Genomic DNA, 113933 nt, shown 5'->3' with positions numbered 1-113933 from the left:
CATCGTGCATGCGGTGCGGGTGCGCGGTCCTTGCTATGATCGCAGCATGCGTCGATCGAATCGACCCCGCCGTCTGCTTCATCGAAAGGCCGGACGAAAGCGGGAATCCTCTTGCAACGACACGCGCGGGCGCGCGGCGCCCCCGACCTCCTAAGGCACACACAAAATGGCAGCAGACATGGACGTCAAGCAACGCTTTTTCCCGCATACGCAAGACGAACTCAAGGAGATTGCCTCCGACATCCTGCGTCACGCGAAGGAACTCGGCGCGACCGATGCCGCCACCGAAATCTCCGAAGGCGATGGCCTCTCGGTAAGCGTGCGGCGCGGCGAAGTCGAGACCATCGAGCACAACCGGGACAAGATGGTGGGCGTGACCGTCTTCATCGGCAAGAAGCGCGGCAATGCGAGCACCGCGGACTTCACGCGCGAAGCACTGCGCGATACGGTTGCGGCCGCCTACAACATCGCGCGTTTCACGGCGGAAGACAGCGCCGCCGGGCTCGCGGAAGAAGACTTGCTGGAGAAGTCGCCTCAGGACCTCGATCTTTATCATCCGTGGGTCATCGACGCCGAAGAGGCCGCCGAGCTCGCACGCCGCGCCGAAGCCGCCGCGTTCGCGGTGGATAAGCGCGTAACCAATTCCGAAGGCGCGAGCGTATCGGCGCAGCATTCGCAGTTCGTGCTCGCGACCTCGCGCGGCTTCCTCGCGGGCTATCCGTACTCGCGGCATTACATCGCGTGCGCGCCCATTGCCGCGAGCGGACGCGACATGCAGCGCGACGACTGGTACACGTCGCGCCGCAATGCCACCGAACTCGCCGCGCCGGAAGCCGTCGGACGCTACGCCGCCGAACGCGCGCTCGCGCGTCTGAACGCGAAGAGCCTTGACACGCGCAAGTGCCGCGTGTTGTTCGAAGCGCCGCTGGCTGCGGGCATCCTCGGCTCGTTCGTGCAAGCGGTGAGCGGTGGGGCGTTGTACCGCAAGACGACGTTTCTCGTCGACAGCCTCGGCAAGCCGGTGTTCGCGCCGCACGTTCAGATCGTCGAAGATCCGCATGTTAAGGGCGGCATGGGCAGCGCGCCGTTCGACGAGGAAGGCGTGCGCACCGAACGTCGTAATGTGGTGGATGACGGCGTCGTGCAGGGCTATTTCCTGTCCACGTATTCGGCGCGCAAGCTCGGCATGAAGACCACCGGCAACGCGGGCGGCTCGCATAATTTGACGATGACAAGCTCGAATACGAAACCGGAAGACGACTTCGAGGCCATGCTGAAGAAGCTCGACACCGGCCTTTTGCTTACCGAACTGATGGGGCAGGGCGTGAACTACGTGACGGGCGACTATTCGCGCGGTGCGTCGGGCTTTTGGGTGGAGAACGGCAAGATTCAGCACGCGGTCGAGGAAATCACGGTCGCGAGCACGCTTCAGGAAATGTTCCGCCACATCGAGGCGATCGGCGCGGATACGGTCGTGCGCGGCACGAAGGAAATCGGCTCGGTGCTGATCGAACGGATGACCATCGCGGGGCAGTAAAACTTAGAGGTGGTTCAAGAAAAAGGCCCCGGATGGCGCGAGCTATCCGGGGCCTTCGTTCATGCGTCCGCCCGGCGTCGATACGTGACGAACGCGAAGTCGAACGCGTTCGGCGGCGCGGCGCGCCGCGGATCGCGCGCGACTTCCTGCCAGTGCGCGGCGTCCGGCGCCGGAAAATGCGTGTTGCCTTCGAAATCGGCATCGATCTCGGTGACGATCAGCTTGTCCGCCTGCGCGATGGCGTCGCCGTACAACTGCGCGCCGCCGATCACGAAGGCCTCGCTTGCGTGATCGGCGGCGGCGAGCGAGAGCGCATCGGCCAAGCTCGTGACGGTATCGCAGCCGGTATAGCGACGCGTGGCGTCGCGCGACACGACGATATTCCGCCGCCCGGGCAACGGCCGGCCAATCGATTCATGCGTCTTGCGTCCCATGATGATCGGCGCGCCCATCGTCGTGCGCTTGAAGAAAGCGAGATCCTCGGGGAGGCGCCAGGGCAGGTCGTTGTCGCGTCCGATCACGCCATTGCGCGCGCGGGCGACGATCAGGGTCAGCGTCGTCATGTAGTCGGAAAGTCGTGCAGGAGTGAGGCGCGCAGGAGGCGCGACCGTGCCGCGATTTTAACCGACGCCCGCCGCTGTCTTGCCTCGACTCAGCCTTTGGTCCGATCGAAGCCCGGCCGCTCGGGCGTGAACTCGTCCCATAGCGTGACGCTCACGCCGTAGTTCGAAGACTGCCCTTGGTGCGATTCGGCGTCGCTCGTGTTCGCTGCATCCCGCGCATTTGTCCACGACAAGGCGCGTCGCTCCTCGACGTCCGACGAACGGGAAGTCGGCGCGCAATCCGGTAAAGAATGATCGAAAGCCATCGTGGCGACATATCCGAGTAAGTATTCCCGGAAGTGTTTCGGGAATAAAACAGTCAGGCGGCTGGTATATCGAGTTGAGATGCGACCAGGCTAAAAATCTGCTGACGAAACGAAATGCGGCTTGCATTTCTTACCTGTCCGCATGCGTCGAATATAGCCAGATACATGCCAACAGTCGCAATCCGTTACCGTGCAAAGATCATGATGAAAACGGCAGAAAAGCATCGCGGCCGAATGGACGAAAACGTTTCACACGTGAAACGCGAAGGGAGAAAAACATGAATTTCCTGTGAATCAGGTATAAGATTTTGTCTTATTAAAACGTCTCATTTGCTTTTAATAATTCATTGAGAAATTCTTGCCAGCCCCGTCCTGTCAGGGTTTTGTGACCAGTCCAATGGGCCTTGACGATATTTGTTTGCGGGGTTTATGGGTTATAGTAGTCTCTCGAAAATGGCGCAGAATCGGTCAATAGGGATTCGTGGAAGGGTTCACGGCGCCAGATGCGTCGTTCCCGGAGGCAACGAATCGAAACGCGAGTCCGCTCGCCACACAGCGCGAGGACATTGATTTCTGCATGCAGCGAGAGCCTGAACTACGCGACCTTTTCAACGAATGTTGAAGAAAGGATCTGAATAATGGACGTCGCTCGGCGGCAACTTATCTATGTGACTCGCGATCCCAGCGAGATGCTATGCGCGCGCTTCGAAGAACGCGGCTGGCAGATCGAAATCGTGGCGAGCGCGCGCGACACGAAGAAAGCCCTGCGTAGCGATATGGCAATCGGTGGTCTGCTGGACTTGTCGAGTCACTTCGAGTCTCACGAATTGGCGGCGTTCGAGTCGTCGTTGACCATGACGAACGTCGGCTGGGTCGCCGCCACCGTTTCCGGACAACTGGAAGACGCCGCCGTGCGCCGGCTGATTCGCGACTATTGTTTCGACTACGTCACGATGCCGACTTCGAACGATCGCATCGTCGATTCCGTGGGACACGCCTACGGCATGGTCGCGCTGCATGACGCGGCATCGAACGATTCGCGCAGCGAAGGCCGCGCCGAAGGCGAAATGGTCGGATCGTGCGACGCCATGCTGGCGCTGTTTCGCTCCATTCGCAAAGTCGCCATGACGGACGCGCCCGTTTTCATCTCGGGCGAATCGGGCACAGGCAAGGAACTGACGGCGGTTGCCATTCACGAGCGCTCCGCGCGTCGCGATCAACCGTTTGTGGCCATCAACTGCGGCGCGATTCCGGCGCATCTCCTGCAATCGGAGCTGTTCGGCTACGAGCGCGGTGCATTCACGGGCGCAAATCAGCGCAAGATCGGGCGCGTTGAAGCGGCCAACGGCGGCACGCTGTTCCTCGATGAAATCGGCGATCTGCCGCTCGAAAGCCAGGCCAGCCTATTGCGCTTCCTGCAGGAGCGCAAGGTGGAGCGTCTGGGCGGTCACGGTTCAACGCCCGTCGATGTCCGCATCATCTCGGCGACTCACGTCGATATGCAAACCGCGATGATCGAAGGGCGTTTTCGCGCCGACTTGTATCACCGCCTGTGCGTGTTGCAGATCGACGAGCCGCCGCTGCGTGCGCGCGGTAAAGACATCGAATTGCTCGCGAAGCACATGCTCGATCGCTTCAAGAAGGACGCAAGCCGGCGTCTGCGCGGCTTTTCGCCGTGCGCCATCGCCGCGATCCACAACTACGGCTGGCCGGGCAACGTGCGCGAACTCATCAACCGCGTGCGGCGTGCCATCGTCATGTCGGAAGGGCGGCAGATCACCGCGCGCGATCTCGAATTGGGCGAATACGTCGAAGTGGCGCCGGTGTCGCTTGCGCAAGCGCGCGAGGCGGCGGAGCGTCAGGCCATCGAACTCGCATTGCTGCGTCATCGCGGGCGTCTTGGCGATGCCGCGCACGAACTCGGCATCTCGCGCGTCACGCTGTATCGGTTGCTGAGTGCGCATGGCATGCGCCATATCGAGGTGGATGCGCCGCCGGAGCACGCCACGCGCGGCTAAGGCTCAGGCTTGGCAGGACATTCGAACGGGCGCTTCAAGCGCCCGTTTCTTTTGTGTCACGAAGAGCGTCCGCGCGCTGCGCTTGGTAAAATTGCTTCTTTGCGCCGGCATTCGCTCAGGCGCGTCGCGCCTCCAAGGATCATCGAATGAAACAGTATCTCGAGCTCGTCCAGACGATTCTCGATACCGGCACGTGGCAGGAAAACCGCACGGGCATCCGCACCATCGGCATTCCGGGGGCGATGTTGCGCTTCGACTTGCAACAAGGCTTTCCTGCCGTTACGACGAAGAAGCTCGCGTTCAAGTCGGCGATCGGCGAAATGGTCGGCTTTCTGCGCGCCTCGAAGAGCGCCGCTGACTTCCGCGCGCTCGGTTGCAAGGTCTGGGACGCGAACGCCAATGAAAATCCGCAGTGGCTCGAGAATCCGTATCGCCAGGGCGAGGACGATCTCGGCGACGTGTATGGCGTGCAATGGCGTAAATGGCCCGCCTACAAGCTCGTGGATGCCTGCGCGGGCGACCAAATCGCCGACGCCACCAATCGCGGCTACCAACTGGTGACGAGCTTCGTCGAAAACGGCCGCGAGCAGGTGCTGCTGTATAAGGCGATCGACCAGTTGAGGCAATGTCTCGATACGATCATCGAGCGTCCCACCGACCGGCGCATTCTTTTTCATGCGTGGAATCCGGCCAAGCTCGACGAGATTGCTTTGCCCGCGTGTCATTTGCTGTATCAATTCATCCCGAACGTAACGACGCGCGAGATTTCGCTGTGTCTTTATATCCGCAGTAACGATGTCGGGCTCGGCACGCCGTTCAATTTGACCGAAGGCGCGGCGCTGCTGCATCTCGTCGGACGGCTGACCGGTTTCAAGCCGCGCTGGTTCACGTATTTCATCGGTGACGCGCATATTTACGAGAATCAACTCGATATGCTGAACGAGCAATTGAAGCGCGAGCCTTTTCCGAGTCCCCAGCTCATCATTTCGGATCGCGTGCCGGATTACGCTGTCACGAAACGCTATGAACCGGAATGGCTGGAACAAATCGAGCCGAAAGACTTTGCGCTCGAAGGTTATAAACACCATGAAGCTTTGAAGGCGCCGATGGCGGTTTGATTATCGCTTTCTCATGCAGGACGCAAAGACGCACGGCTCAGAACCGTGCGTTTTTGTTTGGCTCAGCGCATCGACAGAAATTGCTGGAAGTGTTGCTGTCCTGAGGGCGTTACGCGCAGCACACGGCGTTTCGATGTCGGTTCGATCCAGCCATGCGCTTCGCAAGCGTCGAGAAACGCCGCGCCAAGCGCGCCGCCTAAGTGCGGCCGCCGCTCGCTCCAGTCGATGCACGTACACGCAAAACGTCTGCGGCGCGCCCGCTGTGCCGTCAGGTCGATACCCAGTTGCGCGAAGGCCTGCGCGCCGTCTTTCGTGGCTTCGAGTTCGGTGGCGCCGTCTGCGGCGAGCCAGTCGCGAGCGATCATCGTATCGAAGACACGCACCGCCAGTTCGCCCGCCAGATGGTCGTAGCACGTGCGCGCGTAGCGCATGTCGAGTGGCACCGCGCTCGGCGGCCGCTGCGGCTCGCGCTCCGGCGCGCTCGCGCGCGCGAGATTGGCGAGCGCTTCGATCGCGGCGGCGATATCGGCGGTTGCGATCCGATAATAGCGATGCCGCCCGCTCACTTCCAGCGCCAGCAACCCGCCTTCGGTCAGACGCGCAAGATGTCCGCTCGCCGCCGAAGGCGAGAGTCCCGCGATCATCGTGAGTTCGCCGGCGGGGCTCGCGGTGCCGTCCATCAGCGACCAGAGCATGGCCGCGCGGCCCGGATCGGCGAGCAACGCCCCAATGCGCGAAAGGCCGGGAAAGTGGCGGGAACGAGAGTCTTCGGGGCTTGAGTTCATGGCGCTTCTCCGGAACCGTTTCAGATACTCTAGCGCGCAATCGCACGCGATGTTTCACTGCCCGGTGAAACGTCGATGCATCCGCAGCCGGCGCTAGAATGGCCCTTCGTATCGGTATTCGCGGCAGCAAGGAGTTCGCATGATCAGATTCATCACAGTCACCGTCGTGGCCGGGTTGATCGCGCTTGTCGCCGGATGCGCGGGCGGGCCTTCTTCGGCGGGCGCGGGCGGCGGCAGCATCACGATGTACGGCACCATCGACGAAGGCGTGACCGTGCACAATTAGCCGAGCTTTTTGCCGACCCTATAATTGGGCGTATGCGCCTTGAAGAGCGCGTGCAACTTCGATAAAACGGAACGCCCATGAATACGCCCATTTCCACTTTCGCTCCCGCCGAACCCGGCGCCCTTCGCGCGGGCCGCGCCGAAACCACGTTTCGTTTTCTCGCCGAACCGACTTCGGTGAACTTCGGCGGCAAGGTGCACGGCGGCGCGTTGATGAAGTGGATCGACGAAACCGCGTACGCATGCGCGGCGATGTGGTCCGGGCGGTATGCCGTGACGGTGAGCGTCGGCAATATCCGCTTTCGCAGGCCGATTCTCGTCGGCAATCTCGTGGAACTACGCGCGCGCGTGGTGGCGACCGGGCGCACCAGCATGCATATCCACATCTCCGTGCACGCGGGCGATCCGAAAGTCGGCGAGCTCGAACAGACCACCGATTGCCTGATGGTCTTTGTCGCCGTCGATGAAAAAGGTCAACCAACGCCCGTGCCCGCGTTCGTGCCGGAATCGGACGAAGAGAAGCGTCTCGCGCGCTACGCGATGGACGTGAAAGATGCGCTCGACGCTATCGTCGAACTGAAGCCGGAAGAGGTCGCGGCGGGGAAGGTTTGAAGCGCATTGACCGGTGAAGCCCGCGCATGCGCACGCGGGCTTCGTGATCGATCGACAAGCTACTTGTTGCCGACCATGTCCTGCGGCTTGACCCATTCATCGAACTGCTGCTCGGTTACGTGTCCGAGCGCCAGCGCCGATTCCTTCAGCGTCGTGCCTTCCTTGTGCGCCTTCTTTGCGATCTGCGCGGCTTTGTCGTAGCCGATATGCGGATTGAGCGCCGTCACGAGCATCAGCGATTCGTTCAGGAGACTCTCGATACGCTTCTCGTTCGGCTCGATACCGACCGCGCAGTTGTCGTTGAAACTGAGCGCGCCATCCGCGAGCAGACGCACGGATTGCAGCACGTTATGCGCGATCATCGGCCGGAACACGTTCAGTTCGAAGTTGCCGCTCGCGCCGCCGAAGTTCACCGCCACGTCGTTGCCGAAAACCTGACAACAGAGCATGGTCACGGCTTCGGACTGCGTGGGATTGACCTTGCCCGGCATGATCGAGCTACCCGGCTCGTTTTCCGGAATCGAAAGTTCGCCCAGGCCGCAGCGCGGACCGCTCGCGAGCCAGCGGATGTCGTTGGCAATCTTCATGAGCCCGGCGGCGACCGTCTTCAACGCGCCGTGCGCGGCGACGAGCGCGTCGGCGGCGGCCATCACTTCGAATTTGTTGGGCGCGGTTTCGAACGGCAGGCCGGTCAGCTTGCCGATGGCCGCCGCGACCTTCACCGCGAACTGCGGATGCGCATTGAGCCCCGTGCCGACGGCCGTGCCGCCTTGCGCGAGCTGATACAGATGCGGCAGGGTTGCCTCGACGTGACGAATGCCCTGATCGAGTTGCGCGACATAGCCTGAGAATTCCTGGCCGAGCGTGAGCGGCGTTGCGTCCTGCAAGTGCGTGCGGCCAATTTTCACGATATCCGCGAAGGCCTTCGATTTTTTGTCGAGCGTGTCCCGCAGCGTCTTGAGCGCCGGCACGAGATGCTTGACGATGGCAAATGCGGCGGCGACATGCATGGCCGTCGGAAATACGTCGTTGGACGACTGTCCGCGATTCACGTCGTCGTTCGGATGCACGAGGCGCTCTTCGCCGCGCTCACCGCCGAGCAGCTCGCTTGCGCGATTCGCGATGACTTCGTTGAGATTCATGTTGGTCTGCGTGCCGGAGCCCGTCTGCCACACGGCGAGCGGAAACTCGTCCGGATGCTTGCCGTCGATGATCTCCTGCGCGGCTTCCTTGATCGCCTTGGCTTTCTTGGCGTCGAGCACCTTCAGCTCTTCGTTCACGTCGGCGGCTGCGTGCTTGACGATAGCGAGCGCCGTGATCAGCTCGGGCGACTGCTTTTCAGTCGATATCTTGAAGTTCTGCAAGGAGCGCTGCGTTTGCGCGCCCCAAAGCTTGTCGTTCGGCACGGCAATCTCGCCGAACGTGTCCTTCTCCATGCGTACATCGCCCTTTGCGTTCTGTGTCATTGCTTGAAGCTCCTTACGAGAGTCAGATTCGGTGCCGATGCGAGCCGCTCGCCTCATAACTGCTTGTCGACTGGCAGCAGCATGAAGAGGCCCGTCATCACGTTTCGATACAAGCCCGCTTCGGGATCGAAGTTATAGGTGACCATGCCGTCCTTGCCCTTCGTCGTCCAGACGAGGCCGGATTGCGGCGAACCGGTGCGCTGCAGACTCGCAATGACCGCCGCGCTCGCCAGTTCCACGCGATAGCTCACCTCGGGCGTGATGCCTCGATCGAACAGCTTCGCGGTCTGATCGGCGATAGGCTGGCTATGGATCACGAGCGCGAGTTCGGTGTTGAGCAGCGCCGAGCGCGGATCGAGATTCATCGAGCCGATCACGAGGATACTCCGATCGATGACATACGCCTTTGCATGCAGACTCGCGCGCGATTGCGAGCCGAACAGCCCGGCGCGCGGACGGCCTTCGCCCTGAATCTGAATCGGCTTGAATTCGTACAGTTCGACGCCGTTTTGCAGCAGAGGAATGCGATACGGCGCGTAGCCCGCCTGGACCGCGACGGCATCGGTGGCGGCGAGGGAGTTGGTCAGCACGGCGACGCGCACGTGGCGCCGCGTGACATCGGCGAGCGCCTTCACGCCTGCATCGTGCGGCACGAAGTAGGGCGACAGAATCAGGAATTCGCTTTGCGCGCTCTTCAGCAGGTCGGCGAGACGCGCCATCGGCGGACTCTTGTAGTCCTCGCTCGGGTTCTCGATCTTCGACGGCGAATCGGCCCAGAACTCGGTCTCTGCCCACACGAGTTCCAGATCTTCCTGCGCGATCTGCTGCGCGAGCGGCGTCGCGTTCAGCGGCTTGGCATTGAGCGGTTCGGCTTGCGCGCGCCAGTGTGCGCGCAGATCGTCGCGCGTCTTGTCTAGCTCGGACGCGTCGAATTTCTGCTTGTTCAACACGCGCAGCGGATACGACAGCGCGCTGTTCCAGTAGTCGTCGAAACTCGCGGAGACTTTTTGCGCGATGGGTCCGGCGGTGAAGACATCGAGATCGCGGAACTGCAGCGTCGGACTCGCGCTGAAGTATTCGTCGCCGAGATTGCGGCCGCCGACGATGGCGATCTGGTTATCCGCGATCATCGCCTTGTTATGCATGCGGCGCGTGAAGCCATCGACATTGGAGAAGAAGTTCTGCGTGCGTTCGGTGAAGCTCTCGCGCGCGCTGCCGTATGGGTTGAACACGCGAATCTCGATGTTCTGATGCGTGTTCAGCGCCGCCATGATGCGGTCGATGTCCTTGAAGTTCAGGTCGTCGACGAGCATGCGCACGCGCACGCCGTGGTCCGCCACGTAGAGCGCGGCGGCGAGCAGCAGCTTGCCGGTGTTGTCTTCCTCGGCGATGTAGTACTGCATGTCGAGCGTTTTCGTCGCCGCGCGCGCGAGCGCAATGCGCGCCTGCAGCGCTTCAGTGCCGCTTGGCAGGAGACGCACGGCGGACTGGTCCGGGTGCTTGCGTTCGAGCGGCGCGAGCGCGTCGCCGAGCGGCGTGCTTTCGCTGGCCGGCAATGCCTGGCTCACCGGGCGATCGAACGCCGTGGCGGGCGGGCGCGTCGCGCAAGCGGCGCAAAGTGCCGTCAGCGCGAGCGTTGCGAAGAGGCGCGCGGTGCGACTCGAAATCTTCCTCGTGCTGCTCGTTCTTGCACTTGCACTTGCACTTGCACTTGCACCGATGGCAGCTTCATCCATTCCCCGGTTTCGCGACACTGTCATTCCTCTTTTTCGTGGTCTCGATACGGCCCGGCATTCATGACGATGCCGATGCTCGGTTTCGCGACGTAGCAATTACCGTTCTCGCCGGTGCTGGTCTCGAAAATATTCTATGGGAAATTGGACGACTCGCCCGAAAAGGCAGTACGCGACCCGCGTATCGGCGCCGGAGCGCGGACGAAAAAAAGCCCGCTCGGGTGGAGCGGGCTTGAACCCCTGTCACTGGAGTCTCAAGGAGGAGACGGGTTCATCCTAACAATGCCTGCTGGTCTGGCCAACCAAGGATTCGTGCTTTGTATGTGGGAAAGCGGTTGTGATGCTTATTTGCTCGAACTACGCGCTCACGTCGGGCCGTGAACCGGCGCGGTCGCGCCATCCGCAACCTTCACGCTTCCCGTCTCGACCATCCGCCGGCTGATTCGATGAAAACGCAGCGTCATCAGCATGGCGACGCTCGCGAGCCCCGCCGCGAGGCCCCACCACAAGCCCTTCGCGCCCAGTTCGAAGTGGAACGCGAGCACATAACCCGTCGGGAAACCGACGCCCCAGTAACCGAACGCGGCGGCGAGCATCGGCACGCGAGTGTCCTTGAGGCCGCGCAGGCAGCCGGAACCGACCGTCTGCATACCATCGACGATCTGGAACACGGCGGCGACACCTAGCAGCGAGGCCGCGAGCGCAACCGTCTGCGCGTTTTTCGGATCGCCGAGATGCAGATACAGCCCGACGATCGCGCGCGGCACGGTAATCAGCACGAGTCCCGACAGCACCATGAAGCCGACGCCGAGGGCGAGCGCGACGAAGCCCGCATGGCGCGCCGCGAGCGGCGCGCCCGCGCCGACCCAATAGCTCACGCGCACATTCGCCGCCTGTCCGATGGCAAGCGGCACCATGAAGGCCACCGACGCCACGTTGATCGCGATTTGGTGCGCGGCGAGCGGTGCTTCGCCAAGCAAGCCGACCATGAGGCCGGTGGCGAGAAACAGCGTGGATTCGACGCCATACGTGATGGCGACCGGCCAGCCGATGCCGAAGAGTTCGCCCATGAGCGGCATGCGCGGCCGCGCCGCGACGACGAAATGTCGATAGCGCGGCCGCAGATGCAACAGCGCGACGAGCGCGAGCGCAATGCCCCAAATGGTGATCGTGGTCGCCGCAGCCGAGCCGAGAAACCCTTCGCGCGGCAGGCCCCAGGCGCCGTGAATCAACCCGTAGTTGAGGAAACCGTTGACGAACACACCGCCGATCGACACCCACAAAAGCCTGCGCGCCGCGCCGATAGCAGGCAGAAACGCGCGCATCAATCCAATGCCGATGAGGCTGCCCGGCGTGCCCCAGCGCAGCACGGCGCAATACTCACCGACATTCCGGGCGAGCGTAGCCGGTTCATGGAACGCGAGCAGAATCGGCTCGGCGTAGCTCAGGAGCACGAACGCGGGCACCGCAAGCAGCACCGACAACACGAGCCCCGTCCAGTAGATGCCCGGCACTTGATGTTCGGCGTTCGCGCCACGCGCATGCGCCACCGATACGCTGACGGACGTAAGCACGCCCTGCAGCAGCGTCACGATCACGAAGAACACGTTCGCGCCCAGGCCGCCGGCAGCGAGCGCATCGGGGCCTAACGAGCCGAGCAGGATGGTGTCGGTGACGCCCATCGCCATTTGCGAGAGTTGCGCGATGGCGAGCGGCGCCGCGAGCCGCGCCGTATCGACGGCATGGCGCGAAAAACTCGGCGGATGCGCCGCCGCGCGCGTGAAATGGGATTGCATGTCTTGAGCGGCCATTCGTGGCGACGGTTTATTCCGGCGCGCGGACTTGGATCTTCTGACCATCGAGCGCGACGACCTGACCCGCGCGAATCTTGCAGGTCTTGCGCATCTCGACTTTGCCGTCGACGCGGACATCGCCCATGGCAACGCGCGCTTTCGCGGAGCCGCCGCTGTCGGCGAGCCCCATCAGCTTGAGCAGGTTATGAAGTTCGACGTAGTCGCCCGTAAGGGTGAATTGAAGCGGTGGCATGGCGGGCGCGGAGGTTACTTGGGTTGATTCGAGGTGGATTCGAGATGAATTCGGGGCGAAGGCGTCAATGATAAACCAGTGGCCGCCCTCAATAGCTGGGCACGCGCCGTGCTGGTGCATGACGGACTTCGGCGTGCGCTGTCATCGTATTGAAAGCAGGCGCGATGGCAATTGTAGCCAGATGAAACGGTCGGTAACAACGACTCGGTTCGTCGAACTTGGACGCGCATCGCTGAGTCCGATAGTTTGATCGATACAGCTTCGGTCATCTTTCCAATCGACAAAAGTCGTGCGTCATCGCAGTTCATGGCCGCCGACGCTTAAACCAAGAGAGGACCTCGCTCATGATTAAGACTCGAAATCTGATGATCGGCACCGCATTCGCCGCCCTGACCGTCGCTTCGGGCGCTTTCGCCCAAACCACGGACGCCGTGCCGGCACAACCGGCGACACCTGCGCCGCAAAATCTCGTCGCGCCCGCGCCGACCGATCCGCTGGTCCAGCGCCGCAACGCGAACGCCGAGGCGAACGCGGAGTACAAGGCATCGAAGAAGGCTTCGCAGGCCGACCTGAAGGCCGCGAACAAGCAGGCGAAGGCGCAGTACAAGGAGCAGGTGCGTAACGCGAAGATCAATCGCAAGGCGGATAAGGACGCCGCCAAGGATGAGTTGAACGCGACGGAATCCAACACGCCGAAGGACACGGGCTTGCAGCATTGATTTCGATGCGTTGGACGCGCGCCGCAGTGCCGTGGCGCGCGCTTCATGAGGCTTGAGAAAGGGAGGACACACCATGACTCGATCGAAGAATGCAGTGTTGGCCGCCGTGATTGCCGGGACGCTTGCGAGCGTCTCAGTGGTTTCGTTCGCGCAGACGACGAGCGATCAGCAGCCGAGCAGCGCGGACAAGAAGGCATCGAAAAAGCAGGCCGAGGCCAACAAGGACGCGGCCGTCGCTCAGGCCAAGGCCGACAAGAAGAAAACCGAAGCGCAGTCGGAAGCGAACGAAGCGGCTGCGGATGCGAAGCTCAAGAACGCGAAGAAGGCGGATTAGCAGGACGGTTGTTCGGGTAGTGCGAATGGTCCAGTCGGGTGCAACCCGCTGGGCCGTTTTTTTTGCCCAACCAACCGGTGAGCGCAAACCCTTGCGTCTCCAGTCTGTATGGATATACAGTACACGTCACACTTTTTTGCGCCACTTCCCGTGCTGACGCTCCCTGAAGAAACCGCCACCGCCGACGCAGCCGAAGCCCAGGTCGCCGCCTATCTCGCCAAGCTCAACGAGGCGCAGCGCCACGCCGTCGAATTCGGCGTCGATGAACCCAACCGCTGCGGCGGGCCGCTTCTCGTCATCGCGGGCGCGGGGTCTGGCAAGACCAACACGCTGGCGCACCGCGTCGCGCATCTGCTGGTGAAAGGCGCCGACCCGCATCGCATCCTTTTGCTTACTTTCTCGCGCCGCGCCGCCGTCGAGATGACGCGTCGCGTCACGCGCATCGCCATGAACGCGCTGGGCACCAAGGCCGCCATCGCGCAAGGTCTCACGTGGTCGGGCACGTTCCATAGCGTTGGCGCGCGTTTGCTGCGCGATTACGCCGATCTCGTCGGGCTTGCGCCGTCGTTCACCATCAACGACCGCGAAGACTCCGCCGATCTCATGAACCTCGTGCGCCACGAGCTCGGGTTATCGTCGAAAGAGAAGCGCTTTCCCGCCAAGTCCACGTGCTTCAGCATTTATTCGCGGGTGGTCAACACGGGCGCCTCGCTTGCCGCCGTGCTGGATCAGTCGTATCCGTGGTGCCGCGAGTGGGAGGCGGACTTGAAGCGTCTCTTCGCCGCCTACGTCGCGGCCAAACAGACGCAAAGCGTGCTCGATTACGACGACCTCTTGCTTTACTGGTCGCATCTCGCGGCCGAGCCGACGATCGCCGCCGATCTGTCGAGCCGCTTCGATCACGTGCTCGTCGACGAATATCAGGACACCAACCGCCTTCAGGCCACCATTCTTCTGGCGATGAAACCGGACGGCCGCGGCCTCACCGTCGTCGGCGACGATGCGCAGTCCATCTACTCGTTTCGCGGCGCGACGGTGCGCAATATCCTTGATTTTCCGCGGCACTTCGACCCGCCCGCCGCGACCGTCACGCTCGATCGCAACTATCGTTCGACGCAGCCCATTCTCGAAGCGTCCAACGCGGTGATCGGCATGGCCACCGAGCGCTATACGAAGAACCTCTGGACCGACAAGGCATCGGCGCAAAAACCGCGCGTGGTGAGTGTCGCCGATGAAGCCGATCAGGCGCGCTATATCGTCGAGCAAGTGCTGGAGGCGCGCGAGGGCGGCATGAAGCTCAAGTCGCAGGCCGTGCTGTTTCGCGCGGCGCATCACAGCGCGACGCTCGAAATCGAACTCACGCGCAAGAACATTCCGTTCGTGAAGTTCGGCGGGCTCAAGTTTCTCGACTCCGTGCACGTCAAGGACGTGCTCGCCGTATTGCGCTGGGCGGAAAATCCGCGCGATCGTGTCGCCGGCTTTCGCGTGGCGCAATTGCTGCCGGGCGTCGGGCCGGCCATCGCCGGGCGGCTGCTGGACAGCGTGGCGCAAGCCGAACGTTCATCGAATGCGATTGCCGCCTTCCATGCGCCCGCCCGCGCCAGCGAAGACTGGCCGCGTTTCGTCGGCCTGATGGCGAAGCTCTGCGGCCGCGAGAGCGGCTGGCCGGCGGAGTTCGAAATGATCCGCCGATGGTACGAGCCGCATCTCGAACGCAATCACGAAGACGCGGCCATTCGTATTGGCGACGTATTGCAGATGGAGAGCATCGCGTCGACCTATCCCACGCGCGAGCGGTTTCTCACCGAACTCACGCTCGATCCGCCCGATGCGACCAGCGACGAGTCCGGCGTGCCTCTCATCGACGAAGATTATTTGATTCTCTCGACAATCCATTCGGCGAAGGGGCAGGAATGGCGCAATGTTTTCGTGCTGAACGGCGTGGACGGCTGCATTCCATCCGATCTGGGCACGGGTAGCGACGAGGAAATCGACGAAGAGCGGCGGCTGCTTTATGTAGCGATGACGCGCGCGAAGGAAGATCTGCATATCGTCACGCCGCAGCGCTTTTACGTGCACAACCAGACGCATCTGGGCGACCGGCACGTGTGGGCGCAACGCACGCGCTTCATTCCGCAGCATCTGATGCAGAACTTCGAAGCCACCGCGTGGCCGCCGGTTCCGGTCGCCGCCGCGCCGACGGCGGCGGGACTCGCGGCCGCGGCTAAGGCGAAGATCGATATCGCGGCGCGCTTGAAGGGGATGTGGGATTAGCGGTAAGCGGCGCCCGGTCCACGCCTAACGCTGCGCCCGCGAAGTCTTCGGCACGCGCGGCGCCGGCGCAAAGATGCTCCGTAGCCATGCGGCAAACCGCGTGAACCCATCATAAGGTTCATCGACAAACAACTCCGGCCGCAGCGAGCGAATGTATTCGAGTACCTGCTGCGCTTCCTGCTTCTGAATCGACCCATAAAAAATGCCGAGCCGCAGCAGACAGCGCAATTCACCGAGCTTCTCGCGCGCATTCGAGCCAACGCTGTTTTCCACCGCGATCTTCGTCTCATAGGTGCGCTGACGCAGCGAATCGGCGAGGCGCCATGCGGGCGTCTGCATCTTCTCCTCGACTTCGCGGATATCCATCGCGGCTGACTTGATCTGCGAGGCGAGCACATCGACTTGCGAAGCATCGCCCTTCGCCTCGGTGACGATGGCCGTCGCCCATTCGCGCGATGCCTTCACGAGATCCTCGGCGTTCCAGTCCGAGCGGATCGCGAACGCGAAACCGTGTTCGGCCGCCTGTCGGATCAAAATCTCGACGACATCCGGAAATTCCTTGTCGAGCGCGCGCTTGGCCCACGCGTACTGGCCTTGCGACAGCATGCGCTGCACCGCCTGCTCGGTCAGCGGCGTCGGATTGTCGAGCAGCTTGGCGCGCAGAAAGTCCTCGAACGTCGGCGTGACGAACTGCGGGTCGAGCTTGAGCGACAGGCGCATGAACGCCTCATAGTCGCGATGCAATGAAGCGATGGTCTCGTCGCGAAACGATAGGGTTATTTGACGCATGTTGGTTCCCGGTTCCGCGCTCGGATGGCCCGATGGCGGGAAATGCCTTTGGCGTCCGCTTCGACGGCGGAGTCCATTCGTTTCTGATAACGGCGTTACAGCCGGGAACTTGAGGGTGTTCTGAAAGCCGTTGCGCGAAGAAGCCTTTAACGCAAGACGACGAACTGCCAAACGAAGAAAACCGCGAGCGACACCCCGATGGTAAGTAAGGGCCGCCTGGTCCACGCGCACACGGCCACCGCAACCACGGCGGCCACGAGTTGCGGGTTGCGCCACGTGATTTCCGCGCCGTTGCCATGCGGCGAGACGGTCATCGGCACGATGATCGCGGTCAGCACCGTCACCGGCACGAAGCCGAGCGCCGTGCGCACGATGGGCGGAAACGGCAACCGCTCGCCCAGCACGAAGACGGCCGCGCGGATCAGATACGTGACGAGCGCCATGCCGAGAATCAGCAGCACATAGTTCGATGTGGTCATCGTGCGCGCTCCTTGCGGTTATCGCCGTTCGATTCACGCTCGCGTCGTTCCATCAGCGTGATCGCCATGCCGACTCCGATTCCCACCAGCACCGCCGCAAGCAGGCCGAGCTTGTACGGCCAGTCCTGCCACGCGAACGACAGCACGCCCGATGCAATCGCCGCCGCGACGAAGCGCACGGCCACCAGTTGCGGCACGATGATGGCGATGAACGTCGCGACCATCGCGAAGTCCAGCCCGAGCGACTTGAGCCCTGGGAATGCGGCGCCGAAGAGCAAGCCGACGAGCGTCCACAGTTGCCAGTTCAGATACATCGAGAGGCCGGAGCCGAAGAAGTAGTGCGGGCCGATTTCGCCCGGCGCGCGCTTCTGGTAATGCGCGTAAGCGACGGCGAACACTTCGTCGGTGAGCAGACCCGACAGCGTCCAGCGCCAGCGCGCGGGCAGATGCGCGACATAAGGCGCGAGCGTCGCCGAATAAAGGACATGCCGCAAGTTGATGACGAAGGTCGTCGCCCAGATCACGATGAAGCTCGCGTGTCCCGCGATCATGCCGATGGCGATGAACTGCGCCGAGCCCGCGAACACCGCGAGCGACATCAACTGGCCGTGCCAGAGCGTGAGCGGGCTCGCCGTGACGAGCGTGCCGAAGATGACGCCGAAGGGCGCGGCGCCGACCATCATTGGAATGGTGTCGCGCGCGCCGGCGGCGAATTCCCGCAGCGCGGGGGTGGATACTGCTTTCAAATCGTGCCTCCGTTATAAGCCAATACGAGCGCTTGGGCAGTCATATCGGTCGCCGGGAGGATAAGGCATGCAGTAAGCATCGGGCTTGTACGATCGTGCGGCGCTCGTGGCTCGCGTGATGGTTTCAACCAGCCTGCCGGCAAGTCGTACAGTTTACAACTTCATTGTGGGCGCGGCGGGGCGCGCGCATCGCTTCACTTCCTTCACTTCACGGGAATGGTCGTGCCTTCGGGAACCGGCACCGCCGTCACGCTGTTCTTCGGGCTGCCGGTCGCAATGCGGTCGCTGTAGGTCAAGTAGACGAGCGTATTGCGTTTGGCGTCGACCACGCGCACCACGTGCAGCGTCTTGAAGATGAACGACATGCGGTCGGAGAAGACATCGGTCTTCTGCTTGAGCGGCTGAGTGAATTTGATCGGCCCGACCTGACGGCAGGCGATAGACGATTCCGTCGGATCTTCCGCGATGCCAAGCGTGCCTTTCACGCCGCCCGTGCGCGCCCGCGACACGTAGCAGGTAACGCCCGCGACGAGCGGATCGTCATAGGCTTCGACGGTCACGCGGTCGGAACCGGTGAAACGGAAGTTGGTGTTGACGCTCGCGATTTCCTCGGCCTGCGCTATTGCCGCGCCGAACAAGGTAACGAGCGCCGCAGCGGTAGCGGTGAGGAGAGTGCGGTTCATCGTGATCCTTCGGAAAAAGAGAAAGGGCGTCGTATTGTATCGACGCCCTTGCTGTTTTCCCGCAAGCATTCGGCCAATCGGCGATTCAATGGAAGATCAGATACAGGATCACCAGAACCACGACCGGCACACCGAGCAGCCATCCGAGTAGGTAAGGCATGTCGTCCTCCTTCGCGTGTTGTTTTTGACGATTCCAGTATCGCGAGGAAGCGCGCGCGGCGTTAGCCGTGTGTGTCCTAAATACGTGTAGGCGCAGTCCTATGCTCTCTTACCGGCACGTTACGATTGGTCATTCCATCACGCGAATCCTGCGCGCTGGCTGATCCCGATACAGCGTGCGCACGTAATCGAGATGCGCTCCGGCGCATTCGCGGGCGCGGGCGGGGTCGCGGGCGGCGATGGCATCGAACATGGCGCGATGCTGGGCGAGCAAGTTCGCTTCGACTTCATCGTCGTAATCGACCAGACGGTGCGATGTCAGCATGGACTCGCGCACCAATTCGTTGAGACCGTGCATGACGTGCGCCAGCGCGACGTTGTGCGTGGCGTCGGCGATAGCCAGATGAAACGCGGCGTCTTTTTCGGCAATGCGCGTGCTCTTGTCGGCCACCGCGGCTTCGAGCGCCTGGAATGCATCGGCGATGCGCGTCAGATCCGCCTCGGAGGCGCGCTCGGCGGCGTAGGCAGCGGACAGCGTTTCGAGGCCATGACGCAGTTCGAGGACATCGGCGCTGGCGTTGGGTTGCTGTTCGAGGAGTGCGGCGAGTGGATGCGACACGAGCGGCGCCGTCACATCCGACACGACGAAGCCGCCGCGCGCCACCGCGCGGATGAAGCCGTCCGACTCCAGCCGAATAAGCGCCTCGCGCAGCGACGGCCGCGAAACGTTGAGTTGTTCCGCCAGATCGCGCTCGGCTGGGAGGCGCTGGCCAGGCAGGAGCGTGCCGTTCGAGATCAACTCGCGTATCTGCCCCGACACTACGTCCGACAAGCGCACGCGGGCGTAGGAATGCGAGTGGACGGGCTGAAAAGGCATCGTTCGAGCAGTGGAGGTAAATCGGGACTTTCGGAGTTTGACACGAAAGGGCCATCTCTTTAAAGTCTTGGTCAGACCAAGCTTACCAAAATCCGGCCCCCAATCCTCAAGTCGCCGTTTCGGATCCCATGAAAGTCGCCCTGTTTGTGCCCTGTTTCATCGACGCCTTCTATCCGCAGATCGGCGTCGCCACGCTGGAACTGCTCGAACGCCTCGGACTCGATGTCGATTACCCGCAGGATCAAACCTGCTGCGGCCAGCCGATGGCCAATAGCGGCGCTCACAAGGAAGCCGCAGGCGCCGAGCGCGTGTTTACGCGCAACTTCGCGGATTACGACTACGTCGTCGGACCGTCGGCGAGTTGCGTGCATCACGTGCGCGAGCACTTCACGGCCATCGAACAAACGAGCGCGGTATCGAAGGTCAGAAAAAACACCTACGAGCTCGTCGAATTCCTGCACGACGTCTTGCAGGTGCGCGAGTTTCCGTGGGCCGAATTCCCGCATCGCGTCGGGCTGCACAACAGTTGCAGCGCGGTGCGGCACTTGCGCGAAACCTCGAATTCGGAAGTGGCGGCGGCGCCGTTTTCCAAGCCGCGCGCGCTGCTCGAAGGCGTGAAGGGCATCGAATTCGTCACGCCCGCGCGACCCGACGAATGCTGCGGCTTCGGCGGCACGTTCTCCGTGACCGAGGAAGCCGTGTCCGTGCGCATGGGTCAGGACAAAGTACGCGATCACGTCGGCGCGGGCGCGCAGTACATCGTGTCGGGCGACATGTCGTGTCTCATGCATCAGCAGGGATGCGCCGAGCGTCTCAAACTCGATGCGCGTTTCATCCATATCGCGCAGGTTCTCAACGGAGCGCGCGCATGAGCAAGACCTCGGGCAAGTCGGTGAGAATCGATCACGCGAAGGCGGCGGGCGCGTTTCTGCAGAAGCCGGATCACGTCGCGTTCCACGACAAGCGGCTGTGGGACTTGCGCAGCAAGCGCGACGCGCAGGCGCACGGTATTCCCGAATGGGAGGAGATGCGCAATCTCGCGTCGGGCATCAAGGAACATACGCTGTCCAATCTCTCCGAATACCTCGCGCAGTTCGCGGATCAGGCGGAGAAGAACGGCGTCGTGGTGCACTTCGCGGCCAACGCGGAAGAGCACAACGCGCTCGTCCACAAGCTGATGAGCGAACGCGGCATGACCACGCTCGTCAAGAGCAAATCCATGCTCACCGACGAATGCTACATGCGCGACTATCTCGAACCGCGTGGCATCACGGTGATGGAAACCGATCTTGGCGAACGCATTCAGCAGTTGGATCACCAGGACCCGAGCCATATGGTCGTGCCAGCCGTGCACAAGCTGCGCGCGGATGTGGCGGAGCTTTTTGGACGCACGATCGGCACCGATCCGGACAACAGCGACATCCACTATCTCGCCGAAAGCCAGCGCATGGACACGCGGCCGTACTTCGTGCGCGAGAAGACGGCCGGCATGACGGGCTGCAATTTCGCGGTGGCGGAAACGGGCACGGTCGTCGTCTGCACGAACGAAGGCAACGCGGATCTCTCGGCGAACGTGCCGCCGCTGCATATCGCGTCCATCGGCATCGAGAAGATCATTCCGCGTATTGCCGATCTCGGCGTGTTCGTGCGCATGCTTTCGCGCAGCGCGCTCGGCTCGCCGATCACGCAGTACACGTCGCACTTTCGCGCGCCTCGGCCGGGCACGGAGATGCATTACATCCTCGTCGATAACGGCCGTTCCGAACGCCTCGCGCTCGACGACTTCTGGTTCTCGCTCAAGTGCATTCGCTGCGGCGCGTGCATGAATACGTGTCCGGTGTATCGGCGAAGCGGCGGGCTATCGTACGGCGGCACGTATTCGGGGCCGATCGGCGCGATCATCAATCCGACGCACGATCTCAAGCGCTATAGCAGCCTGCCGTTTGCCTCGACGATGAACGGCAGTTGCACCAACGTCTGCCCGGTGAAGGTGAATATTCACGAACAGATCTACAAGTGGCGCGAGGTGATCGCCGAACGCCACGAAGTGCCGTTCGTGAAACAGGAAGTGTTGAAGATGGCGGGACGGCTGCTCGCGAGTCCGACGCTTTATCGCGCGACGGTGGCATCGCTTGGCGGCGCGCTCAAGCGGCTGCCGAACTTCGTGCTGTACAACCCGCTCAACATCTGGGGCCGGCAGCGTGACTTGCCCGAAGCGCCCGCCGAGACCTTCCACGAGTGGTACAAGAAAACCCGGAAGATCGCCAAATGACGACTCGCGAAGCTTTTCTGTCGAAGATCCGCGCGGCGCAGCCCGCTTCGCGTCCGCTTCCCGATGTGCCCGTCTTCGCGACGCCCGAGGGCGATCTGCGCACGCGCTTCGAAACCGCGCTTATCGCCATGGGTGGAACATGCGTGGAAGCGCAGAGCCTGGACGAAGTCGGCGCGATGATCGCGCAACGTTTCGGCGATGGCGCAGCGGTGGCGTCGGCGGTGGCGGGAATCGAAGGCACGCGGCCGATTACGGTCGATACCGTTCCGTCGTCGCTTCAGGATGTCGATGTGGGCGTCGTGAGAGGGCGCTTCGGCGTGGCGGAGACTGGCTCCGTGTGGTTCAGCGAAAAGGAGTACGTCGTCAATTCAATCGGCTATATCGTGCAGCATCTCGTTGTGCTGCTCGATCCTTCGCAGCTCGTCGAAGGCTTGCAGCAGGTTTATCGACGACCCGATTTTCAGTCGGCCCGTTATGCGGTGCTGGTAACGGGGCCTTCGGCCACGGCGGATATCGAAGGCGTGCTGATTCGCGGCGCACAGGGCGTGCGATCGCTGACGGTTGTCTGGCTTGCTGCTTAGATGCTTAGAAGAGCGCTACTGCTATTTGCGCAAACAAAAAAGCCCAGTCGAATGACTGGGCTTTTTGTATGAAACTGGGTGGCTCCCCGACCTGGGCTCGAACCAGGGACCTACGGATTAACAGTCCGGCGCTCTACCGACTGAGCTATCGGGGAACAGCTACTACGCTTGAAACGAGTCTCTGATGAGACAAAAAACCCAGCTCACAACTCGGCTGGGTTTTCCTTTGATTCTGTCTGGAACCTGCTCGATACTGAGTGGCTCCCCGACCTGGGCTCGAACCAGGGACCTACGGATTAACAGTCCGGCGCTCTACCAACTGAGCTATCGGGGAACATCTACTGCAGAGAAACGAAATTATAGGGAGCGCTTTCTGCGCTGTCAACGCTCAATCTTCATTCAATAACGGTTTTTTGCATCGAAATTGATTGATCCTGCGCGTCCGACAAATGACACGGCGGCAAATACAGCCGCTTAGCGCTCCAGCAGATCCAGCTTTTCCTTCACGTCCTTGAATTCGTCGGCTTCCGGCAGCGGCGCCTTGGTCTTCGTGATGCTCGGCCAGTTGCGCGCGAGTTCCGCGTTCAGTTCGGTGAAGTGCTGCTGGTCGCCGGGAACGTCTTCTTCGGCATAGATTGCATTCACCGGGCATTCAGCCACGCACACGGCGCAGTCGATGCATTCGTCCGGATCGATCGCGAGAAAGTTGGGACCTTCGCGGAAGCAATCCACCGGGCACACGTCCACACAATCGGTGTAGCGGCACTTGATGCAGCTTTCGGTCACAACGTGAGTCATTCAGGCTCCTGCATGCGCAATTCGGGGGAGGGCGGCGTTTTTAGATGACCATATGGGCAGCGGCACAGGCCGTGCGCGGCTCGCTCGCCAAAACGCATATTGTAGCGTAACGGTAAAAGGCGACGCGAGCGCCGCGCCATGCGCCTTATATCGATTCGTGATGAATGTATGCGGCTTTCCTAAAAGGGCCGGGGCGGCAGGATGCCGTGCACGCATTCGGGTAACATGAACGGACAGCGCGCGGCGCGTCTCGTCAATAGCGGTCGGTAGCGGCCTATACAGCGCGCGGGCATCCTTGCATCGATGTACAAGCCAGAACCATGATCATCAATTCGCTGCTCGATACCGATCTCTACAAATTCACCATGATGCAGGTGGTCCTGCATCATTTCCCGGCGGCGCACGTCGAGTATCGCTTTCGCTGCCGCACGCCGGAAGTGGATCTGGTGCCGTTCATCGACGAGATTCGGGACGAGGTGCGTCAACTCTGCAACCTGCGCTTCAAGGAAGAAGAGCTCGACTATCTGCGGCGAATGCGCTTCATTAAGAGCGACTTCATCGACTTTCTCGCGCTCTTTCATCTGAACGAGAAGTCCATTCGCATCGCGCCGTCGAAGAAGGGCAACGGCGAGATCGACATCGAAATAGAAGGGCCTTGGCTGCACACCATTCTCTTCGAGATTCCGGTGCTGGCCATTGTCAACGAAGTGTATTTCCGCAATACGCAGAAAAAGCCGGAATACGAAACCGGACGCGAACGTCTGCGCGACAAGATCAAACTGCTCGCCACACCGCCCGAATATTCGGACTGCAAGATTGCCGATTACGGCACGCGCCGCCGCTTTTCGGGCCAATGGCACGAGGAAGTCGTGCTAACGCTCAAGGAGCGGCTCGGCGAACAGTTCGCGGGCACGAGCAACGTGTTCTACGCGATGAAGCATGGTTTGCGTCCGCTCGGCACCATGGCGCATGAATACCTGCAAGCGTGTCAGGCACTCGGCCCGCGTCTGCGCGACTCGCAGATCTTCGGCTTCGAGATGTGGGCGAAGGAATATCGCGGCGACCTGGGTATCGCGCTGTCGGATGTCTACGGCATGAAGGCGTTCCTGCGCGACTTCGACATGTACTTCTGCAAGCTCTTCGACGGTGCGCGTCACGATTCCGGCGATCCCTTCGACTGGGGCGAACGCCTTATCCGGCATTACGAGGAAAACCGCTGTGATCCGCGCACCAAGGTGCTCGTGTTCTCGGACGCGCTGGATATTCCGAAGGTGCTGCAACTGTATGAGCGTTTCCGCGGGCGCTGTCAGCTCGCGTTCGGCGTCGGCACGAATCTCACGAATGACCTGGGCTATCAGCCATTGCAGATCGTCATCAAGATGGTTCGCTGCAATGGTCAGCCGGTGGCGAAACTCTCCGATTCCCCCGGCAAGAACATGTGCGACGACAAGGCCTATCTGGCTTATCTGAGGCAAGTGTTCGGCATCGAGAAGCAAGCGGGCGAGACCGACTGACGCTTGGTTCGTGCTTTGTTCCCGCGCGCGGCCTATGCCTTTCGGCCGAGGTTCGCGCGCTCAAGACCGCTCGATATAATTCCATAGTGCCGCCAGGACTCGTGGCGCGCACGCATCCGGAACACTCTCGCACTCGTAAGGACGGCACCATGGACACATCGGCGGCGCGCCGCAATATTCTCGCGCGCATATGCAGCGCGCAGGGCAGACGCGGTGAGCCGACCGAAGCCGAGCGTGTCACCGCGAACGACTATCTGACGCGCCATCCCGAAGGTCCGCGCCCGCCGTTGCCCGACACCCGCGACGCGCTCATCGCGCGGTTCCGGCTCGAAGCCGAACGGCTCTCGACCACCGTCGCCGAAGTCGCCGCGCTCGGCGATGCTCCCGCCGAAGCCGCGCGCTACCTCCGCTCGTTGAATCTTGCCACCGATGCCGTCGCATGGCCTGCGTTGGCTGAGTTGCCGTGGACCCAGGCGGGCATTCAAGCGTCGTTACGCAAGCCGGAAGACGCGGATCTCGTCGGCATCACGGGCTGCTTTTGCGCGACGGCGGAAACCGGGTCGCTCGTGTTGCTGTCCGGCCCGGATACGCCCGCGTCCGGCGCGCTCTTGCCGCAGACGCATATCGCGGTCGTGCCGGCTTCGCGCATCGTCGCGGCGCATGAAGACGCCTTCGCTCTGATTCGCGCCGAACGGGGCGAACTGCCGCGTGCGGTGAACTTCGTTTCCGGGCCGTCGCGCACCGGCGATATCGAGCAGACCATCGTGCTGGGCGCGCATGGGCCGTATCGCGTGCATGTAATCGTCGTGACCGAAGCGTGAGCGCAGTGCGCTCTCTTCTCCTCGGCTGCATGGCATTGCTCGGCGCGATGTCGAACGCGTCGGCGGCCACGGTCGATGGCGCGAGCTTGTCGGCGGCGTGGGGCGTTCCGTTCTTCGGCATGCTGCTTTCCATCGCGGTGTTTCCGCTCGTCGCGGCGAAGCTCTGGCATCACCACTTCGGCAAGATCGCGTTGCTCTGGGCGCTCGCGTTTCTCGTACCCTTCGCGGCTGCGTTCGGCGGCGGCACGGCGCTCGGCGTATTCGTCCACGCGATGCTCGAAGAGTACATACCGTTCATCGTTTTGCTGGCTTCCTTGTACACGGTCGCGGGCGGCATTTGCGTGCACGGCGATCTTCGCGGCTCGCCGCGTCTGAATGCCTCGTTGCTCGCGCTGGGAACCGTGCTGGCAAGCCTCATGGGCACGACCGGCGCGGCCATGCTGCTGATCCGCCCGCTCTTGCGCGCCAACGAAAACCGCAGGCATGTCGTGCATGTGGTCGTGTTCTTCATCTTTCTCGTGGCGAACGTGGGCGGCTCGTTGTCGCCGCTCGGCGATCCACCTTTGTTCCTCGGCTTTCTGAACGGCGTCGGGTTCTTCTGGACGACCACGCATCTCTTTCTGCCGATGCTCCTCGTCTCCATCGTTCTCCTCGCGCTCTTCTACGCGCTGGATACTTATTTCTGGCGCAAGGAAGAAAAAACGCAGCCCGGCTCGGTCGGGACGATTGCAGTTCGCATCGACGGCAGGATCAACTTTTTGCTGCTCGCGGCGGTCGTCGCATTGGTGCTGATGAGCGGCATCTGGAAGCCGGGCGTCGTGTTCGATGTGTACGGCACGCATCTGCATTTGCAGAACGTCGTGCGCGACGCGGCTTTGGTGATCGTGCTGCTCGCATCGCTCGTCCTCACGCCGAATAGCGCGCGCGAGGGCAACGCGTTCGGCTGGGCGCCTATCGAAGAAGTGGCGAAGCTTTTCGCGGCCATTTTCATCACCATCGCGCCGGTCATCACGATTCTGCGCGCGGGCGAGTCGGGCGCGTTCGCGGGCATCGTGCACGCGGTGTCCGACCAAGGCAAGCCGCACGATCTCGCCTATTTCTGGGCCACGGGCATCCTGTCTTCGTTCCTCGATAACGCGCCGACGTATCTCGTGTTCTTCAATCTCGCGGGCGGCGACGCTCCCACGCTCATGACCACGGGCGCGTCCACACTCGCGGCAATCTCGGCGGGCGCGGTCTTCATGGGCGCGAACACGTATATCGGCAATGCGCCGAATTTCATGGTGAAGGCAATCGCCGAATCGCGCGGCATTCGCATGCCGGGCTTCTTCGGTTATATGGGATGGTCTGGCATCGTCCTGTTGCCGTTATTCGCCGTCTTGGGCTGGCTATTTTTCTAGGAGCAATTCGATGAAGAAGGTGCTTGTTGCGCGTCCCACTTTTCCCGATGTGGTCGAACGTCTGAAACAGTATTTCGAAGTCGATCTGAATCCGGGCGACGTGCTTGGCCAGGAGGAGTTTCGCGCGCGTCTGGCCGACAAGGACGGCGCGTTCACTGCCGGCGAGATGGTCGGCGAAACGGAACTGGCGGGCTCGCCGAACCTGAAAGTCGTCGCGAACATGGCGGTCGGCTACAACAACTTCGACATGCACGCCTTCGACGCGCACAAGGTGCTCGGCACCAACACGCCCAACGTGCTGAACGAAACCACCGCCGACTTCGGCTGGGCGCTCATGATGGCTGCGGCCCGGCGCGTGACCGAATCCGAGCACTTTCTGCGCGCGGGCAAATGGCAGAAGTGGAGTTTCGATTCGTTCCTCGGCACCGACGTGTACGGCTCGACGCTCGGCGTGATCGGCATGGGCCGGATCGGGCAAGCGCTGGCGCGCCGAGCGCTGGGCTTCGACATGCGCGTGATCTATCACAACCGTTCGCGCGTCGCGCCGGAGATCGAGTCGCAACTCAACGCGGAGTACGCGTCGAAGGAAGACTTGTTGAAGCGCGCGGATCACGTCGTGCTCGTGCTGCCCTACACCAAGGAGAACCATCACACCATCGGCGCGCCCGAACTCGCGTTGATGAAGCCGACGGCCACGCTTACCAACATCGCGCGCGGCGGAATCGTCGACGATTCGGCGTTGATCGCCGCGCTGCGCGAGAAGCGTATCGCGGCGGCGGGGATCGACGTGTTCGAAGGCGAACCCGACTTCAATCCCGATTTCCTGTTGCTCGACAACGTCGCGTTGACGCCGCATATCGCGAGCGCCACCGAGTCGACGCGCCGCGCGATGGCGAATCTCGCCGCGGACAATCTCATCGCCGGTTTGGGTGAGGGACCGCGCGCCGGCAATCCGCCGAATCCGATCAACCCGGACGTGCTGAAAAAATGATCGAACTGTTGTACGGCGCGATCGCGCTCCTGGCGATTGCGCTTCTGATTGCGCTCGTCGTCCTGTTTGCGACGATGCGGCGCACGTCCCGTGTCGATATCCAAGAGGAATTCGTCGCGCTCACCGACCGCGTGAACGACATGGGCGAGGCGCAGGCGCGCGCGCAGGAGCGGCTCGAACGCGGCTTGCGTGGCGATATCGCGGAGAGCGCGCGCGTCTCGCGCATGGAATCGCAAAGCGGCTTCACACAGTTTCATCAGACGCTCGCGACGCAGTTGGCGAGCACGTCGAGCGTGCAGAACGCGCAGTTCGACGCGCTTGCGCAGCAACTCGCGCAGCAGAGTCAGCAGGCGCGCGACGATCAGGGCAACGCGCTCAAGCGCTTCGCCGACTCCATGACTTTGCATCTCGGCCAGCTATCGGAAGCGAACGAACGGCGGCTTGGCGAAGTGCGCGCGACGCTCGAAGCGCGCCTCAAGGACATCGAGGCGAACAACTCGGCGAAGCTCGATGAAATGCGCCGCACCGTCGATGAAAAGCTGCATTCCACGCTGGAGCAGCGGCTCGGCGAATCGTTCAAGCTGGTGTCGGACCGGCTCGAACAAGTGCATCGGGGCTTGGGTGAGATGCAGACGCTCGCGGCGGGCGTCGGCGATCTGAAGAAGGTGCTGACCAACGTCAAGACGCGCGGCATTTGGGGCGAAGTGCAGCTGGAGTCGTTGCTTGAACAGTTGCTCACGCCGGATCAATACGCGAAGAACGTCGCGACCGTGCCCAAGAGCAACGAACGCGTGGAGTTTGCAGTCAAGTTGCCGGGCCGTCACGACACGCCGGGCGCGCCGGGCGATGCCGCGACGCCGGTGTGGCTGCCTATCGACGCCAAGTTTCCGCGCGAGGACTACGAGCGTCTCGTCGATGCGCAAGATCGCGCAGATCCCGTCGGTGTGGAAGAGGCCGCGCGTGCGCTCGAAGGACGCTTGCGCGCGGAGGCGCGTTCCATCGCGCAGAAGTACGTGTCGCCGCCGCATACGACCGACTTCGCGTTGCTGTTTTTGCCGACCGAGGGTTTGTATGCCGAAGTGCTGCGGCGTCCGGGTCTGACCGACTATCTACAGCGCGAGCATCGCGTGAGCGTGGCCGGTCCGACTACACTCACGGCGCTGCTCAACAGTCTGCAAATGGGCTTCAGGACGCTCGCTATCGAAAAGCGGTCGAGCGAGGTGTGGCAGGTGCTCGGCGCGGTGAAAACCGAGTTCAACAAGTTCGGCGATGTACTCGCGAAAACGAAGTCGCAGCTCGAAACCGTCACGCGCTCGATCGAAGCGGCGCAGACGCGCACGCGTCAAATGGGCAAGCGCCTGCGCGACGTGGAAGCACTTCCGGGTGAGGAAGCGCGCGGTCTGCTCGGGGATGACGAGGCCGCGCTGCCGCGAGATGGGGACGACGAGCTTTGACGAGCTTCAGATGAAAAGCGGCCTGCGCGTCAGCGATGCAACCGCGTCTACGAAGCCAACCGCTCCAGCGACTCACCCGTGATACGCACGATGCGCCAGTCCGGCAATACGGTTGCGCCCATCTTTTCATAGAAGTCGATGGCGTTCTGATTCCAGTCCAGCACCGACCATTCGAAGCGGCCGCACTGACGCTCGACCGCGAGTGCCGCAAGCCGCTTGAGCATCTGCGTGCCGAGGCCGCTGCCGCGCAACGTCGGGCGTACGTAGAGATCTTCCAGATACAGCCCGCGCTTGCCGAGAAACGTGGAGAAGTTATAGAAGAAGAGCGCATAGCCGACCGCTTCGCCCGCCTGTTCGGCGACCAGCGCTTCGGCTGACGGACGCGCGCCGAAGAGCGCATCGCGCACGCCGTCTTCGGTCGCGATAAACAAATGCGTGAGCTTCTCGAATTCCGCGAGTTCGTACATCAGCGCGTAGATCGCACCGATATCGGCGGGCGTGGCGGGGCGAATCGACGCGCCGCTCACGCTTCCTCCGGTGCGTCGGACAACACGATTTCTATGCCGCCGAAACGCGACGCCACCCAGTTATAAGCATGGCACGCAATCCACAACAGCACGAAACCAAGGATTGCGTTGAGCAGCAGCGCGCTCGTGACCGTGCTCACTTCCACCGAGCCGTATCGCACGAACGCGACCACCACGCCGAGCAGCACGATCGGCACGCTGAAAGTCAGATACACGAGGATCAGGGCCTTGGCCGTCTGTCCGGGTGCAATGGATGAGATCTGCTTTTTCATGGACTAAAAACCCGTCTATCGATAAAAAATGGTGGTGATCGCGTCGCTGTACTTTTTGGCGTGCTCAAACGAGGCCGTCGAACGGCACGATATTTACGGAATCGCCCGTTTCGAGATTGCCGCGATCGTGTTCGAGCACGATGAAGCAATTGGCCCGGCTCATGGAACTCAGCACGCCTGAACCTTGCGGCCCGGTGGTCACGACGCTCCATTGACCGTCGGCGCGGCGGCTTGCAATGCCGCGCTGAAATTCCGTGCGGCCCGCGCGCTTTTTGATCGGCTCGGCGCAGGTCGCGCGAATCTCGATGAGCGGCTGGCGTGCGGCGCCCGACATGGCCAGCAAGGCTTCACGGACGATGAAGTAGAACGTGGCCATCACGGCAACGGGGTTCCCCGGCAAGCCGAAGAAGAGCGCCGATTCGCCCGTGCCCGCGCGCGGTCCCGACCACAAGCGGCCGAATGCGAGCGGGCGGCCGGGACGCATGGCGATCTTCCAGAACGCGACGTCGCCGAGCGAGTTCATCAGTTCGCGCGTGAAATCGGCGTCGCCAACGGAGACGCCTCCCGAGCTGATGACGACATCCGCTGCTTGCGCCGCTTCGCGCAACGCCTTCTCCAACGATGCCCGGTCGTCGCGCACGATGCCCAGATCGACCGTCTCGACGTCGAGGCGGCGCAGCATCGCGAAAAGGGTGTAGCGGTTGCTGTCGTAAAGGCTGCCGGGCGCAAGCGGTTCGCCGACGGAGCGCAATTCGTCGCCCGTGGAAAAGAACGCGACGACGAGACGCTTCCGCACCGCGACTTCGGCGATTCCGAGCGACGCGAGCAAACCGAGGTCGGACGCACGCACGATACGGCCTGCTTGCAAAGCGGCCTTTCCGCGAGCCAAGTCTTCGCCAGCGAGCCGCCGGTTCTGGCCTTCGCTTACGACGGTTGATGGGAAGCGAATGACGTCATCAGCGCGCGTGACGAGTTCTTGCGGCACGACGGTGTCGCAGCCCGGCGGAATCAGCGCACCCGTCATGATGCGCACGCATTGAGCCGCGTTGGGTTCGGCGCTGAAGGGACGTCCGGCGAGCGCGATACCCGCGACGTTCAGTTCGACGGCATCGCGCGCGGCATTGAGCGCGGCGCTTTTGAACGCGTAGCCGTCCATTGCGGAGTTGTCGAATGCCGGAACATCGATGGGCGAGATCACGTCTTCGGCGAGCACGCGGCCGAGCGCTTCATAAAGATTTACGCGTTCGACACGCCCGGCATTTCCACGCGGCATGGCCCACTGACGAACGATTTCCTGCGCGGCCGCAACCGGCAGCGCATTCGGATCGTAGTAAGTGACGCAAGCGGAGAAGGGCCTGGACGTGGTCATGAATCGGAATGGTCGCGACCGAAGTCGGGAAGGACAGCGATGCTGGAACCGGCTGAACCTGAACGAATGCGCGTGGCTAACGACGCGCCAGTTCAGCTAGCTGATGCAAATCATTGATATTGTAAAACGCGCGATCATCGTGAAATGGCACTTGCACCGCCTTGTGGCGCGCGTACCACGCACGGACCTTGCGTTCGCCGGCGGCAAGCCAGGCGTCGAGATCGTCGGCGAGCGAGGTTCGAATCAGCGCGAAAACCGGATGCGCGATGCGCGTTTCGTCCGTATCGACGGTCGCCGCATAAGCGATGTCCGCGCCATGTTCGTCGAGCGCGCGTCGCAACGTGGTGCCGAGTTGCGGATCGACGAAAGGCGCGTCGCAAGGCGCGGTCAGCACGAACTCGGTGTGCGCCGCGCGCAATGCAGTGGCGATGCCGGCAAGCGGGCCGGGATAATCGGCGAGCGAATCGGCGATGACGCGTGCATCGAAACGCGTAGCGAGCCGAGCGTAGTCGTCGCCCGAACGATTCGCGCTGATGAGCATGGCGTCCGTCTGCGGCGCGAGGCGGCGCAGCACATGCAACGCGAGCGGTTCGTCGCGCAGGAGCTGTAGTCCCTTGTCGACGCCGCCCATGCGCGAGCCGCGTCCGCCCGCGAGCACGAGTCCGGTAGTCTGATTTTCCGGAGCCACGGGCATCAACCGCCGATGTACGACATCTCGACGCGCGGCGCTTCACGGCGCGCGTTTCCCGCCGCGCTGCCGCGCAATTGCGAGTAGCGATCGCCGCGCGCGTGCCAGATGTGCGCAACGGCGTTGGCGACGTCGGCATCGCTCGCGCCGCCGCGAATGAGCGCGCGCAGATCGTGGCCGGACGTGGCGAAAAGGCAGAGGTACAGCTTGCCTTCGGTCGAGAGCCGCGCGCGCGTGCAAGTGCCGCAGAACGCGCGCGTGACGCTCGAAATCACGCCGATCTCTCCGCTTCCGTCGAGATAGCCCCAGCGTTGCGCGGTTTCGGCGGCCGTATGCGCTTCGAGCGGCGCGAGCGCGAAGTGTTCGGCGATCCGCTCGACGACTTGCGCGGACGGCAACACCTCGCTCATGTTCCAGCCGTTCGACGCACCGACATCCATGTATTCGATGAAGCGCAACACCACGCCGCTGCCCTTGAAGTGACGCGCCATCGGCACGACTTCCTGATCGTTCGTGCCACGCTTGACGACCATGTTGACCTTGATCGGCAAAAGGCCCGCCGACTGCGCGGCTTCGATGCCGTCGAGCACGTCGGCCACGGCGAAATCGGCGTCGTTCATGCGGCGAAAGAGCGTGTCGTCGAGCGCATCCAGACTGACCGTGACGCGCGACAGCCCCGCTTCCTTGAGCGAACGTGCCTTGCGCGCGAGCAGCGATCCGTTGGTGGTCAGCGTGAGATCGAGCGGACGGCCTTCGGGCGTGCGCAGAAGCGCGAGTCGTTCGATCAGAAATTCGATGTTCTTGCGCAGTAGCGGCTCACCGCCCGTCAAACGGATTTTTTCGACGCCGTGGGCCACGAAGACGCGCGCCAGCCGCTCGATTTCCTCGAACGAGAGCAGGGCGGAATGCGGCAGAAACGGGTAGTCCTTGTCGAACACGTCGCGCGGCATGCAGTAGACGCAGCGGAAGTTGCAGCGATCCGTGACCGAAATGCGCAGATCGCGCAGCGGACGCGCGAGCGTGTCCGTCAGCAACCCGGATGGCAATGCCACCGCGCCGGAAAAATCCGGAATGGCGCTGACATCGGCTAAGGGGATGATGCGTCGGGACATGGCGGCGGTCTTGCTCGGCTCGGAGGCTTGTTCGAATAGTAAAAGCACGCAGCCATTTTAGCGGAACGCGGCGAACCAGTCGTCTTACCCTTTGGTACAGGCTTTCCATACCTAGGCGTAAAAAAAAACGCCATCGACGTTAGCCGATGGCGTTTTTCCTGCGCAACGGGCGTCCCGTGGAACGCCCGGCGGCGGCACTACGCTTACTGCGCGTCTTTGCCGGTTTCCACTTGCTGCATCGGCGCGGCGCTCACAGGCGGCAGCGGCTTGCGCTCGCGCGGCACGCGTGCCGGCGCGGCTTCGCGCTCGGCTGCGGCGTTGGCGTCGCGCAGCTTGCCGGCGTCCGTGTTGACCCAGACGAGGCCGGCGGATTCGAGCATCGGCTGCAACGCTTCCGTCGATACCGGCGTCGCGGCCGGTGCAGCCGCGGGCGCGGCGGCTTTCACCGGCTCTGCTTCCACTGCGACGGGCTGCGAAGCCACTGCCGTTTCGATCACGCTTTCAGTCGTCACCGTTTCCACGGCCTGGACCTGCACGGGCGGAACCGAAGTCGCCTCAGGCGTCGCTGCAACCGCGGCGACCTTGACGGGTTCGGCGGGTTCGGCCCGTACCGGCGCGGCTTCGGCGGACGGCGTTTCCGCGATTGCCTCAGCCGGAGCTTCGGCCGGCTTGGCCGTTTCGACTGGCTTCGCGGTTTCGACAGGCGCGGCCACTTCGACAGGCTTCGCTTCTTCCACGGCTGCGGGAGCAGCAGACGTGGCAGGCGCGAAAGGATCGGCGGGCTTCGTTTCCGCGAGTTTCGGCGTCGGGCCGAACGGGTTATCGACCGCGAGCGACGCATCCGGCTTCGCGAAAAACTCCGGCGCCGGTTCGGGCGTCGTCGCCTTCAACTGCGCGTTCGCTTCGATAGCCTCGGTCTGCGACGGCTGCTCGACGCGCACAGGCGCTTGCACCGGTGCAGCGACGGCTTGCTCGGGCGCCTTCTCCACGCTGCGTTCGGCGACAGGCTGCGGCGCGGCAACGGCCGGACGCGGTTCGCGACGCGCGGCGGCTTCTTGCGCGGCTTCGGCATCGAATACGCCAGCTTGCGCCGACATGCTTTCGGCTGCGCCTTCCGCTTCGGCGACATCGGCGGCGTGATTCACCGTCGTGCCGTCATCTTCACGTTCGCGACGACCGCCACGACGACCGCGACGGCGGCGACGACGCTCTTCGCCATCACGCGCGGCTTGTTCCGCCGACACCGCGTCGAGACCGTTTTGCTGCGCGAAGTCGTCGTCGGTTTGCGCCGTTTCGACGATCTCCGACGGCACCGCTTCGCTTGGCGTCAGTGCTTCGACGGCGGTTTCGGCCTGCGGCTTGCGACGCTCGCCACGTTCCGGACGCTCGGTGCGTTCCGCACGATCGCCACGTTCACCACGCTCGCCGCGATCCGCACGCTCGCGTCGTTCCGGACGCTCCGCAGCCTCGGCGCGCGGTGCGCGTTCGGCGTTTCGGTCCTGATTGCGTTCGCGCGGCTCACGTGCCTCACGCGGCTCGCGCGCCTCGCGGGGTTCGCGTCCTTCACGTCCTTCGCGTGCTTCACGCGGCTCACGAACTTCGCGCAATTCACGGCCTTCGCGACCCGGACGCGCCTCGCGGTCTTCACGGCGTGCGCCTTGACGGCCCGTGCCATTGCCGCCGCCAACCGCGCCATTCACGCCGTTTGCGCCGGCAGCGGCGCCCACGGCCGCGCCATCGCGATTCGCACCGCCACGGCGATTACGGTTGCGATCGCCGCCGCCCGTGCGTTCGCCGCGCTCCGGGCGCTCGCGTGGCGCGCGCGTGGCGGGTTGCGCTTCGACCGGCGCGGGCGCCGGTTTGACTTCAGGCTGAATGCCGAACAGGTTCTTGATCCACGCGATGAACCCGCCGCTCGCCGGCTCCCGCGTCGCTGCAACGGGCGCGGCCTCGACCGGCGCCGGTTTGACCGGCGCGCTCGGCGCGGGCTTCTCGGGCGTGATGCCCTTGACCGCCGCTTCCTGCTTCGGCTTTACTTCCTCGGTGCGTTTGCTGTAGCCGGTTTCCGATTCCATCTCGGTTGCCGCTTCCACTGCCATCTTCCACGAGGCGCGCGGTTCGTCGAGACGGGCATCGTCGTGACGCAGACGCTCCAGCTTGTAATGCGGCGTCTCCAGATGCTTGTTCGGGATCAGAACGACGTTGACCTTGAAGCGCGACTCGATCTTGTTGATTTCCGAGCGCTTTTCGTTCAACAGGAAGGCGGTCACTTCGACCGGCACCTGGCAATGAATCGCCGCGGTGTTTTCCTTCATCGCTTCTTCCTGAATGATCCGCAGCACTTGCAGCGCGGACGACTCGGTATCGCGGATATGGCCCGTGCCGTTACAACGCGGGCAGGTGACGTGGCTGCCTTCGGAGAGTGCCGGACGCAGCCGCTGACGCGACAGTTCCATCAACCCGAAGCGAGAAATCTTGCCCATTTGTACGCGCGCACGGTCGTGCTTGAGCGCGTCTTTCAGGCGCTGTTCGACCTCGCGCTGGCTCTTTGCCGACTCCATGTCGATGAAGTCGATCACGATCAGCCCGCCCAGATCGCGCAGACGCAACTGGCGCGCGACTTCGTCGGCGGCTTCCAGATTGGTGCGCGTGGCGGTTTCCTCGATGTCGGCGCCCTTGGTCGCGCGCGCCGAGTTCACGTCGATGGCGACGAGCGCCTCGGTGTGATCGATCACGATCGCGCCGCCCGAAGGCAGCGGCACCGTGCGCGAGTACGCGGTTTCAATCTGATGCTCGATCTGGAAACGCGAGAACAGCGGCACGTCGTCGTGATAGCGCTTCACCTTTTGCAGGTTGTCGGGCATCACGATGTCCATGAAGGCGCGCGCCTGATCATGGATTTCGGTCGTGTCGATGAGAATTTCGCCGATATCCGGCTGGAAATAGTCGCGAATCGCGCGAATGACGAGGCTCGATTCGAGATAAATCAGCATGGGCTGGCCGGCGACGCCGCTCTGCGACGCGGCTTCGATCGCGCGCCACAGTTGCATCAGGTAATTCAGGTCCCACTGGAGTTCTTCGGCCGAGCGTCCGATTCCCGCCGTGCGCGCGATGATGCTCATGCCTTCCGGCAGTTCGAGCTGCGCCATGGTTTCGCGCAGTTCCTGCCGCTCGTCGCCTTCGATCCGGCGCGACACGCCGCCGCCGCGCGGGTTGTTCGGCATCAGGACGAGATAGCGTCCGGCGAGCGAAATGAACGTGGTCAGCGCCGCGCCCTTGTTGCCGCGCTCTTCCTTTTCGACCTGAACGATCAGCTCCTGGCCTTCGCGCAGCGCGTCCTGAATGCGCGCGGAGCGCATCTCGATGCCGTCGCGAAAATATTGGCGGGCGACTTCCTTGAACGGCAGAAAACCGTGGCGGTCCTCGCCGTAGTTGACGAAACAGGCTTCGAGCGACGGCTCGATGCGGGTGACGACTCCCTTGTAGATGTTGCCTTTGCGCTGTTCGCGCCCGGCGGTTTCGATGTCGATATCGATGAGCTTCTGCCCATCGACGATGGCGACGCGGAGTTCTTCCTGCTGCGTCGCATTAAACAGCATGCGTTTCATTGAACGGCTCCAGAGCGGCTCTGCCGTCCCTCATCTTGCGAATCGGCGCGGAGTTCGAACCCGTGGTCGAACATCGGCGGGCGAAGCGGGAGGGCGAGCGTGCCGCGCTTTTTGTGTGTTGTCACAAAGCACGCTGGAGCGGGACTTCTGGCGGGAGAATTGCCGAAAGCGGGCACGGGCGCATGAGCGGGCCGGGCCGTGGGGCACCTTGCGACAACTGGGAGGCGCGCCGATACGGTGCGCTGCGCGGTAAAACGCGTCGAGGAAAAACGGCGGCGCCGGGGGTTTCGCGTCTCAAATTAGACGCGCCAAACCCGCTGCGCTCTTCGAACAGAGCCTTCTCCTCCGACGGCGGCAATGCAGGAGGGCGGCCTCGCGTAATTTCGCGCGATGCTTCTTCGCCGACCTCGACCCTTGCCTGACCGCGCTGGCACGGCCGCAGACCCGAAAGCTCCGCTGGCGTGCCGCATGTCTCGCCTCACTGCGACGTTTTTTAACTGCTATCGCGCTTCGCCGGAATCAGCGCAGCCGCGATGTCGTCGCGAGTTGTTCGCAATCGGCGAGCTTCGATTTGCCGTTCGTCCCGTTGCTCGATGGCAGGGGAAAATCTGGGCGGGCGACCGACTTCAACGACCGGGCGCCATCGCTTCTCGCCGATAAAAATTCTTTTTGACCAAAAATCCGTTACCGATCGACGATCACTCGACCGAACGCGCCTGTGGGCCCCGTCCCTGCCGGTGATATCGCCGTGCGTGCAACTTGTTGCTCGATTTTCCGGGCGAGCAACCGGCCCTGGGCGCAAGTAAAATGATGGTTTATTGCTTGCACCTGTACAGTCTGATAGTTCGCAGCCACGGTTTTCGTGTCACGCTGTTTTTCAGACTGCTCGCAAATTATATTCAGAATGAATGAGTTAGGCAAAACATCCCATAAACAGGTCGCAAGCGAGCAGGTGTCGATGATCGAAATCGACGAAACCGCTGCCGGTCAGCGCATCGACAATTTTCTATTGCGCGTCTGCAAGGGCGTGCCCAAAAGCCATATTTACCGAATTCTGCGCAGTGGCGAAGTGCGCGTGAACAAAGGCCGAATCGATTCCGCGTACCGGCTCGAAATCGGCGATCTCGTGCGCGTGCCGCCCATTCGTGTCGCGCAGCCGGATGAAAAACCGCTGTCGTCGAACGCGCCGGCCGCTGAATTCCCCATCATTTTCGAGGACGACCATTTGATCGTCATCGACAAACCGTCGGGCGTCGCGGTACACGGCGGAAGCGGCGTGGCGTTCGGCGTCATCGAACAATTGCGCAACGCGCGCCCGCACGCGAAATTTCTCGAACTCGTGCATCGGCTGGATCGCGAGACGTCCGGCGTGCTCATGCTTGCCAAAAAGCGTGCGGCGCTCGTCAATCTGCACGAGCAGATTCGTGAGAATCGCGTCGACAAACGTTACTACGCGCTCGGACATGGCGACTGGCCAAGCGACTGGGGACGGCGGCGTATCGTCAAGGAGCCGCTGCACAAGTACGTGGCGGCGGACGGCGAGCGGCGCGTGCGGATTCAGGAGAACGGTCTGCCATCACATACGGTTTTCAATCTGATCGAGCGCTGGGACGACTACGCCTGGGTCGAGGCCGAACTTAAAACCGGCCGCACGCACCAGATTCGCGTACATATGGCGAGTCTCGGCCTGCCTATTGCGGGCGATGCCAAATACGGCGATTTCGCGCTGAACAAGGAGCTCGCGCGTCCGAACGCGAAACCGTCGCTCAAACGCATGTTTTTGCACGCTTATCGACTGAAAATCACGCATCCGGCGACCGGCGAGCCGCTGCAGCTCGAAGCGCCGCTGCCGGCGGAATGCCGGCGCTGCATCGACCAGCTCAAGCTCTTAAACCAAGATCAACAGTGAGACACGTTACATGGCGCGGCAGCAATTCGATTTGATCGTCTTCGACTGGGACGGCACCTTGATGGATTCGACCGCGCACATCACGCGCAGCATTCAGGCGGCATGCCGCGATCTGGGGCTGCCAGTTCCGGCCGATGAATCCGCGAGCTACGTGATCGGCCTCGGCCTCAGGGACGCGCTGCAGATTTGCGCGCCCACGCTCGATCCTTCCGACTATCCGCGTCTGGCCGAGCGTTATCGCTATCACTTTTTGACGACCGGCCAGACGACCGAACTTTTCACTGGCGTGCGCGAGTTACTTCGGGAACTGCGCGAAGAGGGCTATTTTCTCGCAGTGGCGACGGGCAAGAGCCGTGTCGGACTGAACCGCGCGCTCGACGAGTCGCGCCTCACGAGCCATTTCGACGCCACGCGCTGCGCCGACGAAACCTTCTCGAAGCCGCATCCGGCCATGCTCCACGAACTCACGCGCGAACTCGGCCAGGATTTGTCGCGCACGGTGATGATCGGCGACACCACGCACGACCTGCAGATGGCGATCAACGCGGGCGCGGCGGGCATCGGCGTGGGCTACGGCGCGCATCCGGCAGATTCGCTGACGAAGCTGGAACCGAAGTTCTGCGCGGATAGCATCGCGTCTCTGGCGGGCTGGCTGCGGGAGCACGCATGAGCGAGCCGACGCAAGCCGCGAACGCCGTGCGCGTGTGCGCCGCCGATGAACTCGTCGACGGCGGCGCGGGCCGGCGCCTGAACGCGGCGGACGCGAGCGGCGAAGCGGTGGTGTTCTTCGTGCGCTACGACGGCAAACCTTTCGGCTACCTCAACCGCTGCGCGCATGTCCCGATGGAACTGGACTGGGTCGAAGGCCAGTTCTTCGAAAGCTCGGGCCTATACTTGATGTGCGCAACGCACGGCGCGATCTACGAGCCCGACACGGGCAAGTGCGTCGGCGGTCCGTGCCGCGGCGTGCGTCTGCGCGCACTCGCCGTCGAGGAACGCGACACGCCCGAAGGCCGCGCGGTCTTCTGGCTGCCCGACGACACGCTGCGCCCGGCCTGAATCCCCATTTTTCCTTGAGCTGGTTTGACGACCAGAAGGCAAACGCATGTCCGACAACTTTCCTCAAAACCCGCGCGGTAACGATCGCGGCAATGACAATTGGGAGCGCGAGGCGCTCGAACGCATCGCGCTGGCATCCGTTCGCGAGCAGCGTGCGGCGCGGCGCTGGCGCATTTTCTTTCGCTTCGTATTTCTCGCGGTGATTGCCGTGATCGCCTGGCGCGTGTTCGATCTGACCGGCGACCACGTCGCCAAGAGTACGCGCCACACCGCACTCATCGACTTGCAGGGCGAGATTTCGAGTAATGGCGATGCCAGCGCCGACAACATCGGCGGCGCGCTCGAAAGCGCGTTCGAGGACGACGGCACGGCGGGCGTGATTTTGCGCATCAACAGTCCGGGCGGCTCGCCGGTGCAGGCGGGCATTATTTATCGCGAAATCAAGCGTTTGCGGGCGAAGTATCCGAAGACGCCGCTTTACGTCGTCGTCGATGACATGTGCGCGTCGGGCGGCTATTACGTCGCGGCGGCGGCGGACAAGATCTACGTGGACAAGGCGAGCATCGTCGGCTCGATTGGCGTGCTGATGGACGGTTTCGGCTTCACCGGGCTGATGGACAAGCTCGGCATCCAGCGCCGCATGCATACGGCGGGCGCGAACAAGGGTTCGTTCGATCCGTTTTCGCCCGAGACGCCGCAGATGACCGCGCACGCCCAGGACATGCTCGATCAGATCCACGCGCAGTTCATCGACGCGGTGAAACAGGGGCGCGGCACGCGTCTGAAGGACGATCCTGACTTGTTTTCGGGAGAGTTCTGGACAGGCGAGAAGAGCGTCCAGCTTGGACTCGCGGATGGTTTCGGCGACGCCAGCTACGTCGCGCGCGAGATCATCAAGCAGCCGGATATCGTCGATTACACGCAGAAGGAAAGCATCGGCGAGAAGGTGGTGAAGCGCTTTGGCGCTTCTGTCGGCGATGCGGCGGTGCGGGCGTTGACGCTTGGCGGGAAGGTGCAGGTGCGGTGAGGGCGTGAGGGCGAGCAGCGCACAAACCCACGCCTGACCGCACCGACCTCAAGCCCCCAGCAACAGAAAAATCGCCGGCCGTTTGTGCAATTCCGGCGCGGCTTGCTTCTTCCAGTCCGCTGCCGTGCGCGTCACGATGGTTTCGCCCGGCAGCGTCAAATCCACCGCGACGCAGATCAGCGTCGATGGCGCGCAGGTCGCGATGAGCGTGTCCAGCATCGCCCGATTGCGATACGGTGTTTCGATGAAAATCTGCGTCTGGTTCGCCTTGCGCGACAGTTGTTCCAGCTCGCGCAGGCGCTTGCCGCGCTCGGCGGCATCCACGGGAAGATAGCCGTTGAACGCGAAGCTCTGGCCGTTCATGCCCGACGCCATGAGCGCGAGCAGAATTGAACTCGGTCCGACGAACGGCACGACCTTCACGCCTCGCTGATGCGCGCGCCGCACGAGCAGCGCGCCCGGATCGGCGACGGCGGGGCAGCCGGCTTCCGAGACGAGTCCCGCGTCGGCGCCGGCGAGAATCGGCGCGAGCAGTTTGTCGATTTCGCCGGGCGGCGTATTGACGTTCAGCTCCCGAACCTCGATTTCCTGAATCGGCCGCGTCGTGCCTACTTTCTTGAGGAATGCGCGCGTCGTCTTGGCGTTCTCGCCGATGTAATAACCTAGCGCGGCTGCCTGCGCGCGCACCGGCTCGGGCAGCACTTGCGCGAGTGCTTCGGCATCGCCTTCGCCAAGCGTATTGGGGATCAGATAAAGGACGCCGCTCATGCTGCCGCTCCGAGAAGGGGGAAACCGGCCGCGCGCAACATCTTGCTCAGCGCGATGAGCGGCAGGCCGATGAGCGCGGTGGGATCGTCGGAGTCGATCGCATCGAGCAATGCAATGCCGAGCCCTTCGGACTTGGCGCTGCCCGCGCAGTCGTAGGGCGTTTCGGCGCGAAGGTAGGCTTCGATTTCGGCGTCCGTGTAATCGCGAAACTGCACGCGGGTGACGATATCGGCCGATTGCACGCTTTCCGTGGCGCTGTCGAACACGCACAGCGCGCTGTGGAAGTCGACGCCGCGGCCGCGCATCGCGCGCAGTTGCGCGACGGCGTTGTCGTGCGTGCCGGGCTTGCCGATCTGACGTCCGTCGAAGGTCGCGACCTGATCAGAGCCGATCACGAGCGCGCCCGGCGCCTCGACGGCCGCCGCGCGCGCCTTGGCGATGGAAAGACGCACGGCCGTTGCCTCGGGCGATTCGCCGGCAAGCGGCGTTTCATCGACACCGGACACGATGACATCGAAAGGTATGCGCAAACGCGCCAATAACTCGCGCCGATATGGCGAACCCGACGCCAGAACCAGGCGCCGCGTGGGCGAAGACGAAGCAAAAACGTCGGACATAAACGGAAATCAGCAAAAATGGGTGAAAAACGACGGGTTGCGAACGAGTCCTTAAGTGTTTGACTCGAAAGAACAAAGCCGTTATAGTTTTGGGCTTTTCATCGGTACAGTGCTTGGGCGTCCTAGCCGGTGAGTCGGTAAGGGATAACTAGTATCGTAGTACCGCGGAATCAACGAAGGCGGCACAACAAGGTGACGCAAACAAAGCACGTTTGACGTCGTGCTGCAAATCCGGGCAAGCCACGCCTGCCTTTTGGCACCGGGCGGTGCATACTGATTCGTAGCAGTACCGGACTGTAGCAGCGGGCGCGTAGCCAAGTGCAGACTCAAGCGCTAACCGAAGCGCCGACCGCACCCGAACGAAACACGTACGAACAACGCACGGCACATAGCAGGAGCGCACATGACTCAGAATCCTGGCAAACCTGCGAGCCCCGCCAATCCGCGCGCGCTCGATCTTTACGATTTTGCCAAGAGCGGCAGGCAGGCAGCGGGCGCGGTCCGCGTTTCGCAACTGCCGCGCATGTTAGCCGAAGTGCCGGCGGATGCGCCAGACCGCGACACGGTGTTCACCTGGCAGGCCGAGGGATCGACCCAGCCGGAATTGCAGGACAACGGCACGGAAGCGCCGCAGCCTTATTTGCGCCTCGCGGTGCACGGCTCGGTTTATCTGATGTGCCAGCGCTGTCTTTTGCCGTATTCGCAGCATCTCGATGTCGATGCGACTGATCGGATCGTGGCGACGGAAGAAGAAGCGGACGAGTATCCGCTCGATGACGATGAAGTCGATGTGATCGTAGGCTCGCATCAGTTCGATCTGATCGACTTGATCGAAGAAGAGTTGTTGTTGGCCTTGCCGCTCGTGCCGAAGCACAACGTCTGCCCCAAGGTGCATGAAAGTCTGCTCCAGGGCGAAGACGGTGACGAAGCAGGCAAAGCGGACGGCGAACCGGGCGCTTCTGGAAAATCGGACAAGCCCAATCCGTTTGCCGTTCTGCAGAAACTCAAGGACGACAAGAAGCATTGAACGGACTCGAAGCTCGAGCCTTGGCAATGTTGGCAATGAGCCGGGGCAAAGCTCTAGCAGGATCGGCAGCACGCAACAAACTGGTGGCGCGAAGCGCTCACGATCAACCCGATGGCCTGCAGGTCGAGGGCTGTCGGCGGTTCGGGCTGTGTTAGAATTCGCAAAATTTTTCTGGAGTAATCATGGCAGTTCAGCAAAACAAGAAGTCGCCGTCGAAGCGCGGCATGCACCGTTCCCACGACTTCCTCAACGCAGCGCCGCTGGCAGTTGAGCCGAGCACGGGTGAAGTGCATCTGCGTCACCACGTGAGCCCGAATGGCTACTATCGTGGCAAGAAAGTCGTCAAGACGAAGAACGACTAAGCGTTTCGCGCTTGGCCTGATGCGTCACCGCACAGCGGACGCTCGCGCCTGCTACGCTTTTGACACTTTCCCGGTACGACAAGAAGGCGGCATTTCACTGCCGCTTTTTTGTGCCTGAAATTCGTCGCTTCCCATGACCGTAAAGATAACCATTGACTGCATGGGAGGCGATCACGGTCCGGCCGTGACCGTTCCCGCTGCCGTCAATTTCGTGCGCGCGCATCCCGACGCGCATCTGATGCTCGTTGGCATCGAGCAGTCCATTCGCGCGCAATTGAAAAAATTGAAGGCGCTGGACGAACCACGCCTGACCGTCGTTCCCGCGACCGAAGTCGTCGCCATGGACGACCCCGTCGAAGTCGCGCTGCGCAAGAAGAAAGATTCGTCGATGCGCGTCGCGCTCAACCTCGTCAAAGAGGGCGAGGCGCAAACCTGCATCTCCGCCGGCAACACCGGCGCGCTCATGGCGGTCTCCCGCTATGTGTTGAAAACGCTCGCCGGTATCGAGCGGCCGGCCATCGCGTTCGCCATGCCGAGCCAGAAGGGCTACACCACCGTGCTCGATCTCGGCGCCAATGTCGACTGCGAACCCGAGCATCTGCTGCAGTTCGCGGAAATGGGCCATGCGCTCGTTTCGGCGATCGAAGGGCGCGAGCGGCCGACCATCGGCTTGCTCAATATCGGCGAAGAAGTCATCAAGGGCAACGAAACGATCAAGCGCGCGGGCGAACTGCTGCGTGCGAGCACGCTCAACTTCTACGGTAACGTGGAAGGCAACGACATCTATAAAGGCACGACCGATGTCGTGGTCTGCGACGGCTTCGTCGGCAATGTCGCGTTGAAGACTTCCGAAGGTCTCGCGAAAATGCTCGCCGACATCATCAAGGAAGAGTTCAGCCGCAACCTGCCGAGCAAGCTGATGGCGCTCGTGGCGCTGCCCGTTCTCAAGCGTTTCAAGAAGCGCGTCGATCCCGCGCAATATAACGGCGCCGCCTTGCTGGGATTGCGCGGCCTCGTGATCAAGAGCCACGGATCGGCCGAAGCCTTCGGGTTTGAGTGGGCCATCAAACGCGGGTATGATGCCGTCAAAAATGGTGTGCTCGAACGTCTCGTGCGCGCAATGGAGGAGAATGCGCCTGCCGCGCGCGAAGGCGCCGCGAGCACTTCCGCCACCGATGCCGCAAGCGGCGTCGCGACGGAACTGAACCCGCAGCCGAACTCGCGTCCGAATCCGCCGGACGCCTCGGGGACTGCGCTACACTCGAAGGCATAATGGCTCAATCCAATCTTTACGCTCGAGTGCTCGGCACAGGCAGCTATCTGCCGGCCGAGCGCGTTACGAATCAGGCATTGGCGGACCGTCTCGCTAAAGAAGGCGTCGAGACGAGCGACGAATGGATCGTCGCGCGAACCGGCATTCACGCACGGCACTTTGCGGCTCCCGATCAAACCACGAGCGATCTTGCGCTGGTCGCATCGCAACGAGCCATCGAGGCGGCGGGCATCGACCCGCAATCCATCGATCTCATCATCGTGGCAACCTCCACGCCGGACTTCGTGTTTCCGAGCACGGCGTGTCTCTTGCAGAACAAGCTCGGCATCAAAAACAACGGCGCGGCGTTCGACGTGCAGGCCGTCTGTTCCGGTTTCGCTTATGGCGTCGCGACGGCGGACAGTTTCATTCGCAGCGGTCTGAATCGCACGGCGCTCGTCGTCGGCGCGGAAACGTTCTCGCGCATTCTCGACTTCAAGGACCGCACGACCTGCGTGCTGTTCGGCGACGGCGCGGGCGCGGTCGTGCTGCAGGCGTCCGAGGAAGCGGGCGTGCTGTCGAGCGCGCTGCATGCGGACGGCAGCTATTCCGACATTCTCTGCACGCCGGGCAACGTGAACGGCGGCGTGATTTCAGGCAGCGCGTTCCTGCACATGGATGGCCAGGCGGTGTTCAAGCTCGCCGTCAACGTGCTCGAAAAAGTGGCTATCGAAGCGCTGGAGAAAGCGAAGCTCACGCCGAACGACATCGACTGGCTGATCCCCCATCAAGCCAATATCCGCATCATGCAGAGCACTTGCCGCAAGCTGCATCTGCCGCAGGAGCGCATGGTCGTGACGGTGGGCGAGCATGGCAATACGTCGGCGGCGTCGATTCCGCTTGCGCTCGATGTCGCCGTGCGCGACGGGCGTATCAAGCGTGGCCAGAACGTGCTGATCGAAGGCGTGGGCGGCGGCTTCACGTGGGGCGCGTCGGTCTTCCGCTATTGATCGCTCAAGCCACTCGCTTTCTTTCTCAATCTTCTCGATCCCCATCAATCTGAATTCGATCCGCTGAAAAGGCCGCCGCGACCGCACCATGCGCGCGCGGCGCAAGCACAGCCGGCGTCGGCCATTTGCCGGCCGGCGCAGAGAGGCGGATCGTTCCAATCCAACGAGGACGATATGAAATTTGCGTTCGTTTTCCCCGGCCAGGGTTCGCAGTCGATCGGCATGCTCAGCGCATTCGCCGATCACGCCGTCGTGCGCGACACCGTGCAGCAGGCATCCGATGCGCTCGGCCAGGATCTAGGCAAGCTGATCGCCGAAGGTCCGGCCGAAGAGCTGAATCTCACGACCAACACACAGCCCGTCATGCTGACGGCGGCTTATGCCATTTACCGCGTGTGGGAAGCACAAACCGGTCTGAAGCCGGCGATCGTTGCAGGCCATAGCCTCGGCGAATACACCGCGCTCGTCGCGGCCGGCGCGCTGGCTTTCGCGGATGCCGTGCCGCTCGTGCGATTCCGCGCGCAAGCAATGCAGAGCGCGGTTCCGGTGGGCGTCGGCGGCATGGCCGCGATCCTGGGTCTCGACGACGACACCGTGCGCGCCGTCTGCGCCGAAGCGTCGTCGGCGGGCGTGGTCGAAGCCGTCAACTTCAACGCGCCGGCGCAAGTCGTGATCGCGGGCTCCAAGGCGGCCGTCGAAAAGGCATGCGAAGTCGCGAAGGCGAAGGGCGCGAAGCGCGCGCTGCCGCTGCCGGTTTCCGCGCCGTTTCATTCGTCGCTGCTCAAGCCCGCTTCGGACCAGTTGCGCGATTACCTCGCGAAGGTCGACATCGAGGCGCCGCGGATTCCGCTGATCAATAACATCGACGTGGCAAACGTCTCCGATCCCGCCGCTATCAAGGACGCGCTCGTGCGTCAGGCAGCAGGCCCGGTGCGCTGGGTCGATTGCGTGCAGGCGATTGCGCGCGAAGGCGTCACGCACGTGATTGAATGCGGTCCGGGCAAGGTGCTCGCGGGTCTCACGAAGCGGATCGACGGCAACCTCGTCGGCGGATCGATTTTCGATCCGGCATCGCTCGAAGAAACGCGCAAACTGATCGCTGCATAGTCGGAGTGGAACAATGAATCTGGACAATCAGGTAGCTATCGTCACGGGCGCGTCGCGCGGCATTGGCCGGGCAATCGCGCTGGAACTCGCGCGGCAGGGCGCGACGGTCATCGGCACGGCGACGAGCGAAAGCGGCGCGGCCGGCATCGGCGAAGCGTTGCAGCAAGCGGGCGGCAAGGGTCGCGGCGCGGTGCTCGACGTCAACGACGCAGCCGCCGCGGACTCGTTCATCGAGTCCACGGTCAAGGAGTTCGGTGGCCTGAACATTCTCGTGAACAACGCGGGCATCACCAAAGATCAGCTTGCCATGCGCATGAAAGACGACGAATTCGACGCCGTCATCGACACCAATCTGCGCGCCGTGTTTCGTCTATCGCGCGCCGTCCTGCGCCCGATGATGAAGGCGCGTGGCGGGCGCATCATCAACATCACGTCGGTGGTCGGCTCGTCGGGCAATCCCGGCCAGGCCAACTATGCGGCGGCGAAGGCGGGCGTGGCGGGCATGACGCGGGCGCTGGCACGCGAGATCGGCAGCCGCGGCATTACGGTGAACTGCATCGCGCCGGGTTTCATCGATACCGACATGACCAAGGTTTTGCCCGAAGAGCAGCGCACCGCGCTCACCGCGCAGATACCACTTGGCCGACTGGGCAGCCCGGAAGATATCGCGCATGCTGTGTCGTTCCTGGCGTCGCCGTTCGCTGGATACATCACCGGCACGACCTTGCACGTGAACGGCGGCATGTACATGTAAAGCTGTAAAGGCGAGGAAAGGGCGCAATAGGCATTTCGCCGTTTTTCGCTTAATATCCGCGCCGAGACGGGCGCGCAAAATGCTCAAGGCATGGCGCGCACCGCCGGACTCGGTGGCAGAAAAAATCGCTGTGAAGCCCGGCAAGCCCTCTTGTAGGAGCGCGTCGGGCAGCGCAGCATGGAACTGACGCGCCGTATTTTGCGGGTCCAAACCTGATAAAATGCGCGCACTCGTATTTTTGAACTTTTTATCCCTCGGAGGGCTGCATGGACAACATCGAACAGCGCGTGAAGAAGATCGTCGCCGAACAACTTGGCGTGGCCGAAGCTGAAATCAAGAACGAAGCTTCGTTCGTCAACGATCTCGGCGCTGACTCGCTCGATACCGTCGAACTGGTGATGGCACTGGAAGACGAGTTCGGCATGGAAATTCCCGATGAAGAGGCAGAAAAGATCACCACGGTTCAGCAAGCAATCGACTACGCTCGCGCCAACGTCAAGGCCTAAGGCCGGACGCGCCAGCGACTCATCGCTCATCGAGCCAGATGTTTTGTCGCTGCTCAGACCGATTTAACAGCCACAGGGCACACAGGGCGGTTTCCTGTGGCCGCTGTGGCTTTTGTTTTTCGTCATTCTATGGATAAGGGGTTATCGTGAGCCGTCGTCGAGTTGTTGTTACAGGCCTTGGGCTCGTTTCGCCTGTCGGCAATACCGTTGCCGACGGCTGGGCGAATCTGGTCGCGGGCAAGTCGGGCATCGCCAACATCACCAAGTTCGATGCCACGAACTTCTCCACGCGTTTTGCGGGCGAAGTGAAGGGCTTCAACATCGAAGACTACATGCCCGCCAAGGAAGCGCGCCACATGGATACCTTCATCCATTACGGCTTTGCGGCCGGCGTGCAGGCCATGCAGGACAGCGGCCTCGAAATAACCGAGGAAAACGCGGAGCGCGTGGGCGTGGTGGTGGGTTCGGGCATCGGCGGCTTGCCGATGATCGAAGTCACCCAGACCGAGCTGCTCAACCGCGGTCCGCGCCGTATTTCGCCGTTCTTCGTGCCGGCGTCGATCATCAACATGATCTCCGGTCATCTGTCCATCCGCTTCGGTCTCAAGGGTCCGAATCTGGCCATCGTCACGGCTTGCACGACCGGTTTGCACTGCATCGGCGAAGCATCGCGTTTGATCGAATACGGCGACGCGGACGTGATGATCGCGGGCGGCGCGGAAGCCACGGTTTCTCCGCTCGGTATCGGCGGCTTTGCGGCGGCGCGCGCGCTCTCGCAGCGTAACGACGACCCCGCCACGGCCAGCCGCCCGTGGGACACCGACCGCGACGGCTTCGTGCTTGGCGAAGGCGCGGGCGTGATGGTGCTCGAAGAGTACGAACACGCGAAGGCGCGCGGCGCGAAGATCTATGCGGAAGTGCTCGGCTACGGCATGAGCGGCGACGCCTATCACATGACCGCACCGCCCGAAGACGGCGACGGCGGCCGTCGCGCCATGGTCAACGCGTTGAAGAACGCGAAGGTCAATGTCGACGAAGTGAACTACGTGAACGCGCACGGCACGTCCACGCCGCTCGGCGATATCGCGGAAACCACGGGCATCAAGCGCGCGCTCGGCGATCACGCGAAGAGCGTCGTCGTCAATTCCACCAAGTCGATGACCGGCCACTTGCTGGGCGGCGCGGGCGGGCTGGAGTCGGTCTTCACCGTGCTCGCGATCCATAACCAGGTTTCGCCGCCGACCATCAACATCTTCAACCAGGACCCGCAGTGCGACCTCGACTACTGCGCGAACACCGCGCGGGAAATGAAGATCGACGTCGCGGTGAAAAATTCGTTCGGCTTCGGCGGAACGAACGGTTCGCTCGTCTTCAAGCGTCACTGAGCACGCGCGCTCGTCGGGACGGGAACGGAATGACGAACGCGTCTGTCGATCGGCCGCAACGGGATGCCGGCACGCCGCCGCGCATCGCGCTGCGGCCGTCGCGTTTTCTGCAGGCCGCGCTGCTCGGGTTCATCGTCGTCGCCGGTTTCGCGGTGTTCCAGTGCGTACACGGGCACGCCGGCGCGTTCGATGCCTTCGCCGCCTCTGCAACATGCGTCGCTACGCTCGGTTTGGCTGCGCGGCGCTGGGCGTGTCGGCAACCGGCGGCCATCGGTCTGCAGGCAGATGGCTTGACCGTCTGGGACCGTGCCGGGAACGCGCGCTATTGGCGCATCATCGGCTGCGCGCAGTGGAGCGGGCGCTTGCTCGCGCTCGACGTATCGACGGAAATAAAACGCCGCGAAGCACTGCTCATCGCCGCCGATTCGATTGACGCCGATACTTTCCGCCAGCTTTCAGTCAGCGCCCGCCGCGCTGCCAGTTCTTTCCTGTAAAGACTGTAACGGTCGATGAGCATCCGGGATAACGCGAAGGCCGGGAGGCTACAATAGCCGTCCGCGCAACTCCCCAAAGTGAAACGGATTTCCCAGGTGAGCGAAAAAGAAATCGACCAATTGCTGGTCGAGCGTGTCCAAAAAGGTGACAAGGCCGCGTTCGAACTGCTGGTCGCCAAATACCACCGCAAGATCATTCGACTGATCTCGCGCCTCGTGCGCGACCCCGCCGAGGTCGAGGACGTCGCCCAGGACGCCTTTATCAAGGCTTATCGCGCGCTACCGCAGTTTCGCGGCGAATCGGCCTTCTACACCTGGCTCTACCGGATTGCGGTCAACACGGCAAAGAATTACCTTGCCACTCAAGGACGCCGCGCTCCAACTTCTACCGAAGCCGATGCAGAAGAAGCGGAAACTTTCTCCGATGCAGACCAACTAAGGGATATCAACACGCCCGAGTCGATGTTGATGAGCAAGCAGATTGCCCAGACGGTCAATGCTGCGATGGCGCTGCTGCCCGAGGAATTACGCACCGCCATCACGCTCCGGGAAATCGAGGGTTTAAGTTACGAAGAAATCGCCGAAATGATGGCATGCCCAATCGGCACCGTCAGATCAAGAATTTTCCGTGCTCGCGAAGCCATTGCGGCAAAATTGCGTCCGTTGTTGGACACTCCTGAAGGCAAGCGCTGGTAGGCAGCGCGTCGCCCCGGGGCAGGGACGCAATATCTGGGTTAGTTGGTGTCACTACGGGGTGGTGTCAGAGATGGGGAGCATCATGGGGTCGGTTCCGGTGCAATCGAATAACAGTTCGCGCGGTGAGCGCCTTTCCGCGTTCGTGGATGGCGAGTCGCTCGACGAACTCGGAAATATCAGCCAGTTTCTTGCTGAACTCAATAACCATGACCGCGCGTCATGGTCGGACTATCACCTGATCGGCGACGCGCTGCGTTCCGACGATCTGGCAGAAAGCCCGGCGAAGAGCAGCGCGTTCATGACAGCGTTTGCAGCGCGTTTCGAGGCCGAGGCGCATGTGCTGGCGCCAGCTGCGGTGGCACAGACACAGAAGGCGCGTGGTGGCATGTTGCGCCGTCGTGTCGTGCCGGCTTTCGCCGTTGCCGCGGCGGCTGCCACGCTCACGTGGATCGTCGTGCCGCAGTTGCAGGGCGTCGACAGCCGTCTGGGCGCGCCAGTGGCAAGCACGCAGGGCGACTCGGTTCAGCGCGTCGCCATGGCGTCCGTGCCGGCGGTCAGCACGCGCGCGCCGGTGGTGGAGGCGAACATCATCCGCGACGCGAGCCTCGATCAATACCTCGAAGCGCATCAACAGTTCTCTCAGCAGCCGGCCATGCCCGGCTCCATGCCTTTGATTCGCGCGGCGGTGACGACGCAGGGCCAATAACCTGATGGCGAGTGTGCGGTTGAATAAAACTAGATATTGGGGGCGGCTGCCGGCGTTGATGCTTTGCGCAGCCGCGTTGTTCGCGGCGGCATCGAGCAGTTTCGCTCAGGGGGACAACCCCGCCGCCCAGCGCAAGACAGCCGCCACTCTGCTCAACCGCATTCACGAAGCGGCCCAGCAGCAGAATTACGAGGGTACTTTCGTTTATCAGCGCGGTGCGACGGTGCAGTCGTCGCGCATCACGCATGTCGCCACGCGCGGCGACGGCGAATACGAATCGCTCGAAAGTCTCGACGGCGCCCCGCGCCGCATGCTTCGTCACGACGACGACATGTACACGTTCGTCCCGGAGCGCCATCTGCTCGTGGTCGAACATCGGCAGAGCAAGGATTCTTTTCCCGCTTTGTTATCGACGAGCGGCGATCAGGTTCTGTCCGTCTACGAACCGAAGCTCTTGGGCACCGACCGCGTGGCGGGGCTCGAAAGCCAAGTGCTCGAACTCGATCCAAAAGATTCTTACCGGTTCGCGTACAAGCTTTGGGCAGATGCCAAGACTGGCTTGCTATTGCGCGCCCAGACGCTCGATCCGGACGGCCAGGTGCTGGAACAGCTTTCGTTCTCTCAGGTGCGTATAGGCGGGGCGATCGACAAGGCGTCGATTGCAAGCGGCATGCGCAGCACGGCGGGCTGGACCACGGTGCGGCCTCCCGTGCAGCCGGTGGATATCGAAGCGCAAGGCTGGCAACTCACGCCGAATATCGCGGGCTTTCGCAAGATTCGCGAGTTGCGCCGTCCGATGGCGTCGAGCCAGCCAGGCCAGCCGGCCATCCCGGTCGATCAGGCCGTGTTCTCCGACGGCCTCGCCGCCATCTCGGTTTTTATCGAACCGGTGGAGAAAAGCGCGCGCAAGGAAGGCGCCGGTAATAGCGGCGCGACTCATGTGCTCGTCAAGCGCCGCGGCGATTTCTGGATTACCTTGCTAGGTGAGGTGCCGCAATCCACGTTGCAGCAATTTGCTTCTGCCATAGAATACAAGCCTTCCAAGTAATCCCTCGGCCTTAGACATATGAGCAACTACTCGCTGCGCAAGTTCTTCGCGGCCGCGGCGCTCGCCGTGTGCCTGCCGTTCCTCTCGCAGACAGCAGCGGCAGTGCCAACGGTGAATCTGCCCGACTTCACCACGCTGGTCGACAAGGTGGGGCCTTCGGTCGTCAATATCCGCACGACGTCGCGTGTCGGGTCGAGCAGCGACCTGCGTGGTTTGCCGCCTGGCCTCGATGAAGGCGACATGTCCGAATTCTTCCGGCGCTTTTTCGGTATTCCGATGCCCGGTCAGCCCGGCTCGCCGCGCGGAAACGGCGGTGGCGGTGGGGGCGGCCAGGGTGGCGGCGGCGGACAAGGCGGTGGCGGCAGCGGCGGCGATCAGGGCAAGGGCGGCAGCCGCACCCCCGACGACAGCCAGGATAACTCGGAACAAAGCAGCGGCGTAGGCTCGGGCTTCATCCTGTCCACGGACGGCTATGTGATGACCAATGCCCACGTCGTGGACGACGCGGACACCATCTACGTCACGCTCACCGACAAGCGCGAGTTCAAGGCGCGTCTCGTGGGCGTGGACGAGCGCACGGATGTGGCCGTCGTGAAGATCAGCGCGGCGAATCTGCCGGCCATCACCATCGGCGACTCGAACAAGGTGCGCGTAGGCGAATGGGTACTCGCCATCGGCTCGCCGTTCGGCCTCGACAACACGGTGACGGCGGGCATCGTCAGCGCGAAGGGTCGCGACACCGGCGACTATCTGCCGTTCATCCAGACCGATGTGGCGGTCAATCCGGGCAACTCGGGCGGTCCGCTCATCAACATGGCGGGCGAGGTGATCGGCATCAATTCGCAGATCTACAGCCGCACCGGCGGCTTCATGGGCATCTCGTTCGCCATTCCGATCGACGAAGCCATCCGCGTCGCGGACCAGTTGAAGACGACGGGCAAGGTCACGCGCGGACGTATCGCGGTGGCGATCGGCGAAGTGACGAAGGACGTTGCCGACTCGCTCGGTCTGCCGAAGGCGCAGGGTGCGCTCGTGTCGAGCGTGGAATCGGGCGGTCCCGCGGACAAGGCGGGCGTGCAGCCGGGCGACATCATTCTCAAGTTCAATGGCGTGAACGTGGAGACGGCCACCGATTTGCCGCGCATGGTGGGCGACACGAAGCCGGGCGCCAAGGCCACCATCACGGTCTGGCGCAAAGGCCAGTCGCGCGATCTGCCTATTACGATTGCCGAGATGCAGCCGGACAAGGTCGCGAAGACCGAGCAGAAGAAGCCGACGCAGCCGAAGGAACGCGCCAGCAATTCCCTCGGGCTCGCGGTCAGCGACCTCACGGCTGATCAGAAGAAGTCGCTCAAGCTGACGAACGGCGTGCAGGTCGATGCAGTGGAAGGTCCGGCCGCGCGCGCGGGCTTTCAGAAGGGCGACATCATCCTGCGCGTCGGCGATACCGACATCACGAGCTCCAAGCAGTTCGAGGCCGTGGCGCAGAATCTCGACGCCAGCAAGATGATCGCGGTGCTCGTGCGGCGCGGCGACAACACACAGTTCGTGCCGTTGCGCCCGCGCGTGCCGGCGCAAAAGTAATCGACATGAGCCAGTCACCGGGCGCGCCATTTATCCTGTATGGTCGCGCCTGGTGTCATCTCTGCGAGGACATGCGCGCCGAGCTCGAACCCATCGCAGAGCAGTTTGGCCGAGCAATTCTTTGGATCGATATCGACGAGGATCCGGCGCTCGAAGCGCGTTACGACGAGCGCGTGCCGGTGCTGATGCTGGCAGGCGTCGAACTATGCCAGTATCGGCTCGACGCAAACGCGGTCAGGGCGGCGCTCGATCAGGGCTAAAGGCGAAAAGCGCCGGCCCATCCCTATTTCGGCTAAAATGCTGAAGTTTTCCCCAAATTTTCAAGGCGTGCTCCGCGTTATTCGAGGGCGCGCCTTTTTCGCTTGATCGGCACTGAATGAATCATATTCGTAACTTTTCGATCATTGCGCACATCGATCACGGCAAGTCCACGCTCGCTGACCGCATCATCCAGTTGTGCGGCGGTCTGTCCGACCGGGAGATGGAAGCGCAGGTGCTCGATTCAATGGACCTGGAACGCGAGCGTGGCATTACCATCAAGGCGCAGACGGCCGCGCTGACCTACAAGGCGCGCGACGGTAAGGTCTACAACCTCAATCTGATCGATACCCCCGGACACGTCGACTTCTCCTATGAAGTCAGCCGCTCGCTTTCCGCATGCGAAGGCGCGCTCCTCGTCGTCGATGCCAGCCAGGGCGTCGAGGCGCAGACAGTCGCGAACTGCTACACCGCCATCGAGCTCGGCGTCGAAGTCGTGCCGGTGCTGAACAAGATCGACTTGCCGGCCGCCAACCCCGAGAACGCAATCACCGAGATCGAAGACGTGATCGGTATCGACGCGACGGACGCCGTGCATTGCAGCGCGAAGACCGGTCTGGGCGTGGAAGACGTGCTCGAATCGCTCATTCTCAAAGTGCCGCCGCCGAAGGGCGACACGGAAGCACCGTTGCAGGCGCTCATCATCGACTCGTGGTTCGACAATTACGTCGGCGTGGTCATGCTGGTGCGTATCGTCAACGGCACGCTGCGTCCGCGAGACAAGATCAAGATGATGGCGACCGGCGCGCAGTATCCGGTCGAGCATCTCGGCGTGTTCGCGCCGAAGTCGACCAACCTCTCGCAGTTGTCGGCGGGGCAGGTGGGCTTCGTCATCGCGGGCATCAAGGAACTGACGGCGGCAAAAGTGGGCGATACCGTCACGCTCACGAACCGTCCCGCCGCCGAGCCGCTGCCGGGCTTCAAGGAAGTGAAGCCGCAGGTGTTCGCGGGTCTTTATCCGGTCGAAGCGAACCAGTACGACGCGCTGCGCGAATCGCTCGAAAAGTTGAAGCTGAACGACGCGTCGTTGCAGTACGAGCCGGAAGTCTCGCAAGCGCTGGGCTTCGGTTTTCGTTGCGGCTTTCTCGGCCTTCTGCACATGGAAATCGTGCAGGAGCGGCTCGAGCGCGAATTCGACATGGACCTCATCACCACCGCGCCCACGGTGATTTATCAGGTTCTGCAACGCGACGGCACCACCATCTCGGTCGAGAATCCGGCCAAGATGCCTGAGCCGCCGAAGATCGAGGAAGTGCGCGAGCCTATCGTCACCGTGAACCTCTATATGCCGCAGGAATATGTCGGCTCGGTCATCACGCTCTGTACGAACAAGCGCGGCCAGCAAACCAACATGCAGTATCACGGCCGGCAGGTGCAGCTCACCTATGAAATTCCCATGGCCGAAATCGTGCTCGACTTTTTCGACCGGCTGAAGTCCACTTCGCGCGGCTATGCGTCAATGGATTACGAGTTCAAGGAATATCGCGCGGCGGACGTCGTGAAGGTCGACATGCTCATCAACGGCGACAAGGTCGATGCGCTCTCGGTCATCGTGCATCGTTCGCAAAGCCAGCATCGCGGGCGCGAAGTGGCGTCGAAGATGCGCGAACTCATCCCGCGCCAGATGTATGACGTGGCAATTCAAGCGACCATCGGCTCGAATATCATCGCGCGCGAGAACATCAAGGCCTTGCGCAAGAACGTGCTCGCCAAGTGTTACGGCGGCGACATTTCACGTAAGAAGAAGCTGCTTGAAAAGCAGAAGGCGGGCAAGAAGCGCATGAAGCAGGTCGGCTCGGTCGAAATCCCGCAGGAGGCTTTCCTCGCAATCCTGCGTGTGGACGACTAAGTCCCGCCTGGTGCGCCTGAACGCCAATAACAAGAACTGAAGATAACAACCGGAAGCGATTGAATGAATTTCGCACTGATTCTCCTGATTCTCGTCGTGTTGACGGGCATTGCATGGGTGCTGGACAAGCTGATGTTCCAGCCGCAGCGCCGCCGTTCGGCGGATGCCGCGGTCGCCGAGTTCGACCGTCAACAGGAACGCGTGGGCGAGCGTTTCGCCGATGAAAATGCCGCGCAGACGCGCGCCCGTCTGCATGACGACAAGCTGCGTCAGCCGTGGTGGCTCGAATACACGGCGAGCTTTTTCCCCGTGATCCTCGCGGTGTTCGTGGTGCGCTCGTTCGTCGTCGAGCCGTTCAAGATTCCGTCGGGCTCCATGGTGCCAACCTTGCTCGTCGGCGACTTCATCCTCGTGAACAAGTACGAATACGGCCTGCGTCTGCCGATCAGCAATACCAAGCTGACCAGCGGCAAGCCGCTGTCGCGCGGCGATGTGGTCGTGTTCCGCTATCCGAAGGACGAGTCGGTCGACTACATCAAGCGCGTGATCGGCCTGCCGGGCGACACCATCGCGTATGAAGACAAGAAGCTCACGATCAACGGCAAACCGGTGCCCGAAACGCCGCTGCCCGATTACTTCGACGAAGAGCGGGTTGGTTACGCGAAGCAGTTCGTCGAAGACCTCGACGGCCGCAAGAACGCCATCCTGAACAATCCGCAAGTGCCGCCGTTCGTCATGGGCGCAGACGACTACCCGTTTCGCGACAACTGCAACTACAACGCGCAAGGCGTGACGTGCAAGGTGCCACCGGGCCATTACTTCATGATGGGCGACAACCGCGACAACAGTGCCGACAGCCGCTACTGGGGCTTTGTGCCGGACGCGAATATCGTCGGTCGCGCGTTTTTCATCTGGATGAACTTCAGCAATCTGAAGCGTATCGGTTCGTTCGATTGATCGGGCGCGAGTTCGCGCGTAACGCGCCCCGACAATGCTTCGAAACGGCGTGAAGAAGCGCGGCTAACACCGTCTCGCCACGTGTTTTCCTGGCCCGCCGGGCGGAATCGACCGTCCGCGCGGGCGCGTTATACTCTGTCCATGCCCTCTTCTCCGTTGGAAAGCCGGTTGCGGTACGAATTTCGCAATGCGGAATTGCTGCGCCAGGCGATGACACACCGTAGTCACAGCGCCACGCACAATGAACGGCTCGAATTTCTCGGCGATTCCGTTCTAAATTGCGTGGTGGCCGCGCTTTTGTTCCAGCGATTCGGCAAGCTCGACGAAGGCGATCTTTCGCGCGTGCGAGCGAATCTCGTCAAACAGCAGTCGTTGTATGAAATCGCGCAGGCGCTGAACGTGTCCGAATGTCTTCGTCTCGGCGAAGGCGAATTGCGCAGCGGCGGTTTTCGCCGGCCGTCGATTCTCGCGGATACGCTCGAAGCCATCTTCGGGGCGATCTTCCTCGACGGCGGTTTCGACGCCGCGTACACCGTCATCAAGCGGCTTTATACGGCGGTGCTGGATCACATCGATCCGCGCACCATCGGCAAAGACGCAAAAACGCTGCTGCAGGAATATCTTCAGGGCCACAAGATCGCGCTGCCGACTTACACCGTCGTCGCCACGCACGGCGCGGCCCACAATCAGCAATTCGAAGTGGAATGCTCGGTGCCGAAACTGGACGTGAAAGTGTCCGGTTCGGGCGCGAGCCGTCGTGCGGCGGAGCAGGCTGCGGCGAAGAAAGCGCTCGACGACGTCATGGCCGCCGCTCCGACGCTCGCCGTTAAGCCCAAACGCAAGGGCGCGCGGGCCGCGAAGCTGGCGGAAGCCGAAGTCGTTCCGGGCGTGACAGGCGTGCAGGCTGCGCTCGATCTGCGCTCGCCGGACCGGCGCGAGCGGGATCGCGACCGAGTACATCACGGCTCGCATGCACACGCTGAAGACAAGCCGTCCACCGCGCCACTCGCCGTGATCCGCGCAACGCATGTCGAGCCATCGGCGGCGTCGTTCGCGGCGTCGGACAAGCCGGAGCGCGTGGTGATCCATCGGCCGGAACGTTCGAGCAAGAGCGAAGCGCCGCCGGTTGCCGAGGGCAGTCACGCGGTCACGAGCGAGGCAGATTCGCCCGCGGACAAAAGCAGCAACGAAAGCCGTAGCAGCGCGAGTCCGGAAGCGCCCGCGCCCCGCGTCGTGCGCGCCGCCGACGCCGGTCACTAAAGCGCATCACCAGGCGCCACGCGCATCTGCGCATAACGAACACATCTTATGAACGCTCCCACATCTTCCGGTTTCCGCTGCGGCATGGTCGCGATCGTCGGCCGCCCCAACGTCGGCAAATCCACGCTGATGAACGCGCTCGTCGGCCAGAAGGTGAGCATCACCTCGCGCAAGGCGCAGACGACGCGGCACCGAATCACCGGCATTCACACGCTCGACGACGCGCAGTATATTTTCGTCGATACCCCCGGCTTCCAGACGCGCCATAGCGGCGCGCTCAACCGCTCGCTGAATCGCGCGGTGACGTCCACGCTTTCCTCGGTCGATGCCATTCTCTTCGTGATCGAGGCAGGCCGCTTCGGCCCGGACGACCAGCGCGTGCTCGACCTGATCCCGACCGGCACGCCCACCATTCTGATTGCGAACAAGCTCGACCGCGTGGGCGACAAGGCGTCGTTGTTCCCGTTCATGCAGCAGATGTCCGCGCTGCGCGACTTCCGCGAGATCGTGCCGTTGTCGGCGAAGAATACCGACGACATCACGCGACTCATGGCGGTCATCAAGCCGTATCTGCCTGAAGGCGAGCCTATCTACGGCGAAGACGATCTGACGGATCGCAGCGAGCGCTTTCTTGCGGCGGAAATTCTGCGCGAGAAAGTGTTCCGCTGGACCGGCGACGAGTTGCCCTACACGAGCACGGTGCTGATCGACAAGTTCGAGACGGAAGGGCGCCTGCGCCGTATCTTCGCGACCATTCTCGTCGATCGCGACGGCCACAAGGCAATGATCATCGGCCAGAAGGGCGCGAAGCTCAAAACGATCAGCACCGAGGCGCGGCTCGACATGGAAAAGCTCTTCGACGGACCCGTGTATCTGGAAACCTTCGTCAAGGTCAAGAGCGGCTGGGCCGACAACGAAGCGGGCCTGCGCGCTTACGGCTACGAATGACCTTTTGCGAATGATCCATGGACGACGGCACGAACGACGCCCGGATATCCGCGCCCGCCGATGATCCCGCCAGGGACGAGTTCGAGGCGAGCGAGCGTCCCGCGCGCGCGAGCCAATCCGAAGCAAGCAGCCGTCCGGCACGCGAGGATGATTTCGACGCAACCGAACGCCCGACGCGCGCCGCGCCCAAACGCAAACGCGCGCCCGCTTCTTCTTCGTCTAACTCCTCGCAAGACAAGCCGTCGCCGCGTCCGCGTTCCGACTTTCGCGTCAGTGAGCAGCCGGGCTTCGTGCTGCATAGCTATCCGTATCGCGAGACCAGTCTCATCATCGATGTCTTCTCGCGCGATCATGGCCGTATCGCGCTGGTCGCGAAGGGCGCAAAGCGTCCGCATTCCGCGCTGCGCGGTGTGCTGCAAACCTTCCAGCCACTCGGTCTTTCATGGACGGGCAAGGGCGAAGTCCGCACGCTGACCACGGCGGAATGGGTCGGCGGCATGCTGCCCCTGACCGGCGACGCGCTTCTCTGCGGTTTCTACGTCAACGAGTTGCTGGTCAAATTTTGCGCGCGTGAAGACGCGCATCCGGCGCTTTTCAATCATTACGTGCTCACGCTTTCGCGCCTCGCGCACGACGAACCCGCCGTGCAGGTACTGCGTTCCTTCGAGCGCGTCTTGCTCAAGGAAACCGGCTACGCCATGGCGCTCACGCGCACCGTGACGCGTCAGAGCGTCGTGCCCGAAGGCCGCTATATGTTCGATCCCGAGCGTGGCGTACGCGAAGCCTCCGACGACTTGCCCGCGCAATGGCCGGTCATCTTCGGTCAGACACTCATCGACATGGAGCGCGACGATTACACCAGCGCGCAAACCGCCGCGCAAAGCAAGACGCTGATGCGCTTTTTGCTCAACGTCTATCTGGGCGGCACGCCGCTCGCCACTCGTCAGATCCTGTTAGACCTGCAAAATCTATGAGCTTCTTTCTCACATCGCCTGCCAGTGTGATCGACCTCGGCGTGAACATCGATCACGTGGCCACGCTGCGCCAGGCGCGCGGCACGACCTATCCCGATCCTATCCGCGCCGCGCTCGCCGCCGAAGAAGCGGGCGCGGACGGCATTACGCTGCATCTGCGCGAAGATCGCCGTCATATCGTCGATGCCGACGTGCGCACGCTTCGACCACTGCTCGGAACGCGCATGAATCTCGAATGCGCCGTGACGCGCGAGATGCTCGACATCGCGTGCGAGATCAAGCCGCAAGACGTCTGCCTCGTGCCCGAAAAGCGCTCGGAACTGACGACCGAAGGCGGTCTCGATGTCGCCGGCCAGTTCGAAGCGGTGAAGACCGCGTGCAGGCAGTTGGCCGATGCGGGCATCCGCGTATCGCTATTCATCGATCCTGACGAGACACAGATTCGCGCGGCCAAGGAAGCGCTCGCGCCAGTCATCGAACTCCATACGGGCAGCTATGCCGAAGCGCACGATGAAGCCGCACAGCGCCGCGAATTCGAGCGCGTCGCGACGAGCGTCGATTTCGGCAACTCGCTCGGGCTCAAGGTGAACGCGGGCCACGGTCTGCATTACACCAACGTCCAGCCAATTGCCGCGCTCGATGGCATCGTCGAATTGAACATCGGCCACGCGATCGTCGCGCACGCGATCTTCGCGGGCTGGGACAACGCGGTGCGCGAGATGAAAGCGATCATGGTCGCATCGCGCCTCGCCGCGCAGACGAAGCGCTGAGCACATCATGGCGATCTACGGAATCGGCACGGACATCGTGCAGGTGAGCCGCGTGGCGGCGGTGATGGAGCGCACCAAGGGGCGCTTTGCCGAAAAAGTGCTCGGGCCGGACGAGTTGCGCATCTATCATGCGCGGCGCGCGCGGTCCGAAGTGCGCGGCCTCGCGTTTCTCGCGACGCGCTTTTCCGCCAAGGAAGCATTCTCGAAGGCGATCGGCCTCGGCATGCGCTGGCCGATGACCTGGCGCGCGCTTCAGACGCTCAACGAGGCGAGCGGCAAACCGGTCGTCAAGGCATCGGGCGAACTGGCCACATGGCTTGCCGAGCGCAATATCACGGCGCAGGTGACGGTCAGCGACGAGCGCGATTACGCGGTGTCGTTCGTCATCGCCGAAACGCCGGATGCGTGATAGCGCGGGGACATGCGCGCTTCAGGGCAGGGCATCACTCCAACAACGACGGTAACGATCCAATTGAATTCGATGAAACGCACTCCCGGCCCAGTCATGCTCGATGTCGAGGGCACGACGCTCAACGACGCGGATATCGAGCGCATCTCGAATCCGATGACGGGCGGCATCATTCTCTTCGCGCGGCACTTCAAGGATCGCGCGCAACTCGTCGCATTGACCGATGCGATTCGCGCGGTACGCGAAGACATTCTTATCGCAGTCGATCACGAAGGCGGACGCGTGCAGCGCTTTCGCACCGATGGCTTCACGGTGCTGCCCGCGCCTGGCAAGCTCGGCGCGCTGTGGGACAAGGACGTGCTCGCGGCCACCAAGGTGGCGACGGCGTTCGGTTACGTGCTCGCTTCGGAACTGCGCGCGTGCGGCATCGACATGAGTTTTACGCCGGTGCTCGACCTGAACTACGGTCAGTCGCAGGTCATTGGCGACCGTGCGTTGCATGGCGATCCGCGTGTGGTGACGCTGCTTGCCAAGAGCCTGAATCATGGGCTTGCGCTTGCCGGCATGGCCAATTGCGGCAAGCACTTTCCTGGACACGGGTTCGCCTCGGCGGATTCTCACGTCGCGTTGCCCACGGACGATCGCTCGCTCGAAGAGATCCTTGCCGCCGATATCCGTCCTTACGACTGGCTCGGCTTGTCGCTGGCGTCTGTCATTCCGGCGCACGTGATCTACACGCAAGTCGACGACAAACCCGCGGGCTTCTCGCGTATCTGGCTGCAGGACATTTTGCGCGGCAAGCTGGGCTTCAATGGCGCGATCTTCAGCGACGATCTTTCGATGGAAGCCGCGCGCGCGGGCGGCACGCTCACCGAAGCGGCGAGCGCCGCGCTCACCGCGGGCTGCGACATGGTGCTCATCTGCAATCAGCCAAAAGAGGCGGGCAAGGTGCTGAACCAGTTGCGCTATACGCCTACGAAAGCATCCGAGCAGCGTCTCAAGCAGATGCGTCCGCGTGGCAAGGCGCCGCGCTGGAGCAAGTTGCAGGGGCAGGCGGAATATCTGGCGGCACGGGAGTTGGTGAAGAGCGCGTTGGGTTGAGGCGATCGGCAAAAGCAAGATGAACGTCCGCCACGGCGGAGCGCCAAGCAAAAGGCCACGGCACATACCGTGGCCTTTTGCTTGTGTGATTGGAGCGCGCCGAGCGTTGCCCGGCGGCGCCCACCATCACGACGATTCCAGCTTCATTCTTTGCAACTTGTTGTAAAGCGTCTTCGGGCTGATGCCAAGCAGCGTCGCTGCCCGATGCCGCGTGCCACCAACCGCTTCGAGCGTCGCGCGAATCAGCATATCTTCGACATCGGCGAGCGCGGTGCCAACCGTCACCTGCACGCTGCTGCCGTTCAGACCGCGACCGCTGCCGCCTTGTTCATCGGCGCGCAAGGTTTCGATCGTTTCGCCCGACGCGTGATATGCCCTGCGCACGCGTTCGCGCAACTCGCGCACGTTGCCCGGCCATTCGTTCGCGATACATTCCCGCAGGAACGCAGGGCTGATGCGTTTAGGCGACCCGCTCGTGATGCCCGCGATATGGTTCTCGCGATTCAGCTCGTCGACGAATTGCTCGGCGACCAGCGCGATGTCGTCGTCGCGTTCGCGCAGCGGCGGCAGATTGATCGACGAACCCGCAAGACGCTGGAACAGATCTTCGCGCAACGCGCCGTTTGCAACGGCATCGCGGATCGGCGTGCGTGACGCCGCAATCAAGCGGAAGTCCGTCATGATGCGGTTGCTGCCGCCCACGCGCATGAAGGTCTGCGAGTCGAGCGCGCGTAACAGCGCTTCTTGTTGGGCGGCGGGAAGCGAATCGATCTGATCGAGGAACAGCGTGCCGCCGCCCGATTGCTCGAGCAGCCCCGGCTCGCGATTCTCCGCGCCCGCGAACGCGTTGCGCTCATGGCCGAACAGCACGCTTTCCATCGAACGATGCGCGCCATCGCGCGCCGCCGAGCAATCGAACGTGACGAACGGCCCTTTGCGACGGCGGCTCAGTTCGTGAATCGTGCGCGCCGCGATTTTCTTGCCCGTGCCCGCTTCGCCGCAAATCAGCACGGCGGCTTCGGTTGGCGCGGTATGTTCGATGAGATCGTAGACATGCTGCATGGCCGCGCTGCGCCCGAGCATCTCGCCGAAGTGGCCGAGTTCGCGCAGTGTCGAACGCAGGGCCTGCACTTCCTCGGTCAGCTCGTATGGACGAGGAATGCGCGCGAGAAGGCTGCGCAAGCGTGGAATGTTGACCGGCTTGAGCAGATAGTCCCAGATGCCGTGGCGCAGGCCTTCGATCGCGCTTTCGACGGTTGCGTTGCCGGTCATCACGATCACGGGCAGCGCGCCGTCGGGCGCATGAGAAGGCAGGCTTGGCAGCAGGTCGAGACCGCTCCCGTCCGGCAGGTTCAAGTCGATGAGCACGACATCGGGAATGGAACGCGACAAGGCAGCGCGCGCTTCTGCAAGCGTCGTCGCGGTGTCGACGGTGAAGTCGTCGGCCGTCAGGATCGCGGACAGGCCGGACAAGCTATTGGGATCGTCTTCGACAATCAGTGCGTGTGGCATGGCGGACACAACGTATTAAATGGACTGTGATTCGCCGTCGCCGCAAGCATGGCCTTCGAAGCGATGCGAGGGCTCCGGCACGTCATGGGCGGGATATGCGCGCCCTTTTCCGGCGTGCTGCGTACAGGTCCCGCTGCGTTTGTTCGTCCTGCGCTTTCTTCTTGGTTCTCGTTATTGCGACTGTTGCGGCTATTGCGACTGTTGCGTCTTGACGCGCAGATCGTTATTGACGGATTGCACGCCCGACACGCTGCGGGTGATCGAGATTGCCTTCTGGATCTGATCCTCCGAATTGACATACCCGGACAACAGCACGACGCCGCGATACGTCGCCACGCTTACCACGAGCGATCTGAACCCCGGCTCCGCGATCAATGCGGCCTTCACGCGAGCCGTCACCGAAGCGTCGGATGCATAGTCGCCTGCCGCTTCGCGCGACGGTGTCGACTGGCAACCCGCCGTGAGTGCGAAAACGGGCAGCGCGAGCATCGCGGCGAGCAGCAGATGACTGCCGATGATGGGCTTTTTACGCATGTCGTTATTGTTAAGTCCGTATTAAGCGGACAGAGCAGAAAGCGTGCCACCACGTAAGTTTTGGACTACATCCTTACGAATCAAGCGCCGATGAGCCTCTGCGGCCGGTCGCTAATCGCTTAATTAGGTCGAGACCGGTAAAGTTTGCCTGAATTTGTCAAAAACTTCACGCAAAAGAAAAAGCGCCCGCGAAGGGGCGCTTTCTTGTGCGGTGTAAAACGACGCTTAAAACGTCATTGCCGCGAGCAGTTCCGGGCGTGGCTTACGCGCGGCTGCGATATTCGTTGGTGCGGGTGTCGATTTCGATCTTGTCGCCGATGTTGCAGAAGAGCGGCACTTGCAGTTCAAATCCGGTGTTGAGCTTGGCGGTCTTGAGCACCTTGCCCGACGACGTGTCGCCCTTGACGGCCGGCTCCGTGTAGATGATTTCACGAACCAGCGTGGTCGGCAGTTCAACCGAGATGGCCTTCTCGTTGTAGAACACGACTTCGCAAGTCATGCCGTCTTCGAGGTAGTTGAGCGCGTCGCCCATCATTTCGGCTTCGACTTCGAACTGGTTGTAGTCGGCGTCCATGAAAACGTACATGGGATCAGCGAAGTACGAGTACGTCACTTCCTTGCGATCCAGCACGACGACGTCGAACTTGTCGTCCGCCTTGTAGACGGTTTCCATGCCTGCGGCCGTCAGCAGGTTCTTGAACTTCATCTTCACGACCGCGGAGTTACGGCCCGATTTGTTGTACTCGGCGCGTTGAACGACCATGGCATCGCTGCCGATCATGACGACGTTGCCGACGCGGAGTTCTTGTGCGGTCTTCATAAAAACTAGTCCTGTACGAATGTTTGGCTTGAATTGCTGCGGAATGAATAAATCGGCAGCGGTGTCTTTGTGTTGCGTCGCGTGTTCGACCGTAAGGTCCGAACGCGGGCCACCGCGCGAGAATTCTGTGCTACGAGGTTCCGGCTTTTTTCTGATCGGCGTTCAGGGCTTCGGTTTCCGAACCCAAGCGTAAGGCGTAGGGTGCGAAATCTTTTGGCTGAATAATGCCGTCCCTCGGATAACCGCTTATTTTAACTGAGTTTTTGCCGATTTGGCCACTGGATTGGAGGCAGCGCGACGCCTTCGGTAGACGTTATTTCGCCATCCGCTCAGTGGCGTGCGCGACGAGATTGCTGGCGAGATCGCCGACTTGAGCGAGTTCGGCCGCCCATTGCCGCGCGCGTGCCTCGAATTCGCGCCGATGCGCCCAGAAGTCCGCCCAGTCCACCGTGCCAACGCCGTTCCAGGCATGCCAGAAGCGATGCGCCGCGCCGCGCGCGTCGGCGCAAAGCTGCTGCGTGTAATGGTCGAGCGCCGCGTCGAGTTTGGGCAGATGGGCGTCGTCGGATTGCGGATAGATGTGCCATACGAAAGGCTTTTGGGCCCATTGCGCGCGCACGAACGAGTCTTCGCCGCGCACGAAGTTGATGTCGGCGGCCCATAAAAGCTCGTCGAAGCGCGGTTGTTCGACGAAGCCGAGCGCGTGTGCTTCCAGCGCGCCCGCCCGCGCCGATGCGCCCGCCGCAAAGCCCGTCAGTCCAAAAAAACGCGCAAGCGCGCCGGAGATGCGGCCCTCGGGCACGAGCAAGGTGACGGGCGCGTCGCCGTTGCGCCATTGAGCGAGGAGGGTATCGACGGCGGGATTTTCGTAGGCGAAGAGCGAGACGACCGTCCGATCGGGCGCGGGCTTTTCGATGCCCACGCGCTCGCGCCACCAGGCGGACGCGTCGAAACGCTGGCGCGCTTGGTCCAGATCGCGTTCCTTGATGACGCCGCCGGTTCCCGCGCCGAGTCCGGGAAAGAAGAAGCTCTTGTCGAGCGGATAGCGCGGATGAGGCGACGGCCGCGTATGAAAGTCCGCGACCCAGTCTTCGCCGCTCAGGTATTCGAGGTTGATCCACACGGGCTTGCGCGCGCGACGCGCCATCGCGGCGATATACGCGTGCGGGATTTCGCAGGCGAACGCTTCGATCACGACATCGGCGATCTGAAGCGTATCGCCCGCGTGCGCCGGATCGCGCCAGTGTTCGACGACGACGCCCGCCGCTTCCTGCCGCGCGAGCGCGACATCGATTTCCGGGCACAGTGCGTGGAAAACCTTGAGGTCGTCGACCAGCAGCCGCACACGCCAGCCGTGCTCGCGGCGCAACTGGCGCGCGAGCCGCCAGCACACGCCGACGTCGCCGAAATTGTCGACGACCGCGCAGAAGATGTCGCAAGCGACCTGGCCGTGGGGCTCGTGGCCGGCTTGCTGCCGATGATGTGTCGTTGACATGGGCGTCGAAGGCGGCCGGCGGGACGGCGGCGTAATGTTCTAAACTGGCGATTCTAAGATACCGGTCGCGCCCGGACGTAAAGCGTCCTCGCGCCGTGCCAATGCCTTCCTCGCGCTCCACGCTTACTCGCTGCATGACTGACAACGACGCTCCCGCACCGGATTTCGACCCGAAGAAAACGCTCAGGCAATTGCCGAATCTGCCGGGCGTCTACCGCTATTACGACGGCGACGGCAAGGTGCTCTACGTCGGCAAGGCGCGCAATCTGAAGAAGCGCGTGTCGAGCTACTTCACGAAGACGCTGCACTCGCCGCGCATCGCGATGATGGTGACGCGCATCCGCAAGATCGAGACGACCGTGACGCGCTCGGAAGCGGAAGCGTTGCTGCTCGAAAACAATCTGATCAAGGCGCTGGCGCCGCGCTACAACATTCTTTTTCGCGACGACAAGTCCTATCCGTTCCTCAAGCTGACCGGGCACAAGTTTCCGCGCATGGCGTACTACCGCGGCTCGGTTGACAAGAAGAACCAGTATTTCGGGCCGTTCCCGAGCGCGTGGGCCGTGCGCGAGAGTATCCAGATTCTGCAGCGCGTCTTTCAGCTGCGCACGTGCGAAGACTCGGTCTTCAGCAATCGCACGCGGCCGTGTCTGTTGCATCAGATCGGGCGCTGCACGGCGCCGTGCACGGGACTCATCAACGAAGAGGACTACGCGCGCGATGTATCGAACGCGTCGCGTTTTTTGCTTGGCCGGCAGGGCGAAGTGATGAAGGAACTCGAGCAGAAGATGCACGCCTTCGCCGCCGATCTGCGCTTCGAGCAGGCGGCGGCCGTGCGCAATCAGATGAGTTCGCTGTCGACGGTGCTGCATCAGCAGGCGATCGAAGTCGGCGGCGAGAGCGACGTCGATATCCTCGCGGTCGTGGCGCTCGGCGGCAAGGTGTGCGTGAATCTGGCGATGGTGCGCGGCGGCCGGCATCTCGGCGACAAGGCGTATTTTCCGGCGCATGTCGAAAGCGCGATCGCGCTGGGCGATGAGGATGCGCTTGGGGATGACCTGGAAGAGCAGGCGCCGGACGCGGTCGGAGCGACGGAAGCATTGAGCGAATCGGGTGCCGCTCGTGCGAGTGTCGCGGTGCTTGCGCGTGTCGCCGGAGCGGACGATGCAATGGACGGCGGCGGTGTGCTCGAAGCCAACGACGCGCGCACAGCCGACAACATGACGCCCGCCGCCGATGCAACCCAGGCCAACGACGAAACGCAAGCCAACGACGCAATCGATGCCAACGAAGAGCTCGACTCGGAAGACGCCATCGAAGCCACCGCAACATCCCGCGAAGGCGCCCTCGAAGCCGAAGTGCTCGAAGCGTTCATGGCACAGCACTACATCGGCAATCGCATCCCGCCGGTGCTGGTCGTGAGCCACGCGCCCGCGAGCCGCGAGCTCATCGATCTGCTCAACGAACAGGCGGGACACAAAGTCACGCTACTGCGTCAGCCGCAAGGCCAGAAACGCGTGTGGCTCTCCATGGCCGAGCAAAACGCGAAGCTCGCGCTCGCGCGTCTGCTATCGGAACAAGGTTCGCAGCAAGCGCGCACGCGCTCGCTCGCCGAGACGCTCAGCCTCGACATGGAAGACCTGGCGCAACTGCGCATCGAGTGCTTCGACATCAGTCACACCATGGGCGAGGCGACGCAGGCATCGTGCGTGGTGTATCACCATCACAAGATGCAGTCGGGCGAGTATCGGCGCTACAACATCACCGGCATCACGCCCGGCGACGATTACGCCGCCATGCGTCAAGTGCTCACGCGCCGCTACGAGAAAATGGTCGCGCTTGCCGCCGCCAACGCCAGCGACGAAGCCGCGACGCTGCAAACCGAAGACGCCGCCGATCCCAACGTCACGCCGGATGCCGCATCGCCCGTATCCGCTGGCGGGACGCTGCCGAATATCGTGCTGATCGATGGCGGCAAGGGACAAGTCGAGATCGCGCGCCAGGTGTTTTCGGAGCTCGGGCTCGATCATGGCATGCTGGTGGGTGTCGCGAAGGGCGAAGGGCGCAAGGTCGGGCTCGAAACGCTGATCTTCGCCGATGGCCGTTCCGCGCTCGAACTCGGCAAGGAAAGCGCCGCGCTGATGCTCGTCGCGCAGATTCGCGACGAAGCGCATCGCTTTGCGATCACCGGCATGCGCGCCAAGCGCGCCAAGACGCGGCAAACGTCGCGCCTGGAAGAACTCGAAGGCGTCGGCGCGAAACGGCGTCAGCGGCTCTTGTCGCGTTTCGGCGGTTTGCGCGGCGTGCAGGCGGCGAGCGTGGAAGATCTGGCGAGCGTCGAAGGCATTTCGCTGGCACTCGCGCAGCAGATTTATCGACAGTTGCATTGAGCCGGACGCATGGCGCGGCGCGGCTCGCAATGGCCGCGCCGCGTGGCCCGCCGCCTTGTGAGCGACGGGTCGACGCGGCACAATGGCACCTCCCTTTCATGTGGCTCTCGCTCTCGTCCATGCCGTTCAACTTACCGATTTTCCTGACGTGGCTGCGAATCGTGCTGATTCCGCTCGTCGTGGGCGTGTTCTACTTGCCGGACATGATGTTGAGCCTCGAGCATCGTAATTTGCTCGCCATGGTCATCTTCGTTCTGGCCGCGCTCACCGACTGGTTCGACGGCTTTCTTGCGCGCAAGCTTAATCAGACGTCCGCGTTCGGCGCGTTTCTCGACCCGGTCGCGGACAAACTCATGGTGACGGCTGCTTTGCTCGTGCTCGTGCAGCTCATGCGCTTGAACGCGGTGATCGCGCTCGTGATCGTCGGGCGGGAGATCACGATCTCGGCGCTGCGCGAATGGATGGCGCAGATCGGCGCATCGAAGAGCGTCGCGGTGAATTCGCTGGGCAAGTTCAAGACCGTATGTCAGATGGTCGCCATTCCTATGCTGCTGTTTTATGGGCAGTTGCGCATCCCCGGCGTGCAATGGGTGATCGATACGCGCGTGTGGGGCTTGCGGCTCATCGATGTCGCCGCGTTCCTCACCGTTTGGTCGATGCTGTACTACATGAAACTCGCGTGGCCGCAGATTCGTGAGCGGGGCGGCATGCTGTGAGTTGAGCCGTCCTTGCAGCCGTTCTTCAGTTTGCTAAAAATTGCGTCGAAACACGAAAAGGGCGCGCAAAAACAGTTGACACCTTTTCTTCGCTTCTACATAATCTCGTTTCTGTCGAACACGCAGCGCCAGCAGCAAGGAAGTAAAGAGCTGAAGGCACCGCGAAGACGGCAGAAAGCATCAGCAACGCGGGAGTAGCTCAGTTGGTAGAGCGCAACCTTGCCAAGGTTGAGGTCGCGAGTTCGAGCCTCGTCTCCCGCTCCAGATTCAAGTCTTCGAGGCATGCAGCGCAGCGGTATCAAGCGAAGCGGCGACGAAAACAGCAGCAAGCAAGTGTAAGCAGTAACGCAGCACGGAAAGATCAATGCGGGAGTAGCTCAGTTGGTAGAGCGCAACCTTGCCAAGGTTGAGGTCGCGAGTTCGAGCCTCGTCTCCCGCTCCAATCAAAGGGGAAGCAACGCTTCCCTTTTTGTTTGGTGGACTTGCCGGCGTTTCGGCCGGGACCACCACACCGCTTATGGCGCGATAGCAAAGCGGTTATGCAGCGGCCTGCAAAGCCGTTTAGACCGGTTCGACTCCGGTTCGCGCCTCCAAAAAAAAGCCCTGATTCGTCAGGGCTTTTTCTTTTTACAACGTCGGATCTTCGGCGCTTCTGCCGATTCTCGATTGCTGCAAGGAAGCTCCCGATACGCCGCGTGGCGCCGGCGCGGCATAATTGCGGCACTTTCCATTGGCGCGGCATCCGCCGCGCCGCATGCCAAATCCATGACCGACAGACTCTCCGACATTCAGTGGCGCTGGAAGCGCTTCGACGATCTCACGACGACCGAGGTCTACGACATGCTCGCGGCACGCAGCGCGGTCTTCGTCGTCGAGCAAAACTGCGTTTATGGCGATATCGACGGCTACGATGTCGATGCCTGGCATTTGCTCGCCTACGGCGAAGACGAGCAACTCGCAGGCTATCTGCGTGTGTTGCTGCCAGGGTTCCCGAAAGAAAGCGAAACCGATGTCCGCATTGGCCGCGTGCTGACGACCGTCAAATTTCGCGGCTTCAAACTCGGTAACGCGATGCTCGAACGCGCGCTCGATCACATCATCGCGCAATGGCCGGATCAGCCGATCAGTCTGCACGCGCAAGCCCATCTGCAGAAGTTTTATGGCGCGTTCGGTTTCGTCGCGTCGTCGGGCGTACATGACGAAGACGGCATTCCGCACGTGTGGATGCGCCGACCCGGCTTCGGCGCATAACGCCTGCGGGCGCGTTCCTACGTACTCTTCCCGTGGATCACGCGTTCGAGATCGGCTGCAATGGCGTCGATGGAATCGCGGTCGGTGGCGAGCAGGCGCGCGTGACCATCGCGATCGAAGATGTACACGGCCGAGCTGTGCGTGACCTCGTAAGCGCCGCTCGGATCGCGCTTCTCCATCTGATACGCCACGCGGTACCGCTGCGCGATGGCTTCGATTTGCCGATCCGAGCCCGTCATGCCCACGGCGTGTTTGCCGTCGAAAGCGCGCACGTAAGTCCGCAGCAACGCGGGCGTGTCGCGCGCGGGATCGACCGAAACGAACACGATGCGCGTCTGGTCCGCGTCAGGCCCCACGCGCGCCAGAACCTGCATGAGACGCGCCATGGTTTCCGGGCACACATCCGGACAATGCGTATAGCCGAAATAGACGAGCGTCGCGCGGCCTTTCAACGATTGGCCCGACACATGCGCGCCGCTGTCATCGACGAGTGAAAAATCGAGATCGGGCAGATGGCCGGAAACATCGGTCAGATGCCACGGCTCGGCAGGACGTGAACAGGCAGCGAGCGCGGTGAGCAGAACGGATACAAGCAGGCGGCGGAAGGGTGCGGGCATCGAAAGGTTGCTTTGGACTGTAACGGCTGTATCAAGCCCGCAAAATACACGCCTTTTCATCGGCGTGAGGCGCATGATTTAGCTTTAAGCACATTTTCGAGACAATTTGCCGCGCGCGCCTGCTCTTCCGTAAGCAAGACGCCATGCGATCGTCAATCCGCTTCTTTCCAGACGGAAAGCCTGCGGCAGTAACATGCGATACGCACGCGCCCATCACAGGCAAACCACAGGTCAACGATCGATGCAAATTCTTCCCGATTCCCTGTCTCTTGCCGAGACCGCTTTCTTCTTCGACTTCGACGGCACGCTGGTCGAACTCGCCTCCACGCCGGATGGCATTTTCGTGCCGCGCTCGGTGCCCGACATTCTCGCCGCCTTGCGACGCGCCACCAATAACGCGGTCGCGGTTGTGTCGGGGCGCGGTATCGACAACATCGATTCGTTCTTGCAGATGCCCGATCTGCCCGTCGCCGGCATGCACGGCGCCGAGCGGCGCGATTCGAATGGCGACGTGCAGCGCATTGGTTTCAACGACGAGCGGCTTTCGCGCATGGAGCACGCGCTCGAAGGCGTCGTCAGCGCGAATCCCGGCATGCTGCTCGAAATCAAGGGCGCCGCGCTCGCGCTGCATTATCGCAATGCGCCGGATCGCGAACCGGCCGCGCGTGCGGCCACCGAGCGGCTCGTCGCACAATACGCCGATGCCTACGTGCTTCAGCCCGGCAAGATGGTCTACGAGATCAAGCCGAAGGACGTCGACAAGGGCCGCGCGGTGCGCGCGTACATAGGCGAGCCGCCGTTCACGGGACGCAAGCCCGTCTTCATCGGCGACGATCTTACGGACGAGAAAGGCTTCGCGGTCGTCAACGAATTCGACGGTCTGTCGATCAAAGTCGGTCCCGGCGACACCGTGGCGCGCGCGCGAATCGAATCCGTCGAACTGCTGCTCGACTGGCTGCAAGTGATCGCGGGCACGGCGGGGAAGCACGCGTGAGCCGGCTGATCATCGTTTCGAACCGGGTGGCGCCGATCTCCGAAGGCGGCCCGGCCGCGGGTGGCCTCGCGGTCGGCGTCTACGACGCACTCAAGGAAACCGGCGGCATGTGGTTCGGCTGGAGCGGCGACGTGCTGAACGCGCCGCCGGAAAGCATCAAGCTGGAAGAGCACGGGCCGGTGACGTTCGCGACCATCGGACTTTCGCGGCAAGACTACGATCAGTACTATCGCGGCTTTTCCAACGCGACGTTGTGGCCGGCGTTTCACTATCGGCCGGATCTGATCGAGTTCGACCGCAACGAATACGAAGGCTATTGCCGCGTCAATCGCTGGCTGGCCACGCAACTCGCGCCGCTGCTCAAGCCCGACGACGTGATCTGGGTGCACGACTATCACCTCATTCCGTTTGCGCAGGCGTTGCGGGGGCAGGGCGTTCGAAATCGCATCGGGTTCTTTCTGCATATACCGTTTCCAGCGTCGCAGATTCTGTTGAGCGTGCCGCGTCATCGGAACCTGGTGGAAGCGTTGTGCGACTTCGATCTGCTGGGTTTCCAAACTGAGCCCGATCTGCGCGCGTTTTGCGATTACATCGAAACCGAGGCGGGCGGCACGCTCGCGAAAGACGGCGCGAAGCCGGTCGTGGTCAGCGCGTTTGGCAAGACGGCGCGCGCGGCGGCTTATCCGATTGGCGTCTATCCCGACGAAGTCGCGGCGCTCGCGAAAGACGGCGAGAGCGGCCGCGACGTGCAGATCGTCAAGGCGACGCTGCATCAGCGCAAGCTCGTGATGAGCGTGGATCGGCTCGATTATTCGAAGGGTCTGGTCGAGCGATTTCGGGCTTTCGAGCGTCTGATCGAGCATCGGCCGCAGCAGCGAAACAACGTTTCGTTTTTGCAGATCGCGCCGCCGACGCGCTCGGACGTCGATGCTTATCGCGACATTCGCCTGCAACTCGAAGCGGAGTCGGGGCGCATCAACGGGCGTTACGCCGAGCTGGACTGGACGCCCATTCGCTATATCCATCGGCAATACGAACGGCCGGTGCTCGCGGCGCTGTTCCGCGAGGCGCATATCGGCCTCGTCACGCCATTGCGCGACGGGATGAATCTGGTGGCAAAGGAATATGTATCGGCGCAAGACCCGGACGATCCCGGCGTGCTTGTGTTGTCGCAATTCGCTGGCGCTGCGCGTGAGCTGACTGCCGCGCTCATCGTGAATCCGCTCGATATCGACGATATGGCCGATGCACTCGCCACCGCGCTTGCAATGCCGCTCGACGAGCGCCGGGCGCGTTACACGGAGATGATGGCGCAACTGCGCGACAACAACGTTTCCGTGTGGCGGGATAACTTTTTGCGGGACTTGAAGGCGGGGTAGAGCGGCGAACGATCACGCCAAAGCAACGCAGATGTAAAAAGCCGCGTTCTCTTCCGGGAAGCGCGGCTTTTTAACGTCGTCGTCGAAACTTAGGCCGGCTGCTTATGCGGCGTGGCAACGATGGATGGCAACTTGCCGTGCTGCTTCGACAGCAACTCGCGATACAACCCAGGCCGGTCGCGCAGTTCTTGCGGCGAGCCATCGTCGATCACCTTGCCGGCGCTCATCACGATGATGCGGTCGAAGTTCTGCAACGTCGACAAACGGTGCGCAATGGCAACCACCGTGCGGCCGACCATCAACCGGTCGAGCGCCTGCTGAATGGCTTCTTCCGATGAACTGTCGAGCGCGGACGTCGCCTCATCGAGCAAGAGAATTGGCGCGTTTTTAAGGATCGCGCGCGCGATCGCGATGCGTTGACGCTGACCGCCCGACAGCTTCACGCCGCGATCGCCGACGATGGTATCGAAGCCTTCTGGCATCGCTTCGATGAAGTCCGTGCAGCGGGCTTCGCGTGCGGCGGCCATGACTTCCTCACGCGTCGCTTCGGGCCGGCCATACGCAATGTTCTCGAACACCGTGCGATGGAACAGCGAAATATCCTGCGGCACGAGCGCAATCGAATGTCGCAGGCTGTCCTGCGTGATGCCGTTGATATCCTGGCCATCGACCTTGATGCTGCCCTTCTGCGTCTCGTAGAAGCGCTGCAGAAGCGCGAGCACGGTTGACTTGCCCGCGCCCGACTTGCCGATCAGACCGACTCGCTGGCCCGGTTCGATATGCAGATGGAAGTTGTCGAGAATCGGACGACGGCGCGGATACGCGAACGTGACGCCATCGAAATCGACGCGGCCGCCCTGTGGCACGAGTTCGGTGGCGTCGGAACGGTCGGGCATGCCATGCGGTTCGAGCAGCGTCTGCACGGCTTCGGCCAGACGCGCGACGTGCTGCGTGACATCCACGAGCGCCACGGCGAGGTCGCGCGTGCCGTGCAGGATCGTGAAGCCGAGCGAGCTGACGAGCACGATATCGCCCGACGTCGCCTGGCCTTTCGACCAAAGCCATAGTGCCCAGCCGAGCAGCCCGGCGGAGAGAATCGCCGTCACGACCGCGTGGAAGAGGCGCAGCTTTTCCAGGTACAAGAGGCTTTGCTGACGCGCGACCATCTCGGCCTTCACCGTCGAGCCGAAACGCTTCTGCTCGTTGAAGGTCATGCCGAACGCGCGCACGAGTGCCATGTTGCCGATTACGTCGACCAGTTCGCCATCCACCGAAGCGGCCTTCGACGCGAAGCTGTGATGCCGCGCCGAACCGCGCTTGGCCAGCCGATACAAAATGAACGCGAGGATCAGCGACGCGCCCATGAGGCAGCACGCCATCAACGGATTCACCGCGACGATCATGATGATCGCGCCCAGCACCGCGATGCACGGCGGCAGGACGTTCCAGGCCATCACGTTTTCGGAGGTGTAGATCGCGTTCGAGGTCGCCGTGATCCGGCTCGCGAGCATGCCGGGCTGTTTCTCGGAGAAGTAAGTCGGCGAATGGCCGCTCAAGTACGAGAACAAGTCCTTGCGCAGGTCGCCCGTCACGATCACGAACACGTGCGCGCCGACCCAGCCGCCGACCCGCCAAAGCAGGTTGTCGGCGGCGATCAGTCCCACCAGGATCATGAACGCGCCCCAGAGCGGACCGGGATGACCCCGGCCCTGACCGAGCACATCGATCAGATGCTTGATCGCGTACTGGGAAGCGAGCGCGCAGCCAACTGCGGCAAACACGCTGAAGAGGACGATGGCATGCGCTACCGGATGCCGGCGTATGTAACGCAGAAGGAACGCCAGCGGGCGATGTGCATAGCTCGCGAGCTTGGCGTTGTGTGCGTTACGTTGAGAGACGGTAAGTTGGTCCAATGGTCTTTTTTCGTCGTAGAGCGGTTGAGCGTGTGTTGCGCTTTCGGATTTCCGGGCGAAAAGCGTTTCGGCGACGCGGCGCCGTCTCCATTGCCTGAATTGTAGCCACTATCGCTCAAGCCTCAGGCGTCAATCGGGCGTTTAATGCTGGGCGGCAGTTTTTGCCGCCTCGACATCGTCCGCAGTGGACCGAACCCTAGGCCGAGCGCCACCGCGATTCGAGCGCCTTGCGGCATCGGCGCGCATTGTAAGCACTTTGCGAAACTTTTTGCGATGGAGCAAGCGCTCAAATTAAGCTCGCCTGCCGCAGCCACGCTATACGGGCTCGATTTCAGACCGGTGGCACCGCCAAGCCAAAGCACGTGTCGCGCCAGCGCAGGTTGATGGGTGGTCGAAATGGACGTCGCAGCATCGAGAGCGTGGCGTCGCCCGTGCATCGTTCAAGCGCGTGGGTCCAATGTAGAACAGCCTTAATAAACAGGGGTTTGCAAAATGTTTCCCCCGTGTAACAAGGTAAATAAGTTGAAATGCCTGCCTGCGTGCTCTGTAAAAAGCTCCATAATTCGCTCCGGGTTTTCACTAAGTTTTTTTGACAGCTTTTTGTAGGATGTCGTCAACCTCGAAAGCCGTTACGCGTTTATTGCTGGTGTGCGGATTATTTTGAGACATGGAATCGCTTTTGCTTTGATGCGATCCGTTCGAAGGTCTCGCGCAAAACCCAAGTGACCGGCGACCACGCTTTTCTTTCTCGTGCATCAGCTTTGCAACGCGGTGAATCCACCGCAGCAGCTCCCGCCCGAGCCGAGCGATTCGCCCCTTGTCCACGACTGAAGTACTTAGCCTGATTTTTTATTTGGAGTTTCCGACATGCGAATCGCTCAAATCGCGCCCCTCCACGAGGCTGTTCCGCCGAAGCTCTACGGTGGCACGGAACGCGTGGTGTCTTATCTGACCGAGGCTCTCGTCGAGGCCGGACACGACGTCACGCTCTTCGCGAGCGGTGATTCGCAAACGTCCGCGAAGCTCGAAGCGTTCTGGCCGCAAGCGCTGCGTCTGGATCCGACCATTCGCGACACGATGGCGCCGCACATGCTGCTGCTCGAAGAAGTCCGCCGCCGCGCTGACGAATTCGACGTGCTGCATTTCCATATCGATTATTACCCGTTCTCGCTGTTCGCACGTCAGCCGGTTCCGTTCGTGACGACCATGCACGGTCGTCTCGATCTGCCAGAACTGCAGCCGATCTTCTCGACGTTCAACGACGTGCCGGTTGTCTCGATTTCCGACAATCAGCGTCAGCCGCTGCCGCAAGCGAACTGGCTGTCGACGGTGTATCACGGCCTGCCGGAAAATCTGCTCACGCCGATCCCGAACGTCAAGCCCGGCTACCTGGCGTTTCTCGGCCGCATCTCGCCGGAAAAGCGCGTGGACCGTGCAATCCGTATCGCACAGGCCGCCGGCATGAAGATCAAGATCGCCGCGAAGCTGGACAAGGCCGATCGCGCTTACTACGAGGAAGAGATCAAGCCGCTCTTCGCGCTGCCGCATGTCGAATACATCGGTGAAATCAGCGAAGCGGAAAAGACCGAGTTCCTCGGCAACGCGCACGCGCTGCTGTTCCCGATCGACTGGCCGGAGCCCTTCGGTCTCGTCATGATCGAGGCCATGGCGTGTGGCACGCCGGTGATCGCGTTCAACCGCGGTTCGGTGCCGGAAGTGATCGAGAACGGTGTGTCGGGCTTCGTTGTCGAAGACGAACTCTCGGCGATCGCCGCAGTGAAGCGTCTCGACACGCTGTCGCGCGCGAAGGTGCGTGAGGCGTTCGAAACGCGCTTCTCGTCGAAGGTCATGGCCGCGCGCTATGTCGAAAATTACGAGGAACTGCTGCGTCAAAAACGTCGCACGGTGCTGCGCGAAGTGAACGCAGGCTAAGTTTTCGCACGCTGTTTTCGTATCGAACAACGCCCCGCGCGCCGCAAGGCTCGCGGGGCGTTGTCGCAATGGCACACTTGAATGGCGCATCTGAGCGCTAAGCCGCTTTCGTCCGCGAAACCTCTGAGGAAAATCGTAATCTCCCTATAATGTCCGGGCTTCGTCAAGTGCGAAGCGAAATTGCCGTTAGCGTGGATAGTGCGCGACGGCGTGCATCGAATGAAAGACAGGAGCGCAACTTTGGCGATACCCAAGCAAATCAGCGCGAGCCCGGCGCCCGGCGCCGGCACGGTATTCGCGCTGCGGGCCATCGGACTGATACTCGCGGCGCGCTGGGCGTTGTCGATGTCGCAAATGGGCTATCTGTCCTCGCTGCGCGCCATGACATCGTCGCCGTGGGCGTGTCTGAATCTCGTGCTGATTTTTTTGCTGATCGCGCTGCCGGGTGCGAAGGCGCGCATCGAGCGGCCGCTGCATCCGCTGCCACAATGGCTGCGGCAGGCGCTGCGCTTCCTTGCGCTTCTCGCGTTTGCCTTCGCGATGTTCTCCGTGGGCGCGTTCGTCTGGGCTTCGGGCTGGCGCCGTTTCGTACACACGCTCGCCGAGACCAACGGCTGGCTCGCGGTCGGCCCGGCGCTCTACGCAGTCGTGATGTGGATATGCCGTCCGCGTGCGCTCTGGCGTACCAATATCGCGGCGCGGCGCTTTGCCATCGGCCGCTTTGCAATCTCGCTCGATCCCGTCACGCGCACCGCGATGGTCTGGGCGGAAAGCCGCAAGCTCGGTCAGTACGATGCGCGGGAGTTGTCGGTGAAGTGGCCCGCGCCCGTCGCCGACGAAGCCGCGCAAATCTCGATTCTTGCGCCATCGACGGAACCGGCCGCGCCGGCATCGACGATCCATCGCAATGGCACACTCAGGAAGGGTTGGTTCGCGCGCCGTCCGAAGGTCGAGTTGTTGTGGGATTCGCCGGCAGCGGCGGGGCACAATCGCAAGACGGTATTTCGCGCGCCGTTGGCGAGCGTCGGCGACCGCAACGCGGCGCGCGCACTCGACACGACCTTGCGGCAAGTCTGACGAGGTCGCCGGCAACGCAGAATTTGCTTCTCGTTTTCGATGGAGGGAAGGATGCTGATACGCTGGTTGCTCGCTGCGCTTCACTTGCTTGGTTTCGGTTTCGCCTTGGGCGCCGTGCTCGCGCGTGCGCGCGCCTTGCGGCGGCTCGATGTCGCGCAGTCGGTGCAGGCGAACGATGTGCGTCTGCGCGATGTGTTCCGCTCCGATTCCGTGTGGGGCATCACTGCAATCGTGCTGATCGTCACCGGGCTGATGCGCGCGTTTGGCGGCTTCGAGAAAGGCGGCTCGTACTATTTGCACGAGCCGCTTTTTCATCTGAAGATGACCGCGCTCGTGCTGATCTTGCTGATCGAAGTTTCACCGATGCTCGCGTTGATTCGCTGGCGCGTGACGCTCGCGCAGGGCGGACCGATCGATCTCACGCGCGCCCGGCGCTTCGCGTGGATGAGCGATCTGGAAGCGGCGCTGGTGATCGTGATGGTGATTGCCGCAAGCGGAATGGCGCGCGGCGTGTGGGCGTCTTAGCTTCGGCTGGCGAAGCGCGTGGACGAAAAAAAACGGCGCCCGAAGGCGCCGTTTTTTATGGCATTCAGTTCAGACTTCGACTGCTTGCCTCTGTCGTGGTGGGTGGTACTGGGATCGAACCAGTGACCCCTGCCGTGTGAAGGGGTCTTGGCGGGCCGCTTCGCTTTGCTGCGCGTCCCTTCCAGTGCTCTACCGCTGAGCTAACCAGCTTGAATCTGTCTCCGTGTCTCCGGAGTGTCCCCAATCGGGACGGTTACGGCTTGACGCCGCGAAGCCGCAGGATAACAGACCGGACCGAATTTTGCCCTGCTAATCCGTGAGGTGCGCGCCGCCGCGTGCCGCCCCGGATTCCCCCGTGTGGCCCTCCTTCGATTGCTCACCAGGAAGTGCGGGGAGTGGGAGGCGAGCGCGCTGAGAGGCGCTATGACGGGCAGGGTGCATTGCTGGTCGCTTGGTTGCGGCGAGCAGCACAAGGCCCTCAGCAAAGCTGTGCGCGAGCCGCAGGGCTATCTAGCAGGCGGATAGAAAACGTTCGTTATACACCCACGCTCAACGGGGCCGCATACGCGGTAAGAAACACCTTGCATCGGGTTTCTATCCATGTCATTATTCTTACCACGTTATCTATCCGGGGCGATCATGTCACGCATCTTCCTTTACAGCCGAGTATCCACGCAGGATCAGGACACCACGAATCAGGTACTAGAAGCAGAGCGGGCCGGGTTCGCTATTGCCAAGGGACGCATTGTCGAGGAGACCGTGAGCGGCACCGTGCCCGCGATGGGGCGCGCAGGCTTCGCTGCGCTGGTCGAGCACAAGCTAGAGGAGGGTGACACGCTGGTGGTGACGAAGCTCGACCGTCTGGGCCGGAATACGGCGGACGTGCTGGCGACGGTCGAGCGCCTGCATGCCAAAGGTGTGCGCTTGCATTGCCTCGCCATTCCGGGAACCGACCTGACGAGTCCTGCGGGGAAGTTCACGCTTACCGTGCTGGCAGCCGTCTCGCAGTTAGAGCGTGATCTGTTGGTAGAGCGGACGCACGCGGGGCTGGAGCGGGCACGCGCCGAGGGCCGGGTCGGCGGCAGACCCGAGCGATTCACGCCCGCGCAAAAGCAGGAGATACGGGCACGGCTGGAGGCCGGGGCTACGGCGCGGGGTCTAGCCAAGGAGTACGGCACCACGCACGTAACCATCTTGAAGGCGGCACAGGCGGCGTAGTCCGCAGGTAACACGTCAGCACGCGGGGCCAGTCTGGAGCGATCCGGCTGGCCCTTTTAGACACTAGCTGACACAACCATGTAGCTATTTCAGCCGCGCCCGTCTGGCTATCGGAGAGTAAGCCGATGAGGCACATAGCTATTTCGGTTGCCTTACCGACACAACCATCGAACGGAGGACGCATGCGGAACGCAGTTCACCCACTGGAGCACAACACAGCCGAGGCGGAATATCTTGCGCGGCAGAGCAGCAACGGCGCAGCGGCGTACCGCCGTGCCGTCGAGGCAACCACGGGCCACCTTCCCACATGGGCCAAGCGCAGCAGGGCGGGCCGCAAGAAGCGATTCAACGAGGACGCGGCGCTGGAGGCCGGAGCACTCGACCTGTAACAGCCGTCAGCTTCTGGCAACGGCCTGCGATTGCAGGCGAGCGTATGCCCACGCGTTCGCCCTGCGTCCCTGCACGGCACACTCGTAGGCACCCTTTCGGGAACATTCGGCTTACTCTACTTCCTCTAAAGAGTAAGCAAGGAAAGGGGAACAATTTCCATAACAAATCGCTGGAACCCAATACTGACAAGGGTTTCGCGGAATCGAGCGAGGGGAACTTTTCATTGACCGATACGAACCAGAATTCTCTGCTGTCCCCCGAGCAGCTAAAGAAAATTTCCGCAGCGGCCGCCGAGCGCGAAGCGCGAGCGAAAGCCGCAATGACGGAGGAGTGTCGGCGCATGGCTGCGAAGGCCATCAATGCCTTTGCCAAGGAACACTGCCAGTACCTTCGGGACCGGTACGGTGCCGATCTCCAGCCGTCCAAGGTGTTCGTTGCGTTGAAGAAGCCGAAGGCATACTACGACGCGATCTTCGAGGCGGCGGCGCTCATGAAGAATGATTCGTACCTACTCGACAGGACGGTCAAGGGCACGATAGCTGAACTATTCCCCGAGGCTGCGCGACGTGCTGGCTATAAGGAACACATCCCGGATAGTGCTTGGTATAACGAGTTCAGCCCGTCCCTACAGAAGAGAATCAACAAGCTACTTGACGAGTACGGTGCTACAGACGAGTGCAGCAGCCTTTCCAAGGTGCGAGCCCTGATTCGAGCAGGCCGGAAGCCGAAAGGCAATGCCGACGCTGTAACCGGGGACGATCTCCCGATGGGCCGGTTTCATTTCAATGGCGACGGCACGGTGTGCTGGTTCGGTAACGAGCTAACGATTCAACGCAAGGGCGCAAGCGGGACGCGGTACGTCAAGGCTGGTGGGAAGCTCGTCAACATCGTTAAGGCTTTGGAGCGCGCTGGCGTTACTCGGGCTACGCTCGACCTATGGGAGAAGAATGCCGAGGCGGCGTATAAGCGACGGCGGGAAGCCGAGGCCGTACATGATGAGAACCTGCGCGAGTGGGGGACCAAGTATGACTGAGCGGCACCTCGGTCCGCACTACGATCCCCGTTTCACCTTGCACGGCAGGCAACCCCGAGGTAAGTATCTGACGCGACAGCAGCGCGACCTATGCGAGCGCGATCCAGCCTTTGCCGAGGCACTTCGCCAGCGTGTCGCGAACCCCGACCGGTGGGAAGCGTTCATTGCTCGGCGGGCGTGGTACATGGGCCGCGTCTGTGCCCGGTGCGGTAGTCAGCGGCGGCGCGTCCGCAGCAACGATTGTTACGACTGCCTGCTGTCCACCAATCGCAATGATTGGTCCCTGATCCTCTCCGGTATCGGCCCTCCTGCGAAACACTCGCGGGCTGGCTATCTCGACCGGCTGGAGCGAGCGAAGCGGGAGCGGGCAGGCGAGTGCGAGACGTATACCTGCGGCGCGTTCACAGCCTCGCAGTTCCCCTCGGGCAGGCTTGCCCTTGTCTCGGTAGCCCATCACATCAACCAACCCGACCTAAGCCGTCTGGATGGCTCGCAGGTATACCGCCTGTGCGAGCAGTACCCCGAGGTGCTAGAGATTATGCGGTGGGCGGGATGGACTGACTGAGGCAGTACCCGATCCGGTGCAATCACAACCAATAAATAAAGGACTACAAACTATGAATCGCAATTTCCGAGTCGCCAGTGGCGCAACGCGTGACGTGCCGCCGTATGCAATCAAAACGGACGGGACGGTGGTGAACCTGTACGCCGATCCTAACGCGTACCTCGCAACCATCGGTCTGCGTGCATCCGGTCCCGTGACCGTTGAGCAGGCACGCTTGGCCGTGCATGAAATGATCTCGGCCATGTCTCGGGCTAACAGCCCCTCGGCGCAATACAACACGGCGTCGTCATTCAGCGTGACGGACGGGAACGCGCCGCCCGCCTCTCGTACGGTACGAATCACCATGACCCACATTGACCCGTCCATCCGGTACGCGAACGCCACGGGCGACCTGTCGCCGCTTGGCGGCTTCACGGACATCGTGACGGACGGGGCGCGGGTCGGTATCGACGCAACCGGGCAGGGGAACAGTGACGCGTTCAATGCGGGCGCAGTACACCTCGGCTACGGGCAGGACCACATTCACGACGCGGGGCGGGGCTATGGCGTTACCGGCATGTCGCGGGGCTTTGGCGGGCTGGCAGCGGCCAAGGCGGAATTACAGCAGCGTGACGCCGCCGCGCAGGCATGGGGCCGTGAGCGAGCAGCAGAGAACGCCACCACGGGCAACGTAATCGAGCGATAACGGCTCGTTAGCCTCGACCAACGCAAACCGCTGTAGAGCCTCTACGCAGGCCGCAGCGGCATCACCAATTCAAAGGAACAGCTATGAGCACGAACGTAAAGAGCATGAACGGAGATCAACTGCGCGACGCCATCCGACAAGCGGAGCAGGATGTGGCAGTGTACGAGCGATTGAAGGCAGCAAAGAACCGGCTGGCCGAATTGCAGATCGAGCAGCAGGCCCGCGCCGCTGCCGCTGCGCAGGCAGGGGCGGCAGCAGCCGAGGCCGCCATAGCCCAGTGGGAAGTGCGCAGCATCGGACTGACGCACGGCGGACGGGAGCAGGGAAGCAAGGTGACGGCGGCGCATCGGGTGACGGCATGGAATCGGCGTGATAGCCGCGAGGTTATCCAGCCCCTCGACAATTGCGACCGCTCGCTGGAGCAAGCTATCCTGCGCGCACCGGAGAAACTGCCCGCGTACATCCTCGCATTGGCCGACACGCCGCAGGCGGCATTCGAGAGGTGGTGTCTCGCTCGCCGCCGTGGCTTCCTGTCCACGGACGCATCCGCTATCAAGGTGCTTTGATGGATCGCCTAGCTAAGGCCCGCGCCCTGCGGGAGCTTCGTGCTGACCTGCGCGACGCTGACGCGCTCATGCGCAGCAGGATCGCATACGCGGACGCCATCAAGGGTATGACATGCGAGGGAGTCATGGAGGCGTGGGACGGCCCGCTTGAGCCGTGGCAGCGGAAATTGGTCGCAATCCACGCGCTGCGCGTCGATCCCGTGCTGCGGCTTGAATGGTGTCTGCAACGTGAGGGGCATCAGGTTGAAACGCCGCCGAGCGAGACGATTCTCGCACTGGCCGAGGCGATGGCCTACGAAGCCCCGCGCCGGATGAACGCGATGGCCGTGTCCGCTGACCTGTTGACCCTGAAGCACAAGGAGGTAAGGAGGAAAGATGGGTGCTAATGGTTGGGCAGCACTGGCTGGCGGTATCGCTGGCTTCATGAATACGTGGCTGTCTGCGTATGCGCAGAAGGCTGCGGACGACGCGCAGGGGATGATCGACAACGCGAACACGTATTCGCAGAACACGATCAACCAAGCGAACGCCGACGCAGCCAATGCGGTGCGCGCAGCCAACAACGGCTTTGCTGTCGCGCAGGCGTCGTTGTCGAACCTCACTCGCAGCATCAGCAACCAGTCGAAGCTGGAAGCGGGTGGCAAGGCCGAGGACGCGATCACGACGAACATCCTGCGGCTTCAGGATCAGGCCGTACACGGCACGTTGGAGAACCAGCTTCGCTCTGCCGAGCAGCTTGGCGCAGTGCGCGCACAGGCCGCTGCGGCGGGCGTGGGCGGCTCGACGGCGCGGATGCTTCAAAACGCCATGCAACTCACGGCGGCGCGTGCGCAGACGACGACGGACCAGAACACGCAGTACCAGACGTACGACATGCTTCAGCAACGTGCGGGTCTCGTGTCGAACAAGATCATGTCGCTGGACGAAGGGCAGACCTTCGCACCCATCGACTACAACATCAACGTCGCGCCGCTCGTGCAGTCGCCGCTGCGTGCAGGGCAGTTCAGTCTCAGCGTCATGTCGCAGGCGTGGCTCGGCGCTGCGAACGGTGCGATGGGGCAGTTGAACCTCGCATCGAATACCGGCCCGAAGTCGGATACCGGCACGGGGATCACGGGCGGCATCGGCAACACGCCGGGTTACTCGTCGGCTGCAACGCTGTTCGGCCCGAGCACTTTCCAGTACAAGGCACCGACCGGCTACAGCGGAGGCGGAAATACCTACGGCTTTACCACTGGCCTCGGCGGCGGCACCAACGGGTTCTTCTCGACGGGATCGAGCAGCAAGATCGCGGACTATCAACTCCGCTAAGGTGCGATCACTGCCGTTTTGGGTACAGCGAAATTTGTTGACCCGCGTATACAGCCGCTCGTAAACTTCCCATGTCGCGCAAACAACCGCGACGCGAGCTTGGCCGATTGTCGGCGAGAGCAGAACCACTAAGGACCGCACCATGACGCAGCGTATCGCCCTCACTATTCCCCTTTCCCGCATCGACGGCAAGCCTGATAACGGCGCGCTCTATGTGATTGCCACGATTGTAGAGCGCGGCTTTCGGTGCATTTCCGCCGAAGTCTCGGAGCTTGCGCATGGGGCCGGGATCGAGCGGACCTTGCGCTTGGTATGCGCGCCCCCGCATCGTGACCGGGCGCGCTGGATTTCGGCATTGGCTCGTGCGTTGCAGGTGTTGAGCGCGGACGCCGACATTGACGAGGCCCGCGCCCTCGCCTCAGCCTAGTTTCTTTGCCAGTTCGGATGCTTGTAGGTGGGTGTATCGTGCGAGCATGGCCTGCGTTTTGTGCCCGGTCACGGACGCCACCTCTACAGGATTGAGTCCGAGTTCGAATAGACGTGACGTGGCCTCATGCCGCGTATCGTGGAACCGGAAGTCGGATAACCCGGCCCGGTTCCTCGCCCGCTTGAATGCCAGCTTGACGGCTTCGCGAGTCACGCCGAGAAACACTGGCCCGGACAGCGGCCCGATCCGCGCCCCTTTCAGTGATTCGAAGACGACAACGCATCGACTCGACAGCGGCACGCCCCGCATCGTTAATGTCTTGGTTGCCGCAGCGGGTAGGATCGCTACTCGCTTTTGCAGGTCTATGTTCTCCCACATCAGCGTACGCACTTCGGACTGGCGCATCCCGGTATGGATTGCTAACTCCACGAGGGGCGCGAGCCACCATGAGCGGGCCTGTCGGCATGCGTGCAGCAGAAGCGATTGCTCGGCGGGCGATAGCCGCCGCGTGCGACCGGGGTTTGACCGTGGGCGGCGCACGTCTGATACAGGATTCGAGGGGAGTGCAACGTCCCAATCCTTGCGCGCTACCTCGATCACATGGTGGATGAGGTTCATTTCCCGGTTGACCGTGGACCCTGAGACAGTCAGGAGTCTCCGGTCGCGCCACGCCGAGATAACGGACGGCTTGAGTGTAGCGAGCGAGTACGCGGCCAGTGGGTCGCGCTGCATTGCTGCGAGCCGCACGCGCTCCTCTGCTGCCCCGCGCTTCGTCGGGGATACCTCAGCGGCATAACGGGCGAACGCATCGCCAAGCAACATCTGGCGTGCGGCGGATGTATCAACGAAACAGGACCGCGACATTGCCGCCTCGGTTTCAGTAATCCACCGTTGCGCGTCGGTCTTGGTAATGAACGTTCGGGATTGGGCCGGGTAGCCCTTGCGCCTGACCTTGGCCGTGTATGCGCCGTTGGGTCGGACTTGGATAGTGCCCATCGTCAGTGTCTCCAAAACGTCTCGAAGACAACGACGACGGACCCTAGATGCTGGTGGGTAGTACTGGGATCGAACCAGTGACCCCTGCCGTGTGAAGGCAGTGCTCTACCGCTGAGCTAACCACCCGAAGAGATTGAGATTATCTCAGAACGTTCTCGATTCGTAAAGCTCTTCTTTGAACAAATTCGAAAAAATTACGCGGCGAGCGTATCGCTAACCGCGGGCGCGGGTTCCGTGCGCCACACGCTCGTGCCTTTGATCGCTCGGTCGAGGTCGGAGAGCACGGCTTCATGCGCCGCGAGCTCGTCCGCGCTTGCCGCGATGACCGTGAGATCGAGGTCGTCGAGCGCGATAAGCGGCGTGCCTGTCGTGCCTTGCGAGGGCTGGTCGCCGAGCATGTCGATGACGAGGCTTTCCTGACCGCGCGTCATCGCCAAATAGACTTCCGCGAGCAACTCCGAGTCGAGCAACGCGCCATGCAGCGTGCGGTGCGCGTTGCTGATGCCGAAGCGGTCGCAGAGCGCATCGAGCGAGTTCCGTTTGCCGGGGAACATCTGCTTGGCTTGCGCGAGCGAGTCGATCACGCCGGCGCACATCGTCGACACTTTTGGCAAGCCGAGTAGCGCGAACTCCATGTCGAGAAAGCCGACGTCGAACGGCGCGTTATGAATGATCAACTCCGCGCCGCTGATGAAGTCGCGCAACTGCGCGGCAATCTCAGTGAACTTCGGTTTGTCGCGCAGGAACTCCGTCGTCAGGCCGTGCACCGCGAGCGCGCCCGGGTCGCTGTCACGTTCGGGGTTCACGTACAAATGCAGGTTGTTACCCGTAAGCCTGCGATTGACCAGTTCGACGCAGCCGATTTCGATGATTCGGTCGCCCGTGCGAGCGTTCAGGCCGGTGGTTTCGGTGTCCAGTATCAGTTGGCGCATGAGATGTGTGTCGTTGGTTCGTGCATGTTTCAGCTATCGGCGAGCGAGCTCACGCCGCGATTGGCGAGCGCATCGGCGCGTTCGTTTTCGGGATGCCCGGCGTGCCCCTTGACCCAGCGCCATTCGATCTGATGTTGCGCGACGAGGGCATCCAGCCGCTTCCACAAATCGGCGTTCTTGACGGGCGTCTTCGCTGCCGTCATCCAGTTTTTCTTCTTCCAGCCGTGAATCCATTCGCTGATGCCTTTCTGCACGTATTGCGAGTCGGTATGGATCACGGCCTGACAGGGCCGCTTCAAGGCTTCGAGCGCGGCGATCACCGCCATCAGTTCCATGCGGTTGTTGGTGGTCGCGGCTTCGCCGCCGAACAGTTCCTTTTCGAGCGAGCCGAAGCGGAGCAGGGCGCCCCAGCCGCCGGGGCCCGGATTGCCCTTGCACGCGCCGTCCGTGTAAATGTCGATGATTTTGTTCGATGCGTTCGTCGATGCGGATTCGTCAGTCATCAATGCTCGTTGCGAGTGTGCGGTGCGGCGACTGGTGCAAGGCCAGGCGCGAGCGCGGGTTTCTTCAGTTTGCGCGGGCCGATGAGCCGCATGCCGCGCACGCGTTTCACCGCCGTGATCATGTACGCCGCGCCGAAGATGGGCCACCAGCGGTCGCCGGCGGGTTCCATGAATTGATAGCGTTGCAGCCACTTGTCCGTGACGAGCGGGGGACGATAGCAGCCGAAGCGTCCGCGTTCAAGGTCGAATCCAAGCAATTTGATCCAGTCTTTGATGCGCGTGAACGCGATCATCTCGTGCGCCGCCGGCACGAACGGCCGTCCCGTGACCTTGCCGAACGACTGGCGCGCGCCCCACAGACTCAAGGAGTTGAAGCCAAGGATGATGAGCTGGCCTTCAGGCACGAGCACGCGCTCGGCTTCACGCAGAAGCCTGTGCGGATCGCGCGAAAATTCGAGCGTATGCGGCAGCACGAGCAAATCGACGCTCTGCGCTTCGAAAGGCAAGTCGAGCAAATCGCACCAGACCGTGGCGCGGCCTTCTGGCGCGCTCGCGGCAGGCAACGGACTCACGCTGCGCGAGGCCGCTTGCGGCATCGTGTATGGCGCGCTCGCGCCGCTTTCCGCGTCGAGCACGAGCCCGCGGCCGGTCATGCGATTTTCGCGCAGCGCGTCGAGTTGCGGCATGCCAAGCTGAAGCGCGTGATAGCCGAAGATGTCGGATACTACGCGATCGAGCTGCGCTTGTTCCCACTCGAGCACATAACGTCCGGGTGCGGAGCTTGTCCAGGCGGGCCAGTCTATAATCACTCGGTCTGACATGTTGGGGTTGCCGCTAGATGATCGCTATGGATTCGCATGCTAAGGGTTCGCTCGAATACGTTCCGGTTCCGGCGTTCGAGGACAACTACATCTGGCTCGTGTCGGACTCGCGCGACGCGGTCGTGATCGATCCGGGCGACGCCGCGCCCGTCGAGGCGTATCTCGCCGAACGCGGTTGGCGGCTGACCGCTATTTTACTCACGCACCATCATCAAGACCACGTCGGCGGCGTCAAAGCACTGCTCGATAGCCGAACGGCAGAGGGTGGCGTGCCGGTCTACGGACCGGCCGGCGAGCGCATCGAGCATTTGACTGCGCGCCTATCCGAAGGCGATATCGTGCGCGTGGACCAGCCTGCCCTGGAGTTTCGCGTCCTCGATGTACCTGGCCATACGGCCGGTCACATCGCGTACTTTCAGGCACATGACCCGCGTGGCACACCGCATCTCTTTTGCGGCGACACGCTTTTTGCAAGCGGCTGTGGCCGGCTTTTCGAGGGCACGCCGCAGCAGATGCTCGCCTCGCTCGATTCGCTCGCCTCGCTGCCTGACGAAACGCTAGTGCACTGCGCCCACGAATACACGCTTTCGAACATCCGCTTTGCGCGCGCATGCGAACCGGACAGCGCGGCGCTTACGCGCTGGAACGACGACGCCATCGCGTTGCGAGCGGCCGGCAAGCCCACGCTGCCGACGACCATCGGCCACGAGAAGTGCGTCAACCCCTTTCTGCGCGTGGACGACAAGGCCATTCAGGCAACACTTTCCACTCAGTTCGGACAGCCGATTTCCGACCGCCTCGACGCATTTCGCGTGATGCGCGGCTGGAAAGATAAGTTCCGCTGATGTCTCATAATTAGGGCGAACTTAATCCGAAACTTTGGAAACGCCGATAGATGCAGGATTTTGCAGGGGAATTACGTGCATTCTTATTGACGTTGCAAGTGCGGTTCCGTACCATCGGCTTCAAATTTCCAAGCGTCTTCTTTGGAAGCCGGAACGTTCATGCGACTAACACTTAGTGCGCTATCCGTCCTGACACTGGCCGCGTGTGCCAGTCAAGGTCCGACAGCGCTCACCTCCAATACCACAGCAACACCCACCGAAGCCTCGCAGCAAAAGGTCGCGGACACCATTCGCCGCACTGCCGCAGCCAAGGAAACCATTGACGTCGACAAGACGCCTGTCACTTCGCTCGTCGGGTCGTCGGACCTGTGGAACCGCATTCGCGCGGGCTTCCAAATTCCGGATCTCCAAACCGACCTGGTCGACATGCAGGTCAACTGGTACGCGCAGCGCCCAGAGTATGTGGAGCGCATGACTGCGCGCTCGCAGAAGTACCTGTATCACATCGTCGAAGAACTCGAAGCACGTCATATGCCGACGGAACTGGCGCTTCTGCCGTTCATCGAGTCGGCGTATAACCCACAGGCGCTGTCGGTCGCGAAGGCCGCTGGCATGTGGCAGTTCGTGCCGGGTACTGGCCGCGACTACAACCTCAAGCAAAACATGTGGCAGGACGAGCGCCGTGACGTGCTGGCATCGACCAGCGCCGCGCTCGACTATCTCTCGCGTCTGCATGACATGTTCGGCGACTGGCATCTCGCGCTCGCCGCATACAACTGGGGTGAGGGCAATGTGCAGCGCGCCATCGCGCGCAACGAAGCCGCAGGTTTACCGACGGACTACGAAAGCCTGCGCATGCCCAACGAGACGCGCAATTACGTGCCGAAGCTGCAGGCGGTCAAGAATATCGTCAGCAACCCGCAGCAGTATGGCCTTGCGCTGCCCGACATTCCGAATCACCCGTATTTCGTGACGGTCACGACCGCGCGCGACATCGATGTGACCATGGCCGCGAAGTTGGCCAGCATGAGTGTCGAGGAATTCCGCTCGCTGAATCCGTCGTTCTCGAAGCCGGTCATTCTCGGCGCGACCAATCCGCAGATCTTGCTGCCGTTCGACAACGCAGCGACGTTCCAGCGCAATCTGAGTTCGTACACGGGCGCGCTGTCGTCCTGGACGACCTACACGGTGTCCGAGCGTGCGCGTCCGGCCGCTATTGCCGAGAAGATCGGCGTGGATGCGGACACGCTCATGTCGGTGAACCATATTCCGGCTGGCATGCGTCTGAAGCCGGGCTCGACCATCGTCGTGCCGCGTAATGATGACGACGACGAGGACATCAGCGCCGATGTCGCCTCGAACGCCATGCTGGCCGTCGAACGCGACGTGCCCGACACGCGCAAGATGGCCATCCGCGTGCGCCGCAAACAGTCCATCGAGACGCTGGCGGATCGCTACAACGTGTCGGTCGGGCAGATCAGGGCCTGGAACCGCACGCATCGCGAAGTCTTCATGCCGGGGCAAGTCGTTGTTCTGCACGTGCCGTATGGCAAGGCAGTGCCGGCCGAGCCGGGTCCGGTTCGTCTGGAAACCGTTTCGGCGTCGAGCCGTTCGTCGGGCGGCGTGACGAAGATCGGTACGCGCGCTCCGGTTGCCAAGAACGCATCGGCGAAGGCCACGACGCATTCGGCGACGAAATACACGAAGGTTTCGAGTTCCAGCAAGTCCTACACAGCGAAGCCGGCCGTCGCCAAAACCGCCACATCCGCCAAACGGGCTACCACGAAGAAGACCACGAAACACTAAGCATCGCGCTTCTCGGTTTATTCCACGCCGTCACCAAGGTGACGGCGTTTTCTTTTGGTGCGCCAGTTAAACTGGCATTTCAAAAAAACAATGAAGCGCTCGCATCGCATGTCGTCCTCAGTTCGTCTTCGCGTCTTTTTCCTGTTCGCCGCCGGGTATTTCGTCTCGTACTTGTTCCGGGGCGTGAATCTCGGCTTCGCGCCGCTGATCACGCACGACCTCGGTTTGTCGGCGGCAGACCTGGGTCTGCTGACTTCGCTTTACTTCATAGGCTTTGCGCTCGCGCAGATTCCGGTCGGCGTGCTGCTCGATCACTTCGGGCCGCGCACGGTGACGGCCGGCATGCTGGTTTTCGCGGCGGTTGGAATCTGGGTTTTCGGGGCGTCGCAAGGATTGGCCGGGCTGATGGTGGGGCGGCTTTTGATCGGCGTCGGTGTTTCGGTCTGTCTGAGCGCAGCGTTCAAGGCGTCGGCGCAGCATTTCCCTGTCGCGCGACTGCCGCTCGTCAATGGCTTCACGATGGCCGTTGGCGGTCTCGGCGGCGTCGCGGTCGGCTCGCCGCTCGCATCGCTTCTGCAGGTTGCCAACTGGCGGCAAGTTTGCGTCGGACTCGGCGTGTTCACGCTGATCGTGTCCGCGGCCATCCTGCTGTTTGCACCGCGCAAGAGCGACGCGCGCCATCAGGCCGACATCGTCACGCAGTTCAAAGGCACCTGGCACATCTTGAAGAGCGGCGCGTTCTGGAAGATCGCGTCGTTTTCCGTCGTCACGCAGGGCGTGTTTTACGCGATGCAATCCCTGTGGATCAAGCCCTATCTCCTCGACGTGATGGACCTCACGCCTGCCCACGCCTCCGCGCTCGTCTCGGTGCTCGGCCTCGCGATGATGTTCGGCAGCGTCGGCTTCGGCGCGGCAGCGCGCGGTATCGAGCGGCGCGGCATATCGGTTTATGCGTTCTGCGGCGGCGGCATGGTGTTGTTCGTCATCACGCAAATTCTCATGGTGCTGCGCGCGCCGTTGCCGCCGGCGGTGCTGCTCGCGGCGTATGGCATTTTCGGCGGCACGGGCATTCTGAGTTACGCGATCATGGCGGAATACTTCCCGTCGCACATGATTGGCCGCACCAATACGACTCTCACGCTCGTCATTTTCTTGCTCATCTTTGGTTTTCAGGTCGGGGTCGGCGCCGCGCTGTCGTTTTGGCCGTCCGTGGGCGGGCGCTATCCCGTGTCGGCGCATCTCACCGTGTGGATTTCGCTCATCGCGCTGCAGGTGGCAAGCGCCGTATGGTATGCGTGGCCGAGCGCCGCGCTCGATAAGGGCAAGCAGGCCGTGCACTGAAGCCGGGCGCGCCGCGTCGGGCGAAAGGCACGTAGCAACAAGCAGACCACTCCCAAATTTGGCTAAAAGACCGCTTTCAAGCTATAATTCGAGGGTTTGAGTATAACAACCCGCACCCTAGCGCCTACCCCCATTCACCGTCGTTCGCTGCGCCTTGCAGTGCGCGCCGCACGCCGCCGATCGCCTGCTTCTTTATCCCGTTGGGTCCAACCAGCGCGTTAATCCAAGCCGCGACGTGCGCCTGACGAGCCGCCGCTGACAAAAGCGCAAAGGATATCCCCGTTCATCGCAATGAACGCCGGGAACCAAGCCTGAATTTCGGACAGACAGGTCGGTAACAGGGTGTCCCCCAAGGAGCCTTCCGTGTTGCCGTCATTCTCCCCAGCACTACTCGCACTTGCCGACGGCACGGTCTTTCGTGGTCAATCGATCGGTGCAACCGGCTCGACGATCGGCGAAGTCGTATTCAACACCGCCATCACCGGTTATCAGGAAATCCTGACCGATCCGAGCTACGCCCGCCAGATCGTCACGCTGACCTATCCGCACATCGGCAACGTCGGCGTGAACGCCGAAGATGTCGAAGCCACCAAAGTCCATGCCGCCGGTCTCATCATTCGCGACCTGCCGGTGCTCGCATCCAACTTCCGTTCCGAGCAGTCGCTTTCCGACTATTTGAAGGCCCAAGGCGTCGTCGCGATTTCGGACATCGACACGCGCAAGCTCACGCGAATTCTGCGCGACAAAGGTGCGCAGAACGGCTGCATTCTCGCGGGCAGCGACGACGAAGCAAAGGCGCTCGAACTCGCGCGCTCGTTTCCCGGCCTCGCGGGCATGGATCTGGCAAAAGTCGTGTCGACCGACAAGTCCTATGACTGGACGCAGACCGAATGGCGCCTCGGCAGCGGCTACGGCACGCAGGAAGCCCCGAAGTTTCGCGTCGTGGCGTTCGATTACGGCGTGAAGTACAACATTCTGCGCATGCTCGCCGAGCGCGGTTGCCAGGTCACCGTGCTGCCGGCCCAAGCGAGCGCGGCTGACGCACTCGCGCTCAATCCGGATGGCGTCTTCCTCTCGAACGGCCCCGGCGACCCGGAACCGTGCGACTACGCCATCGCGGCCACGCGTGAGTTCATCGCGCGCGGCATTCCGACCTTCGGCATCTGTCTAGGACACCAGATCATGGGCCTCGCGGTCGGCGCGAAAACCATGAAGATGAAGACCGGCCACCACGGCGCGAATCATCCGGTGAAAGACCTGGAAGACGGCCGCGTGGTCATCACGTCGCAGAACCACGGTTTCGCGGTCGATGCCGACACGCTGCCCGCCAACGCAAAGGTCACGCACGTATCGCTTTTCGACGGCACGCTGCAGGGCTTCGCGCTCACCGACAAGCCCGCGTTCTGCTTCCAGGGTCATCCGGAAGCGTCGCCCGGCCCGCACGACATTGCATATCTGTTCGACCGCTTCATCAAGCTGATGGAGACGCAGAAGGTCACTGCCTGACAGTCGAGAGCACAGAACGGAACACCGCAACACAAAACATCGAGAGCAGTTATGCCGAAGCGCACAGACATCAAGAGCATCCTCATCATCGGCGCGGGTCCGATCATCATCGGCCAGGCGTGCGAGTTCGATTATTCGGGCGCGCAGGCTTGCAAGGCGTTGCGTGAGGAAGGCTACAAGGTCATCCTCGTCAACAGCAATCCCGCGACGATCATGACCGACCCGAACACGGCCGACGTCACTTACATCGAGCCGATCTCGTGGGAAGTGGTCGAGCGCATCATCGCGAAGGAGCGGCCGGATGCGATCTTGCCGACCATGGGCGGACAGACCGCGCTCAATTGCGCGCTCGATCTGTTCCATCACGGCGTGCTGGAAAAGTACGACGTCGAGCTGATCGGCGCATCGCCGGAAGCCATCGACAAGGCCGAAGACCGCCAGAAGTTCAAGGACGCGATGACCAAGATCGGTCTCGGTTCAGCCAAGTCTGGAATCGCGCATTCCATGGAAGAAGCGCTGACCGTGCAGGCGCAAATCGCCGAGGCCACTGGCAGCGGCGGCTATCCGACCGTGATTCGCCCGTCGTTCACGCTGGGTGGTTCGGGCGGCGGCATCGCGTATAACAAGGAAGAGTTCGAGGAAATTTGCCGGCGCGGTCTCGATCTTTCGCCGACGCGCGAACTGCTGATCGAAGAATCGCTTCTCGGCTGGAAAGAGTACGAGATGGAAGTTGTCCGCGACAAGAAGGACAACTGCATCATCGTGTGTTCGATCGAAAACCTCGATCCCATGGGCGTGCATACCGGCGACTCGATCACCGTCGCGCCCGCGCAGACGCTGACCGACAAGGAGTATCAGGTTCTGCGTAACGCGTCGCTTGCCGTGTTGCGCGAAATCGGCGTCGACACAGGCGGCTCGAACGTGCAGTTCGCGATCAACCCCGACGACGGCCGCATGGTCGTGATCGAGATGAACCCGCGCGTGTCGCGCTCGTCCGCGCTGGCATCGAAGGCAACGGGCTTTCCTATCGCCAAGGTCGCGGCCAAGCTCGCGTGCGGCTATACGCTCGACGAGTTGAAGAACGAGATCACAGGCGGTCAGACGCCGGCGTCGTTCGAGCCGACCATCGACTATGTCGTGACGAAGGTGCCGCGTTTCGCGTTCGAGAAATTCCGCGAAGCCGACTCGCGCCTGACCACGCAGATGAAGTCTGTCGGCGAAGTCATGGCAATGGGCCGCACGTTTCAGGAATCGTTCCAGAAAGCGCTGCGCGGTCTCGAAGTGGGCGTCGACGGTCTGGACGAAAAGACCACGAGCCGCGACGAAGCCATCCGCGAAATCGGCGAGCCGGGACCGGACCGTATCTGGTATCTCGGCGACGCGTTCCGCCTTGGTCTGACGGCTCGGGAAATTTTCGAGGAAACGTCGATCGACCCGTGGTTCCTTGCGCAGATCGAGCAGATCATCCTGAAGGAGAAGGCGCTCGAAGGCCGCACGATCGAAAGCCTCAGCAAGGATGAATTGCTGTATCTGAAGAAGAGCGGTTTTTCCGACCGGCGTCTTGCGAAGCTCACCGGTTCGAAGCAGGAAGACGTGCGCCGCCGTCGTCACGAGTTGAAGGTGCGGCCGGTTTATAAGCGCGTCGATACTTGCGCGGCCGAGTTCGCGACCAAGACGGCGTACATGTATTCGACCTACGAGGACGAGTGCGAAGCGAATCCGACCGACAAGAAGAAGATCATGGTTCTCGGCGGCGGCCCGAACCGGATCGGGCAGGGCATCGAATTCGACTATTGCTGCGTGCACGCCGCGCTCGCCATGCGCGAAGATGGTTACGAAACCATCATGGTCAACTGCAATCCTGAAACGGTTTCGACCGACTACGACACGTCGGATCGTCTGTACTTCGAATCGCTGACGCTCGAAGACGTGCTCGAAATCGTCGAGCTGGAAAAGCCGGTCGGCGTGATCGTGCAGTATGGCGGCCAGACGCCGCTCAAACTCGCGCTCGACCTCGAAGCGAACGGCGTGCCGATCATCGGTACGTCGCCGGACATGATCGATGCCGCCGAGGATCGCGAGCGGTTCCAGCAATTGCTGAAAGATCTGAATCTGCGCCAGCCGCCGAATCGCACCGCGCGCGCCGAAGACGAAGCACTCAGGCTCGCGGAAGAAATCGGTTACCCGCTGGTCGTGCGTCCGTCTTATGTGCTGGGTGGCCGCGCAATGGAAATCGTCCACGAGCCGCGCGATCTCGAACGCTACATGCGCGAGGCCGTGAAGGTATCGAACGACTCGCCGGTGTTGCTCGACCGCTTCCTGAACGACGCGATCGAATGCGATGTGGACTGTATCTCCGATGGCGACGACGTTTTCATTGGCGGCGTGATGGAGCATATCGAACAGGCGGGCGTGCATTCCGGCGACTCGGCTTGCTCGCTGCCGCCTTATTCGCTGGCGCAAGACACCATCGACGAACTGAAGCGGCAAACCGCCGCCATGGCGAAGGCGCTGAACGTGGTCGGCCTGATGAACGTGCAGTTCGCCATCCAGCAAGTTCCGCAAGAAGATGGCTCGAAGAAGGATGTCATCTACGTGCTGGAAGTGAACCCGCGTGCATCGCGCACGGTGCCGTATGTGTCGAAGGCGACGGGCCTGCCGCTCGCGAAAATCGCGGCGCGCGCAATGGTCGGGCAGAAACTCAAGCAGCAAGGCGTGACGAAGGAAGTGATTCCGCCGTACTTCAGCGTGAAGGAAGCGGTGTTCCCGTTCGTCAAGTTCCCGGCGGTCGATCCCGTGCTCGGGCCCGAGATGCGTTCGACGGGCGAGGTGATGGGCGTGGGCCGTACCTTCGGCGAAGCGCTTTTCAAGTCGCAACTCGCGGCGGGTTCGCGTCTGCCGGAATCCGGTACGGTGCTTCTCACCGTGATGGATGCCGACAAGCCAAAGGCCGTCGAAGTCGCGCGCATGCTGCACGAACTCGGCTACCCGATCGTCGCGACCAAGGGGACGGCCGCGGCCATCGCGGCGGCGGGTGTGCCCGTGAAGGTCGTGAACAAGGTGAAGGACGGGCGTCCGCATATCGTCGACATGATCAAGAACGGCGAAATCGCGCTGGTCTTCACCACCGTCGATGAAACGCGCGCGGCCATCGCCGATTCGCGTTCCATCCGTATGAGCGCGCAGGCCAACAAGGTCACGTACTACACGACGATGTCCGGCGCGCGCGCGGCGGTCGAAGGTCTGCGTTATCTGCGCGATTTGGAAGTCTATGATTTACAAGGCCTCCACGCTCGCCTAAACTAAGGCTTCGATTACCGGTCCAAGTATCACGAGCCGCGGTTAAGCGGCGTCTTCTCGTTCTGGGGAGATGCGCTTAACCGCGGTAATTTTTTTACGGCTGTTTTTGTTTGTGGATTGTCTATGAGCACGATTCCCTTGACGAAGCGCGGCGCGGAGTTGCTGCGCGACGAATTGCAACGCCTGAAGGCTGTCGAGCGTCCCGCGGTCATCAACTCGATCGCGGAAGCACGCGCGCAGGGCGATCTGTCGGAAAACGCGGAGTACGATGCCGCGAAAGAAAAGCAGGGCTTTATCGAGGGCCGCATTGCGGATCTCGAATCGAAGCTTGCCGCCGCGCAAGTGATCGACCCGAAAACGGTCGAAGCGGAAGGCCGCGTGGTGTTCGGCGCGACCGTCGAACTGGAAGATCTCGAGTCGAGTCATAAGGTGACGTATCAGATCGTCGGCGACGACGAAGCCGACATCGACCACGGTCTCATCTCCGTCAGCTCGCCCATTGCGCGCGCGCTGATCGGCAAGACGGAGGGCGACGTCGCCTCGGTGCAGGCCCCGAGCGGCGCGCGTGAGTACGAAATCATCGCTGTTCGATACGTCTGATGGAGCATCGACTCTTTCGCACGGTGACGATGATTTGGGTCGGCAGCTTGCTGACCCTCGGTCTCGTCGCCGCGCCCGTGCTCTTTTCGGTGCTCGACCGTACGTCGGCGGGATCGGTGGCGGCGCAGCTCTTTCGCATCGAAGCGTATATCGGCGTGGTCAGCGCGCTGATTCTGATTCTGATCCTGATCGGCAATCGCTTCGTGAAGAGCGGCATCGTCGACTACAAGCGCGTGCGGTGGCTCGTCGCGGTCATGCTGGTGTGCGTGCTCGTCGGATACTTCGCGTTGCAGCCGTTCATGAATTCGCTGCGCATCTCGGCGCAGGAAGCAGGGATGGAACTCGCGAATTCGCCTTATGCGAAGGAGTTCGGCGTTCTGCATGGCATTTCGAGCGCGATTTATTTGATCGAATGCCTGTGCGGTATTGCGCTCGTGTGGCGTTTGCCCGGTGCGGCGCCTGTCAAGATCGTGCCGAAGGGCAAGTCCGCGAAGGTCGCGGCCAAGCGCGCGCGTAGCTGAAGAAGATGCTGCGAGAGACGGCGCGGACGTTTTGAATCATCGTCCGCGCCGTCTCATCATTTGACGGCCTGATGTTGACGCTTCGAGCCAGCCTGACGCTTCTTCGCGCGCTTGACGTTGCCGCCCGCGGTGACGCGTTCGTTACCTAGCACTTTGAGCGTTTGTTTGCGGGGCTTCTTGACGGCGGGTGCATCGCGCGTGATCTTGACGGCCTTGACGATGCGCGGCGCGCGACCCTTGGTCGAACGCTCCTCGGCAATTTCACCGGCGCTCGGCGGCATGGTGCTGCGGGTGCGGGCGGTGCGGGTCTTGGCGGGCGCGGCGCCTTCCGGTCTCCAGATCACGAGCAGCTTGCCGATATGCTGAACAGGCGCGGCATCCAGGCGATCGCAGATCTCGTCGTAGATGCCAACGCGTGCTTCACGCTCGTCGCCGAACACGCGAATCTTGATGAGCTGATGCGCTTCGAGGTGCACGCCGATTTCTTTCAGCACGGCCTCGGTCAGGCCTTCGGCGCCGACGAGCACGACCGGATTGAGGGCGTGAGCCTGGGAGCGCAGATCGGCGCGCTGGGCCGGGGAAAGTTTAAGAGCTGGCATGTGGAATAAGGGACTCGACTAAAATGTGGGCGGCGGGTTTGGCGTCGGCTGGGCGTTGCAGCGCTGTCGGACGCACGAAGCGCGGGCGGTATGGACACGCGGCGCCGTCATGGACCGATCAGATGAAAAGCACCTGAAGTGCTGGGCAAGCCGCCCGAATAAACAAATAGGCCGGAAACGCAAATTTCGAGCGCTTTGCAGCGCACGGGAACCGGTCCGGCCGACAAGACGCGTATTATCCGCTAAAAGCATTGCGCGATACAGCAAGAATAAGCACGCGCGCAAGAGGTTAGTCCCCGGCGCGCAGCATGGGCTCAGTTTGAATGGCAAAGAACCGGTTTAATCATTCGTGGTTGCATGACCACATCAACGACCCTTACGTGAAGATGGCGCAGCGCGAGGGCTATCGCGCGCGCGCGGCGTACAAGCTCAAGGAGATCGACGAGCAGGACAAGCTCATCAAGCCAGGGCAGGTGATCGTCGACCTCGGCTCGACGCCCGGCTCGTGGAGTCAGTACGCGCGTAACAAACTCGCTCAGGGTGCGAAGCGCGATGCGCAGCGCGAAGGCGGTATAGACGGCACGATCATCGCGCTCGATCTTCTGCCGATGGACCCCATTGCCGATGTCACCTTCATTCAAGGCGACTTCCGCGAAGACGCCGTGCTTGCGCAACTCGCGGAAATTGTTGGCGAGCGTCAGGTAGACCTTGTTATTTCCGACATGGCCCCAAACCTGTCTGGCGTGGCGAGCGCGGATGCAGCGCGTATCGAACATCTTTGCGATCTGGCGCTGGAGTTCTCGCAGAACCATCTGAAACCGGATGGTGCGTTGCTGGTCAAATGTTTTCACGGCAGCGGTTACAGCCAAATCGTCGAGAAGTTCAAGCACCAGTTCAAAGTGGTGGCGCCGCGCAAGCCCAAGGCGTCTCGCGACAAATCGTCGGAGACTTTTGTCCTCGGGCGACGGCTCAAACATCCGACTGTGGAACACGAGTAAATCATTTCGGCGAAAAATAGCGATATTTTCGCCGAATATGCCGAAAAACTCCTGTCATCCGCTATTTGCGCGGTAGATAAACCTTATGGCAGGGGTTTGCGGTCTGGATTAGAATGCTTTGGTGGCGCCGCAAGGTTTATGTAGGCGCCCGTCTATGAGTGAGGAGTGGTGCTTTGAACAACAATATGTTCTCTAAAGCGGCAGTGTGGCTCGTGATCGCACTGGTGCTGTTTACGGTGTTCAAGCAGTTCGATAAGCCCCGCGTCCAGGAAGGTGTGTCCTATTCGCAGTTCATGGACGACGCGAAGAACGGCAAGGTGAAGAATGTCACCGTTCAAGGGCGGAATCTGACGGTCACTCCGGCAGACGGCCAGAAATACCAAATCGTGTCGCCTGGCGACATCTGGATGGTCGGCGATCTGATGAAATACGGCGTTCAGGTTAGCGGCAAGGCTGACGATGAACCCAACGCGCTGGTTTCCGCGCTGTACTACCTTGGACCGACCATTCTCATCATCGGTTTCTGGTTCTACATGATGCGGCAGATGCAGGGGGGCGGCAAAGGCGGGGCCTTCTCGTTCGGCAAGTCGCGAGCGCGGCTGATCGACGAAAACAATAACGCTATCAATTTCACCGATGTCGCGGGTTGCGACGAAGCGAAAGAAGAAGTGTCCGAGCTCGTCGACTTCCTGCGCGACCCGCAGAAATTCCAGAAGCTGGGCGGCCGCATTCCACGAGGAGTGTTGCTAGTCGGGCCTCCTGGCACGGGTAAGACGCTGCTGGCTCGCGCTATCGCGGGTGAAGCGAAGGTGCCGTTCTTCAGCATCTCGGGTTCCGACTTCGTGGAAATGTTCGTCGGCGTGGGCGCGGCTCGCGTTCGCGACATGTTCGAGCAAGCAAAGAAGCACGCGCCTTGCATCGTGTTCATCGACGAAATCGACGCGGTCGGTCGTCATCGCGGCGCCGGCATGGGCGGCGGTAACGACGAACGCGAGCAGACTCTCAATCAGATGCTCGTGGAAATGGATGGCTTCGAAGCGAATTCCGGCGTTATCGTGATCGCTGCGACGAACCGTTCCGACGTGCTCGACAAGGCGCTCCTGCGTCCGGGTCGTTTCGACCGTCAGGTGTATGTCGGTCTGCCGGACATTCGCGGTCGCGAACACATCATGAAGGTGCATCTGCGCAAGGTGCCGATTGCGAACGACGTCGACGCTTCGGTCATCGCGCGGGGTACGCCGGGCTTCTCGGGTGCCGATCTCGCAAACCTCGTCAATGAAGCTGCGCTTTTTGCGGCGCGTCGCGGCAAGCGGATCGTCGAGATGCAGGACTTCGAAGACGCGAAGGACAAGATTTTCATGGGTCCGGAGCGCAAGTCGGCTGTCATGCGCGAGGAAGAACGTCGCAACACGGCTTTCCACGAATCCGGTCACGCCGTGGTAGCGAAGTTGTTGCCGCATGCCGATCCGGTGCACAAGGTTACGATCATGCCGCGCGGATGGGCATTGGGTGTCACCTGGCAATTGCCTGAACACGACCGCGTGAATTTGTATCGCGACAAGATGCTGGAAGAAATCGCAATTCTGTTTGGCGGCCGTGCAGCGGAAGAAGTGTTCCTGAATTCCATGTCCACCGGCGCGTCCAACGACTTCGAGCGCGCGACCAAGATGGCCCGCGACATGGTGACGCGCTACGGTATGTCGGACACGCTTGGCACGATGGTCTACGTCGACACCGAACCCGAAGGCATGTTCGGCAAGTTGGGCGCGAAGACGGTTTCGGAAGCCACGCTGCAAAAGGTCGATTCGGAAATCCGCCGCATCCTGGACGAGCAGTATCAGCTTGCCCGCAAGCTGCTGGAAGACAACCGCGCGCGCGTGGAAGCCATGACGAAGGCGCTGCTCGAATGGGAAACCATAGACGCAGACCAGATCACGGACATCATGGAGGATCGTCCGCCGCGTCCGCCGAAGAACCTGCCGCCGCCTTCGGGCGATACGCCTCCGGGCGGCAACAGCGGCACGGAAGTCAAGCCGGGCAGCGCAACCGCGCCGGCCTAAGCTCTTCTAGTCCGATCATGGGCCGGTGTGCATCGCACTCCGGCCCATTTTTGCTTTATGGCTCACGACGGCGCACACATCGGATCACACTTCGCGCGTGCGTGACGCTCCTTGCAGCAATCCAGCTTTTTTCCGACACGCTTGATCACTCCATCTCTCTCCCAGCTTTCAGCGCAGCCGCTGCAATGCGGTCGGTTCACGCTGACATTCGAACGTCCGCTCGTGATGGGCATTCTCAACGTCACGCCTGACTCGTTCTCCGATGGCGGCCGCTTCCTTCCGCGCGATGCCGCTCTGGCGCGCGCCGAGCGCATGCTTGCCGACGGCGCGGACATCATCGATATTGGCGGCGAATCGACTCGTCCGGGCGCGCCGCCGGTTCCCCTGGCCGAGGAACTCGAACGCGTGGTGCCGATCGTCGAAGCGTTGCGGGACATGAACGTCCCGCTTTCGGTCGATACCTACAAGCCCGCCGTGATGCGCGCCGCGCTCGATGCAGGCGCGGACATGATCAACGACATTTGGGGTTTACGTCAGGAAAGCGCGCTCGATGCCGTTAAAGACAGTAACTGCGGCTTGTGCGTGATGCATATGCTCGGCGAACCGCGCACGATGCAACTTCGCGAGCCGGTGTACGCCGACGTCATCGCGGACGTCCGTGCGTTTTTCGCCGAACGAATCGCGGCGCTGGCGCAGGCGGGGATCGCGCTGGAGCGCGTAAGTCTCGATCCGGGCTTCGGGTTCGGCAAGACCGTCGAGCATAATTACGCGCTGCTGGCGAACCTCGCCGCGACGCTGCCCGTAGGCAAGCGGTACCCGTTGCTCGCGGGAATGTCGCGCAAGTCGATGCTCGGCGCAGTCACCGGGCGCGCGGCGAACGAACGGCTTGCGGCGAGCGTGAGCGGGGCGGTTTGCGCGGCGGAGCGCGGTGCGGCGATCATCCGCGTGCACGACGTCGCGGAAACCGTGGATGCGCTGAAAGTCTGGCGAGCCACGAGAGACACCACGCATCACGAGAAGCATTGAAAGAACTTCGGCGAAGGCGCACGCGCCGAATCGATCAACACATGTCGCGGGCCAAGAACAGGCGCCATATGTCCGCGAGGAGGGTCAGTAACAATGGCACGTCGATATTTTGGAACTGATGGAATTCGCGGGCGCGTCGGCGAGGCGCCGATCACACCGGATTTCGTTCTCAGGCTGGGGTATGCGGCCGGCAAGGTGCTCGCGGGAGCGGACCGTTCGCCGCAAAAGGGCAACCGTCCGACGGTGCTCATCGGCAAGGACACGCGGGTTTCCGGCTACATGCTCGAAGCCGCGCTGGAGTCGGGCTTTTCCGCCGCGGGCGTCGACGTGATGCTCGCCGGCCCGATGCCCACGCCCGGCGTCGCGTATCTCACGCGCGCGCTGCGGCTTTCGGCGGGCGTGGTGATCAGCGCATCGCACAATCCGTACGACGACAACGGCATCAAATTCTTCTCCGCCGACGGCAACAAGCTGCCGGACGAAGTCGAACTGCAAATCGAAGCGCAGCTCGACCAGCCGATGGCCTGCGCGCCCTCCGAGCGTCTCGGCAAGGCGAAGCGTCTGGACGACGCGGGCGGGCGCTATATCGAGTTCTGCAAGAGCACTTTTCCGGCGAGCTTCGATCTGCGCGGCCTCAAGATCGTGCTCGATTGCGCGCACGGCGCCGCCTATGACGTCGCGCCGCACGTGTTCCACGAACTGGGCGCGGAAGTCGTGCCTATTGGCGTGTCGCCGAACGGCTTCAATATCAACGATAAAGTCGGCGCCACCGCGCCCGATGCGCTCGTGCGCACGGTGCTCGAACACAAGGCGGATATCGGCATCGCGCTCGATGGCGACGCTGACCGCCTGCAAGTCGTCGATTCCACCGGCCGGCTTTTCAACGGCGACGAACTGCTCTACGTGCTGGTCAAGGACCGCATCGCAACGGACGGCAAGGTGGATGGCGCGGTCGGCACGCTGATGACCAACATGGCCGTGGAAGTGGCGTTGAAAGAGGCGGGCGTGAAGTTCGTGCGCGCGGCCGTCGGCGACCGTTACGTGCTCGAAAAGCTGCGCGAAAACGGCTGGCAACTCGGTGCGGAAGGCTCGGGCCACATTCTTTCGCTCGACCGGCATTCCACGGGCGACGGCATCGTGTCCGCGCTGCTTGTGCTCGCCGCCATCAAGCGTGGTGGCAAATCCCTCGCTGACATGCTCGACGGCGTCAGCCTGTTTCCGCAGAAACTGATCAACGTGCGCATGAGTCCGAACGCGGACTGGAAAAATAATGCGGCCATTCGCCGCGCGATCGAAGATGCCGAGCGGGCCCTCGAATCGCACGGGCGGGTACTGATTCGCGCCTCGGGAACCGAACCGGTACTGCGCGTCATGGTAGAAGCGGCGGCGCATCAGGATGCGGTTAGACACGCGGAAACGATTGCTCATGTCGTGAAGGACGCGACTTCCTAGACGATCCCTAAAGCGCGTCACGTCTCACCAAAAGCGGACTACGGTCCGCTTTTTCTTTGGTTACAAGCCAACGCACGTTCGACTTTCAGTGCGTAAGCGCAATGACACGCGGCGTTCATCAAACGTCACGGTACTGTCACGAAGAGTGCCTATATTTCGCCGTGTCGGTTCTCTCGCTACACGCTCACACACTCTGGAGGTCTCATGAAATTGATGCAATCCGCGCTGGCCGGCGTCATCGGCGCAATGTTCGCCGTCTCCGCATTCGCCACGGATATTACCGGCGCGGGCAGCACCTTCGCAGCTCCCATCTACACCAAGTGGGCTGACGCCTACCAAAAAACGGGCGGCGGCAAGGTGAACTATCAAGGCATCGGCTCGTCGGGCGGCGTCAAACAAATCATCGCGAAGACGGTGGATTTCGCGGGCTCGGACGCACCGCTGAAAGATGAAGAACTCACGAAGGAAGGCCTGTTCCAGTTCCCGACGGTCGTCGGCGGCGTGGTGCCGGTCATCAACGTGCCGGGCGTGAAGGCCGGTGAAGTGACGCTGTCGGGCGAAGTGCTCGGCGACATCTACCTGGGCAAGATCAAGAAGTGGAACGACCCGGCTATCGCCGCGCTGAACCCGAAGGTCAAGCTGCCGGATACCGACATCGCCGTGGTGCGCCGCGCCGACGGATCGGGCACGAGCTTCATCTGGACGAACTATCTGTCGAAAGTGAATTCCGAGTGGAAGTCGAAGGTCGGCGAAGGTTCGACGGTCAACTGGCCGACGGGCACGGGCGGCAAGGGCAACGACGGCGTCGCGGCGTTCGTGCAGCGTCTGCCGGGCGCGATCGGCTACGTGGAGTGGGCGTATGCCAAGCAGAACAAGATGACCTACGTGGGTCTCAAGAACGCGGCTGGCACGGTCGTCGAGCCGAAGACAGAGACCTTCAAGGCGGCGGCTGCCGGCGCGGACTGGTCGAAGTCGTTCTACCAGATCCTCACGAACGAGTCGGGCCAGAACGCATGGCCGATCGTCGGTGCAACGTTCGTTCTGCTGCACGCCACGCAGGACAAGGCGCCGCAAGGCACGGAAACGCTGAAGTTCTTCGACTGGGCGTTCAAGAACGGCAACCAAGCCGCGAACGATCTCGACTACATCTCGCTGCCGGATTCGGTCGTCGCCGAAATCCGCACGCAATGGAAGGCGAAGGTCAAGGACGCGTCGGGCAAGGCGGTTGCGCAGTAAGCGGTACCATGGTCTGAAACTGTCCTAAGCTCTTGAAGTCAGGACGGAAATGCAGTGCAGGCAATGCCGCGCGGCACGTCGAATGACGTGCCGCGCGCTCTGACAAGCAGCACAACCAAGGCTCCCATGTCGGACATCAACTTAGCGTCGGCACCGCCGGCCGCGCATACGCAGCGCGCGCCGAGCCGTTTCGGCGACATCATATTCGGCGGCATCACGCGGCTCGCGGCCGTGGTGACGTTGCTTCTGCTTGGCGGCATCATCGTTTCGCTCGTCATTGCGTCGATGCCGACCATCGAAAAGTTCGGACTCAGCTTTCTCTGGCGCGCGGAGTGGGACCCCCAGACAGATAGCTTCGGCGCGCTCGTGCCGATCTACGGCACCATTGCCACGTCGATCATCGCGCTCATCATCGCCGTGCCGGTGAGCTTCGGCATCGCGCTCTTCCTCACGGAACTCTCGCCCGCGTGGCTGCGCCGGCCGCTCGGTGTCGCCATCGAATTGCTCGCGGCGATTCCCTCGATCGTCTATGGCATGTGGGGTCTGCTCGTGTTCGCGCCGATCTTCGCGGAATACTTCGAAAAGCCGCTCGGCCATCTGCTCGGCGACGTGCCCGTCATCGGCATGTTCTTCAAGGGCGCGCCTATCGGCATCGGCATTCTGTGCGCGGGCGTGATCCTCGCCATCATGATCATTCCGTACATTGCCTCGGTGATGCGCGACGTCTTCGAAGTCACGCCCGTGCTTCTCAAGGAATCGGCATACGGCATCGGCTGCACGACCTGGGAAGTGATGTGGAAGATCGTGTTGCCGTACACGCGCGCCGGTGTGATCGGCGGCGTGATGCTCGGCCTCGGCCGCGCGCTCGGCGAGACCATGGCGGTGACGTTCGTGATCGGCAACACCAATCTGCTCGACAACGTGTCGCTGTTCTCGCCAGGCAACAGCATCACCTCGGCGCTCGCCAACGAATTCGCCGAAGCAAGCCCCGGCCTGCATACGTCGGCGCTGATGGAACTCGGGCTCATCCTGTTCGTGATCACGTTCGTCGTGCTCGCGTTGTCCAAGCTGATGCTGCTGCGCATGGAACGCGGGGAGGGAGTCAAGTGAGCCGTCCCGCCACCTTCAATCAGGACCCCGACCGCGTGGACGCCACGCGCAAGAAGCTGCAGAGCCGTCGACGCGGCACCAATGCGATCGCGCTGACGCTCTCGCTGGCCGCGATGGCTTTCGGCCTTCTGTGGCTCGTGTGGATTCTCTTCACGACGCTTAAGCTCGGCGTCGCTGGCCTGTCGCTCGAACTCTTCACGCAGTCGACGCCGCCGCCGAACACCGATGGCGGCGGTCTTGCCAACGCTATCGTCGGCAGTCTGATGCTCGTCATCATCGCCACGTTCATCGGCACGCCGCTCGGCATTCTGGCGGGCGTCTATCTCGCGGAATATGGCCAGAAGCGTTGGCTTGCGAGCGTCACGCGCTTCATCAACGACATTCTGTTGTCGGCGCCTTCCATCGTCGTGGGCTTGTTCGTGTATGCGCTCGTCGTCGCGAAGATGGGTCGCTTCTCGGGATGGGCCGGCGTGATCGCGCTCGCCTTGCTGCAGATTCCGATCGTCATCCGCACCACTGAAAACATGCTGAAGCTCGTGCCGAACGCGCTGCGCGAAGCGGCTTTCGCGCTCGGCACGCCCAAGTGGAAGATGGTGATGTCGATCACGCTGAAGGCGTCGATTGGCGGCATCGTCACGGGCGTGTTGCTGGCGGTCGCGCGGATTGCCGGCGAAACCGCGCCGCTGCTCTTCACGTCGCTGTCGAATCAGTTTTTCTCGTGGGACATGAATCAGCCGGTGGCGAACCTTCCGGTCACGATCTACAAGTTCGCGATGAGCCCGTTCCCGCAATGGCAGACGCTCGCGTGGGCCGGTGTGTTCCTTATTACGCTCGGCGTGCTGGGTTTGAATATCCTCGCGCGCACGATTATCTCGAAGAAATAAAGGCGGAGTGATTCCATGAACATGGTCGAAAGTGGTGTCAACCACCTTGATTCGAAAGCGGATGCGGCGCCCGTCGAGCGTGGTCCCGTTCCTGGCAGCGTGCGTCCGAAGCACGGCTCGCAAGCCGCCGATTCGATCAAGCCGAAGATCGAAGTGAAGAACCTCAACTTCTTCTACAACAAGTATCACGCGCTGAAGAACATCAACCTGCGCATTCCCGAGAAGAAGGTGACGGCGTTCATCGGACCTTCGGGCTGCGGCAAGTCCACGCTCCTGCGCACCTTCAACAAGATGTACGCCCTTTATCCCGAGCAGCGCGGCGAAGGCGAGATTCTGATGGACGGCGTCAACCTGCTCGACACGACGCGCGACATCTCGCTTTTACGCGCGCGCGTGGGCATGGTGTTCCAGAAGCCTACGCCGTTTCCCATGTCGATCTACGACAACATCGCGTTCGGCGTGAAGATGTTCGAACAACTGTCGCGCTCGGAGATGGACGACCGCGTCGAATGGGCGCTGACCAAGGCCGCGCTCTGGAACGAAGTGAAGGACAAGCTGCAGCAAAGCGGCTACGGATTGTCGGGCGGCCAGCAGCAGCGCCTTTGCATTGCGCGCGGCATCGCCATTCGTCCGGAAGTGCTGTTGCTCGACGAGCCCTGCTCGGCGCTCGACCCGATTTCCACGGGCCGTATCGAGGAACTGATCGCGGAACTGAAAAGTGACTATACGGTTGTGATCGTCACGCACAACATGCAGCAGGCAGCCCGTTGCTCGGACTACACTGCATACATGTACCTTGGCGAGCTGATCGAATTCGGCGATACGGAGAAGATCTTCATCAAGCCCACGCGCAAGGAAACGGAAGACTACATCACGGGCCGTTTCGGCTGATCCGGCCAGATCAGGCGAACTGAAACATAAAAGGACTTAAGGAGCACATATGTCCGATAAACATCTGTCGAGCCAGTTCGACGCCGATCTCAACGCGGTGTCGTCGAAAGTGCTGCAAATGGGCGGTCTCGTGGAGTCGCAGATCATCGCGGCCATGCAGGCACTCAACGAATTCGACATGGCGATCGCCGATCAGGTGATTGCCGCCGAAGTGCGTCTGAACACGATGGAAGTCGAGATCGACGAAGAGTGCAGCAACATCATCGCGCGACGCCAGCCGGCCGCGCGCGACCTGCGTCTGCTCATGGCGATCTCGAAGACCATCACGAACCTCGAACGCGCCGGCGACGAAGCTGAAAAGATCGCGAAGCGCGTGAAACGCATCAACGAAGACGGCGCGGGCCGCGCGGTGAATATCGCGGAGATCAAGCTCTCGGGCGAGATGGCCGTGTCGATTCTGCGCCGCGCGCTCGACGCGTTCGCGCGTCTGGACACCGTGGCCGCCGCGCAGATCGTGCGCGACGACAAAGCCATCGACGACGAATTCCGCGCCTTCGTGCGCAAGCTCGTCACCTACATGATGGAAGACCCGCGCACCATTTCCGCCGGCCTCGACTATCTGTTCATTGCGAAGGCGGTGGAGCGTATCGGCGATCACGCTAAGAACATCGCCGAGTTCATCATCTACATCGTGAAGGGTACGGACGTGCGGCATATCTCGCGCGACCAGCTCGAACGCGAAGCGCTCAGTTAATCTTCTCTCAAAGCAAAAGGTCAAGAGGTGCCGATGCCCAGCAGTATCCTCGTCATCGAAGACGAACCCGCGATCTCCGAACTGATCTCGGTGAATCTGCAACACGCGGGACATTGCCCGATTCGCGCGTATAACGCTGAGCAGGCGCAAAACCTGATCAGCGACGTGCTGCCCGATCTCGTGCTGCTCGACTGGATGCTGCCCGGCAAGTCCGGCATTGCGTTCGCGCGCGACTTGCGCAACAACGAGCGCACGAAGCATATTCCGATCATCATGCTGACCGCGCGCGGCGACGAGCAGGACAAGGTGCTCGGGCTCGAGATCGGCGCGGACGACTACGTCACCAAGCCGTTTTCGCCGAAAGAACTGATGGCGCGCATCAAGGCGGTGTTGCGCCGGCGTGCCCCGCAGCTGACGGAAGATGTGGTTGCCATCAATGGTTTGCGGCTCGATCCGGCGACGCATCGCGTGGCGGCGAGCCATTCCGGCAACGACATTAAGCTCGATCTCGGCCCGACCGAATTCCGCTTGCTGCATTTTTTCATGACGCATCCGGAGCGCGTGCATAGCCGCACGCAGTTGCTGGATCAGGTGTGGGGCGATCACGTATTCGTCGAAGAGCGCACGGTCGATGTTCACATCAAGCGCCTGCGCGCCGCGCTCAAGCCCGCGGGCTGCGATGCTATGATCGAAACGGTGCGCGGCAGCGGATATCGGCTCGCGAAGAGCGCCTGATAAGCGTGCTCTAGTCTCTGCCGCATGTTTATGACGAACCGCGCGTTCGTCGCTTGGACTCGCCGACAACATGAATATCATCTGGACGCGGTCAGTCGTGTCCCTCGTACTGCTCGCCGCGCTCTGTGCGGCGATCGGCGCGTTTGCCGGCGTGCGCGTGGCGCTGGCTGTCGCCGTCGTCATGCTGGTTCTGCAGGGCTTTTTCGCCACCTATCACACGCAGCGTCTCTGGCGTCTGCTCGAAGCGCCGGTGTATGGCGAAGTGCCTAGCGCGCTCGGCATTTGGGGCGAAATCTATTACCGCTTGCACAAGCTGGCGAAGCGCTGGCATGCGCAAGTGCGGCAGGTCGAGCAACAGCATTCGCGCTTCATTCAGGCGATCCAGGCTTCGCCCAATGGCGTGGCGATGCTCGACGATCACGATCAGATCGAGTGGTGCAACGCTATCGCCGAGAAGCATTTCGGGCTCGATGCCAAACGCGATTTGCGCCAGCACATCACGCATCTCGTGCGGCACCCGGACTTCATTCGCTATCTGAACTCGCATCATTATGAGGAAATGCTCGTGATGCGCGGAATGGGCGTGAACCGGCAGCACACGGTATCGGTGCAGGTATTTCCTTATGGCGATCATCGCAAGCTGATACTCACGCAGGACATTACCGAACTCGAGCGTACCGATTCGATGCGACGCGATTTCGTCGCCAATGTCTCGCATGAATTGAAGACGCCGCTGACGGTGTTATCGGGCTTTCTTGAGACCATGCGTGAGTTGCCGCTCAGCGAGGCGGACCGCATGCGTTATCTGGACATGATGGAACAGCAGGCTTCGCGCATGCAGAACATCGTGCGTGATCTTTTGGTGCTTGCGAATCTGGAAGGCGATGTGCGTCCGCCTGGCGACGAGTTGCTGGATATGCGCGCGGTGATGCGGCATCTCGAAGACGACGCGGTGAATCTTTCTGGCGGGCGTCACCGGATTGCCTTTCATATCGATGATTCGTTGACTATCGCAGGCGCGGAGACCGAGGTCGTCAGTGCGCTGGGGAATCTCGTTACCAATGCGGTGCGTTATACGCCGGATGGCGGGGCGATTGAAGTCTCTTGGCAACGTGTGGCGGATCGGGCGGTTTTCACGGTGCGTGATAGCGGGTATGGGATTCCCGCAGAGCATATTCCGCGGCTTACCGAGCGGTTTTATCGCGTGGATCGGAGTCGGTCGCGGGATACGGGTGGCACCGGGCTCGGGCTTGCTATCGTCAAGCATGTGCTGCAGCGGCATCATGCGGAGCTCGATGTCAAAAGTGAAGTCGGGAAGGGAAGTACGTTTGTTGTTCGGTTTCCTTCTTCAAGGACTGCTTTGAGGAAGTCTTTGGCGGCTTAGGGGTTTTTGTTTAGCTTCCTGGGAAGTTGAGCCGTTGTCTCGCGGTTTGTTTCAGTAGCCGCCTTCCCGGCGGAGGGGTGACTTTCTTTCCTGCTGCAAAGAAAGTCACCAAAGAAAGCAGCTTAGGAACCGGCTTCTGGAGCACAACTGGTTTCTCGCTATTTACCACAAGCCCTTTGGGCACTTCCCATTGCTAACGTTCGTCGTAGGTCAATTTCCAGGCGCACGCTTCTCTTTTAGGCTGCTTCGAGGAAGCCTTTGGCCGCTTAGAGATCTTTGTTTAGCGCTTGCTAGGAAGTTGTACCGTTGTCTCGCGTTTCGTTTCAGTAGCCGCCTGCCCGGCGGAGGGGTAACTTTCTTTGCTGCTGCAAAGAAAGTCACCAAAGAAAGCAGCTTAGGAACCGGCTTTTGAAGCACAACTGGTTCCTCGCTATTTACCACAAGCCCTTTGGGCACTCCCCGTCGCTCACGCTCGTGGTAAATCGTTAGCACGCGCAAGCGAATAGAGCCATCACGCCGCCTAACGAAAAAGCGCATGCGTGTTCTACATGTGCCAGGAGTAGAACACACATACGGTGGCCGACCAAAACGCAAAATAAATTACGACGCCCTAATGGTTAACTTTGCACCTACACCCTAAGAAAAGAACAACGAGACAAAGGTCTTCCTTAACGCTGTCTAGTGACAAGTCTGTGCTTAACGTAGATTTACCGCCGGCATTAGCGAGGGGGTGTGCTCAAGGGGTTTGTGGTAAATAGCGGGGAACCAGTTGTGCTTCAGAAGGCGGTTCTACAGCTGCTTTCTTTGGTGACTTTCTTTGCAGCAGCAAAGAAAGTTACCCCTCCGCCGGGCAGGCGGCTACTGAAACAAACCGCGAGACAACGGCTCAAATTCCCAGAAGGCGCCGGTGCTAGATAAAGCATTCACCACGAGCATGAGCAATGAGAAGTGCCCAAAGGGCTTGTGGTGAATAGCGAGGAACCAGTTGTGCTTCAGAAGCCGGTTTCCAAGCTGCTTTCTTTGGTGACTTTCTTTGCAGCCGCAAAGAAAGTTACCCCTCCGCCGGGGAGGCGGCTACTGAAACAAACCGCGAGACAACGGCTCAAGTTCCCAGAAGGCCCCGGTGCTAGATAATTCACCACGAGCATGAGCAATGAGAAGTGCCCAAAGGGCTTGTGGTAAATAGCGAGGAACCAGTTGTGCTTCAGAAGCCGGTTCCAAAGCTGCTTTCTTTGGTGACTTTCTTTGCAGCCGCAAAGAAAGTTACCCCCCCTCCGCCGGGGAGGCGGCTACTGAAACAAACCGCGAGACAACGGCTCAAGTTCCCAGAAGGCGCCGGTGCTAGATAAAACATTCACCACGAGCATGAGCAATGAGAAGTGCCCAAAGGGCTTGTGGTAAATAGCGAGGAACCAGTTGTGCTTCAGAAGCCGGTTCCAAAGCTGCTTTCT

The 113933-nt window shown here is 61.9% G+C and carries 108 protein-coding genes and 6 tRNA genes; 79 read left to right on the top strand and 35 right to left on the bottom strand.

Annotated features, from left to right (window positions below; all coding sequences use genetic code 11):
* Positions 1-166 precede the first annotated feature (166 nt).
* Positions 167-1537 carry a metalloprotease PmbA gene (gene pmbA / locus QCE79_RS10510; RefSeq protein WP_250465288.1) on the top strand — a complete coding sequence of 457 codons (1371 nt, stop codon included), beginning with the start codon at positions 167-169 and terminating at the stop codon, positions 1535-1537.
* Between the two features lie 59 nt (positions 1538-1596).
* Here pmbA and QCE79_RS10505 read toward each other — a convergent pair whose 3' ends face one another.
* Together QCE79_RS10505 and QCE79_RS10500 are read right to left on the bottom strand one after the other, a co-directional pair.
* Positions 1597-2100 (bottom strand): dihydrofolate reductase, encoded by a 504-nt coding sequence (locus tag QCE79_RS10505; RefSeq protein ID WP_250509325.1) that lies wholly within the window; start codon positions 2098-2100, stop codon positions 1597-1599.
* Between the two features lie 89 nt (positions 2101-2189).
* A complete protein-coding gene (locus tag QCE79_RS10500; protein WP_250509324.1) occupies positions 2190-2333 on the bottom strand; it encodes a hypothetical protein in 144 nt (47 codons plus the stop codon).
* A gap of 710 nt (positions 2334-3043) precedes the next feature.
* Between QCE79_RS10500 and QCE79_RS10495 the strand changes: the two genes are divergently transcribed.
* Together QCE79_RS10495 and QCE79_RS10490 are read left to right on the top strand one after the other, a co-directional pair.
* On the top strand, positions 3044-4423 hold the full coding sequence (locus tag QCE79_RS10495; RefSeq protein WP_244825869.1) for a sigma-54 dependent transcriptional regulator: 1380 nt from the start codon (positions 3044-3046) through the stop codon (positions 4421-4423).
* A 146-nt stretch (positions 4424-4569) separates the two neighbouring features.
* Positions 4570-5541: a thymidylate synthase gene (locus tag QCE79_RS10490; RefSeq protein ID WP_244825868.1), complete on the top strand. Its 972-nt coding sequence runs from the start codon at positions 4570-4572 to the stop codon at positions 5539-5541.
* Between the two features lie 62 nt (positions 5542-5603).
* Here QCE79_RS10490 and QCE79_RS10485 read toward each other — a convergent pair whose 3' ends face one another.
* Positions 5604-6326, bottom strand: a complete 723-nt coding sequence (locus QCE79_RS10485) for a helix-turn-helix transcriptional regulator (RefSeq protein ID WP_309843978.1) — start codon at positions 6324-6326, stop codon at positions 5604-5606.
* Between the two features lie 139 nt (positions 6327-6465).
* On the opposite strand from QCE79_RS10485, the gene QCE79_RS10480 reads away from it, so the two are divergent.
* Positions 6466-6612, top strand: a complete 147-nt coding sequence (locus QCE79_RS10480; RefSeq protein ID WP_244825866.1) for a hypothetical protein — start codon at positions 6466-6468, stop codon at positions 6610-6612.
* A gap of 77 nt (positions 6613-6689) precedes the next feature.
* Positions 6690-7223 carry an acyl-CoA thioesterase gene (locus QCE79_RS10475; RefSeq protein WP_250465286.1) on the top strand — a complete coding sequence of 178 codons (534 nt, stop codon included), beginning with the start codon at positions 6690-6692 and terminating at the stop codon, positions 7221-7223.
* A gap of 59 nt (positions 7224-7282) precedes the next feature.
* On the opposite strand, the gene fumC is transcribed toward QCE79_RS10475, so the two are convergent.
* From fumC to QCE79_RS10455, 4 genes are all read right to left on the bottom strand, one after another.
* A complete protein-coding gene (gene fumC / locus QCE79_RS10470; RefSeq protein ID WP_250492618.1) occupies positions 7283-8689 on the bottom strand; it encodes a class II fumarate hydratase in 1407 nt (468 codons plus the stop codon).
* A gap of 53 nt (positions 8690-8742) precedes the next feature.
* Positions 8743-10425: a phospholipase D family protein gene (locus tag QCE79_RS10465; RefSeq protein WP_309843975.1), complete on the bottom strand. Its 1683-nt coding sequence runs from the start codon at positions 10423-10425 to the stop codon at positions 8743-8745.
* A gap of 362 nt (positions 10426-10787) precedes the next feature.
* Positions 10788-12218, bottom strand: coding sequence for an MATE family efflux transporter (locus tag QCE79_RS10460; RefSeq protein WP_309843972.1), 1431 nt, complete (start codon positions 12216-12218; stop codon positions 10788-10790).
* Positions 12219-12246: 28 nt separating this feature from the next.
* Complete coding sequence (locus QCE79_RS10455; protein WP_244825859.1) at positions 12247-12468, bottom strand: RNA-binding S4 domain-containing protein; 222 nt, start codon at positions 12466-12468, stop codon at positions 12247-12249.
* Positions 12469-12812: 344 nt separating this feature from the next.
* On the opposite strand from QCE79_RS10455, the gene QCE79_RS10450 reads away from it, so the two are divergent.
* The 3 genes from QCE79_RS10450 to QCE79_RS10440 all read left to right on the top strand — a co-directional run bounded on the left by QCE79_RS10450 (position 12813) and on the right by QCE79_RS10440 (position 15795).
* Positions 12813-13187: a hypothetical protein gene (locus QCE79_RS10450; protein ID WP_250526079.1), complete on the top strand. Its 375-nt coding sequence runs from the start codon at positions 12813-12815 to the stop codon at positions 13185-13187.
* A 73-nt stretch (positions 13188-13260) separates the two neighbouring features.
* Entirely contained in the window at positions 13261-13521 is a 261-nt protein-coding gene (locus tag QCE79_RS10445; RefSeq protein ID WP_244825855.1) for a hypothetical protein, read from the top strand.
* A 108-nt stretch (positions 13522-13629) separates the two neighbouring features.
* Complete coding sequence (locus tag QCE79_RS10440; RefSeq protein ID WP_284503805.1) at positions 13630-15795, top strand: ATP-dependent helicase; 2166 nt, start codon at positions 13630-13632, stop codon at positions 15793-15795.
* Between the two features lie 24 nt (positions 15796-15819).
* Here the strand turns inward: QCE79_RS10440 and QCE79_RS10435 are convergent, their stop codons facing one another.
* The 5 genes from QCE79_RS10435 to QCE79_RS10415 all read right to left on the bottom strand — a co-directional run bounded on the left by QCE79_RS10435 (position 15820) and on the right by QCE79_RS10415 (position 19528).
* Positions 15820-16584, bottom strand: coding sequence for a DUF4088 family protein (locus QCE79_RS10435; RefSeq protein ID WP_244825852.1), 765 nt, complete (start codon positions 16582-16584; stop codon positions 15820-15822).
* Between the two features lie 146 nt (positions 16585-16730).
* A complete protein-coding gene (locus tag QCE79_RS10430; RefSeq protein WP_250465282.1) occupies positions 16731-17063 on the bottom strand; it encodes an AzlD domain-containing protein in 333 nt (110 codons plus the stop codon).
* Positions 17060-17746, bottom strand: coding sequence for an AzlC family ABC transporter permease (locus QCE79_RS10425; protein WP_309845285.1), 687 nt, complete (start codon positions 17744-17746; stop codon positions 17060-17062). The genes QCE79_RS10430 and QCE79_RS10425 overlap by 4 nt, the downstream gene beginning before the upstream one ends.
* A gap of 266 nt (positions 17747-18012) precedes the next feature.
* Positions 18013-18492, bottom strand: coding sequence for a CreA family protein (locus tag QCE79_RS10420; protein WP_250526078.1), 480 nt, complete (start codon positions 18490-18492; stop codon positions 18013-18015).
* A gap of 289 nt (positions 18493-18781) precedes the next feature.
* Positions 18782-19528 carry a FadR/GntR family transcriptional regulator gene (locus QCE79_RS10415; RefSeq protein ID WP_244825847.1) on the bottom strand — a complete coding sequence of 249 codons (747 nt, stop codon included), beginning with the start codon at positions 19526-19528 and terminating at the stop codon, positions 18782-18784.
* Between the two features lie 128 nt (positions 19529-19656).
* Here QCE79_RS10415 and QCE79_RS10410 point away from each other — a divergent pair, with 128 nt between their 5' ends.
* Genes QCE79_RS10410 through QCE79_RS10400 form a run of 3 tightly spaced genes read left to right on the top strand, consistent with a single transcriptional unit; the run spans position 19657 to position 22381 of the window.
* Complete coding sequence (locus QCE79_RS10410) at positions 19657-20400, top strand: (Fe-S)-binding protein (RefSeq protein WP_309843961.1); 744 nt, start codon at positions 19657-19659, stop codon at positions 20398-20400.
* Positions 20397-21800, top strand: a complete 1404-nt coding sequence (locus QCE79_RS10405) for a lactate utilization protein B (RefSeq protein WP_309843959.1) — start codon at positions 20397-20399, stop codon at positions 21798-21800. Before QCE79_RS10410 ends, QCE79_RS10405 begins: the two co-directional genes overlap by 4 nt.
* The gene (locus tag QCE79_RS10400) at positions 21797-22381 is read left to right on the top strand and encodes an LUD domain-containing protein (RefSeq protein ID WP_244825844.1); all 585 of its coding nucleotides are present in this window, start codon (positions 21797-21799) and stop codon (positions 22379-22381) included. Before QCE79_RS10405 ends, QCE79_RS10400 begins: the two co-directional genes overlap by 4 nt.
* Before the next feature lie 79 nt (positions 22382-22460).
* On the opposite strand, the gene QCE79_RS10395 is transcribed toward QCE79_RS10400, so the two are convergent.
* The 3 genes from QCE79_RS10395 to fdxA all read right to left on the bottom strand — a co-directional run bounded on the left by QCE79_RS10395 (position 22461) and on the right by fdxA (position 23179).
* Positions 22461-22536, bottom strand: a tRNA-Asn gene (locus QCE79_RS10395).
* 103 nt (positions 22537-22639) lie between these two features.
* A tRNA-Asn gene (locus QCE79_RS10390) sits at positions 22640-22715 on the bottom strand.
* 140 nt (positions 22716-22855) lie between these two features.
* The gene (gene fdxA / locus QCE79_RS10385; RefSeq protein WP_062633607.1) at positions 22856-23179 is read right to left on the bottom strand and encodes a ferredoxin FdxA; all 324 of its coding nucleotides are present in this window, start codon (positions 23177-23179) and stop codon (positions 22856-22858) included.
* Between the two features lie 320 nt (positions 23180-23499).
* Here fdxA and pncB point away from each other — a divergent pair, with 320 nt between their 5' ends.
* The 5 genes from pncB (at position 23500) to QCE79_RS10360 (ending at position 29359) form a co-directional block, all read left to right on the top strand.
* Positions 23500-24693: a nicotinate phosphoribosyltransferase gene (pncB, locus tag QCE79_RS10380; protein ID WP_250509316.1), complete on the top strand. Its 1194-nt coding sequence runs from the start codon at positions 23500-23502 to the stop codon at positions 24691-24693.
* Between the two features lie 149 nt (positions 24694-24842).
* Positions 24843-25514, top strand: a complete 672-nt coding sequence (locus tag QCE79_RS10375) for a lactate utilization protein C (RefSeq protein WP_309843957.1) — start codon at positions 24843-24845, stop codon at positions 25512-25514.
* A gap of 29 nt (positions 25515-25543) precedes the next feature.
* Positions 25544-26914 carry a sodium:proton antiporter gene (locus tag QCE79_RS10370; protein WP_309845283.1) on the top strand — a complete coding sequence of 457 codons (1371 nt, stop codon included), beginning with the start codon at positions 25544-25546 and terminating at the stop codon, positions 26912-26914.
* A 10-nt stretch (positions 26915-26924) separates the two neighbouring features.
* Entirely contained in the window at positions 26925-27905 is a 981-nt protein-coding gene (locus QCE79_RS10365; RefSeq protein WP_309843955.1) for a D-glycerate dehydrogenase, read from the top strand.
* The gene (locus QCE79_RS10360; RefSeq protein WP_309843953.1) at positions 27902-29359 is read left to right on the top strand and encodes a DNA recombination protein RmuC; all 1458 of its coding nucleotides are present in this window, start codon (positions 27902-27904) and stop codon (positions 29357-29359) included. The genes QCE79_RS10365 and QCE79_RS10360 overlap by 4 nt, the downstream gene beginning before the upstream one ends.
* Positions 29360-29406: 47 nt before the next feature.
* Here QCE79_RS10360 and QCE79_RS10355 read toward each other — a convergent pair whose 3' ends face one another.
* From QCE79_RS10355 to QCE79_RS10330, 6 genes are all read right to left on the bottom strand, one after another.
* Positions 29407-29886, bottom strand: a complete 480-nt coding sequence (locus QCE79_RS10355) for a GNAT family N-acetyltransferase (RefSeq protein WP_309843952.1) — start codon at positions 29884-29886, stop codon at positions 29407-29409.
* Positions 29883-30158, bottom strand: a complete 276-nt coding sequence (locus QCE79_RS10350) for a hypothetical protein (RefSeq protein WP_049655276.1) — start codon at positions 30156-30158, stop codon at positions 29883-29885. The genes QCE79_RS10355 and QCE79_RS10350 overlap by 4 nt, the downstream gene beginning before the upstream one ends.
* A gap of 64 nt (positions 30159-30222) precedes the next feature.
* Positions 30223-31527 carry a gephyrin-like molybdotransferase Glp gene (gene glp, locus QCE79_RS10345; protein WP_309843950.1) on the bottom strand — a complete coding sequence of 435 codons (1305 nt, stop codon included), beginning with the start codon at positions 31525-31527 and terminating at the stop codon, positions 30223-30225.
* Positions 31528-31603: 76 nt separating this feature from the next.
* The gene (gene mobA, locus QCE79_RS10340) at positions 31604-32158 is read right to left on the bottom strand and encodes a molybdenum cofactor guanylyltransferase MobA (RefSeq protein ID WP_309845281.1); all 555 of its coding nucleotides are present in this window, start codon (positions 32156-32158) and stop codon (positions 31604-31606) included.
* Between the two features lie 62 nt (positions 32159-32220).
* Complete coding sequence (gene moaA, locus QCE79_RS10335; RefSeq protein ID WP_244825835.1) at positions 32221-33327, bottom strand: GTP 3',8-cyclase MoaA; 1107 nt, start codon at positions 33325-33327, stop codon at positions 32221-32223.
* A 203-nt stretch (positions 33328-33530) separates the two neighbouring features.
* Positions 33531-36935, bottom strand: coding sequence for an Rne/Rng family ribonuclease (locus QCE79_RS10330; RefSeq protein WP_309843946.1), 3405 nt, complete (start codon positions 36933-36935; stop codon positions 33531-33533).
* A gap of 904 nt (positions 36936-37839) precedes the next feature.
* Here QCE79_RS10330 and QCE79_RS10325 point away from each other — a divergent pair.
* From QCE79_RS10325 to QCE79_RS10310, 4 genes are read left to right on the top strand one after another with little or no spacing between them, the layout of a single operon-like run.
* The gene (locus QCE79_RS10325) at positions 37840-38844 is read left to right on the top strand and encodes an RluA family pseudouridine synthase (protein ID WP_309845280.1); all 1005 of its coding nucleotides are present in this window, start codon (positions 37840-37842) and stop codon (positions 38842-38844) included.
* A gap of 10 nt (positions 38845-38854) precedes the next feature.
* Positions 38855-39514, top strand: coding sequence for an HAD-IA family hydrolase (locus tag QCE79_RS10320; RefSeq protein WP_250465272.1), 660 nt, complete (start codon positions 38855-38857; stop codon positions 39512-39514).
* Complete coding sequence (locus QCE79_RS10315) at positions 39511-39903, top strand: Rieske 2Fe-2S domain-containing protein (protein WP_309843941.1); 393 nt, start codon at positions 39511-39513, stop codon at positions 39901-39903. Before QCE79_RS10320 ends, QCE79_RS10315 begins: the two co-directional genes overlap by 4 nt.
* Before the next feature lie 46 nt (positions 39904-39949).
* Complete coding sequence (locus QCE79_RS10310; RefSeq protein ID WP_244825826.1) at positions 39950-40930, top strand: S49 family peptidase; 981 nt, start codon at positions 39950-39952, stop codon at positions 40928-40930.
* Positions 40931-40978: 48 nt separating this feature from the next.
* Here the strand turns inward: QCE79_RS10310 and QCE79_RS10305 are convergent, their stop codons facing one another.
* Together QCE79_RS10305 and QCE79_RS10300 are read right to left on the bottom strand one after the other, a co-directional pair.
* The gene (locus QCE79_RS10305) at positions 40979-41698 is read right to left on the bottom strand and encodes an SAM-dependent methyltransferase (protein ID WP_250509308.1); all 720 of its coding nucleotides are present in this window, start codon (positions 41696-41698) and stop codon (positions 40979-40981) included.
* Positions 41695-42315 (bottom strand): Maf-like protein, encoded by a 621-nt coding sequence (locus QCE79_RS10300; protein ID WP_309843937.1) that lies wholly within the window; start codon positions 42313-42315, stop codon positions 41695-41697. The genes QCE79_RS10305 and QCE79_RS10300 overlap by 4 nt, the downstream gene beginning before the upstream one ends.
* A 403-nt stretch (positions 42316-42718) precedes the next feature.
* Between QCE79_RS10300 and QCE79_RS10295 the strand changes: the two genes are divergently transcribed.
* The 22 genes from QCE79_RS10295 (at position 42719) to nagZ (ending at position 62832) form a co-directional block, all read left to right on the top strand.
* Positions 42719-43342, top strand: a complete 624-nt coding sequence (locus tag QCE79_RS10295) for a YceD family protein (RefSeq protein WP_309843936.1) — start codon at positions 42719-42721, stop codon at positions 43340-43342.
* 182 nt (positions 43343-43524) lie between these two features.
* Positions 43525-43704 (top strand): 50S ribosomal protein L32, encoded by a 180-nt coding sequence (gene rpmF / locus QCE79_RS10290; RefSeq protein WP_007741736.1) that lies wholly within the window; start codon positions 43525-43527, stop codon positions 43702-43704.
* Between the two features lie 133 nt (positions 43705-43837).
* Complete coding sequence (gene plsX, locus QCE79_RS10285) at positions 43838-44977, top strand: phosphate acyltransferase PlsX (protein ID WP_244825820.1); 1140 nt, start codon at positions 43838-43840, stop codon at positions 44975-44977.
* Entirely contained in the window at positions 44977-45966 is a 990-nt protein-coding gene (locus QCE79_RS10280) for a beta-ketoacyl-ACP synthase III (protein ID WP_244825818.1), read from the top strand. The genes plsX and QCE79_RS10280 overlap by 1 nt, the downstream gene beginning before the upstream one ends.
* Positions 45967-46140: 174 nt before the next feature.
* Positions 46141-47073 (top strand): ACP S-malonyltransferase, encoded by a 933-nt coding sequence (fabD, locus tag QCE79_RS10275; RefSeq protein ID WP_309843933.1) that lies wholly within the window; start codon positions 46141-46143, stop codon positions 47071-47073.
* A gap of 13 nt (positions 47074-47086) precedes the next feature.
* A complete protein-coding gene (gene fabG, locus QCE79_RS10270) occupies positions 47087-47827 on the top strand; it encodes a 3-oxoacyl-ACP reductase FabG (RefSeq protein ID WP_244825814.1) in 741 nt (246 codons plus the stop codon).
* 266 nt (positions 47828-48093) lie between these two features.
* On the top strand, positions 48094-48333 hold the full coding sequence (acpP, locus tag QCE79_RS10265) for an acyl carrier protein (protein ID WP_004197638.1): 240 nt from the start codon (positions 48094-48096) through the stop codon (positions 48331-48333).
* A gap of 146 nt (positions 48334-48479) precedes the next feature.
* Positions 48480-49718 carry a beta-ketoacyl-ACP synthase II gene (fabF, locus tag QCE79_RS10260; protein ID WP_250509305.1) on the top strand — a complete coding sequence of 413 codons (1239 nt, stop codon included), beginning with the start codon at positions 48480-48482 and terminating at the stop codon, positions 49716-49718.
* 29 nt (positions 49719-49747) lie between these two features.
* The gene (locus QCE79_RS10255) at positions 49748-50212 is read left to right on the top strand and encodes a protein YgfX (RefSeq protein WP_309843929.1); all 465 of its coding nucleotides are present in this window, start codon (positions 49748-49750) and stop codon (positions 50210-50212) included.
* A gap of 96 nt (positions 50213-50308) precedes the next feature.
* Entirely contained in the window at positions 50309-50908 is a 600-nt protein-coding gene (gene rpoE, locus QCE79_RS10250) for an RNA polymerase sigma factor RpoE (RefSeq protein WP_244825810.1), read from the top strand.
* An 82-nt stretch (positions 50909-50990) separates the two neighbouring features.
* A complete protein-coding gene (locus QCE79_RS10245) occupies positions 50991-51614 on the top strand; it encodes a sigma-E factor negative regulatory protein (protein ID WP_309843926.1) in 624 nt (207 codons plus the stop codon).
* A gap of 4 nt (positions 51615-51618) precedes the next feature.
* On the top strand, positions 51619-52662 hold the full coding sequence (locus QCE79_RS10240) for a MucB/RseB C-terminal domain-containing protein (RefSeq protein ID WP_250509302.1): 1044 nt from the start codon (positions 51619-51621) through the stop codon (positions 52660-52662).
* Positions 52663-52680: 18 nt separating this feature from the next.
* Positions 52681-54246 (top strand): DegQ family serine endoprotease, encoded by a 1566-nt coding sequence (locus QCE79_RS10235; RefSeq protein ID WP_309843922.1) that lies wholly within the window; start codon positions 52681-52683, stop codon positions 54244-54246.
* A gap of 5 nt (positions 54247-54251) precedes the next feature.
* Complete coding sequence (locus QCE79_RS10230) at positions 54252-54506, top strand: glutaredoxin family protein (RefSeq protein ID WP_250465262.1); 255 nt, start codon at positions 54252-54254, stop codon at positions 54504-54506.
* 116 nt (positions 54507-54622) lie between these two features.
* Complete coding sequence (gene lepA / locus QCE79_RS10225) at positions 54623-56413, top strand: translation elongation factor 4 (RefSeq protein WP_244825804.1); 1791 nt, start codon at positions 54623-54625, stop codon at positions 56411-56413.
* 63 nt (positions 56414-56476) lie between these two features.
* Positions 56477-57370 carry a signal peptidase I gene (gene lepB, locus QCE79_RS10220; RefSeq protein WP_309843918.1) on the top strand — a complete coding sequence of 298 codons (894 nt, stop codon included), beginning with the start codon at positions 56477-56479 and terminating at the stop codon, positions 57368-57370.
* 141 nt (positions 57371-57511) lie between these two features.
* On the top strand, positions 57512-58630 hold the full coding sequence (gene rnc, locus QCE79_RS10215; RefSeq protein WP_250465261.1) for a ribonuclease III: 1119 nt from the start codon (positions 57512-57514) through the stop codon (positions 58628-58630).
* Between the two features lie 48 nt (positions 58631-58678).
* A complete protein-coding gene (gene era / locus QCE79_RS10210; RefSeq protein WP_244825801.1) occupies positions 58679-59578 on the top strand; it encodes a GTPase Era in 900 nt (299 codons plus the stop codon).
* Positions 59579-59595: 17 nt separating this feature from the next.
* Complete coding sequence (gene recO, locus QCE79_RS10205) at positions 59596-60552, top strand: DNA repair protein RecO (protein ID WP_244825799.1); 957 nt, start codon at positions 59596-59598, stop codon at positions 60550-60552.
* On the top strand, positions 60549-61322 hold the full coding sequence (gene pdxJ / locus QCE79_RS10200; RefSeq protein ID WP_250509299.1) for a pyridoxine 5'-phosphate synthase: 774 nt from the start codon (positions 60549-60551) through the stop codon (positions 61320-61322). The genes recO and pdxJ overlap by 4 nt, the downstream gene beginning before the upstream one ends.
* A gap of 7 nt (positions 61323-61329) precedes the next feature.
* On the top strand, positions 61330-61731 hold the full coding sequence (gene acpS / locus QCE79_RS10195) for a holo-ACP synthase (RefSeq protein WP_250465258.1): 402 nt from the start codon (positions 61330-61332) through the stop codon (positions 61729-61731).
* A 72-nt stretch (positions 61732-61803) separates the two neighbouring features.
* The gene (gene nagZ, locus QCE79_RS10190) at positions 61804-62832 is read left to right on the top strand and encodes a beta-N-acetylhexosaminidase (protein ID WP_250526060.1); all 1029 of its coding nucleotides are present in this window, start codon (positions 61804-61806) and stop codon (positions 62830-62832) included.
* 126 nt (positions 62833-62958) lie between these two features.
* On the opposite strand, the gene QCE79_RS10185 is transcribed toward nagZ, so the two are convergent.
* The 4 genes from QCE79_RS10185 to earP all read right to left on the bottom strand — a co-directional run bounded on the left by QCE79_RS10185 (position 62959) and on the right by earP (position 67193).
* Positions 62959-64344: a sigma-54 dependent transcriptional regulator gene (locus QCE79_RS10185; protein WP_244825790.1), complete on the bottom strand. Its 1386-nt coding sequence runs from the start codon at positions 64342-64344 to the stop codon at positions 62959-62961.
* Between the two features lie 189 nt (positions 64345-64533).
* Entirely contained in the window at positions 64534-64878 is a 345-nt protein-coding gene (locus QCE79_RS10180; protein ID WP_250465256.1) for a BON domain-containing protein, read from the bottom strand.
* A gap of 262 nt (positions 64879-65140) precedes the next feature.
* Positions 65141-65698: an elongation factor P gene (efp, locus tag QCE79_RS10175; protein WP_086966248.1), complete on the bottom strand. Its 558-nt coding sequence runs from the start codon at positions 65696-65698 to the stop codon at positions 65141-65143.
* A 313-nt stretch (positions 65699-66011) separates the two neighbouring features.
* Positions 66012-67193, bottom strand: coding sequence for an elongation factor P maturation arginine rhamnosyltransferase EarP (earP, locus tag QCE79_RS10170; protein ID WP_309843905.1), 1182 nt, complete (start codon positions 67191-67193; stop codon positions 66012-66014).
* Positions 67194-67327: 134 nt separating this feature from the next.
* On the opposite strand from earP, the gene uvrC reads away from it, so the two are divergent.
* The 6 genes from uvrC to QCE79_RS10140 all read left to right on the top strand — a co-directional run bounded on the left by uvrC (position 67328) and on the right by QCE79_RS10140 (position 71550).
* On the top strand, positions 67328-69583 hold the full coding sequence (gene uvrC, locus QCE79_RS10165) for an excinuclease ABC subunit UvrC (protein ID WP_309843902.1): 2256 nt from the start codon (positions 67328-67330) through the stop codon (positions 69581-69583).
* A 119-nt stretch (positions 69584-69702) separates the two neighbouring features.
* Entirely contained in the window at positions 69703-70299 is a 597-nt protein-coding gene (pgsA, locus tag QCE79_RS10160) for a CDP-diacylglycerol--glycerol-3-phosphate 3-phosphatidyltransferase (RefSeq protein WP_309845279.1), read from the top strand.
* Between the two features lie 188 nt (positions 70300-70487).
* A tRNA-Gly gene (locus tag QCE79_RS10155) sits at positions 70488-70563 on the top strand.
* Positions 70564-70665: 102 nt separating this feature from the next.
* A tRNA-Gly gene (locus tag QCE79_RS10150) sits at positions 70666-70741 on the top strand.
* A gap of 77 nt (positions 70742-70818) precedes the next feature.
* Positions 70819-70892 (top strand) — tRNA-Cys (locus QCE79_RS10145).
* 172 nt (positions 70893-71064) lie between these two features.
* Complete coding sequence (locus QCE79_RS10140; RefSeq protein WP_244825782.1) at positions 71065-71550, top strand: GNAT family N-acetyltransferase; 486 nt, start codon at positions 71065-71067, stop codon at positions 71548-71550.
* A gap of 17 nt (positions 71551-71567) precedes the next feature.
* On the opposite strand, the gene QCE79_RS10135 is transcribed toward QCE79_RS10140, so the two are convergent.
* The gene (locus QCE79_RS10135; RefSeq protein WP_309843898.1) at positions 71568-72167 is read right to left on the bottom strand and encodes an SCO family protein; all 600 of its coding nucleotides are present in this window, start codon (positions 72165-72167) and stop codon (positions 71568-71570) included.
* A 241-nt stretch (positions 72168-72408) separates the two neighbouring features.
* Here QCE79_RS10135 and otsB point away from each other — a divergent pair, with 241 nt between their 5' ends.
* Both otsB and otsA read left to right on the top strand, forming a co-directional pair.
* On the top strand, positions 72409-73161 hold the full coding sequence (otsB, locus tag QCE79_RS10130; RefSeq protein WP_309843896.1) for a trehalose-phosphatase: 753 nt from the start codon (positions 72409-72411) through the stop codon (positions 73159-73161).
* Positions 73158-74540 carry an alpha,alpha-trehalose-phosphate synthase (UDP-forming) gene (gene otsA, locus QCE79_RS10125; RefSeq protein ID WP_309843895.1) on the top strand — a complete coding sequence of 461 codons (1383 nt, stop codon included), beginning with the start codon at positions 73158-73160 and terminating at the stop codon, positions 74538-74540. The genes otsB and otsA overlap by 4 nt, the downstream gene beginning before the upstream one ends.
* An 89-nt stretch (positions 74541-74629) precedes the next feature.
* On the opposite strand, the gene QCE79_RS10120 is transcribed toward otsA, so the two are convergent.
* A complete protein-coding gene (locus QCE79_RS10120) occupies positions 74630-76453 on the bottom strand; it encodes an ABC transporter ATP-binding protein (RefSeq protein WP_244825774.1) in 1824 nt (607 codons plus the stop codon).
* Positions 76454-77320: 867 nt separating this feature from the next.
* Here QCE79_RS10120 and QCE79_RS10115 point away from each other — a divergent pair.
* The 11 genes from QCE79_RS10115 to QCE79_RS10065 all read left to right on the top strand — a co-directional run bounded on the left by QCE79_RS10115 (position 77321) and on the right by QCE79_RS10065 (position 86182).
* The gene (locus QCE79_RS10115) at positions 77321-78385 is read left to right on the top strand and encodes a glycosyltransferase family 4 protein (protein ID WP_244825773.1); all 1065 of its coding nucleotides are present in this window, start codon (positions 77321-77323) and stop codon (positions 78383-78385) included.
* Positions 78386-78625: 240 nt separating this feature from the next.
* Positions 78626-79462 carry a hypothetical protein gene (locus QCE79_RS10110; RefSeq protein ID WP_309843893.1) on the top strand — a complete coding sequence of 279 codons (837 nt, stop codon included), beginning with the start codon at positions 78626-78628 and terminating at the stop codon, positions 79460-79462.
* Positions 79463-79513: 51 nt separating this feature from the next.
* On the top strand, positions 79514-79987 hold the full coding sequence (locus QCE79_RS10105) for a DUF2214 family protein (RefSeq protein WP_244825771.1): 474 nt from the start codon (positions 79514-79516) through the stop codon (positions 79985-79987).
* A 639-nt stretch (positions 79988-80626) separates the two neighbouring features.
* Complete coding sequence (locus QCE79_RS10100; RefSeq protein WP_309843890.1) at positions 80627-81205, top strand: recombinase family protein; 579 nt, start codon at positions 80627-80629, stop codon at positions 81203-81205.
* 182 nt (positions 81206-81387) lie between these two features.
* Positions 81388-81594: a hypothetical protein gene (locus QCE79_RS10095; protein ID WP_309843887.1), complete on the top strand. Its 207-nt coding sequence runs from the start codon at positions 81388-81390 to the stop codon at positions 81592-81594.
* Positions 81595-81818: 224 nt separating this feature from the next.
* The gene (locus QCE79_RS10090; protein ID WP_309843885.1) at positions 81819-82628 is read left to right on the top strand and encodes a hypothetical protein; all 810 of its coding nucleotides are present in this window, start codon (positions 81819-81821) and stop codon (positions 82626-82628) included.
* Positions 82629-83245: 617 nt separating this feature from the next.
* Positions 83246-83878, top strand: coding sequence for a hypothetical protein (locus QCE79_RS10085; RefSeq protein WP_309843883.1), 633 nt, complete (start codon positions 83246-83248; stop codon positions 83876-83878).
* Positions 83879-83961: 83 nt separating this feature from the next.
* Positions 83962-84444 carry a hypothetical protein gene (locus QCE79_RS10080; RefSeq protein WP_309843880.1) on the top strand — a complete coding sequence of 161 codons (483 nt, stop codon included), beginning with the start codon at positions 83962-83964 and terminating at the stop codon, positions 84442-84444.
* A complete protein-coding gene (locus QCE79_RS10075; protein ID WP_309843877.1) occupies positions 84444-84830 on the top strand; it encodes a hypothetical protein in 387 nt (128 codons plus the stop codon). The genes QCE79_RS10080 and QCE79_RS10075 overlap by 1 nt, the downstream gene beginning before the upstream one ends.
* Positions 84820-85755 (top strand): hypothetical protein, encoded by a 936-nt coding sequence (locus QCE79_RS10070; protein WP_309843875.1) that lies wholly within the window; start codon positions 84820-84822, stop codon positions 85753-85755. The genes QCE79_RS10075 and QCE79_RS10070 overlap by 11 nt, the downstream gene beginning before the upstream one ends.
* A 142-nt stretch (positions 85756-85897) precedes the next feature.
* Complete coding sequence (locus QCE79_RS10065) at positions 85898-86182, top strand: hypothetical protein (protein ID WP_309843874.1); 285 nt, start codon at positions 85898-85900, stop codon at positions 86180-86182.
* Here the strand turns inward: QCE79_RS10065 and QCE79_RS10060 are convergent.
* The 5 genes from QCE79_RS10060 to QCE79_RS10040 all read right to left on the bottom strand — a co-directional run bounded on the left by QCE79_RS10060 (position 86174) and on the right by QCE79_RS10040 (position 89434).
* Positions 86174-87178, bottom strand: a complete 1005-nt coding sequence (locus QCE79_RS10060) for a site-specific integrase (RefSeq protein ID WP_309843871.1) — start codon at positions 87176-87178, stop codon at positions 86174-86176. The genes QCE79_RS10065 and QCE79_RS10060 overlap by 9 nt on opposite strands.
* A 51-nt stretch (positions 87179-87229) precedes the next feature.
* A tRNA-Val gene (locus QCE79_RS10055) sits at positions 87230-87304 on the bottom strand.
* Between the two features lie 68 nt (positions 87305-87372).
* A complete protein-coding gene (gene dnaQ / locus QCE79_RS10050; RefSeq protein ID WP_309843869.1) occupies positions 87373-88110 on the bottom strand; it encodes a DNA polymerase III subunit epsilon in 738 nt (245 codons plus the stop codon).
* A gap of 29 nt (positions 88111-88139) precedes the next feature.
* The gene (rnhA, locus tag QCE79_RS10045) at positions 88140-88613 is read right to left on the bottom strand and encodes a ribonuclease HI (protein WP_244825767.1); all 474 of its coding nucleotides are present in this window, start codon (positions 88611-88613) and stop codon (positions 88140-88142) included.
* Positions 88613-89434 carry a class I SAM-dependent methyltransferase gene (locus QCE79_RS10040; RefSeq protein WP_244825765.1) on the bottom strand — a complete coding sequence of 274 codons (822 nt, stop codon included), beginning with the start codon at positions 89432-89434 and terminating at the stop codon, positions 88613-88615. The genes rnhA and QCE79_RS10040 overlap by 1 nt, the downstream gene beginning before the upstream one ends.
* A gap of 17 nt (positions 89435-89451) precedes the next feature.
* Here QCE79_RS10040 and gloB point away from each other — a divergent pair, with 17 nt between their 5' ends.
* The 7 genes from gloB to QCE79_RS10005 all read left to right on the top strand — a co-directional run bounded on the left by gloB (position 89452) and on the right by QCE79_RS10005 (position 99353).
* The gene (gloB, locus tag QCE79_RS10035) at positions 89452-90279 is read left to right on the top strand and encodes a hydroxyacylglutathione hydrolase (RefSeq protein WP_309843865.1); all 828 of its coding nucleotides are present in this window, start codon (positions 89452-89454) and stop codon (positions 90277-90279) included.
* Between the two features lie 159 nt (positions 90280-90438).
* On the top strand, positions 90439-92085 hold the full coding sequence (locus QCE79_RS10030; RefSeq protein ID WP_309843863.1) for a transglycosylase SLT domain-containing protein: 1647 nt from the start codon (positions 90439-90441) through the stop codon (positions 92083-92085).
* Between the two features lie 108 nt (positions 92086-92193).
* On the top strand, positions 92194-93426 hold the full coding sequence (locus QCE79_RS10025; RefSeq protein WP_244825759.1) for a nitrate/nitrite transporter: 1233 nt from the start codon (positions 92194-92196) through the stop codon (positions 93424-93426).
* A gap of 363 nt (positions 93427-93789) precedes the next feature.
* A complete protein-coding gene (carA, locus tag QCE79_RS10020; RefSeq protein WP_244825757.1) occupies positions 93790-94932 on the top strand; it encodes a glutamine-hydrolyzing carbamoyl-phosphate synthase small subunit in 1143 nt (380 codons plus the stop codon).
* 51 nt (positions 94933-94983) lie between these two features.
* Positions 94984-98238, top strand: a complete 3255-nt coding sequence (carB, locus tag QCE79_RS10015) for a carbamoyl-phosphate synthase large subunit (RefSeq protein WP_250526048.1) — start codon at positions 94984-94986, stop codon at positions 98236-98238.
* 117 nt (positions 98239-98355) lie between these two features.
* Positions 98356-98832, top strand: coding sequence for a transcription elongation factor GreA (greA, locus tag QCE79_RS10010; RefSeq protein ID WP_244825754.1), 477 nt, complete (start codon positions 98356-98358; stop codon positions 98830-98832).
* Positions 98832-99353, top strand: a complete 522-nt coding sequence (locus QCE79_RS10005; RefSeq protein WP_309843858.1) for a DUF4149 domain-containing protein — start codon at positions 98832-98834, stop codon at positions 99351-99353. The genes greA and QCE79_RS10005 overlap by 1 nt, the downstream gene beginning before the upstream one ends.
* A 56-nt stretch (positions 99354-99409) precedes the next feature.
* Here the strand turns inward: QCE79_RS10005 and QCE79_RS10000 are convergent, their stop codons facing one another.
* Positions 99410-99952, bottom strand: a complete 543-nt coding sequence (locus tag QCE79_RS10000; protein ID WP_244825750.1) for a YhbY family RNA-binding protein — start codon at positions 99950-99952, stop codon at positions 99410-99412.
* Between the two features lie 323 nt (positions 99953-100275).
* Between QCE79_RS10000 and QCE79_RS09995 the strand changes: the two genes are divergently transcribed.
* The 11 genes from QCE79_RS09995 (at position 100276) to phoR (ending at position 112482) form a co-directional block, all read left to right on the top strand.
* Positions 100276-100950: an RlmE family RNA methyltransferase gene (locus tag QCE79_RS09995; RefSeq protein WP_244825748.1), complete on the top strand. Its 675-nt coding sequence runs from the start codon at positions 100276-100278 to the stop codon at positions 100948-100950.
* A 173-nt stretch (positions 100951-101123) separates the two neighbouring features.
* Positions 101124-103010, top strand: a complete 1887-nt coding sequence (ftsH, locus tag QCE79_RS09990; protein ID WP_244825747.1) for an ATP-dependent zinc metalloprotease FtsH — start codon at positions 101124-101126, stop codon at positions 103008-103010.
* Between the two features lie 225 nt (positions 103011-103235).
* Positions 103236-104036, top strand: coding sequence for a dihydropteroate synthase (gene folP / locus QCE79_RS09985; protein ID WP_309845277.1), 801 nt, complete (start codon positions 103236-103238; stop codon positions 104034-104036).
* A 93-nt stretch (positions 104037-104129) separates the two neighbouring features.
* Positions 104130-105488, top strand: coding sequence for a phosphoglucosamine mutase (gene glmM, locus QCE79_RS09980; RefSeq protein ID WP_309843855.1), 1359 nt, complete (start codon positions 104130-104132; stop codon positions 105486-105488).
* Positions 105489-105692: 204 nt separating this feature from the next.
* Complete coding sequence (gene pstS, locus QCE79_RS09975) at positions 105693-106724, top strand: phosphate ABC transporter substrate-binding protein PstS (protein WP_309843851.1); 1032 nt, start codon at positions 105693-105695, stop codon at positions 106722-106724.
* A 126-nt stretch (positions 106725-106850) separates the two neighbouring features.
* The gene (pstC, locus tag QCE79_RS09970; RefSeq protein WP_244825744.1) at positions 106851-107834 is read left to right on the top strand and encodes a phosphate ABC transporter permease PstC; all 984 of its coding nucleotides are present in this window, start codon (positions 106851-106853) and stop codon (positions 107832-107834) included.
* On the top strand, positions 107831-108718 hold the full coding sequence (pstA, locus tag QCE79_RS09965) for a phosphate ABC transporter permease PstA (protein ID WP_244825742.1): 888 nt from the start codon (positions 107831-107833) through the stop codon (positions 108716-108718). The genes pstC and pstA overlap by 4 nt, the downstream gene beginning before the upstream one ends.
* Positions 108719-108733: 15 nt before the next feature.
* Positions 108734-109609, top strand: a complete 876-nt coding sequence (pstB, locus tag QCE79_RS09960; protein ID WP_370652025.1) for a phosphate ABC transporter ATP-binding protein PstB — start codon at positions 108734-108736, stop codon at positions 109607-109609.
* A 49-nt stretch (positions 109610-109658) separates the two neighbouring features.
* A complete protein-coding gene (gene phoU / locus QCE79_RS09955) occupies positions 109659-110363 on the top strand; it encodes a phosphate signaling complex protein PhoU (protein ID WP_244825740.1) in 705 nt (234 codons plus the stop codon).
* 33 nt (positions 110364-110396) lie between these two features.
* A complete protein-coding gene (gene phoB, locus QCE79_RS09950; protein WP_244825738.1) occupies positions 110397-111098 on the top strand; it encodes a phosphate regulon transcriptional regulator PhoB in 702 nt (233 codons plus the stop codon).
* Positions 111099-111168: 70 nt separating this feature from the next.
* Positions 111169-112482: a phosphate regulon sensor histidine kinase PhoR gene (gene phoR / locus QCE79_RS09945; protein WP_244825736.1), complete on the top strand. Its 1314-nt coding sequence runs from the start codon at positions 111169-111171 to the stop codon at positions 112480-112482.
* Positions 112483-113933: the final 1451 nt, after the last annotated feature.

Origin of the sequence: Caballeronia sp. LZ003, from assembly GCF_031451465.1 — a bacterium.
In the GTDB taxonomy this organism is placed as follows: Bacteria; Pseudomonadota; Gammaproteobacteria; order Burkholderiales; family Burkholderiaceae; genus Caballeronia.
The sequence above is the reverse complement of the archived record's forward strand: the minus strand, read 5'-3'. Positions and strand labels throughout refer to the sequence as shown.

Bases quoted from the DNA above. Each gene is read 5' to 3' on its own strand.
- QCE79_RS10070 (WP_309843875.1), top strand. From the start codon at position 84,820: ATGGGTGCTAATGGTTGGGCAGCACTGGCTGGCGGTATCGCTGGCTTC.
- QCE79_RS10460 (WP_309843972.1), bottom strand. From the start codon at position 12,218: ATGCAATCCCATTTCACGCGCGCGGCGGCGCATCCGCCGAGTTTTTCG.
- QCE79_RS10320 (WP_250465272.1), top strand. From the start codon at position 38,855: ATGGCGCGGCAGCAATTCGATTTGATCGTCTTCGACTGGGACGGCACC.
- QCE79_RS10135 (WP_309843898.1), bottom strand. From the start codon at position 72,167: ATGCCCGCACCCTTCCGCCGCCTGCTTGTATCCGTTCTGCTCACCGCG.
- QCE79_RS10060 (WP_309843871.1), bottom strand. From the start codon at position 87,178: ATGGGCACTATCCAAGTCCGACCCAACGGCGCATACACGGCCAAGGTC.
- acpS (WP_250465258.1), top strand. From the start codon at position 61,330: ATGGCGATCTACGGAATCGGCACGGACATCGTGCAGGTGAGCCGCGTG.
- fabD (WP_309843933.1), top strand. From the start codon at position 46,141: ATGAAATTTGCGTTCGTTTTCCCCGGCCAGGGTTCGCAGTCGATCGGC.
- QCE79_RS10495 (WP_244825869.1), top strand. From the start codon at position 3,044: ATGGACGTCGCTCGGCGGCAACTTATCTATGTGACTCGCGATCCCAGC.
- QCE79_RS10370 (WP_309845283.1), top strand. From the start codon at position 25,544: ATGGCATTGCTCGGCGCGATGTCGAACGCGTCGGCGGCCACGGTCGAT.
- QCE79_RS10465 (WP_309843975.1), bottom strand. From the start codon at position 10,425: ATGGATGAAGCTGCCATCGGTGCAAGTGCAAGTGCAAGTGCAAGTGCA.
- QCE79_RS10475 (WP_250465286.1), top strand. From the start codon at position 6,690: ATGAATACGCCCATTTCCACTTTCGCTCCCGCCGAACCCGGCGCCCTT.
- QCE79_RS10025 (WP_244825759.1), top strand. From the start codon at position 92,194: ATGTCGTCCTCAGTTCGTCTTCGCGTCTTTTTCCTGTTCGCCGCCGGG.
- nagZ (WP_250526060.1), top strand. From the start codon at position 61,804: ATGAAACGCACTCCCGGCCCAGTCATGCTCGATGTCGAGGGCACGACG.
- fabG (WP_244825814.1), top strand. From the start codon at position 47,087: ATGAATCTGGACAATCAGGTAGCTATCGTCACGGGCGCGTCGCGCGGC.
- QCE79_RS10080 (WP_309843880.1), top strand. From the start codon at position 83,962: ATGAGCACGAACGTAAAGAGCATGAACGGAGATCAACTGCGCGACGCC.
- QCE79_RS10235 (WP_309843922.1), top strand. From the start codon at position 52,681: ATGAGCAACTACTCGCTGCGCAAGTTCTTCGCGGCCGCGGCGCTCGCC.
- greA (WP_244825754.1), top strand. From the start codon at position 98,356: ATGAGCACGATTCCCTTGACGAAGCGCGGCGCGGAGTTGCTGCGCGAC.
- QCE79_RS10280 (WP_244825818.1), top strand. From the start codon at position 44,977: ATGGCTCAATCCAATCTTTACGCTCGAGTGCTCGGCACAGGCAGCTAT.
- otsB (WP_309843896.1), top strand. From the start codon at position 72,409: ATGCAAATTCTTCCCGATTCCCTGTCTCTTGCCGAGACCGCTTTCTTC.
- pdxJ (WP_250509299.1), top strand. From the start codon at position 60,549: ATGAGCTTCTTTCTCACATCGCCTGCCAGTGTGATCGACCTCGGCGTG.
- QCE79_RS10490 (WP_244825868.1), top strand. From the start codon at position 4,570: ATGAAACAGTATCTCGAGCTCGTCCAGACGATTCTCGATACCGGCACG.
- uvrC (WP_309843902.1), top strand. From the start codon at position 67,328: ATGACTGACAACGACGCTCCCGCACCGGATTTCGACCCGAAGAAAACG.
- pstS (WP_309843851.1), top strand. From the start codon at position 105,693: ATGAAATTGATGCAATCCGCGCTGGCCGGCGTCATCGGCGCAATGTTC.
- QCE79_RS10450 (WP_250526079.1), top strand. From the start codon at position 12,813: ATGATTAAGACTCGAAATCTGATGATCGGCACCGCATTCGCCGCCCTG.
- QCE79_RS10075 (WP_309843877.1), top strand. From the start codon at position 84,444: ATGGATCGCCTAGCTAAGGCCCGCGCCCTGCGGGAGCTTCGTGCTGAC.
- QCE79_RS10180 (WP_250465256.1), bottom strand. From the start codon at position 64,878: ATGCGTAAAAAGCCCATCATCGGCAGTCATCTGCTGCTCGCCGCGATG.
- QCE79_RS10095 (WP_309843887.1), top strand. From the start codon at position 81,388: ATGCGGAACGCAGTTCACCCACTGGAGCACAACACAGCCGAGGCGGAA.
- acpP (WP_004197638.1), top strand. From the start codon at position 48,094: ATGGACAACATCGAACAGCGCGTGAAGAAGATCGTCGCCGAACAACTT.
- lepA (WP_244825804.1), top strand. From the start codon at position 54,623: ATGAATCATATTCGTAACTTTTCGATCATTGCGCACATCGATCACGGC.
- fdxA (WP_062633607.1), bottom strand. From the start codon at position 23,179: ATGACTCACGTTGTGACCGAAAGCTGCATCAAGTGCCGCTACACCGAT.
- QCE79_RS10415 (WP_244825847.1), bottom strand. From the start codon at position 19,528: ATGCCTTTTCAGCCCGTCCACTCGCATTCCTACGCCCGCGTGCGCTTG.
- lepB (WP_309843918.1), top strand. From the start codon at position 56,477: ATGAATTTCGCACTGATTCTCCTGATTCTCGTCGTGTTGACGGGCATT.
- QCE79_RS10315 (WP_309843941.1), top strand. From the start codon at position 39,511: ATGAGCGAGCCGACGCAAGCCGCGAACGCCGTGCGCGTGTGCGCCGCC.
- dnaQ (WP_309843869.1), bottom strand. From the start codon at position 88,110: ATGCGCCAACTGATACTGGACACCGAAACCACCGGCCTGAACGCTCGC.
- era (WP_244825801.1), top strand. From the start codon at position 58,679: ATGAACGCTCCCACATCTTCCGGTTTCCGCTGCGGCATGGTCGCGATC.
- QCE79_RS10240 (WP_250509302.1), top strand. From the start codon at position 51,619: ATGGCGAGTGTGCGGTTGAATAAAACTAGATATTGGGGGCGGCTGCCG.
- QCE79_RS10230 (WP_250465262.1), top strand. From the start codon at position 54,252: ATGAGCCAGTCACCGGGCGCGCCATTTATCCTGTATGGTCGCGCCTGG.
- QCE79_RS10000 (WP_244825750.1), bottom strand. From the start codon at position 99,952: ATGCCAGCTCTTAAACTTTCCCCGGCCCAGCGCGCCGATCTGCGCTCC.
- QCE79_RS10115 (WP_244825773.1), top strand. From the start codon at position 77,321: ATGCGAATCGCTCAAATCGCGCCCCTCCACGAGGCTGTTCCGCCGAAG.
- QCE79_RS10480 (WP_244825866.1), top strand. From the start codon at position 6,466: ATGATCAGATTCATCACAGTCACCGTCGTGGCCGGGTTGATCGCGCTT.
- glmM (WP_309843855.1), top strand. From the start codon at position 104,130: ATGGCACGTCGATATTTTGGAACTGATGGAATTCGCGGGCGCGTCGGC.
- QCE79_RS10105 (WP_244825771.1), top strand. From the start codon at position 79,514: ATGCTGATACGCTGGTTGCTCGCTGCGCTTCACTTGCTTGGTTTCGGT.
- QCE79_RS10425 (WP_309845285.1), bottom strand. From the start codon at position 17,746: ATGATGGTCGGCGCCGCGCCCTTCGGCGTCATCTTCGGCACGCTCGTC.
- QCE79_RS10485 (WP_309843978.1), bottom strand. From the start codon at position 6,326: ATGAACTCAAGCCCCGAAGACTCTCGTTCCCGCCACTTTCCCGGCCTT.
- glp (WP_309843950.1), bottom strand. From the start codon at position 31,527: ATGACCACGTCCAGGCCCTTCTCCGCTTGCGTCACTTACTACGATCCG.
- QCE79_RS10420 (WP_250526078.1), bottom strand. From the start codon at position 18,492: ATGAACCGCACTCTCCTCACCGCTACCGCTGCGGCGCTCGTTACCTTG.
- folP (WP_309845277.1), top strand. From the start codon at position 103,236: ATGGGCATTCTCAACGTCACGCCTGACTCGTTCTCCGATGGCGGCCGC.
- QCE79_RS10065 (WP_309843874.1), top strand. From the start codon at position 85,898: ATGACGCAGCGTATCGCCCTCACTATTCCCCTTTCCCGCATCGACGGC.
- gloB (WP_309843865.1), top strand. From the start codon at position 89,452: ATGATCGCTATGGATTCGCATGCTAAGGGTTCGCTCGAATACGTTCCG.
- QCE79_RS10085 (WP_309843883.1), top strand. From the start codon at position 83,246: ATGAATCGCAATTTCCGAGTCGCCAGTGGCGCAACGCGTGACGTGCCG.
- rnc (WP_250465261.1), top strand. From the start codon at position 57,512: ATGCCCTCTTCTCCGTTGGAAAGCCGGTTGCGGTACGAATTTCGCAAT.
- QCE79_RS10505 (WP_250509325.1), bottom strand. From the start codon at position 2,100: ATGACGACGCTGACCCTGATCGTCGCCCGCGCGCGCAATGGCGTGATC.
- carB (WP_250526048.1), top strand. From the start codon at position 94,984: ATGCCGAAGCGCACAGACATCAAGAGCATCCTCATCATCGGCGCGGGT.
- phoU (WP_244825740.1), top strand. From the start codon at position 109,659: ATGTCCGATAAACATCTGTCGAGCCAGTTCGACGCCGATCTCAACGCG.
- phoR (WP_244825736.1), top strand. From the start codon at position 111,169: ATGAATATCATCTGGACGCGGTCAGTCGTGTCCCTCGTACTGCTCGCC.
- QCE79_RS10310 (WP_244825826.1), top strand. From the start codon at position 39,950: ATGTCCGACAACTTTCCTCAAAACCCGCGCGGTAACGATCGCGGCAAT.
- QCE79_RS10445 (WP_244825855.1), top strand. From the start codon at position 13,261: ATGACTCGATCGAAGAATGCAGTGTTGGCCGCCGTGATTGCCGGGACG.
- QCE79_RS10140 (WP_244825782.1), top strand. From the start codon at position 71,065: ATGACCGACAGACTCTCCGACATTCAGTGGCGCTGGAAGCGCTTCGAC.
- phoB (WP_244825738.1), top strand. From the start codon at position 110,397: ATGCCCAGCAGTATCCTCGTCATCGAAGACGAACCCGCGATCTCCGAA.
- rpmF (WP_007741736.1), top strand. From the start codon at position 43,525: ATGGCAGTTCAGCAAAACAAGAAGTCGCCGTCGAAGCGCGGCATGCAC.
- QCE79_RS10330 (WP_309843946.1), bottom strand. From the start codon at position 36,935: ATGAAACGCATGCTGTTTAATGCGACGCAGCAGGAAGAACTCCGCGTC.
- QCE79_RS10100 (WP_309843890.1), top strand. From the start codon at position 80,627: ATGTCACGCATCTTCCTTTACAGCCGAGTATCCACGCAGGATCAGGAC.
- mobA (WP_309845281.1), bottom strand. From the start codon at position 32,158: ATGGGCGGCGTCGACAAGGGACTACAGCTCCTGCGCGACGAACCGCTC.
- pncB (WP_250509316.1), top strand. From the start codon at position 23,500: ATGATCATCAATTCGCTGCTCGATACCGATCTCTACAAATTCACCATG.
- QCE79_RS10410 (WP_309843961.1), top strand. From the start codon at position 19,657: ATGAAAGTCGCCCTGTTTGTGCCCTGTTTCATCGACGCCTTCTATCCG.
- QCE79_RS09995 (WP_244825748.1), top strand. From the start codon at position 100,276: ATGGCAAAGAACCGGTTTAATCATTCGTGGTTGCATGACCACATCAAC.
- QCE79_RS10440 (WP_284503805.1), top strand. From the start codon at position 13,630: ATGGATATACAGTACACGTCACACTTTTTTGCGCCACTTCCCGTGCTG.
- recO (WP_244825799.1), top strand. From the start codon at position 59,596: ATGGACGACGGCACGAACGACGCCCGGATATCCGCGCCCGCCGATGAT.
- QCE79_RS10435 (WP_244825852.1), bottom strand. From the start codon at position 16,584: ATGCGTCAAATAACCCTATCGTTTCGCGACGAGACCATCGCTTCATTG.
- plsX (WP_244825820.1), top strand. From the start codon at position 43,838: ATGACCGTAAAGATAACCATTGACTGCATGGGAGGCGATCACGGTCCG.
- QCE79_RS10300 (WP_309843937.1), bottom strand. From the start codon at position 42,315: ATGTCCGACGTTTTTGCTTCGTCTTCGCCCACGCGGCGCCTGGTTCTG.
- QCE79_RS10365 (WP_309843955.1), top strand. From the start codon at position 26,925: ATGAAGAAGGTGCTTGTTGCGCGTCCCACTTTTCCCGATGTGGTCGAA.
- moaA (WP_244825835.1), bottom strand. From the start codon at position 33,327: ATGTCCCGACGCATCATCCCCTTAGCCGATGTCAGCGCCATTCCGGAT.
- QCE79_RS10185 (WP_244825790.1), bottom strand. From the start codon at position 64,344: ATGCCACACGCACTGATTGTCGAAGACGATCCCAATAGCTTGTCCGGC.
- pgsA (WP_309845279.1), top strand. From the start codon at position 69,703: ATGCCGTTCAACTTACCGATTTTCCTGACGTGGCTGCGAATCGTGCTG.
- QCE79_RS10360 (WP_309843953.1), top strand. From the start codon at position 27,902: ATGATCGAACTGTTGTACGGCGCGATCGCGCTCCTGGCGATTGCGCTT.
- QCE79_RS10040 (WP_244825765.1), bottom strand. From the start codon at position 89,434: ATGTCAGACCGAGTGATTATAGACTGGCCCGCCTGGACAAGCTCCGCA.
- QCE79_RS10005 (WP_309843858.1), top strand. From the start codon at position 98,832: ATGGAGCATCGACTCTTTCGCACGGTGACGATGATTTGGGTCGGCAGC.
- pstB (WP_370652025.1), top strand. From the start codon at position 108,734: ATGAACATGGTCGAAAGTGGTGTCAACCACCTTGATTCGAAAGCGGAT.
- rnhA (WP_244825767.1), bottom strand. From the start codon at position 88,613: ATGACTGACGAATCCGCATCGACGAACGCATCGAACAAAATCATCGAC.
- QCE79_RS10030 (WP_309843863.1), top strand. From the start codon at position 90,439: ATGCGACTAACACTTAGTGCGCTATCCGTCCTGACACTGGCCGCGTGT.
- QCE79_RS10430 (WP_250465282.1), bottom strand. From the start codon at position 17,063: ATGACCACATCGAACTATGTGCTGCTGATTCTCGGCATGGCGCTCGTC.
- QCE79_RS10350 (WP_049655276.1), bottom strand. From the start codon at position 30,158: ATGAAAAAGCAGATCTCATCCATTGCACCCGGACAGACGGCCAAGGCC.
- QCE79_RS10325 (WP_309845280.1), top strand. From the start codon at position 37,840: ATGAATGAGTTAGGCAAAACATCCCATAAACAGGTCGCAAGCGAGCAG.
- pstC (WP_244825744.1), top strand. From the start codon at position 106,851: ATGTCGGACATCAACTTAGCGTCGGCACCGCCGGCCGCGCATACGCAG.
- QCE79_RS10375 (WP_309843957.1), top strand. From the start codon at position 24,843: ATGGACACATCGGCGGCGCGCCGCAATATTCTCGCGCGCATATGCAGC.
- QCE79_RS10295 (WP_309843936.1), top strand. From the start codon at position 42,719: ATGACTCAGAATCCTGGCAAACCTGCGAGCCCCGCCAATCCGCGCGCG.
- QCE79_RS10245 (WP_309843926.1), top strand. From the start codon at position 50,991: ATGGGGTCGGTTCCGGTGCAATCGAATAACAGTTCGCGCGGTGAGCGC.
- pmbA (WP_250465288.1), top strand. From the start codon at position 167: ATGGCAGCAGACATGGACGTCAAGCAACGCTTTTTCCCGCATACGCAA.
- QCE79_RS10405 (WP_309843959.1), top strand. From the start codon at position 20,397: ATGAGCAAGACCTCGGGCAAGTCGGTGAGAATCGATCACGCGAAGGCG.
- fumC (WP_250492618.1), bottom strand. From the start codon at position 8,689: ATGACACAGAACGCAAAGGGCGATGTACGCATGGAGAAGGACACGTTC.
- QCE79_RS10455 (WP_244825859.1), bottom strand. From the start codon at position 12,468: ATGCCACCGCTTCAATTCACCCTTACGGGCGACTACGTCGAACTTCAT.
- efp (WP_086966248.1), bottom strand. From the start codon at position 65,698: ATGAAGACCGCACAAGAACTCCGCGTCGGCAACGTCGTCATGATCGGC.
- QCE79_RS10305 (WP_250509308.1), bottom strand. From the start codon at position 41,698: ATGAGCGGCGTCCTTTATCTGATCCCCAATACGCTTGGCGAAGGCGAT.
- QCE79_RS10255 (WP_309843929.1), top strand. From the start codon at position 49,748: ATGACGAACGCGTCTGTCGATCGGCCGCAACGGGATGCCGGCACGCCG.
- QCE79_RS10400 (WP_244825844.1), top strand. From the start codon at position 21,797: ATGACGACTCGCGAAGCTTTTCTGTCGAAGATCCGCGCGGCGCAGCCC.
- earP (WP_309843905.1), bottom strand. From the start codon at position 67,193: ATGTCAACGACACATCATCGGCAGCAAGCCGGCCACGAGCCCCACGGC.